At 35.9% G+C, this 108,459-nt stretch carries 104 protein-coding genes, 21 tRNA genes, 2 rRNA genes, 1 pseudogene, 1 riboswitch and 1 other annotated feature (2 of these 130 only partly in view); of the genes and pseudogenes, 89 read left to right on the top strand and 39 right to left on the bottom strand.

Going from position 1 to position 108,459, the window contains the following annotated elements:
- The 28 genes from D9842_RS14825 to D9842_RS14690 all read left to right on the top strand — a co-directional run.
- Positions 1–42 (top strand): 23S ribosomal RNA (locus D9842_RS14825); it begins 2,908 nt to the left of the window's first position.
- A 265-nt stretch (positions 43–307) separates the two neighbouring features.
- A 5S ribosomal RNA gene (rrf, locus tag D9842_RS14820) occupies positions 308–423 on the top strand.
- 5 nt (positions 424–428) lie between these two features.
- A tRNA-Val gene (locus D9842_RS14815) sits at positions 429–504 on the top strand.
- A gap of 197 nt (positions 505–701) precedes the next feature.
- A tRNA-Thr gene (locus tag D9842_RS14810) sits at positions 702–777 on the top strand.
- Between the two features lie 182 nt (positions 778–959).
- A tRNA-Lys gene (locus D9842_RS14805) sits at positions 960–1,035 on the top strand.
- Positions 1,036–1,047: 12 nt separating this feature from the next.
- Positions 1,048–1,133: transfer RNA gene (locus D9842_RS14800), tRNA-Leu, on the top strand.
- Between the two features lie 15 nt (positions 1,134–1,148).
- A tRNA-Gly gene (locus D9842_RS14795) sits at positions 1,149–1,223 on the top strand.
- Positions 1,224–1,231: 8 nt separating this feature from the next.
- Positions 1,232–1,320: transfer RNA gene (locus tag D9842_RS14790), tRNA-Leu, on the top strand.
- A gap of 64 nt (positions 1,321–1,384) precedes the next feature.
- Positions 1,385–1,461: transfer RNA gene (locus tag D9842_RS14785), tRNA-Arg, on the top strand.
- Between the two features lie 104 nt (positions 1,462–1,565).
- A tRNA-Pro gene (locus tag D9842_RS14780) sits at positions 1,566–1,642 on the top strand.
- A 22-nt stretch (positions 1,643–1,664) separates the two neighbouring features.
- A tRNA-Ala gene (locus D9842_RS14775) sits at positions 1,665–1,740 on the top strand.
- A 22-nt stretch (positions 1,741–1,762) separates the two neighbouring features.
- Positions 1,763–1,839 (top strand) — tRNA-Met (locus D9842_RS14770).
- 30 nt (positions 1,840–1,869) lie between these two features.
- A tRNA-Ile gene (locus D9842_RS14765) sits at positions 1,870–1,946 on the top strand.
- 10 nt (positions 1,947–1,956) lie between these two features.
- A tRNA-Ser gene (locus D9842_RS14760) sits at positions 1,957–2,049 on the top strand.
- A 23-nt stretch (positions 2,050–2,072) separates the two neighbouring features.
- Positions 2,073–2,149 (top strand) — tRNA-Met (locus D9842_RS14755).
- 55 nt (positions 2,150–2,204) lie between these two features.
- Positions 2,205–2,281: transfer RNA gene (locus tag D9842_RS14750), tRNA-Asp, on the top strand.
- A 180-nt stretch (positions 2,282–2,461) separates the two neighbouring features.
- Positions 2,462–2,537: transfer RNA gene (locus D9842_RS14745), tRNA-Phe, on the top strand.
- Between the two features lie 18 nt (positions 2,538–2,555).
- Positions 2,556–2,631: transfer RNA gene (locus D9842_RS14740), tRNA-His, on the top strand.
- A gap of 5 nt (positions 2,632–2,636) precedes the next feature.
- Positions 2,637–2,710 (top strand) — tRNA-Gly (locus D9842_RS14735).
- A 6-nt stretch (positions 2,711–2,716) separates the two neighbouring features.
- A tRNA-Ile gene (locus tag D9842_RS14730) sits at positions 2,717–2,793 on the top strand.
- Between the two features lie 14 nt (positions 2,794–2,807).
- Positions 2,808–2,882: transfer RNA gene (locus tag D9842_RS14725), tRNA-Asn, on the top strand.
- A gap of 4 nt (positions 2,883–2,886) precedes the next feature.
- Positions 2,887–2,977: transfer RNA gene (locus tag D9842_RS14720), tRNA-Ser, on the top strand.
- A 17-nt stretch (positions 2,978–2,994) separates the two neighbouring features.
- A tRNA-Glu gene (locus D9842_RS14715) sits at positions 2,995–3,066 on the top strand.
- 643 nt (positions 3,067–3,709) lie between these two features.
- On the top strand, positions 3,710–5,632 hold the full coding sequence (gene glgB, locus D9842_RS14710) for a 1,4-alpha-glucan branching enzyme (RefSeq protein WP_121665076.1): 1,923 nt from the start codon (positions 3,710–3,712) through the stop codon (positions 5,630–5,632).
- Positions 5,589–6,755, top strand: a complete 1,167-nt coding sequence (locus tag D9842_RS14705) for a glucose-1-phosphate adenylyltransferase (RefSeq protein ID WP_121663167.1) — start codon at positions 5,589–5,591, stop codon at positions 6,753–6,755. Before glgB ends, D9842_RS14705 begins: the two co-directional genes overlap by 44 nt.
- Before the next feature lie 152 nt (positions 6,756–6,907).
- Positions 6,908–7,936 carry a GlgC family sugar phosphate nucleotidyltransferase gene (locus D9842_RS14700; RefSeq protein ID WP_121663166.1) on the top strand — a complete coding sequence of 343 codons (1,029 nt, stop codon included), beginning with the start codon at positions 6,908–6,910 and terminating at the stop codon, positions 7,934–7,936.
- The gene (gene glgA / locus D9842_RS14695; RefSeq protein WP_121663165.1) at positions 7,933–9,378 is read left to right on the top strand and encodes a glycogen synthase GlgA; all 1,446 of its coding nucleotides are present in this window, start codon (positions 7,933–7,935) and stop codon (positions 9,376–9,378) included. Before D9842_RS14700 ends, glgA begins: the two co-directional genes overlap by 4 nt.
- The gene (locus D9842_RS14690) at positions 9,368–11,773 is read left to right on the top strand and encodes a glycogen/starch/alpha-glucan phosphorylase (RefSeq protein ID WP_121663164.1); all 2,406 of its coding nucleotides are present in this window, start codon (positions 9,368–9,370) and stop codon (positions 11,771–11,773) included. The genes glgA and D9842_RS14690 overlap by 11 nt, the downstream gene beginning before the upstream one ends.
- A 517-nt stretch (positions 11,774–12,290) precedes the next feature.
- On the opposite strand, the gene D9842_RS14685 is transcribed toward D9842_RS14690, so the two are convergent.
- The 5 genes from D9842_RS14685 to D9842_RS14665 all read right to left on the bottom strand — a co-directional run bounded on the left by D9842_RS14685 (position 12,291) and on the right by D9842_RS14665 (position 16,419).
- Entirely contained in the window at positions 12,291–12,566 is a 276-nt protein-coding gene (locus tag D9842_RS14685; RefSeq protein WP_121663163.1) for a hypothetical protein, read from the bottom strand.
- Positions 12,553–13,347 (bottom strand): TIGR00266 family protein, encoded by a 795-nt coding sequence (locus D9842_RS14680; protein WP_121665075.1) that lies wholly within the window; start codon positions 13,345–13,347, stop codon positions 12,553–12,555. Before D9842_RS14680 ends, D9842_RS14685 begins: the two co-directional genes overlap by 14 nt.
- A 144-nt stretch (positions 13,348–13,491) precedes the next feature.
- The gene (locus tag D9842_RS14675) at positions 13,492–14,463 is read right to left on the bottom strand and encodes a bile acid:sodium symporter family protein (RefSeq protein ID WP_121663162.1); all 972 of its coding nucleotides are present in this window, start codon (positions 14,461–14,463) and stop codon (positions 13,492–13,494) included.
- 144 nt (positions 14,464–14,607) lie between these two features.
- Positions 14,608–15,363 (bottom strand): TraR/DksA C4-type zinc finger protein, encoded by a 756-nt coding sequence (locus D9842_RS14670; protein WP_121663161.1) that lies wholly within the window; start codon positions 15,361–15,363, stop codon positions 14,608–14,610.
- 123 nt (positions 15,364–15,486) lie between these two features.
- On the bottom strand, positions 15,487–16,419 hold the full coding sequence (locus tag D9842_RS14665) for a 1,4-dihydroxy-2-naphthoate polyprenyltransferase (protein ID WP_121663160.1): 933 nt from the start codon (positions 16,417–16,419) through the stop codon (positions 15,487–15,489).
- Positions 16,420–16,801: 382 nt separating this feature from the next.
- Between D9842_RS14665 and D9842_RS14660 the strand changes: the two genes are divergently transcribed.
- From D9842_RS14660 to D9842_RS14615, 10 genes are all read left to right on the top strand, one after another.
- Positions 16,802–18,217, top strand: a complete 1,416-nt coding sequence (locus D9842_RS14660) for an isochorismate synthase (RefSeq protein ID WP_121663159.1) — start codon at positions 16,802–16,804, stop codon at positions 18,215–18,217.
- Positions 18,204–19,955: a 2-succinyl-5-enolpyruvyl-6-hydroxy-3-cyclohexene-1-carboxylic-acid synthase gene (gene menD, locus D9842_RS14655; protein ID WP_121663158.1), complete on the top strand. Its 1,752-nt coding sequence runs from the start codon at positions 18,204–18,206 to the stop codon at positions 19,953–19,955. Before D9842_RS14660 ends, menD begins: the two co-directional genes overlap by 14 nt.
- On the top strand, positions 19,952–20,755 hold the full coding sequence (gene menH / locus D9842_RS14650; protein WP_121663157.1) for a 2-succinyl-6-hydroxy-2,4-cyclohexadiene-1-carboxylate synthase: 804 nt from the start codon (positions 19,952–19,954) through the stop codon (positions 20,753–20,755). The genes menD and menH overlap by 4 nt, the downstream gene beginning before the upstream one ends.
- An 11-nt stretch (positions 20,756–20,766) precedes the next feature.
- Positions 20,767–21,585, top strand: coding sequence for a 1,4-dihydroxy-2-naphthoyl-CoA synthase (gene menB, locus D9842_RS14645; protein ID WP_121663156.1), 819 nt, complete (start codon positions 20,767–20,769; stop codon positions 21,583–21,585).
- Between the two features lie 89 nt (positions 21,586–21,674).
- Positions 21,675–23,144: an o-succinylbenzoate--CoA ligase gene (locus tag D9842_RS14640; protein ID WP_121663155.1), complete on the top strand. Its 1,470-nt coding sequence runs from the start codon at positions 21,675–21,677 to the stop codon at positions 23,142–23,144.
- The gene (gene menC, locus D9842_RS14635; RefSeq protein WP_121663154.1) at positions 23,141–24,247 is read left to right on the top strand and encodes an o-succinylbenzoate synthase; all 1,107 of its coding nucleotides are present in this window, start codon (positions 23,141–23,143) and stop codon (positions 24,245–24,247) included. The genes D9842_RS14640 and menC overlap by 4 nt, the downstream gene beginning before the upstream one ends.
- Positions 24,248–24,827: 580 nt before the next feature.
- Positions 24,828–25,775, top strand: coding sequence for a metal ABC transporter solute-binding protein, Zn/Mn family (locus D9842_RS14630; RefSeq protein WP_162987442.1), 948 nt, complete (start codon positions 24,828–24,830; stop codon positions 25,773–25,775).
- Positions 25,776–25,880: 105 nt separating this feature from the next.
- Positions 25,881–26,630 carry a metal ABC transporter ATP-binding protein gene (locus D9842_RS14625; protein WP_121663153.1) on the top strand — a complete coding sequence of 250 codons (750 nt, stop codon included), beginning with the start codon at positions 25,881–25,883 and terminating at the stop codon, positions 26,628–26,630.
- A gap of 81 nt (positions 26,631–26,711) precedes the next feature.
- Positions 26,712–28,028 (top strand): metal ABC transporter permease, encoded by a 1,317-nt coding sequence (locus tag D9842_RS14620; RefSeq protein ID WP_121663152.1) that lies wholly within the window; start codon positions 26,712–26,714, stop codon positions 28,026–28,028.
- Entirely contained in the window at positions 28,018–28,929 is a 912-nt protein-coding gene (locus tag D9842_RS14615) for a metal ABC transporter permease (RefSeq protein WP_121663151.1), read from the top strand. The genes D9842_RS14620 and D9842_RS14615 overlap by 11 nt, the downstream gene beginning before the upstream one ends.
- A gap of 46 nt (positions 28,930–28,975) precedes the next feature.
- Here the strand turns inward: D9842_RS14615 and D9842_RS14610 are convergent, their stop codons facing one another.
- The 5 genes from D9842_RS14610 to D9842_RS14590 form a co-directional block, all read right to left on the bottom strand.
- Positions 28,976–29,161, bottom strand: coding sequence for a hypothetical protein (locus D9842_RS14610; protein WP_121663150.1), 186 nt, complete (start codon positions 29,159–29,161; stop codon positions 28,976–28,978).
- A gap of 71 nt (positions 29,162–29,232) precedes the next feature.
- Entirely contained in the window at positions 29,233–30,279 is a 1,047-nt protein-coding gene (locus D9842_RS14605) for a cytochrome d ubiquinol oxidase subunit II (RefSeq protein ID WP_121663149.1), read from the bottom strand.
- Between the two features lie 24 nt (positions 30,280–30,303).
- Positions 30,304–31,656, bottom strand: coding sequence for a cytochrome ubiquinol oxidase subunit I (locus D9842_RS14600; RefSeq protein ID WP_121665074.1), 1,353 nt, complete (start codon positions 31,654–31,656; stop codon positions 30,304–30,306).
- Between the two features lie 1,126 nt (positions 31,657–32,782).
- Positions 32,783–33,691, bottom strand: a complete 909-nt coding sequence (locus tag D9842_RS14595) for a nuclease-related domain-containing protein (protein WP_121663148.1) — start codon at positions 33,689–33,691, stop codon at positions 32,783–32,785.
- A 92-nt stretch (positions 33,692–33,783) separates the two neighbouring features.
- On the bottom strand, positions 33,784–34,965 hold the full coding sequence (locus D9842_RS14590; RefSeq protein ID WP_121663147.1) for a metal ABC transporter solute-binding protein, Zn/Mn family: 1,182 nt from the start codon (positions 34,963–34,965) through the stop codon (positions 33,784–33,786).
- A gap of 214 nt (positions 34,966–35,179) precedes the next feature.
- Between D9842_RS14590 and D9842_RS14585 the strand changes: the two genes are divergently transcribed.
- On the top strand, positions 35,180–35,743 hold the full coding sequence (locus D9842_RS14585) for a beta-class carbonic anhydrase (RefSeq protein WP_121663146.1): 564 nt from the start codon (positions 35,180–35,182) through the stop codon (positions 35,741–35,743).
- A gap of 22 nt (positions 35,744–35,765) precedes the next feature.
- On the opposite strand, the gene yidD is transcribed toward D9842_RS14585, so the two are convergent.
- Positions 35,766–36,005, bottom strand: a complete 240-nt coding sequence (gene yidD, locus D9842_RS14580; RefSeq protein WP_121663145.1) for a membrane protein insertion efficiency factor YidD — start codon at positions 36,003–36,005, stop codon at positions 35,766–35,768.
- Positions 36,006–36,141: 136 nt separating this feature from the next.
- On the opposite strand from yidD, the gene D9842_RS14575 reads away from it, so the two are divergent.
- Positions 36,142–36,615: an S-ribosylhomocysteine lyase gene (locus D9842_RS14575; RefSeq protein WP_121663144.1), complete on the top strand. Its 474-nt coding sequence runs from the start codon at positions 36,142–36,144 to the stop codon at positions 36,613–36,615.
- A gap of 37 nt (positions 36,616–36,652) precedes the next feature.
- Here the strand turns inward: D9842_RS14575 and folE2 are convergent, their stop codons facing one another.
- Complete coding sequence (gene folE2, locus D9842_RS14570) at positions 36,653–37,561, bottom strand: GTP cyclohydrolase FolE2 (RefSeq protein WP_121663143.1); 909 nt, start codon at positions 37,559–37,561, stop codon at positions 36,653–36,655.
- Positions 37,562–37,779: 218 nt separating this feature from the next.
- Between folE2 and D9842_RS14565 the strand changes: the two genes are divergently transcribed.
- Both D9842_RS14565 and D9842_RS14560 read left to right on the top strand, forming a co-directional pair.
- Positions 37,780–38,784, top strand: a complete 1,005-nt coding sequence (locus D9842_RS14565; protein WP_121663142.1) for a permease — start codon at positions 37,780–37,782, stop codon at positions 38,782–38,784.
- Between the two features lie 22 nt (positions 38,785–38,806).
- A complete protein-coding gene (locus D9842_RS14560; RefSeq protein ID WP_121663141.1) occupies positions 38,807–39,748 on the top strand; it encodes a TIGR03943 family putative permease subunit in 942 nt (313 codons plus the stop codon).
- Positions 39,749–39,768: 20 nt separating this feature from the next.
- Here the strand turns inward: D9842_RS14560 and ytzI are convergent, their stop codons facing one another.
- A complete protein-coding gene (gene ytzI, locus D9842_RS14555; RefSeq protein ID WP_121663140.1) occupies positions 39,769–39,942 on the bottom strand; it encodes a YtzI protein in 174 nt (57 codons plus the stop codon).
- Positions 39,943–40,099: 157 nt separating this feature from the next.
- Here ytzI and D9842_RS14550 point away from each other — a divergent pair, with 157 nt between their 5' ends.
- Positions 40,100–40,540, top strand: coding sequence for a Dps family protein (locus D9842_RS14550; RefSeq protein WP_121663139.1), 441 nt, complete (start codon positions 40,100–40,102; stop codon positions 40,538–40,540).
- Between the two features lie 38 nt (positions 40,541–40,578).
- On the opposite strand, the gene D9842_RS14545 is transcribed toward D9842_RS14550, so the two are convergent.
- Positions 40,579–40,794 carry a DUF6154 family protein gene (locus tag D9842_RS14545; RefSeq protein ID WP_121663138.1) on the bottom strand — a complete coding sequence of 72 codons (216 nt, stop codon included), beginning with the start codon at positions 40,792–40,794 and terminating at the stop codon, positions 40,579–40,581.
- A gap of 141 nt (positions 40,795–40,935) precedes the next feature.
- Here D9842_RS14545 and D9842_RS14540 point away from each other — a divergent pair, with 141 nt between their 5' ends.
- Positions 40,936–41,268 (top strand): hydrolase, encoded by a 333-nt coding sequence (locus D9842_RS14540; RefSeq protein WP_121663137.1) that lies wholly within the window; start codon positions 40,936–40,938, stop codon positions 41,266–41,268.
- 66 nt (positions 41,269–41,334) lie between these two features.
- Positions 41,335–41,805: an RNA deprotection pyrophosphohydrolase gene (gene ytkD, locus D9842_RS14535; protein WP_121663136.1), complete on the top strand. Its 471-nt coding sequence runs from the start codon at positions 41,335–41,337 to the stop codon at positions 41,803–41,805.
- A gap of 47 nt (positions 41,806–41,852) precedes the next feature.
- On the opposite strand, the gene D9842_RS14530 is transcribed toward ytkD, so the two are convergent.
- From D9842_RS14530 to D9842_RS14520, 3 genes are read right to left on the bottom strand one after another with little or no spacing between them, the layout of a single operon-like run.
- Positions 41,853–42,668 carry an ABC transporter permease gene (locus D9842_RS14530; protein ID WP_121663135.1) on the bottom strand — a complete coding sequence of 272 codons (816 nt, stop codon included), beginning with the start codon at positions 42,666–42,668 and terminating at the stop codon, positions 41,853–41,855.
- Entirely contained in the window at positions 42,655–43,425 is a 771-nt protein-coding gene (locus D9842_RS14525; RefSeq protein ID WP_121663134.1) for an ABC transporter ATP-binding protein, read from the bottom strand. Before D9842_RS14525 ends, D9842_RS14530 begins: the two co-directional genes overlap by 14 nt.
- Positions 43,426–43,437: 12 nt before the next feature.
- Entirely contained in the window at positions 43,438–44,427 is a 990-nt protein-coding gene (locus D9842_RS14520; RefSeq protein ID WP_121663133.1) for an ABC transporter substrate-binding protein, read from the bottom strand.
- A gap of 282 nt (positions 44,428–44,709) precedes the next feature.
- Between D9842_RS14520 and D9842_RS14515 the strand changes: the two genes are divergently transcribed.
- On the top strand, positions 44,710–45,489 hold the full coding sequence (locus tag D9842_RS14515) for an alpha/beta hydrolase family protein (RefSeq protein ID WP_121663132.1): 780 nt from the start codon (positions 44,710–44,712) through the stop codon (positions 45,487–45,489).
- Positions 45,490–45,575: 86 nt separating this feature from the next.
- Positions 45,576–45,818, top strand: coding sequence for a DUF2584 domain-containing protein (locus D9842_RS14510; protein WP_098794920.1), 243 nt, complete (start codon positions 45,576–45,578; stop codon positions 45,816–45,818).
- 42 nt (positions 45,819–45,860) lie between these two features.
- Here D9842_RS14510 and D9842_RS14505 read toward each other — a convergent pair whose 3' ends face one another.
- A complete protein-coding gene (locus D9842_RS14505; RefSeq protein WP_121663131.1) occupies positions 45,861–46,355 on the bottom strand; it encodes a CBO0543 family protein in 495 nt (164 codons plus the stop codon).
- 117 nt (positions 46,356–46,472) lie between these two features.
- A complete protein-coding gene (gene pckA, locus D9842_RS14500) occupies positions 46,473–48,065 on the bottom strand; it encodes a phosphoenolpyruvate carboxykinase (ATP) (protein ID WP_121665073.1) in 1,593 nt (530 codons plus the stop codon).
- A 329-nt stretch (positions 48,066–48,394) separates the two neighbouring features.
- A riboswitch (SAM riboswitch) is annotated at positions 48,395–48,666 on the top strand.
- Between the two features lie 224 nt (positions 48,667–48,890).
- On the opposite strand from pckA, the gene metK reads away from it, so the two are divergent.
- Positions 48,891–50,087 carry a methionine adenosyltransferase gene (metK, locus tag D9842_RS14495; RefSeq protein WP_098794921.1) on the top strand — a complete coding sequence of 399 codons (1,197 nt, stop codon included), beginning with the start codon at positions 48,891–48,893 and terminating at the stop codon, positions 50,085–50,087.
- A 25-nt stretch (positions 50,088–50,112) separates the two neighbouring features.
- Here metK and D9842_RS14490 read toward each other — a convergent pair whose 3' ends face one another.
- From D9842_RS14490 to D9842_RS14480, 3 genes are read right to left on the bottom strand one after another with little or no spacing between them, the layout of a single operon-like run.
- Complete coding sequence (locus tag D9842_RS14490; protein WP_257535878.1) at positions 50,113–51,549, bottom strand: sensor histidine kinase; 1,437 nt, start codon at positions 51,547–51,549, stop codon at positions 50,113–50,115.
- Positions 51,533–52,219: a response regulator transcription factor gene (locus D9842_RS14485; protein WP_121663129.1), complete on the bottom strand. Its 687-nt coding sequence runs from the start codon at positions 52,217–52,219 to the stop codon at positions 51,533–51,535. The genes D9842_RS14490 and D9842_RS14485 overlap by 17 nt, the downstream gene beginning before the upstream one ends.
- Entirely contained in the window at positions 52,209–53,174 is a 966-nt protein-coding gene (locus tag D9842_RS14480; protein ID WP_121663128.1) for a beta-propeller fold lactonase family protein, read from the bottom strand. Before D9842_RS14480 ends, D9842_RS14485 begins: the two co-directional genes overlap by 11 nt.
- 180 nt (positions 53,175–53,354) lie before the next feature.
- Here D9842_RS14480 and D9842_RS14475 point away from each other — a divergent pair, with 180 nt between their 5' ends.
- Positions 53,355–53,762 (top strand): FixH family protein, encoded by a 408-nt coding sequence (locus D9842_RS14475; protein ID WP_121663127.1) that lies wholly within the window; start codon positions 53,355–53,357, stop codon positions 53,760–53,762.
- Positions 53,763–53,874: 112 nt separating this feature from the next.
- Here D9842_RS14475 and D9842_RS14470 read toward each other — a convergent pair whose 3' ends face one another.
- From D9842_RS14470 to D9842_RS14460, 3 genes are all read right to left on the bottom strand, one after another.
- Positions 53,875–55,017 (bottom strand): glycosyltransferase family 4 protein, encoded by a 1,143-nt coding sequence (locus D9842_RS14470; protein WP_121663126.1) that lies wholly within the window; start codon positions 55,015–55,017, stop codon positions 53,875–53,877.
- Between the two features lie 71 nt (positions 55,018–55,088).
- Complete coding sequence (locus D9842_RS14465; RefSeq protein WP_121663125.1) at positions 55,089–55,643, bottom strand: phosphatase PAP2 family protein; 555 nt, start codon at positions 55,641–55,643, stop codon at positions 55,089–55,091.
- A gap of 365 nt (positions 55,644–56,008) precedes the next feature.
- The gene (locus tag D9842_RS14460) at positions 56,009–56,536 is read right to left on the bottom strand and encodes a gamma carbonic anhydrase (protein ID WP_121663124.1); all 528 of its coding nucleotides are present in this window, start codon (positions 56,534–56,536) and stop codon (positions 56,009–56,011) included.
- Positions 56,537–56,663: 127 nt separating this feature from the next.
- On the opposite strand from D9842_RS14460, the gene D9842_RS14455 reads away from it, so the two are divergent.
- Together D9842_RS14455 and D9842_RS14450 are read left to right on the top strand one after the other, a co-directional pair.
- The gene (locus D9842_RS14455) at positions 56,664–57,458 is read left to right on the top strand and encodes an alpha/beta hydrolase (RefSeq protein ID WP_121663123.1); all 795 of its coding nucleotides are present in this window, start codon (positions 56,664–56,666) and stop codon (positions 57,456–57,458) included.
- Between the two features lie 52 nt (positions 57,459–57,510).
- Complete coding sequence (locus D9842_RS14450; protein WP_121663122.1) at positions 57,511–58,590, top strand: tetraprenyl-beta-curcumene synthase family protein; 1,080 nt, start codon at positions 57,511–57,513, stop codon at positions 58,588–58,590.
- 32 nt (positions 58,591–58,622) lie between these two features.
- Here the strand turns inward: D9842_RS14450 and D9842_RS14445 are convergent, their stop codons facing one another.
- Positions 58,623–59,195 carry a tRNA 5-(aminomethyl)-2-thiouridylate-methyltransferase MnmM gene (locus D9842_RS14445; protein ID WP_121663121.1) on the bottom strand — a complete coding sequence of 191 codons (573 nt, stop codon included), beginning with the start codon at positions 59,193–59,195 and terminating at the stop codon, positions 58,623–58,625.
- Positions 59,195–60,157 carry a tRNA modification radical SAM protein MnmL/YtqA gene (locus D9842_RS14440; RefSeq protein WP_121663120.1) on the bottom strand — a complete coding sequence of 321 codons (963 nt, stop codon included), beginning with the start codon at positions 60,155–60,157 and terminating at the stop codon, positions 59,195–59,197. The genes D9842_RS14445 and D9842_RS14440 overlap by 1 nt, the downstream gene beginning before the upstream one ends.
- Before the next feature lie 180 nt (positions 60,158–60,337).
- Between D9842_RS14440 and D9842_RS14435 the strand changes: the two genes are divergently transcribed.
- Positions 60,338–60,610, top strand: coding sequence for a YtzC family protein (locus D9842_RS14435; RefSeq protein ID WP_121663119.1), 273 nt, complete (start codon positions 60,338–60,340; stop codon positions 60,608–60,610).
- A complete protein-coding gene (locus D9842_RS14430; RefSeq protein ID WP_121663118.1) occupies positions 60,607–60,777 on the top strand; it encodes a glycogen biosynthesis protein GlgD in 171 nt (56 codons plus the stop codon). Before D9842_RS14435 ends, D9842_RS14430 begins: the two co-directional genes overlap by 4 nt.
- 79 nt (positions 60,778–60,856) lie before the next feature.
- On the opposite strand, the pseudogene D9842_RS14425 reads toward D9842_RS14430, so the two are convergent.
- Positions 60,857–61,132: pseudogene (locus D9842_RS14425) on the bottom strand (transposase); the annotation flags it as partial.
- Positions 61,133–61,532: 400 nt separating this feature from the next.
- Here D9842_RS14425 and D9842_RS14420 point away from each other — a divergent pair.
- The 9 genes from D9842_RS14420 (at position 61,533) to D9842_RS14380 (ending at position 71,378) form a co-directional block, all read left to right on the top strand.
- Positions 61,533–61,949, top strand: a complete 417-nt coding sequence (locus D9842_RS14420; protein WP_121663117.1) for a GntR family transcriptional regulator — start codon at positions 61,533–61,535, stop codon at positions 61,947–61,949.
- The gene (locus tag D9842_RS14415; protein WP_121663116.1) at positions 61,915–62,793 is read left to right on the top strand and encodes an ABC transporter ATP-binding protein; all 879 of its coding nucleotides are present in this window, start codon (positions 61,915–61,917) and stop codon (positions 62,791–62,793) included. The genes D9842_RS14420 and D9842_RS14415 overlap by 35 nt, the downstream gene beginning before the upstream one ends.
- Positions 62,787–63,743 carry an ABC transporter permease subunit gene (locus D9842_RS14410; RefSeq protein WP_121663115.1) on the top strand — a complete coding sequence of 319 codons (957 nt, stop codon included), beginning with the start codon at positions 62,787–62,789 and terminating at the stop codon, positions 63,741–63,743. The genes D9842_RS14415 and D9842_RS14410 overlap by 7 nt, the downstream gene beginning before the upstream one ends.
- Positions 63,744–63,765: 22 nt before the next feature.
- Positions 63,766–64,464, top strand: coding sequence for an ABC transporter ATP-binding protein (locus D9842_RS14405; protein WP_121665072.1), 699 nt, complete (start codon positions 63,766–63,768; stop codon positions 64,462–64,464).
- Positions 64,454–65,788: an ABC transporter permease gene (locus D9842_RS14400; protein WP_121663114.1), complete on the top strand. Its 1,335-nt coding sequence runs from the start codon at positions 64,454–64,456 to the stop codon at positions 65,786–65,788. The genes D9842_RS14405 and D9842_RS14400 overlap by 11 nt, the downstream gene beginning before the upstream one ends.
- Positions 65,789–65,936: 148 nt before the next feature.
- Positions 65,937–66,419, top strand: coding sequence for a GNAT family N-acetyltransferase (locus D9842_RS14395; protein WP_121663113.1), 483 nt, complete (start codon positions 65,937–65,939; stop codon positions 66,417–66,419).
- A 152-nt stretch (positions 66,420–66,571) separates the two neighbouring features.
- Positions 66,572–67,777 carry an MDR family MFS transporter gene (locus tag D9842_RS14390; protein WP_121663112.1) on the top strand — a complete coding sequence of 402 codons (1,206 nt, stop codon included), beginning with the start codon at positions 66,572–66,574 and terminating at the stop codon, positions 67,775–67,777.
- Positions 67,778–68,037: 260 nt separating this feature from the next.
- Positions 68,038–68,267 (top strand) — a binding site (T-box leader).
- A 100-nt stretch (positions 68,268–68,367) separates the two neighbouring features.
- Positions 68,368–70,782 (top strand): leucine--tRNA ligase, encoded by a 2,415-nt coding sequence (leuS, locus tag D9842_RS14385; RefSeq protein WP_121663111.1) that lies wholly within the window; start codon positions 68,368–68,370, stop codon positions 70,780–70,782.
- 272 nt (positions 70,783–71,054) lie between these two features.
- Positions 71,055–71,378, top strand: a complete 324-nt coding sequence (locus tag D9842_RS14380) for a rhodanese-like domain-containing protein (RefSeq protein ID WP_121663110.1) — start codon at positions 71,055–71,057, stop codon at positions 71,376–71,378.
- A gap of 300 nt (positions 71,379–71,678) precedes the next feature.
- On the opposite strand, the gene D9842_RS14375 is transcribed toward D9842_RS14380, so the two are convergent.
- Entirely contained in the window at positions 71,679–71,864 is a 186-nt protein-coding gene (locus D9842_RS14375; RefSeq protein WP_121663109.1) for a sporulation protein Cse60, read from the bottom strand.
- Between the two features lie 79 nt (positions 71,865–71,943).
- The gene (locus D9842_RS14370) at positions 71,944–73,209 is read right to left on the bottom strand and encodes a BaiN/RdsA family NAD(P)/FAD-dependent oxidoreductase (RefSeq protein WP_121663108.1); all 1,266 of its coding nucleotides are present in this window, start codon (positions 73,207–73,209) and stop codon (positions 71,944–71,946) included.
- A 170-nt stretch (positions 73,210–73,379) separates the two neighbouring features.
- Between D9842_RS14370 and D9842_RS14365 the strand changes: the two genes are divergently transcribed.
- Both D9842_RS14365 and D9842_RS14360 read left to right on the top strand, forming a co-directional pair.
- The gene (locus tag D9842_RS14365; protein WP_121663107.1) at positions 73,380–75,014 is read left to right on the top strand and encodes a putative polysaccharide biosynthesis protein; all 1,635 of its coding nucleotides are present in this window, start codon (positions 73,380–73,382) and stop codon (positions 75,012–75,014) included.
- A gap of 330 nt (positions 75,015–75,344) precedes the next feature.
- Positions 75,345–76,073: a pseudouridine synthase gene (locus D9842_RS14360; RefSeq protein WP_121663106.1), complete on the top strand. Its 729-nt coding sequence runs from the start codon at positions 75,345–75,347 to the stop codon at positions 76,071–76,073.
- Positions 76,074–76,150: 77 nt separating this feature from the next.
- Here D9842_RS14360 and D9842_RS14355 read toward each other — a convergent pair whose 3' ends face one another.
- Complete coding sequence (locus tag D9842_RS14355; protein ID WP_121663105.1) at positions 76,151–76,372, bottom strand: DeoR family transcriptional regulator; 222 nt, start codon at positions 76,370–76,372, stop codon at positions 76,151–76,153.
- Positions 76,373–76,707: 335 nt separating this feature from the next.
- Here D9842_RS14355 and D9842_RS14350 point away from each other — a divergent pair, with 335 nt between their 5' ends.
- The 3 genes from D9842_RS14350 to map all read left to right on the top strand — a co-directional run bounded on the left by D9842_RS14350 (position 76,708) and on the right by map (position 79,465).
- On the top strand, positions 76,708–77,412 hold the full coding sequence (locus tag D9842_RS14350) for an ABC transporter ATP-binding protein (RefSeq protein ID WP_121663104.1): 705 nt from the start codon (positions 76,708–76,710) through the stop codon (positions 77,410–77,412).
- Positions 77,413–77,418: 6 nt separating this feature from the next.
- The gene (locus tag D9842_RS14345; protein WP_121663103.1) at positions 77,419–78,576 is read left to right on the top strand and encodes an ABC transporter permease; all 1,158 of its coding nucleotides are present in this window, start codon (positions 77,419–77,421) and stop codon (positions 78,574–78,576) included.
- A 142-nt stretch (positions 78,577–78,718) separates the two neighbouring features.
- Positions 78,719–79,465, top strand: coding sequence for a type I methionyl aminopeptidase (gene map, locus D9842_RS14340; RefSeq protein WP_121663102.1), 747 nt, complete (start codon positions 78,719–78,721; stop codon positions 79,463–79,465).
- 54 nt (positions 79,466–79,519) lie between these two features.
- Here the strand turns inward: map and D9842_RS14335 are convergent, their stop codons facing one another.
- Positions 79,520–80,824 carry an NCS2 family permease gene (locus D9842_RS14335; RefSeq protein ID WP_121663101.1) on the bottom strand — a complete coding sequence of 435 codons (1,305 nt, stop codon included), beginning with the start codon at positions 80,822–80,824 and terminating at the stop codon, positions 79,520–79,522.
- Positions 80,825–81,057: 233 nt separating this feature from the next.
- Here D9842_RS14335 and pepV point away from each other — a divergent pair, with 233 nt between their 5' ends.
- Entirely contained in the window at positions 81,058–82,452 is a 1,395-nt protein-coding gene (gene pepV / locus D9842_RS14330; RefSeq protein ID WP_121663100.1) for a dipeptidase PepV, read from the top strand.
- 79 nt (positions 82,453–82,531) lie between these two features.
- On the opposite strand, the gene cysK is transcribed toward pepV, so the two are convergent.
- Complete coding sequence (gene cysK, locus D9842_RS14325; RefSeq protein ID WP_121663099.1) at positions 82,532–83,461, bottom strand: cysteine synthase A; 930 nt, start codon at positions 83,459–83,461, stop codon at positions 82,532–82,534.
- A gap of 288 nt (positions 83,462–83,749) precedes the next feature.
- On the opposite strand from cysK, the gene thpR reads away from it, so the two are divergent.
- From thpR to D9842_RS14290, 7 genes are all read left to right on the top strand, one after another.
- Positions 83,750–84,331, top strand: a complete 582-nt coding sequence (gene thpR / locus D9842_RS14320) for an RNA 2',3'-cyclic phosphodiesterase (RefSeq protein WP_121663098.1) — start codon at positions 83,750–83,752, stop codon at positions 84,329–84,331.
- Positions 84,328–84,714 carry a CidA/LrgA family protein gene (locus D9842_RS14315; protein WP_121663097.1) on the top strand — a complete coding sequence of 129 codons (387 nt, stop codon included), beginning with the start codon at positions 84,328–84,330 and terminating at the stop codon, positions 84,712–84,714. The genes thpR and D9842_RS14315 overlap by 4 nt, the downstream gene beginning before the upstream one ends.
- The gene (locus D9842_RS14310) at positions 84,711–85,397 is read left to right on the top strand and encodes an LrgB family protein (protein ID WP_121663096.1); all 687 of its coding nucleotides are present in this window, start codon (positions 84,711–84,713) and stop codon (positions 85,395–85,397) included. The genes D9842_RS14315 and D9842_RS14310 overlap by 4 nt, the downstream gene beginning before the upstream one ends.
- Before the next feature lie 114 nt (positions 85,398–85,511).
- On the top strand, positions 85,512–86,471 hold the full coding sequence (locus D9842_RS14305) for a nuclease-related domain-containing protein (protein WP_121663095.1): 960 nt from the start codon (positions 85,512–85,514) through the stop codon (positions 86,469–86,471).
- A 246-nt stretch (positions 86,472–86,717) separates the two neighbouring features.
- A complete protein-coding gene (locus tag D9842_RS14300; protein WP_121663094.1) occupies positions 86,718–87,611 on the top strand; it encodes a diacylglycerol/lipid kinase family protein in 894 nt (297 codons plus the stop codon).
- An 87-nt stretch (positions 87,612–87,698) separates the two neighbouring features.
- Positions 87,699–89,825 carry a type I pullulanase gene (pulA, locus tag D9842_RS14295; protein ID WP_162987439.1) on the top strand — a complete coding sequence of 709 codons (2,127 nt, stop codon included), beginning with the start codon at positions 87,699–87,701 and terminating at the stop codon, positions 89,823–89,825.
- Positions 89,826–90,016: 191 nt separating this feature from the next.
- A complete protein-coding gene (locus tag D9842_RS14290; RefSeq protein ID WP_121663092.1) occupies positions 90,017–90,817 on the top strand; it encodes a phosphotransferase family protein in 801 nt (266 codons plus the stop codon).
- On the opposite strand, the gene D9842_RS14285 is transcribed toward D9842_RS14290, so the two are convergent.
- Positions 90,814–91,101, bottom strand: coding sequence for a YtzH-like family protein (locus D9842_RS14285; protein WP_373995127.1), 288 nt, complete (start codon positions 91,099–91,101; stop codon positions 90,814–90,816). The two genes, D9842_RS14290 and D9842_RS14285, sit on opposite strands and share 4 nt — an antisense overlap.
- A gap of 243 nt (positions 91,102–91,344) precedes the next feature.
- Between D9842_RS14285 and trmB the strand changes: the two genes are divergently transcribed.
- Positions 91,345–91,989 (top strand): tRNA (guanosine(46)-N7)-methyltransferase TrmB, encoded by a 645-nt coding sequence (gene trmB / locus D9842_RS14280; protein ID WP_098794965.1) that lies wholly within the window; start codon positions 91,345–91,347, stop codon positions 91,987–91,989.
- Between the two features lie 130 nt (positions 91,990–92,119).
- Positions 92,120–92,965 carry a YtnP family quorum-quenching lactonase gene (locus tag D9842_RS14275; protein WP_121665071.1) on the top strand — a complete coding sequence of 282 codons (846 nt, stop codon included), beginning with the start codon at positions 92,120–92,122 and terminating at the stop codon, positions 92,963–92,965.
- 52 nt (positions 92,966–93,017) lie between these two features.
- On the opposite strand, the gene D9842_RS14270 is transcribed toward D9842_RS14275, so the two are convergent.
- Positions 93,018–93,329 carry a PepSY domain-containing protein gene (locus D9842_RS14270; protein ID WP_098794967.1) on the bottom strand — a complete coding sequence of 104 codons (312 nt, stop codon included), beginning with the start codon at positions 93,327–93,329 and terminating at the stop codon, positions 93,018–93,020.
- Positions 93,330–93,583: 254 nt separating this feature from the next.
- On the opposite strand from D9842_RS14270, the gene D9842_RS14265 reads away from it, so the two are divergent.
- Both D9842_RS14265 and D9842_RS14260 read left to right on the top strand, forming a co-directional pair.
- Positions 93,584–94,657 carry a M42 family metallopeptidase gene (locus D9842_RS14265; RefSeq protein WP_121663090.1) on the top strand — a complete coding sequence of 358 codons (1,074 nt, stop codon included), beginning with the start codon at positions 93,584–93,586 and terminating at the stop codon, positions 94,655–94,657.
- A 22-nt stretch (positions 94,658–94,679) separates the two neighbouring features.
- A complete protein-coding gene (locus D9842_RS14260) occupies positions 94,680–95,204 on the top strand; it encodes a DUF84 family protein (RefSeq protein ID WP_121663089.1) in 525 nt (174 codons plus the stop codon).
- 47 nt (positions 95,205–95,251) lie between these two features.
- Here the strand turns inward: D9842_RS14260 and D9842_RS14255 are convergent, their stop codons facing one another.
- Both D9842_RS14255 and D9842_RS14250 read right to left on the bottom strand, forming a co-directional pair.
- Positions 95,252–96,310, bottom strand: a complete 1,059-nt coding sequence (locus D9842_RS14255; RefSeq protein ID WP_121663088.1) for an alpha/beta fold hydrolase — start codon at positions 96,308–96,310, stop codon at positions 95,252–95,254.
- Positions 96,303–96,962, bottom strand: a complete 660-nt coding sequence (locus D9842_RS14250) for a hypothetical protein (RefSeq protein ID WP_121663087.1) — start codon at positions 96,960–96,962, stop codon at positions 96,303–96,305. The genes D9842_RS14255 and D9842_RS14250 overlap by 8 nt, the downstream gene beginning before the upstream one ends.
- A gap of 222 nt (positions 96,963–97,184) precedes the next feature.
- Here D9842_RS14250 and D9842_RS14245 point away from each other — a divergent pair, with 222 nt between their 5' ends.
- Both D9842_RS14245 and D9842_RS14240 read left to right on the top strand, forming a co-directional pair.
- Entirely contained in the window at positions 97,185–97,421 is a 237-nt protein-coding gene (locus D9842_RS14245; protein WP_121663086.1) for a hypothetical protein, read from the top strand.
- A gap of 36 nt (positions 97,422–97,457) precedes the next feature.
- Positions 97,458–98,321, top strand: coding sequence for a R2-like ligand-binding oxidase (locus D9842_RS14240; protein WP_121663085.1), 864 nt, complete (start codon positions 97,458–97,460; stop codon positions 98,319–98,321).
- A gap of 38 nt (positions 98,322–98,359) precedes the next feature.
- On the opposite strand, the gene D9842_RS14235 is transcribed toward D9842_RS14240, so the two are convergent.
- Complete coding sequence (locus tag D9842_RS14235; RefSeq protein ID WP_121663084.1) at positions 98,360–98,803, bottom strand: YtoQ family protein; 444 nt, start codon at positions 98,801–98,803, stop codon at positions 98,360–98,362.
- Positions 98,804–98,998: 195 nt separating this feature from the next.
- On the opposite strand from D9842_RS14235, the gene D9842_RS14230 reads away from it, so the two are divergent.
- The 6 genes from D9842_RS14230 (at position 98,999) to murC (ending at position 106,231) form a co-directional block, all read left to right on the top strand.
- Positions 98,999–99,496, top strand: coding sequence for a hypothetical protein (locus D9842_RS14230; protein ID WP_121663083.1), 498 nt, complete (start codon positions 98,999–99,001; stop codon positions 99,494–99,496).
- 189 nt (positions 99,497–99,685) lie between these two features.
- The gene (locus D9842_RS14225) at positions 99,686–100,003 is read left to right on the top strand and encodes a thioredoxin family protein (RefSeq protein WP_121663082.1); all 318 of its coding nucleotides are present in this window, start codon (positions 99,686–99,688) and stop codon (positions 100,001–100,003) included.
- Positions 100,004–100,055: 52 nt separating this feature from the next.
- Entirely contained in the window at positions 100,056–100,859 is an 804-nt protein-coding gene (locus tag D9842_RS14220; RefSeq protein WP_257535877.1) for a DUF1444 domain-containing protein, read from the top strand.
- Between the two features lie 426 nt (positions 100,860–101,285).
- Positions 101,286–103,940 (top strand): DNA translocase FtsK, encoded by a 2,655-nt coding sequence (locus D9842_RS14215; protein WP_121663081.1) that lies wholly within the window; start codon positions 101,286–101,288, stop codon positions 103,938–103,940.
- Positions 103,941–104,088: 148 nt separating this feature from the next.
- Positions 104,089–104,730 carry a hypothetical protein gene (locus tag D9842_RS14210; RefSeq protein ID WP_121663080.1) on the top strand — a complete coding sequence of 214 codons (642 nt, stop codon included), beginning with the start codon at positions 104,089–104,091 and terminating at the stop codon, positions 104,728–104,730.
- A 202-nt stretch (positions 104,731–104,932) separates the two neighbouring features.
- The gene (gene murC / locus D9842_RS14205; RefSeq protein WP_121663079.1) at positions 104,933–106,231 is read left to right on the top strand and encodes a UDP-N-acetylmuramate--L-alanine ligase; all 1,299 of its coding nucleotides are present in this window, start codon (positions 104,933–104,935) and stop codon (positions 106,229–106,231) included.
- Positions 106,232–106,292: 61 nt separating this feature from the next.
- On the opposite strand, the gene D9842_RS14200 is transcribed toward murC, so the two are convergent.
- Positions 106,293–107,408 carry an aminopeptidase gene (locus D9842_RS14200; protein ID WP_121663078.1) on the bottom strand — a complete coding sequence of 372 codons (1,116 nt, stop codon included), beginning with the start codon at positions 107,406–107,408 and terminating at the stop codon, positions 106,293–106,295.
- A 195-nt stretch (positions 107,409–107,603) separates the two neighbouring features.
- Between D9842_RS14200 and D9842_RS14195 the strand changes: the two genes are divergently transcribed.
- Positions 107,604–108,038, top strand: coding sequence for a DUF948 domain-containing protein (locus D9842_RS14195; protein WP_121663077.1), 435 nt, complete (start codon positions 107,604–107,606; stop codon positions 108,036–108,038).
- A 34-nt stretch (positions 108,039–108,072) separates the two neighbouring features.
- Positions 108,073–108,459: the 5' portion of a YtxH domain-containing protein gene (locus tag D9842_RS14190; RefSeq protein WP_121663076.1), read on the top strand. Its footprint extends 96 nt past the window's final position; the window shows 387 of its 483 coding nt (coding positions 1–387); its start codon is at positions 108,073–108,075; the stop codon falls past the right edge of the window.

Below are 108,459 nucleotides of genomic sequence, written 5' to 3'. Positions count from 1 at the left end.
ACGTGGAGCTGACTGATACTAATCGATCGAGGACTTAACCTAAATAGAATAGCGGAAGAAGCCCGCTCAAATCCATAGGGAATTGGAGCGATCGAGATGAAGTCGTTCTTTGACTTCTTCGAGAGAGTGAAATTACCGTAGGATTTGGCTTCTGGAGCTGGACAAAGTAAGAGCGTAAACTCAGTAGAGTGAATTGAATTGTGAATCGTTATCTAGTTTTGAAGGAATATAATTTCTTTTTAAAAAAATATTGATTTTTCGATGAAATATTATATAATAGATTTTGTCGCTAAAAGTCATATAGATATCTGGTAATGATGGCGAAGAGGTCACACCCGTTCCCATGCCGAACACGGAAGTTAAGCTCTTCAGCGCCGATGGTAGTTGGGGGTTTCCCCCTGTGAGAGTAGGACGTTGCCAGGTATAATGGAGGATTAGCTCAGCTGGGAGAGCACCTGCCTTACAAGCAGGGGGTCGGCGGTTCGATCCCGTCATCCTCCACCATAGTTTTTTCGCTAGCAAGAAAAAAACTCACCATTTATACATTCAATAATGCCGGTGTAGCTCAACTGGTAGAGCACGATCGAATATGCTTCGAAGCTCCTGCTTCAGCACACAAATCGAGCTGCTACTTGAATAATCTTTCTGAGATTTGGGTGACTGGTAAGTAAGATGAAACTTAATTATACATCTATAATAATGCCGGTGTAGCTCAACTGGTAGAGCAACTGACTTGTAATCAGTAGGTTGGGGGTTCAAGTCCTCTCGCCGGCACCATTCATATTATCAATAATACAACTCATTATAAAATGAGCCATTAGCTCAGTTGGTAGAGCACGAACGAATATGCGTCGAAGCTTTACATCAGCACACAAATTGAGCTGCAGCTTGAATAAGCTTACTGAAATTTGGGTGTCTATAACAAGAGATAAATTTAATATTATTACTCATTATGAAATGAGCCATTAGCTCAGTTGGTAGAGCATCTGACTTTTAATCAGAGGGTCGAAGGTTCGAGTCCTTCATGGCTCACCATTTACACACCTTGCGGGTGTGGCGGAATTGGCAGACGCGCTAGACTTAGGATCTAGTGTCCTTGTGACGTGGGGGTTCAAGTCCCTTCACCCGCACCAATTTAATATGACGTTGCGGAAGTAGTTCAGTGGTAGAACACCACCTTGCCAAGGTGGGGGTCGCGGGTTCGAATCCCGTCTTCCGCTCCAATAATAGTGCCGGGGTGGCGGAACTGGCAGACGCACAGGACTTAAAATCCTGCGGTAGGTGACTACCGTACCGGTTCGATTCCGGTCCTCGGCACCATAGTTTTTTCGCGCGCTAGCGAAAAAAACTTACCTTAATTTTTATAGATTAATTTAGATTATTAGCGCCCGTAGCTCAATTGGATAGAGCGTTTGACTACGGATCAAAAGGTTAGGGGTTCGACTCCTCTCGGGCGCGCCAAGTATAGAAGTGAGAAATCAGAAGTCAGAAGCGAGAATTACGTTTTCGCTTTAAAGCAACGCTAAAGTCTCTGACCTCCCAAATCCCACCTCTGAATTCTAGAACGGGAAGTAGCTCAGCTTGGTAGAGCACTTGGTTTGGGACCAAGGGGTCGCAGGTTCGAATCCTGTCTTCCCGACCATTAATTGATCTAAATTTAAAATGGGGCCTTAGCTCAGCTGGGAGAGCGCCTGCTTTGCACGCAGGAGGTCAGCGGTTCGATCCCGCTAGGCTCCACCAATAATAAATTTTTTAAAAACATGGCGGTGTAGCTCAGCTGGCTAGAGCGTACGGTTCATACCCGTGAGGTCGTGGGTTCGATTCCCTCCGCCGCTACCATATTATGTTTAAGTTGCAAAGCATTTGATTGGACCTTTAGCTCAGCTGGTTAGAGCAGACGGCTCATAACCGTCCGGTCGTAGGTTCGAGTCCTACAAGGTCCACCATTTGAATTGAGGAGGAATACCCAAGTCCGGCTGAAGGGATCGGTCTTGAAAACCGACAGGGGTGTCAAAGCCCGCAGGGGTTCGAATCCCCTTTCCTCCTCCATATTTATTTTTATATTTTATTGTCGCGGGGTGGAGCAGTCTGGTAGCTCGTCGGGCTCATAACCCGAAGGTCGCAGGTTCAAATCCTGTCCCCGCAACCAAACATATTAGAAATATATGTTAAGGTTAGTTATTTTCACTACGTGAAAAAACTTTGGTCCGGTAGTTCAGTTGGTTAGAATGCCTGCCTGTCACGCAGGAGGTCGCGGGTTCGAGTCCCGTCCGGACCGCCATTATTTTAAAATTTATACTAATGTTAACTCAGACTCTAAGTATAGAGTAAAAGGGTTTCAATAAGCGAGAAGGTCGAGGAAGCGAGTGAACGAACACCGGAGCGTATGACTATACGTGAGGATGTGAGTGAGGGAGCTGACGAAGAGATTCGAAGCTTAGTGGAGGCCGTAAATTATGTTGGCTCGGTAGCTCAGTTGGTAGAGCAATGGACTGAAAATCCATGTGTCGGCGGTTCGATTCCGTCCCGAGCCACCACTTATAAAATGAAATATGGCGATTGTGGCGAAGTGGTTAACGCATCGGATTGTGGTTCCGACATTCGTGGGTTCGATTCCCATCAGTCGCCCCATTATTGCGGGTGTAGTTTAGTGGTAAAACCTCAGCCTTCCAAGCTGATGATGAGGGTTCGATTCCCTTCACCCGCTCCAAAAAATGGGCCTATAGCTCAGCTGGTTAGAGCGCACGCCTGATAAGCGTGAGGTCGATGGTTCGAGTCCATTTAGGCCCACCATAAAATGTTATTGATCCGCAGTAGCTCAGTGGTAGAGCTATCGGCTGTTAACCGATCGGTCGTAGGTTCGAGTCCTACCTGCGGAGCCAAATTGGGGAAGTACTCAAGTGGCTGAAGAGGCGCCCCTGCTAAGGGTGTAGGTCGCGTAAGCGGCGCGAGGGTTCAAATCCCTCCTTCTCCGCCAGTAAATTATATTGTTAAGGCCCATTGGTCAAGCGGTTAAGACACCGCCCTTTCACGGCGGTAACACGGGTTCGAATCCCGTATGGGTCATTAAAAGCACTGCAATTTTGCAGTGCTTTTTTATTTTTTAGAAATATAGAAGTCAAATATAAAGCAGCATTTCTTTTAAGTAAATCCTTATAATTATAAAGATTTGCTATTTCCCTATTATTGAATATGCTTATATTTACAAAACATGCTTAGTTGAAAAACAATTATTCTCCTAATAAATATTATATAAAATATAATGTTTATTCCTTTCATCTCTACTAACATTTCCTATAAAAAACATACACATGATTCTTTTGTTTAGCCTTTTGCTTTTTAAAATACCTTCAAACTCTGCGAAAATTTCTTTCAACAAAATTCTACAAAAAGTCGAAAAAATTATTTTGTTTATATAACATCCTCTATGAGTAATTAGTCTCCCATTAAGTAGGTAAAACGGTTTCCTTCATTAAAAATATATTATTTTCAACTCATAAATTTTTTCCTAAATCACTAGTGTTTTCTTATATTATTGTCAGTTATGATAACAAACTGCTTTATTTGTCTACATTTTAAAAGAATAATAATACAAAAGCATTGTTATCCTCTTGTTGGTTTATGTCGGAAAAAAGAACGTTTTCATTAAAGGGAATTATTTGTAAGTCTTGAATGTTTAGCATAGATAATAAGAGGAAGGGTGAATTCTGTGATGCTCATGTGTCCATCAGACTTTGATATTCATTTATTTCATGAAGGACAGTCTTTTGAAAGCTACCGGTTCTTAGGAGCTCATGTACAGGAACAAAATGGTGTCCTGGGTACAAACTTTTGTGTTTGGGCACCACATGCGAGACAGGTAAATGTAGTAGGGAATTTTAACAAATGGAACGGTCAGGAACATCAAATGAAGAAATTAAATGAGGAGGGGATATGGAGCTTATTTATTCCTACAGTTACTGAGGGTGAGATCTATAAATATGAAATACACACTTCAACTGGTCAAAAGCTTCTTAAGTCAGACCCATATGCTTTTCATTCTGAAGTAAGGCCTCATACTGCATCGATTGTTTATGATCTATCCGGGTTTGAATGGTCAGATCAAAAGTGGCAAAGAAGGAGAAAGCTAAGAGAAGTGTATGATCGTCCATTAGCTATTTATGAAGTTCACTTAGGTTCTTGGAAAATAAAAGAGGACGGTGAGCTATATAGCTACATTGAACTGGCGGAGATGCTTATTCCTTACGTAATAGAACACGGATTCACTCATATTGAGCTTTTACCTATAATTGAACATCCATATGATCGCTCTTGGGGATATCAAGGAACAGGGTATTATTCTGCTACAAGTCGTTTTGGATCGCCAAAGGATTTTATGGCATTTATCAATGCTTGTCATGAAGAAAATATTGGTGTCATCATTGATTGGGTTCCAGGTCATTTTTGTAAAGATGCTCATGGATTATATATGTTTGACGGGCTTCCAACGTATGAGTACACAAATGAAAAAGACCGTGAAAATTATATCTGGGGTACTGCAAATTTTGATTTAGGCAAAACAGAAGTACAAAGTTTCTTAGTGTCCAACGCGTTGTTTTGGATGGATTATTTTCATATTGATGGGTTTAGAGTTGATGCAGTCGCCAATATGCTCTATTGGCCAAATTCAAATGAACTTGTTGAAAACCCTTATGCTGTTTCCTTTATTAAAAAACTTAATGAAGCAGTATTTGCAAATGATCCGAATATACTTATGATTGCTGAGGATTCAACTGATTGGCCGATGGTTACCTCTCCAACCTCGTCAGGTGGTCTTGGCTTCAACTACAAATGGAATATGGGTTGGATGAACGATATTCTTTCTTATATGGAGGCCTCTCCAGAGAATAGAAATGAACTCCACCATAAAGTTACATTCTCCTTTTTATATGCTTTTTCAGAAAACTTCATTTTACCTTTTTCTCATGACGAAGTTGTTCATGGAAAAAAATCATTATTAAATAAGATGCCGGGTGATTATTGGCAAAAATTTGCCCAATTAAGGCTTCTTTATGCATATATGTTTACACATCCTGGAAAGAAACTCCTTTTTATGGGAGGTGAATTTGGTCAGTATGATGAATGGAAGGATTTAGCGCAACTTGATTGGATATTGGAAGACTATGAGATGCATAACAAAATGCGGAGCTATTTTAAGCATTTGCTCTCAAATTATAATAAGCAAAAGTCATTGTTTGAAGTAGACCATTCATTTGAAGGTTTTGAGTGGATAGATGCAGATAACCGCGATCAAAGTATTTTTTCTTTTATTCGAAAAGGACAAAAAGAAAATGAAATGCTTGTTGTTGTTTGTAACTTTAAACCAATTGTTTATTATGATTACAAAATTGGGGTTCCTATTGACACAGAATATGTAGAGATTGTAAATAGTGATGCAGAAGAGTTTGGTGGTTCAAATCAATTGAACAAAAAGAATCTTAAGGCAATAGAAGGCGAGTTTCATGGGAGGCCATATCATCTATCTATGACAATTCCACCGTATGGAGCAGTTATTCTACGTGCAGTTAAAAAAAGAGGGGAGAATAAGAATGGGAAAAAAACAATGCGTAGCAATGTTACTAGCAGGGGGTAAAGGTAGCAGGTTAAGCTCTCTTACTAAAAATTTGGCAAAGCCGGCAGTTCCGTTTGGTGGAAAATATAGGATCATAGATTTTACTTTAAGTAATTGTACCAACTCAAGCATTGATACTGTAGGGGTATTAACACAATATCAACCACTAGTTCTAAATTCATATATAGGAATTGGAAGTGTTTGGGATTTAGATCGTAAAAATGGTGGGGTAACCGTTCTTCCTCCTTACTCTGAATCCTCTGAAATGAAGTGGTATAAAGGGACAGCAAGCGCAATCTATCAAAACATAAATTATATTAAACAATATGATCCTGAATATGTACTAATTTTGTCGGGAGATCATATCTACAAAATGGATTATTCTAAAATGCTTGACTATCATATTGATAAAAATGCTGATGCCTCAATTTCTGTTATAGAAGTGCCGTGGGATGAGGCTAGTCGATTTGGAATTATGAATACCAATGACAAAATGCAGGTAGTTGAATTCGATGAAAAACCTGCTAATCCTAAAAATAATTTAGCCTCAATGGGAATTTATATTTTTAAATGGTCACTTTTAAAAGAATACTTGGAGATGGATGAACGTAATCAATATTCAAGTCATGATTTTGGTAAAGATATTATTCCTTTATTACTAGAAGAGAAACGCAATGTTGTTGCTTATCCTTTTAAAGGATATTGGAAGGATGTAGGAACGGTTAAGAGTCTTTGGGAAGCGAATATGGATTTATTAAATGATGAGTCGGAGCTAAATTTATTTGATCGAGACTGGAAGATCTACACGGTTAATTCTAATCATCCACCTCAATTTATTGCTGAAAATGCGGTAGTAACTGATTCTCTTGTTAACGACGGTTGTGTCATTATGGGAAATGTTCATCATTCTGTTTTATTCCAAGGAGTTACGGTTGGTAAAAATACAAAAATAAAAAATACGGTCTTAATGCCTGACACTATAATCGGGGAAAATGTCTACATTGAAAATGCAATCGTTCCATGTGGATTAGAAATTCCAGATGGTACTGTGATATGTCCTGATACGAATTCAGATGAAATTTTACTTGTTACAGAGGAAATCATAGATGAAATCATATCCTTGACAGAGAACAAAGTTAACTAATTTAAAAAGATCAACTGACTACAATACATTGGAAGTAGGAAGGTTAAGATGTTAGCATGTTTTTTCTTTATCATTGCATTTATTCTTTTTTAATTATTTCCAGCATGTGAAACATAAGACCTTACCTTTTCCAAAAAGGGGAGAAGGAAGAAATGAGTAATAAAATGTTAGGTGTTATTGATGCTACAGCATATAAACCGGAAATTGAAGATTTAACGATCCATCGTTCATTAGCAGCAGTTCCTTTTGGTAGTCGATATCGTTTAATAGATTTTGTTCTATCTAGTATGACAAATTCTGAGATTGAAAGTGTTGCTATTTTTCCTAAGTATTCTTATCGCTCCCTAATGGATCACATTGGATCTGGAAAACAATGGGATCTAAATCGTAAAAAAGATGGGTTATTTTTCTTCCCATCTCCTCATTTACACAATGAATATGATGAATTTGGATCTTTCCGACAATTTTCTGATCACATTGATTTCTTTTTAAGAAGTAAACAGGAGTATGCTGTTATTACCAATAGTCATACAGTTTGTAATATTGATTTTCAGAAGGTATTAAGTCGTCATATTGAAAATGGCTGTGATATAACAGAGGTTCGAAAAGATGGTCAGTCTTTACAAATGTATGTTATGGCAACAAAGCTTCTTCTTGATCTTATTCAGGATAAAGAAAAAACCGGCTGCAAAACACTTGCTGACGTTATTATAGAAAATCAACATAATTTCACTATTTGTGATTATGAATTTAGTGGCTATGCCGCAGTCATAGATTCATTAGCCAACTATTATAAACATAGTATGGAAATGCTTAACCCAGCTATATGGAAAGAAATTTTCATGAAAAACCGACCGATTTTAACCAAAGCCAAAGATGAGCCACCAACCAAATATGGAAAAAATGCAGTTGTGAAGAATTCCTTAATTGCTAATGGATGTAAAATAGAAGGTTATGTGGAAAATAGTATTATTTTTAGAGGCGTTCATATCGGAAAAGATACAGTCATTAAAAATAGTGTCGTTATGCAAAAGACAAATATTGGAGAGAACTGTGTACTAGAGAATATGATTACAGATAAAGATGTAAAAGTATTGGACTATTCTAAATTAAGTGGATCACATTTAGAGCCAACGATACTAAGAAAAAGAACCATTCAAGGAGCGATGATGAACTCGTGAAAGTATTATTTGCTGTTTCAGAATGTGTACCTTTTGTAAAATCAGGAGGATTAGCTGATGTTGCAGGTGCATTACCAAAGGAATTAAAAAAACTAGGAGCTGACATTAGAGTCATTCTTCCCAAATATTCTTTAATATCAGAGTCTTATCGTGAAAAGATGACGAAAATACATGAAATCATTGTTCCGGTTGGATGGAGACAGCAGTATTGTGGAATTGAAAAATTAGAGGTTGATGGAATTACGTATTATTTCTTGGATCATGAATATTATTTTTATCGTGATTCTTTGTATGGACATTATGATGATGGTGAGCGCTTCTCATTCTTTTGTAGAGCAGTACTAGAAACATTAGAAGCTATTGATTTTCAGCCTGACATCATACATTCACATGATTGGCATACAGGAATGATTAGTTATTTATTACAAAAAGAATATAGAGAGAAACCTTTTTACGAGGAAATAAAAACGGTGTTTACGATCCATAATCTCCAATTTCAAGGTGTATTTCCATACAGTATTCTCCACGATCTTTTAAATCTAGGGGATGAAGACTTTAAAAACCTAGAATTTTATGGAGATATTAGCTTTATGAAGGCAGCAATTATCTCATCAGATTTTATAACAACTGTTAGTCCAACTTATAAAGAGGAAATCCAGACAGCCTACTATGGAGAAAGGCTGGATGGTCTATTAAGATCCCGAAATACTTCTCTTTTAGGAATTTTAAATGGCATTGATGATACAGTTTATAATCCTGAAACAGATGAAAATATTCATTCACAGTTTACACCGGAAACACTCATAAAAAAAGCGGAGAATAAAGCTGCCCTACAAGCTGCTTTTGGGTTAACTGAGAGTAAAGATACACCAATTATTTCAATGGTAACTAGGTTAACGAAGCAAAAAGGTTTAGATTTAGTTAAACGTGTTTTGGATGAGGTATTAGCTAAGGATGTTCAGGTGATCATTCTTGGTACAGGAGAAAAAGAATTTGAAGATTATTTTAAGCATATGGAATGGGTTTATCCGACAAAGTTTAAAGCATACATAGGATTTGATGAGAAACTTGCACATCAAATTTATGCCGGCTCCGATTTATTTTTAATGCCATCAAAATTTGAACCATGTGGTTTGGGGCAGTTAATTGCTCTAAGATATGGGACTATTCCAATTGTCCGGGAAACGGGCGGATTAAATGACACAGTGTTTCCTTTTCAGGAAGAGTTAAAAGAAGGTAATGGATTTACGTTTAGTCATTTTAATGCCCATGATATGTTGTATTCAATAAATCGCGCTATTGAGTATTATCACCAAGATGAGGTTTGGCAAAAGATCGTCAATACTGCCATGACACAAGATTATAGTTGGAGCCAATCAGCATTAAAATATAAGCAGCTTTACACTGAATTGATCACTGGGAGTGAAGAGCATGTTCTCTAATAAAGATTCATTTAAAAAAAGCTTTTTAAAAAGGCTTGAAAGTATGTGTGGCAAAGGCTTTGAGGAATCAACTAGACGTGATCAGTACTTTACATTAGGGAATATGGTAAGAGAATATATTAGCTCTAAATGGATTGATACGAACGAGCTTTACCGAGCTGAGAATAAAAAGCAAGTATATTATTTATCAATTGAATTCCTCTTAGGTCGCTTACTTTGTCAAAACTTATTAAACCTAGGAATTAAAGAGGTTGTTGAGGAGGGTCTGGCAGAGCTTAATATTCACTTAAATGAAATAGAAGAGTGTGAGTCAGACCCAGCTCTAGGAAACGGTGGATTAGGAAGATTAGCAGCATGCTTTTTAGATTCATTGGCTACATTAAATCTTCCTGGTCATGGATATGGACTTAGGTATAAACACGGACTATTCGACCAAAAAATAGTGGATGGATATCAAGTTGAGCTCCCGGAGCAATGGTTACGACATGGAAATGTGTGGGAAGTACGGAAGCCTGATCAAGCTGTTGAGGTCTCATTCTGGGGCAGAATAGAATCAAGTTATGAAGGAAATTCTCTCATTTTTAAGCATGTAGGAGAACAAAAGGTGTTAGCCGTTCCTTATGATATGCCTGTTGTTGGCTACCAGGTCGATACCGTTAATACGTTGAGGCTTTGGAATGCAGAGCCTGCCTCATTTGGTCCAAATCAAGATGTTTTATCTTATAAGAGAGATACTGAGGCAATTACAGATTTCCTTTATCCTGATGATACACATGATGAGGGCAAAATTTTGAGGTTAAAACAGCAGTACTTCCTTGTGTCTTCAAGTTTACAAAGTATCATTCAGTCGTTTAAAAAAGAGAATTCTAACATTAGAGAACTCCATCATTACGTGGCAATTCATATAAATGATACACATCCTGCTTTGGCTATCCCTGAATTAATGAGAATATTAGTTGATATTGAAGGATTAACTTGGAATGAAGCATGGCATGTAACAACAAATACAGTGTCCTATACAAATCATACGATCTTAGCGGAAGCACTAGAGAAATGGCCAATTTATTTGTTTAAGCCATTACTTCCTAGAATTTATATGATCATAGAAGAAATTAATGAGAGATTTTGTGCAGAGCTCTGGGATCGATATCCGGGAGAATGGCAACGTATTGAGCATATGGCCATTATTGCTCACGGCCTTGTAAAAATGGCTCACCTCGCGATAGTTGGGAGTAATAGTATTAACGGGGTAGCCAAAATCCACTCCGATATTTTAAAAAATAGGGAAATGAAATCTTTCTATGAGGTTTATCCCGAAAAATTCAATAACAAAACAAACGGGATTACACATAGAAGATGGCTGCTTAAAGCAAATCCTGAATTAACAAACTTAATTAAAGAAACGATTGGTGAGGATTGGGTAAAACAGCCTGAAAAATTAATAGATTTAAAGAGACATGTTTATCATCCAACAGTAAAAGAACAGTTTGCACAGGTGAAAAGAAAACGTAAGGAAATACTAGCTAAGAAAATAGCAGAAAAAAATGGGATTCTTGTAGACATTGATTCTATTTTTGATGTTCAAGTTAAAAGATTACATGCATATAAAAGACAATTATTAAATGTTCTTCATATTATGTATTTATACAATCGAATAAAAGAAGATCCTAATTATGTTATACAGCCTCGTACATTTATTTTTGGAGCAAAAGCATCTCCAACGTATTATTATGCAAAGAAGGTTATAAAGCTTATTCATTCCTTAGCTGATAAAGTAAACAATGACCCAAGAGTTTCGCAGGTTATAAAGGTTGTATTTATGGAAAATTATCGTGTTTCACTGGCAGAGGATATCTTCCCAGCTGCAGATGTTAGTGAACAGATTTCGACTGCAAGCAAAGAGGCATCTGGTACAGGAAATATGAAATTTATGATGAATGGTGCTTTAACAGTCGGGACATTAGATGGTGCAAACATTGAGATAATGGAGGAGATTGGTAAAGATAATATTTTTACCTTTGGTCTAACTGCACAAGAGGTGCTCAAGTACGAAGAAAACGGCCGTTATCGATCAATGGAATATTATCATCATGATTTAAGAATTCGACAAGTTATCAATCAATTAACGAATGGGTTTTTCTCAGAGGATGAAGGAGAATTTGAGTCAATTGCTGATTCCTTACTCGTCCAAAATGACCAATATTTTGTTTTGCGTGATTTTGCCTCTTATATTGATATACAAGAAAAGGTCGGAATAGCTTATCAAAACCGAGAAAAATGGCTGGAGCAAGCATTAATAAACGTTTCACATTCAGGCTTCTTTTCAAGTGACAGAACCATTTCGCAGTATGCTGAAGGAATTTGGAATATTGAGCCGCTTGGAGTGAAAATGTAAAGAAAAGGGTTTGTTGAATCAAATCTTCTTTGCCCAAGAAAAAAGGTTATGACAATAGTAGTAACGGCATCTGTTTCCGAATGTAAATACTAACACCAATTAGCAGTCTTATTAGCAACTGAATAAGACTGCTTCTTTTTAGCCTAATAAAATGGAGTTTTATAAAGTGGATAGTGGCGGTAAATACGCCCGAAATTTTGCCCCCCTTTTAACATGGTGATATAAGTTTGGGCAGCATGAAAATGCGCGAGCTCAATTTTATTCATTTGTCTGTCTGCTAAAAATGATATTTAATTACCAGGGCGTGGGTGATGATGTCTCAGAGGCGGAAAATAAAGCAACTCTTCTTGCTTATCCTCAATTGAGTAACCGAAAGTTTAAATAGGCGGAGTTTTTCCGGTTAGACTAAAGAATGGGATTCGGTTTGGGGGATATAAGCGGAGTTACTCCGCTTAAGCAAAGTGAAATGATCCATTTTCAGGTTTTTTGATTAAATAGGCGTAATCTTTCCTTCTATTTAGTCAATTTTTCTTGGTATTTCCTCACTAAGAGGAATTTCTCCGCTTATTTCCTGGTGATTTTTAAAGATTGGAAATCGCTTAATTGAGTGCTTTTTTTGGTATAAAAAATGCTTGGAGCATATATGTCTCCAAGCATTTTTCTTGATTTGCTGAGTACGAATAAACATTGCTATACGAAAAGCAATGTTTATTCGTATTTTATCTTTCAAAACTGAACCCGTTACTATAAATAACAGCATATTTAATTTATAGGTTTTATCATCGATCACCATCTAAAAATCGACCTAAACCGCCAAGTATACTGCCTTCACCACGAGCTTCTCCACCAGCAGATGGTGCACTTGCAATCACTCGATCTGCTAAGCGGCTGAATGGTAAAGTTTGAACCCAAACTGTTCCTGGTCCTTGTACAGTAGCAAAGAATAAACCTTCTCCACCGAAGAACGCAGTTTTTACTTTTCCAACATATTCAATATTATAATCAACTTCTTTTGATAAAGCGACTAGGCAACCTGTGTCAATTCTTAATTTCTCTCCAGGTTGAAGATCACGGCGGATAATGGTTCCTCCTGCATGTAAAAAGCTAAGACCATCTCCTTCAAGCTTCTGCATAATAAAACCTTCTCCACCAAAAAAACCAGTCCCAAGCTTCTTCTGAAAATCAATCCCAATTGATACACCTTTTGCTGCACAAAGGAAGGAATCTTTTTGACAAATAATTTTTCCACCAAGCTCACTTAAATCAATAGGTATGATTTTACCAGGATAAGGCGCCGCAAACGAGACACGCTTTTTACCAACACCTTTGTTTGTAAATACCGTCATAAATAAACTCTCGCCTGTGAGTACACGTTTACCAGCTCCAACAAGCTTACCCAAAAAGCCTTTTTGGTTGTTGTCCCCATCACCAAAAATGGTTTCCATATCGATGCCATCTTCCATCATCATCATGCCACCAGCTTCAGCTACAACACTTTCATTTGGATCTAACTCAATTTCAACACATTGCATGTCATCGCCATGTAAAACATAATCAATTTCATGAGCGTTCATCAGGATCCCTCCATATGTAAGTAGCAGGTTATTTGCGGTAAATTCCTGCTTATCTTTTATTTTACTAGTTAAAGTAATTTTTGGAAGAAAAATTAAAAGCAAATTTTGGCATAATGAAAGGGAGCACGAATGCCCCCCTCATCTTTATGCCTTTTTTGAATTGTCAGTAGTCATTTCTAAATGAGATTCTTGCTCCATTTTTTTCCCCCACCATGTAGCGAGTAAAGGACCTGATATATTATGCCAAACACTGAAAATCGCACTTGGAACGGCAGATAATGGGGAAAAATGTGCAACAGCTAAAGCTGCACCAAGCCCGGAATTTTGCATACCGACTTCAATAGAGATAGCTTTTTGATCTGCAAAGTTTAATTTTAATGCTTTTGCTAATACAAATCCTAATAAAAGGCCTAGTAAATTGTGTAGAACAACAATGGTGAAGATTAAAAGACCTGTTTCTGCAATTTTCTCTGCATTCACAGCAACTACAGCTGAAGCAACCGCAACAATTCCTATTACAGATATTAGAGGTAAAACAGTTACACTTTTTTCAACTTGCTTTTTAAATAATAGCTTCACAACAATCCCTAAAATAATTGGAATGAGTACGATTTGAACAATTGATAAAAATAAGGAACCAGCAGAAACCGGCAGCCATTTACTAGCAAACAAAAGTGTAAGAGCTGGTGTTAAAATTGGTGCAAGTAATGTTGAAATTGACGTTACAGCAACAGATAATGCTGTATTTCCTTTCGCTAAAAATGTAATAACATTAGATGCTGTCCCACCAGGACAACAGCCTACCAAGATTACTCCAACAGCAACTTCAGGTTGTAACTGAAAAACTGTAGCAAGTAAAAAAGCCAGTAAAGGCATAATCGTAAACTGTGCAACAACACCTAATAGAACACTTTTTGGTGCTTGAAACACTGCTTTAAAATCTTGCAGAGATAAAGTTAGCCCCATTCCAAACATGATAATACCTAATAATAGTGCAATATGAGGGGCAATCCAAGTAAAGCCACCAGGAATAAAAAACGCTAACACAGCAAAAATAATGACCCAAATTGCAAAAGTGTTTCCAGCAGCCTTACTAATTTTTTCTAAAATTTGCATATTCATACAACCTCCTTTTTGAAATTATATAACTATATATTCAAAAAATTCAATAATTTAGGATCGGTTATTATAAAAATTTCAAGTAAAAGGGAAGATAACCTTACACAAAAAAACTCCCCTATGTATGGGGAGTTTTTAATATTATACCTCATCCTCTGTATAAGGATCTTTCTCGTAAGGAGGTAAATCACCAAAGATCGTCATTGTACCTTCTTCATCTAGCATGTCTTCATATTGCTGATGTTGATTTGATGGGTATATGGTAATTTCTTTTCCTTCTATATCAGTGCCGACAAAGTTTTCATAAGCCTCAACATATCCATCAGGGTCATTTGATTCCATATATACATCATTGTAGTGATCCTGTGGATCATAAAAATCAGATGGAGTTTCAGATGATCCGTAACTATTTACAATTTGATAAGCATCTTCTGCATCAAATGCTACGTTCTCATCTTGATCATCATAATCAAATTTTCCGAAAGGAGGCATTAAAACTCCTTCTTCTATTGGGCGATTATGTGAAACAACCTGTTCAGGTGCATGTTCTTTACAGGTAGTAGCTGTTGGAATTGCATCAAGTCTTTCAACAGGTATATCAATTCCACAAACTTCACATTTACCATAAGAACCATTGTCGATCGCTTGAAGAGCTCTTTCAATATCTAATAATTGTTCTTCTGTATGTTCATTTAAGGCAATATCTTTCTCTCTTTCATATAATTCTGTTGCATCATCTGCTGGATGATTGTCATAACTTGAGAGTTCCCCCATTGATTCATGCCAATGACCTTCTTCAAGACCAAAGTGACCATTCATCTCGAAGCGATCTTTTATCTCTTTTTTCATTTCGTTTAGCTGTGAACGGAAGGTCTCTACTTGTTGTGAACTTAGCATGCCATCCACGCTCCTTCCTTAAATAAATGTTTCTATACCTATTATGAGCAGTCAGGAGGAAAACATGATTGTTAAAATTGCACAAAAAAACACGGTATTTGAACATACCGTGTTAAGAAATAATTATAAGTAAAGACTGACAAATAAACCTAATGCTAATAAGAAGCCAAATTGTACATTTGTTTGAGCAGTTGCTTTCATTGCGGGCATCATTTCAATTGGAGCTGATTTCCCAATAAATTGTTTTACTGCAGAATATGCTTTAGGAACACTAATTAATACGAGCAATGCCCAAGCCGGTGCTAAACCTACAATAAGTAGTACAAATACAATGAAATATGCTGTAATAAACATACCAGCTAAAAAACGAATGGAGTTCTTTCTTCCTAGTAAAATGGCAAGTGTTTTTCTGCCATTTTCTTTATCACCATCTAAATCTCGAATATTGTTCGCAGTTAAAATAGCTGCAATTAAGATCGCAATAGGAATGGATAAAAGTATGCTGCCTAATGAAAGTGTCTCAGTTTGAATAAAATAGGCAATTAATACAATAACATTTCCCATAAAAAAGCCGGCAACAATTTCACCAAATGGCGTATAGGCAATTGGAACAGGGCCTCCTGTATAAAAATACCCAGCTAGCATACATACTATTCCTATAACAGCAATCCACCAAGTGGACATCATACAAATGTAAACACCTAATAATGTGGCAATACCAAAAAATGAAAAACCTAATGTTAAAACAGTGTTTGCCTTTATTCCATTTCTAACGATGGCACCACCTATACCAACAGATGATTCATTGTCTAAACCACGTTTATAATCAAAATACTCATTAAACATATTTGTTGCTGCTTGAATTAAAATAGAAGCTACAAGCATGGCTATGAATAATGAGAGCTTTATTGATCCTTCATGCAAAGCTAACACAGTCCCAATTGTAACAGGAATAAATGCTGCAGATAGTGTATGCGGTCTTAATAGCATCCACCAAACTCTCCAGCCTTTGTCCTTTTTAATCATAGGAGCATGTGGCGTTGTCTGAGGTTGCATAATATCTCTCCTTTTTTTAGCAAAAAACAAATAGAACATGTAAAACGACTCCATAACATAGTTTAGAAAAATAACCAAGGGGTGTCAATGCTTTTCAAATCAAAGATCCTAGCTTATTATTACCATTTGTACCTATAAAATGACTTTGTCATCAAGACGTTTTCATTTTAATCCTGAACAACAAGATATATAATAAGGTTATAACAATTTGGTTCTAAAAACAGAATTGATAAAATATGAACTTAGTTTGGTGTATAGTTTTAAAAAGCCTAATCAAGGCACAGGACGGGCAAGTTAAGGTGCCGCGCGCTTTTCTATATTGACACACAACCTAGCTAGGTGTATCTTAATATAAGCAATTTTTGGTGTCGGGGGGATAAGCTTGATAACTACTTTGGATCATACAATAAAAGAATTTATACAGCAGGCATTGGAAGAGGCAAAGCAGACGAATCAATCTGTGATCGTTAGCAGCGTAAAAGAAGTGGATGCAATGGACCCCCTTCATTTCTTTGCTTCCGGTGAAGAACTTTCCTTAGGAGAACGATTTGTTTGGTCAACACCTGAACGGGATTTTACGATGGTTGGTCTAGGAAATGAATTAGTTATCGAAAATAATAAAGAGTCTAATCAAAGATTTCAGGAAATTGAAAAAGAATGGAAGCGCTCCCCTAAAAAGGTTATTTCTGATCGGAAGAATGAAATAGGGACAGGCCCACTGTTATTCGGAGGTTTTTCATTTGATCCTATAAAAGAGAAAAGTCCTCTTTGGGATTCATTTGCAGAAGCAAAATTTGTACTTCCAACTACAATGCTTTCAATTGTTCAGAATAAAACATATCTTACTATTAACAAAATCATTTCACCTTACGATGAACTTGATGTTTGTATTAAGCACTTTGAAAATAGTATTGAACTTAGTCATTCGTTTCCTTATTCATTAGATTGTGAAAAGGTTAACGAATTTTCAACTATTGAGTATAAAACGTCTGAATGGTTAAAGGCAGTCCAACAGGCAACTAAGGATATTCAATCAAAAGAAATGGATAAGGTAGTTTTAGCTCGTGAAGTACATCTAAAGTTCACAGAGAAAATAAATTCTTATCAAGTCATAAATAATCTTCTAAAGGAACAGCCAACAAGCTATGTTTTTGATTTTGAAATTGGAAATCAGCACTTTGTTGGGGCTACTCCTGAAAGATTAATTAAAAAGAAAAACACTCAGGTATTATCAACCTGTCTGGCTGGGTCGATTAAAAGAGGGAAAACAGAAGAACAAGATCAAGGATTAGGTCATCAACTATTAAATGATGACAAAAACTTAATTGAACACAGTATTGTTGTTAAAATGATCAAGGCTGCTATTGATACTTGCTGTGATGAAGTAAGTGTACCGAAATATCCAATCTTATATAAAACGAAAAATATCCAACATCTCTACACTCCTGTGAAGGGGATTGCCAAAGAAGGACTTTCCTTTCTTTCAATGGTAGAAAGATTACACCCCACACCTGCTTTGGGTGGGTATCCTAAAGATAAAGCGATTGAAAAAATTAGAGAGCTTGAACCAATGCATCGCGGATGGTATGCAGGTCCAATTGGTTGGCTTGATCATGATAATAACGGTGAATTTGTTGTAGCAATTCGCTCCGGGTTATTGGAAGGTCAGAATGCTGCATTATTTGCAGGATGTGGAATTGTGGAAGAATCAGATCCGAAATCGGAATATCTAGAAACTAAAATAAAACTTAAGCCAATGCTGTCTGCTTTGGGAGGAATCGTAAATGAAGACTGGTGATACACTAACCAGATACGTCGCCAACTTTGTTGATGAACTGGCTCGTTTAGGAGTTGCAGAGGTTGTTATTAGTCCAGGTTCTCGCTCAACTCCTTTGGCCATTTTAATGGCGGAGCATCCAGATCTTACTTGTTACATTAATATTGATGAACGATCAGCAGGCTTTTTTGCACTTGGTATAGCTAAGTGTAATAAAAGACCTGTTGTATTAGTTTGTACATCTGGTACTGCAGCAGCTAATTATTATCCAGCAATTGTTGAAGCGCGTTACTCAAGAGTTCCATTAATAGTCATAACTTCTGATAGACCTCATGAGTTAAGAGATGTTGGAGCACCACAGGCAATTGATCAAATTCAAATGTATGGCCATTACCCAAAATGGTTTGTCGACGTAGCCTTACCTGAAGAACAAGTAGGAATGTTTCGATATGTTAGGACAATTGCAGGTAGAGCAGTGTCAATTGCTTCTGCACATCCTGAGGGAGTGGTTCATTTGAATTTTCCATTTAGAGAGCCTTTACTGCCCAATTTAACTCTTAATGACTTATGGAGTACAACAGAAGATCGAACAACTTATTTACATACTACACTAGGTGAAGTACTTTTAACGAAAGAACAAATGGAGATGTCGGTTCAACTTGTGAACAGCTTTTCTAAAGGAATTATTGTGTGTGGAGAACAAAACGATCCAGATTTTATTACAGAAGTGAATAAGCTTTCTGAAAAACTAAAATTCCCGATCCTTGCCGACCCTCTTTCTCAACTAAGAGCAGGTAAGCATAAAAAGCAAGGTATCATTGATGGATATGACTCGATATTAAAAGATCCTGAATTAGTTAATGAGCTTAAACCAGAAGTGATTATTCGGTTTGGCCCTATGCCTGTTTCCAAGCCTCTTATGCTTTTATTGAAAAATAATCCGGATATTGTACAGGTTATTGTCGATTCAAGTGAAGAATATCGGGACCCAACTTTAAATGCTTCACATCTCATTACTTGTATGCCGCATTATTTTTGTAAGGAGCTTGGGAACATAATACCAGCTAAGGAATTCTCGGATTATTATAATAAATGGTTGTTATGTAATCAGGTCTTTTCAGAAAGAATTAATCATGAGCTGGTTAAAATCGATGAGTTATTTGAAGGAAAGGTAGTAAGTGAACTTCAACAACTCTTACCTGATGGTAGCCGATTATTCGTCGGAAACAGCATGCCGATACGGGATGTTGATACGTTTTTTAGAAATCATGATAAAGAAATAGAGATCATTGCTAATAGAGGAGCCAACGGTATTGATGGAATTGTATCTACGGCATTAGGTGTTAGCGTAGATCAGAAAAAGCCTACGTTTTTATTAATAGGTGATTTATCGTTCTTTCATGATTTAAATGGTCTTTTAGTAGCAAAAATGAACCAGCTTAATCTAACGGTCATTTTAGTTAATAATGATGGTGGCGGGATCTTTTCTTTTCTTCCTCAGTCAAAAGAAGAAAAGCATTTTGAAACACTTTACGGAACTCCGACTGGATTAAATTTTTCGAAAGTGGTAGAAATGTATGAGGGGAAATATGTGAAGATTGAGAGCTGGAATGAACTCCAGAATTATCTTACAAATGAATGGAACAACAGCGGATTACAGGTTGTTGAACTTGAAACAGATCGACTGACACGTGTCAAGATTCATCGGGAATTGTTAGATCATGTTTCCCAGGAAATAAGAAAAGTGTTGAAACAATGAAAATAAGAGGTATCGATTATAACGTTGAAGTCATTTCAAACGGTGAACCACTTGTTTTACTACATGGTTTTACAGGATGTATTGCCAATTGGAACCATATATTAGCTGAATTTCCACAGCATCAACTTGTTTTAATTGACATTATTGGACATGGTAAAACAGAATCTCCTTCAGATCCTTCAAGATATGAAATGAATGAGGTTGTTAAAGATATTGTTGAAATATTAGATACTTTATCAATTAACCGTGCGAATATTTTAGGATATTCTATGGGAGGAAGATTAGCTTTATCTGTTGCTGCTTCATTCCCGGAACGAGTAAAAACACTGATTCTTGAGAGTAGTTCACCTGGTTTAAATAACCCGAAGGAACGACACAATCGAAAAGTATCGGATGAAAAGCTTGCTGAAGAAATTTTGAGTCATGGAGTAGAAAAATTTGTACAACGATGGGAGGAAATTCCCTTATTCTCCACGCAAGACCAATTATCACTGGAAACAAAACAAAAACTGAGATTACTTAGGCTACAAAATAATCCTGTAGGACTTGCTAACAGTTTAATTGGGATGGGGACAGGATCTCAACCATCCTGGTGGGAGCAGCTCCCAAGTATAGAGATCCCTGTGTTATTGTTGTGTGGTGAATGGGATATAAAGTTTTGTGATATAGCTAAAAATATGCACAAATACCTTCCTACTAGCTACTTAAAGGAAATAAATCATGCAGGACATACAATTCATGTAGAACAACCGCGAATTTTTGGTAAAATAGTAAGTGAGTTTTTATCTCAAAATAATTAGGAGGTACAAAAATGGCATTTGAATGGGTTACACAGCGTGAGTATGAAGAAATCATTTATCAAACATATAATGGAATAGCAAAGATTTCAATTAACCGTCCACATGTACATAATGCATTTACACCGAAAACGGTGACAGAGTTAATTGATGCATTTGCTCGAGCTCGAGATGATGAAAATGTAGGTGTCATTATTTTAACAGGTGAAGGTGGAAAAGCCTTCTGTTCAGGTGGAGACCAAAAAGTGCGTGGCCATGGTGGTTATGTAGGTGATGATCAAATTCCCCGCTTAAACGTACTTGATTTACAACGATTAATTCGTGTCATTCCAAAGCCTGTTATCGCGATGGTTGCAGGATATGCAATCGGTGGTGGACATGTATTACATATCGTTTGTGATTTAACAATTGCTGCGGATAACGCTGTATTTGGACAAACTGGTCCTAAAGTGGGAAGCTTTGATGCAGGGTATGGCTCAGGTTACCTAGCTCGCATAGTAGGACACAAAAAAGCACGTGAAATCTGGTATCTATGCAGACAATATGGTGCACAAGAAGCTTTAGATATGGGCTTAGTCAATACAGTTGTTCCATTAGAACAATTAGAAGAAGAAACGGTAAAATGGTGTGAGGAAATATTAGAAAAAAGTCCAACAGCTATTCGTTTCTTAAAAGCAGCATTTAATGCGGATACAGATGGACTTGCAGGAATTCAGCAATTTGCTGGGGATGCAACATTGCTTTATTATACAACGGATGAAGCAAAAGAAGGCCGCGATGCGTTTAAAGAAAAACGTACTCCGGACTTCAAACAATTCCCTCGTTTCCCTTAAGCCTTATACGATTTCAAAAGCTTGGTGATCCTTTTCTCATCAAGCTTTTTTTATTAAAAATATATATTAAAGGAGGTAAGGTATTTTTTATGAATGAGACATTCCCTAACTGGTTAAAGCAACGAGCAAATCTTACACCAAATCGTTTGGCTGTTAAAGTAGAAAATGAAGAATTGACGTTTGACGAGCTTTATAAACGTGTTCAAAAGAGAGTAAAACAATTAATCTCTCTTGGGGTAAAAAAGGATGAGCATATAGGGGTGCTCATGAAAAACAGCATAGATATGATTGAAGTGATTCATGCGCTCTTCTCTGTCGGGGCTATAGCTGTATTATTAAATCATCGCTTAACAAATCAAGAGCTAGCTTTTCAACTATCAGATGCTGAAGCTGTTTCTGTTATTTGTCATGAAGAATTAGCGGAAAAACTAGATGATCATGCAAATTTAATTGTTGTAGACCACCTCAAAGATATAGAAAGTCCTGTTTACATACAAGAAATTGAGGAGTACAAGGCAGATCAAGTGGCAACCATCATGTATACATCTGGAACAACAGGATATCCAAAAGGTGTACTACAAACGTTCGGAAACCATTGGTCAAGTGCAATTGGTTCTGCATTAAATCTGGGACTAGTACAAGAAGATCGTTGGTTGTTAGCTGTTCCGTTATTTCATATTAGCGGATTATCGATTTTGTTTCGAAGTGTTATTTATGGAATCGGCATCATCTTATTTGAGAGATTTGATGCTAAAAAAATGAATCGAGCTATCTTTGAAGATGGGGGAACCATTGTGTCAGTTGTCACAACAATGCTAAATCAAATGGTAGATGACCTTGGCCATAACAAATACCCGGAGAGCTTTCGATGTATGCTTGCAGGAGGAGGACCAGTTCCAAAAGACTTGCTTGAAAAAAGCCTCACAAAACAAATCCCCGTTTTTCAAACGTATGGAATGACCGAAACCTCTTCACAAATTGTTACCTTATCTCCTGAATATAGCATGAAAAAGATAGGATCAGCAGGTAAACCATTATTTTTATGTCAAATGAAAATCATGCAAAATGGAAGAGAATGCTCACCGTTCGAAGAGGGCGAGATTTTCGTTAAAGGACCAACTATTACAAAGGGTTACTGGAAGCGGGAGGAAGCGACAAAAAGCGGATTTACAAATGGTTGGTTTCACACAGGTGATCAAGGTTATATCGATAATGATGGTTTTTTATATGTATTAGATAGAAGATCAGATTTAATTATTTCTGGTGGAGAAAATGTATATCCTGCAGAAATCGAAAATGTCTTACTCTCATACCCAGCTGTCCAGGATGCGGGTGTTGTTGGTATAGAAGATAAGAAATGGGGACAGGTCCCTTATGCTTTTCTTGTTACAACTGAAAAAATGGATCGTGAAGATCTTCTTGCATACTGTCAAGAGCGATTGGCAAAATACAAAGTTCCTCATCATATAACATTTTTAGAAGAGCTTCCAAGAAATGCATCTAATAAGCTTTTGAGAAAAGAACTTAGAAAATATCTAGAAAAAGGAATGTCTAAATGATTAAAGTTGAAAAAGTCACATTGTATCATATAACTCAGAAGTTGAAAGTCCCGTTTACATCAAGCATAGGATATGTTTCGGATCGAGATAGTATTATAGTTGAGGTGATTGATTGTGATGGAGTAAGTGGATGGGGAGAGGTAGTGGCTTTTTCAACGCCTTGGTATACAGAAGAAACGATTTCAACCTGCTTTCATCTTCTTAAAGACATTCTTATCCCATTAGTCATTTCTGAGCCTTTTGAACACCCAGATGAACTGCAGGAGATTTTTAAAAGAATAAAACGAAATCAAATGGCAAAAGCCTCTCTAGAGGGGGCAATATGGGATCTTTATGCTAAGAAGAAAAATATATCCTTATCAACAGCATTAGGAGGCGTAAGAAATGAAATTGAGTGTGGTGTTGTCGTCGGGATATCTTCCCTTTCAAATATGATCGAGCAAATTACTCGATACAATGAGGAAGGATATAAACGATTTAAAATAAAGATTTCACCAGACCAAGATATGAAAATAGTAGAGGAAATACGCAAAAGGTTTCCTGATTTACCTTTAATGGCAGATGCCAATTCTTCCTATACACTGAAAGATGTTGAAAGATTAAAAGAACTAGATCAATTTGGATTAATGATGATTGAACAACCACTCGCAGCAGATGACATTATTGATCATGCCAAGCTTCAAGAGAAACTATCAACTCCTATATGCTTAGATGAAAGTATTACAACTAGTGAAGATGCCAGAAAAGCAATTGAATTGGGAAGTTGCCAAGTTATTAATATTAAACCGGGGCGCGTAGGTGGGTTAACTGAATCAAAGAAAATACATGATCTATGTCTTAAAAATGATATACCCGTCTGGTGTGGTGGAATGCTTGAAACAAGTATTTCAAGGGCACATAATCTTGCATTAGCATCACTAGCAAACTTTACAATTCCGGGAGATATCTCATCATCCTCAAGATATTGGGAGCAGGATATCGTTGATCCGGAAATAAAAAGTGTTGCAGGGAAAATTAGTTTACAAAATGGACTAGGGATAGGGTTTGATGTGAAAAAAGATATGATAAAGGAACTCGCAACATCAATTACAACTGTAAAATAGGTAATGTTGTAAAATATCTATAAAAACATATTTTTGATGGGAATAACAGGTTAAAATTAAATTTTCAACTTAACAAAATTAAATTTTAGAGTCATTTTTTGAGGCAAAATAAAATGATCAAGATTTTTATGAGAGCAAGCAACTGAGTATAATCATGGTGAAAGATTAACAAATTTACTGAAAGTTAGTTTCTCTTTCTGCTCTTTTAAGGATAACTCAAGATTATGAATTCAGTATAACCACTGAGTGCATAGTTAGAGTTATCCTTTTTTTTACGATCAGAAAGTATATAAATTTTATGGGCGATCGTATAAGAAAAACGAAGGCTTTCGCCATTAGGACTGGTGGTAAGCAAGTTTTTCTAATACTGCAAATTGTCGAGAAAAGATGATTGACATAAAAGTCCAGATGTTTTATTGTTGCCTTAAGGAAACTTTTTTAGATCGACTAACAAAAAATGATACGAGTAAAAAAAGTAGCACACATACTAAAATACTACATAAACTACTTTTGACCCAGCAAAAATAGGAAAGTTTCAACCATGAATATAAAAATGAAACGCGAAATGGAGGAGTAAAAGGTGAAAAAATGGTTGGCGAGTGTAGGAACAGCAATTCTAGCAGTATTTTTATTATCGGCATGTGGTAGTGAACAGACAAATGGTGATGTAGCTGAAGGAAACGGAACTTCTAGTGAAACAATTAATGTTACAACAACTACAGGTCAAGTAGCAGATATCGTAAAACATGTGGGTGGAGATAAAGTGGAAGTTACTTCATTAATGGGACCAGGAGTCGACCCTCATCTTTATCAAGCTTCTCAAGGAGATATCCAGAAATTAAATGAAGCAAATATGATTTTTTACAATGGTCTTCATTTAGAGGGTAAAATGGGTGAAATTTTTGAAAAAATGTCAGAGGATAAAGCGACAGTTGCTGTTGGTGATTCAATTCCAGAAGATCTGTTATTGGCAGCAGATGATTCAACTGCACACGATCCTCACGTATGGTTTGATATCAAAGCATGGATTCATGCTGTTGATGCAGTTGAAGAGGAATTAACAAAGCAATCTCCTGATAATGAAGAATTATTTAAGGAAAATGCGGCCAACTATAAAAAAGAATTAGAGGATTTGGATGCTTATGCAAAAGAGCAAATTAAAACCATTCCAGAAGAAAGTCGTGTTCTAGTAACAGCTCATGATGCCTTTGCTTATTTTGGGCATGCATATGGATTAGAAGTAATGGGATTACAAGGATTGAGTACTGATTCTGAATATGGACTAAAAGATGTTCAAGCGTTGGTAGATACATTAGTAGAGAGAAACATTAAAGCTGTGTTTATTGAAAGTAGTATTTCAGAGAAGTCAATTAGTGCAGTAGTAGAAGGTGCAAAAAAACAAGGTCATGAAGTAGTAATCGGTGGTGAGCTTTTTTCTGACGCTATGGGTGAAGAAGGAACAGAAGAAGGCACATACGTTGGTATGTTCAAACACAATGTAGACACAATTGTATCTTCTTTAAAATAGAGTCACGATAGTTATAAGGGTTGATAGCTAAGAATGAAAAAAACAATTTGTTCTTAGCTATTGGTATATATATAAGTGAAACCGCAAAAAGGTTGGTGTTAATGAATGAATCCTGTTACAGTTGAAAATTTAACAATTGCGTATCATCAGAAGCCTGTTTTACAGGAAGTAAGTTTTGAGGTACCTGAAGGAAAATTAATTGGCATTATTGGCCCAAACGGTGCTGGAAAGTCAACCTTAATTAAAGGGATTTTAGGGTTAATTCCAGCAGCTTCTGGTGAAGTAAATATATTTGGTGAACAATACAAGAAGCAAAGAAAGCGTGTGGGCTATGTTCCACAACGTGGATCTGTGGATTGGGATTTCCCAACAAATGCTTTAGATGTTGTTTTAATGGGAAGATATGGTCATGTTGGCTGGTTTAAACGACCAGGTAAGAAAGATAGTGAGTTTGCTAGAGAGTGTCTTAAAAAAGTAGGAATGCTTGAATTTGAAAATCGTCAAATCAGTCAGCTTTCTGGTGGGCAGCAGCAAAGGGTTTTTTTAGCAAGAGCACTTGCTCAAGATGCAGATGTTTACTTTATGGATGAACCATTTGTTGGAGTGGATGCAGCAACTGAAAAAGCCATTATCGCTCTACTAAATGAATTAAAGGCAAAAGGGAAAACGGTTCTAGTTGTTCATCATGATTTACAAACAGTAGAAGAGTATTTTGATTGGGTTCTTCTATTAAATATGAGAAAAGTTGCGTTTGGTCCAACTAAGGATACTTTCTCAATCGATAATCTTCAAAAAACGTATGGTGGAAAACTAACATTTCTACAAGACCAATCGGTTGTTGTTGAAGGGAAATAAAATGAAAGATAGTAGATCATGGCTTTCTTAAAGAAGGATACGGAACGGTTAGTTCCTTTAGAATAAATAGGAGTGAAGCAAATGTTTGAAGAACTATTGTTACAACTTCAAAATCCAAATACCCAATGGGTACTAATTGGCACAATGCTCCTGGGGATTGCTAGTGGAGTTGTCGGGAGCTTTACGTTATTAAGAAAGCAAAGCTTAATAGGTGATGCGATGGCTCATTCGGCTTTACCTGGAGTGTGCATTGCCTATTTACTATATGGTTCAAAATCGCTTCTTTGGTTTTTAATTGGAGCTATAATAGCAGGCTTAATTTCTTCGTTTTTCATTCAAGTGATTATTAATCATTCCAGAATAAAAGAGGATTCGGCACTTGGTATTATCATTTCTGTGTTTTTTGGATTCGGGATTGTTCTATTAACCTATATCCAACATAATGGTGCTGGAAATCAAAGTGGTTTAGATGACTTTATTTTCGGGCAGGCAGCTTCAATGATTGCAGCAGATGTACAATTAATTACAATAATAGCGATCATCTTATTGGCGATTACGGCAGTCTTTTACAAAGAATTCAAATTGCTTACATTTGATCCTCAGTTTGCAAAAGGAATTGGGATACCGGCAAAATTCTTTAATGGGCTCTTACTCTTACTCATTGTTTGTTCAGTTGTCATTGGCTTACAAACAGTTGGTGTTGTGTTGATGGCAGCTATGCTCATTACTCCTGCGATTAGTGCAAGATATTGGACTGAGAAATTAAGCTCAATGATTATTATTTCAGGCTTTATCGGCGGCATTTCTGGAGTATTTGGAACACTATTAAGTACAATTATGGAAGGGATGGCAACAGGTCCACTTATCATTATTGCTGCAACAATCTTATTTATCATTTCGCTCATTTTTGCTCCAAAAAGAGGCTTGCTTGCAAAGGCAATAAAACAGCTACATTTAAGAAAACGAACAGCAGTAGAGCAAATTTTCTTAAGCTTTTATGATGTAGCAGAAGGCGGAAATCTGCGTGAAATTACTGAAGAAGAGGTTTTATTAAAAAGAAAGGTTACACCAAGCCTTTACCAACATGCTAAAAATGTACTGGAAAAGAAGGAGTATATTAAACCATCAAGTAATGGTAAATGGATGTTAACCGAAAAAGGTATTGAGTCAGGATACGAACTAGTTTTACAACAGCGACTATATGAAATGTATTTAATGCATGAGATGGAATTTGCCCATTTAGAGTTGAAAACAAGAGACGATCTTAATTTAAATGCTATTTCAAAAGAAACGAAAGATCAGCTGCTTAAATTGTTGCGTATCCATGATCGTGCACCATTACTGATACCGAAGTCAACGAGTCTGGGAGATAGGAGAGTGATGGTAAATGACTTATGATGCTTGGATTATCATCACAGGGTCATTAGTAGGCATTACATGTGCAATGATTGGGTGTTTTCTCGTTTTAAGAAAAATGGCGATGCTAGCGGATGCGATCTCACATACTGTTTTATTAGGAATAGTCGGTGGATATTTAGTTAGCCGTAGTCTAGATGGTCCATCCCTTTTAATTGGTGCAGTTGTTGTAGGCTTATTAACAGCCTTACTTGTTCAGGTATTGAGTGGTAAGGGTGTCCAAGGGGATGCTGCGATTGGGATTGTGTTTACATCTCTTTTTGCCGTCGGAGTTATTCTTCTTTCTGTTTTTGCAGGAAATATCCATTTAGATGTGGATCACGCCTTAATGGGGGAAATCACATTTATCCCGTGGGATATAGTCGAGTGGAATGGGATGGAATTGGGTCCAAAAGCAGTTTGGCTTCTAGGTTTTGTGTTTATTGTCAATTTATTAATCATTATCTTCTTTTATAAAGAATTTAAGATTAGCTCATTCGATCCTGAAATGGCTGTAGCCATTGGAATTCCCGTCTTATTTATTCATTACTTACAGATGGGTATGCTCTCAATTACTACAGTTGCCTCATTCGATAGTGTTGGTGCCATTTTAGTTGTGGCAATGCTCATTGTCCCTGCCTCTACAGCATATTTACTAACAGATAAATTACTAAATATGCTGTTTATTAGCGCGGGAATCGGTGTTTTCTCTGCGATAAGTGGTTATTACATGGCAACCTTATTAAATGTGTCGATTGCAGGTGCGATGGCAACGTCAACTGGTGTTCTTTTCGCCCTTGCATTTTTATTTTCACCAAAGCATGGGTTACTTGCAAAAAAACGAGCACAAAAAAAGCTATCAAAAGCTACTGCTAAAACTGCAACAACAAATCCCGGCATCTAACAGCCGGGATTCTTTAAGTATTAAGGGTATCATTAGTATGTTATTGTTATTCCATTAATCCATATTCAATTGCACGATCAGCAACTAAGTCATCAACATCTTGTGGAAGGTCATCCAGTGAACCGAACTCATAGTCCCATAAATTTGTAAAAGAATCTACAAACATCGGAAACGAGTCAGCATTTGAATTTTTCACATCTTGACGGAATGACTCAATCAGGCTTTCTTTCATGTTACATCCCCCTTGCTCGTTTTATCACCACTTTATTTTTTCTAAAAGAAGAAAAAATATGTAAGACTTATTTAAGATTCATTTTGTTTTAAATAGCGCTTATCTTTCATAAAGAGTTTCCAAAAGTAAACGAATCCAGGAAAAAGAATGAGAAATCCGACAATATAAGTGATGAATAATGCTCGAAACGTATTTGGATGTGTAAAACCAGATTCAATTGTGACGTCAGGATAAATCATGTATGGAAGATGAGCCCGTCCATATGCATAACTTGCTAATAAATATTGAATGGTTACAGCAACTACTGCTAATCTAGGTCTTCCAATTCGTTGCTTATGCTTTGCTGATGGAAGAAATAAAGCAGCACCAGCAACAACAAACAAAAGAACTGACCCAATTAAAAAGGGGAGGTACTCAAGCATATTCGTATAAAGCCAATTTGCCTCGACTCTTAAGGTTAGCATAATTAAAAACGCTGTAAATAAAGAAATGGGACCAAGAATTAATGCATCACGACGATAAACACGATAAGCTTCGAGTTCATCCGCCACATTTGAATAGTCTGCAAGCAGCAGCGATGATAAAAACAGTGTACTGCTAACAGCAAATCCAATGAAGGCGTAGATGTTTGGACTTGTAAATAAAGCACCGAAGTTAAGCTGATGTACACCATTTACAACATCAACATCAATATAGCCACCATGTGTAATCGGCAACACAAGCATAAGTAACGCTGGAATAATAAATCCTGAAATTCCGGAAACATAGGTTAAACCTTTTTCATAGTCCTTTGCAACATGTGAAAACACTAAAAAACCACTTCGTAAAGCTAATAGTATTAAGATGAAACTCCCAGGAAGGAGTAGGACTGTCCCCAAGATAAATGTTGCTCCTGGGAAGAAGCTAACTAGCGCGATAACAATGGCCACAATGAATACATTTGTTACTTCCCATGTGGGAGAGAGATAACGGTTCGCGATGTTTGTTGCATTTGTTTTTTCTTTATTAAAATAAACCATGGACCAGAAGCCTGCTCCAAAATCCATTGTAGCCATAACAGCATAAATAAACACGAACCCCCATAATACTGTGATTGCGAGTAATGAATCTGCAGTCATTTTGATTCACACCTTTTCTAAGGATTAATAACTAAGATTATTTTGGTTAGGTACTCCTCCATCAAGCTCATCCTCAACAGGGTGGCGCTTGAAGTAATATCTTAATACAGCTAAAACCGCAATACCTAAGACAACATAAATTAGAGAGAAAAGAACAAACAACATCCCAATTTGGGTTGACTTTGTTACGACATCTTCGGTAGCTAAAATACGATAAATCACCCATGGTTGTCTCCCAGTACAGGCAAAAATCCATCCAAATTCAATGGAAAGAAGGGACAGTGGTCCTGCTAAAACGAAGGCATACATAAATAGCTTAGGAAAATGTGGTTTTTTCAAAAATTTGTTCCAAACAAACCCAGCAAGGGATAAAAAGATTAAAAAGCTCCCAATAAGAACCATGCCGTTAAAAAGTGTGTGCACAAATAACGGTGGCCAGTATTCTTCAGGAAAGTCATTTAAACCAACAACCACAGTTTCAAAGCTATTTCCTGCTAAAAAACTTAATGCCCACGGTATTTCAATCCCATACTTTATTTCTTTTGTTTCTCGATCTGTAAATCCTCCAATAGCTAGGGGAGCGTAGTCCTGTGTTTCAAAAAGGCCTTCTGCTGCAGCAAGCTTTTCAGGCTGGTATTCATGTAACATTTGAGCCGACTCATGGCCGTTGATTGCCGTTAGAAAAGAGAAGATTCCACCAATAACCAAACTTAACATAAGTGCTTTTCGATGAAATTTGTATACACGTTCATTTTTCCTGCTTTTTAACATTTTGAACGCTGCTATTGTACTAATCATAAAAGCACCGGTCATATAAGCTGAAACAGCTACATGTGCAGCTGAAATGAAGAAGCTAGGGTTAAAAAACGCAGCCCATGGATCCACATCAACAATTTCCCCATTCTCAATCCTGAAACCAGCGGGAGTTCCTTCAAATGCATGAACATTCGTAATGAGAACGGCAGAAGCACTTGCCCCTATGAGAACGAGGGTAACACTGATGATCCTCATTCTAGGAGAAATTCGATCAGCCGCATAAACATAAATGCTCATAAACAAGGCTTCAATAAAGAAAGCATAAATTTCAATTTGGAAAGGTAATGACATTACTCTCCCTATTACCTCCATAAATCCCGGCCATAATAATGCGAGCTGAACCCCGGCAATTGTTCCTGTTGGAATGGCAACCCCAAGCAAAACAGCCTGTCCTTTTGTCCATCGCTTTGCCATGATGGCATAATCCTGATCCTTTGTTTTTTGAAAAAGAAGTTCCGCACATAATATCATTAAAGGCAACCCAACACCCAAAGTGGCAAAAATGATGTGAAAGCCCATTGTGGTTCCGAACAGTGAACGCGCTAATACTAAATCATCCATTGCGATCCGCCTTTCTTTTCCTACCTTGTCGTAATCACCCATAGTGTCCACTATTTTCTAGAGAATATTCTAGTGGGTTTTTCAATGTTTTGGAGTGAGTGTAAAGTTTCGTTCCGTTCATAAGAGGGTGAACGACAAAAGTGAATGAGATAGAGCGGATGGTGTCGTTCATAAGGGGTATGAACGACAAAAGTGATTGAGATAGAGCTGGTGGTGTCGTTCATAAGGGGTATGAACGACAAAAGTGATTGAGATAGAGGGGGTGGTGTCGTTCATAAGGGGTATGAACGACAAAAGTGAATGAGATAGAGGGGGTGGTGTCGTTCATAAGGGGTATGAACGACAAAAGTGAATGAGATAGAGGGGGTGGTGTCGTTCATAAGGGGTATGAACGACAAAAGTGCTTGAGAAAGAGTGTGTAGTGTCGTTCATAGGTGGTATGAACGACAAAAGTGATTGAGATAGAGCAGGTGGTGTCGTTCATAAGGGGTATGAACGACAAAAGTGATTGAGATAGAGCTGGTGGTGTCGTTCATAAGGGGTATGAACGACAAAAGTGCTTGAGAAAGAGTGTGTAATGTCGTTCATAGGTGGTATGAACGACAAAAGTGCTTGAGATAGAGCAGGTGGTGTCGTTCATAAGGGGTATGAACGACAAAAGTGCTTGAGAAAGAGTGTGTAATGTCGTTCATAGGTGGTATGAACGACAAAAGTGCTTGAGAAAGAGTTGGTGGTGTCATTCATAGGTGGTATGAACGACAAAAGTGCTTGAGATAGAGGGGGTGGTGTCGTTCATAAGGGGTATGAACGACAAAGTGACTTGAGAAGGAGTGTGTAGTGTCGTTCATAGGTGGTATGAACGACAAAAGTGCTTGAGAAAGAGTGTGTAGTGTCGTTCATAGGTGGTATGAACGACAAAAGTGCTTGAGAAAAAGTTTCCAGTGTCGTTCAAAGTTCCGCTCATTAAATCAAGTAGGGGGTATTAAAGAAAAAGAAATATCGTTCTTTAAGGCAATGAAGGACAAACACTTAGCAAAGCAAAAAACACTAAGTGTTGTCCTTCATATAGATAATTACAAATTTTAAACAAAAGAATTAAGAGAATTTCAAGGCACCTAATTGCATTTTATTCAACATAATATGCCCATTGATGAGCTCCTTTAATTTTAAAGTTTTTCTCTAGAATTCTTTGTATTCTCCTTTTGCATGTTACAATTTCACACCAATCGTGAATGGCATTTGTTGTTATTTTTTGTTCTGGAAAAAGAAGTTGAAACTCCTTCACATTACGTATTACTGCAGTTTCGACTATTTCTTTTTGTCCACATTTTTTACATATACAATGTTTACCCAAAACAGACATTGATAAAGAAAAACACTCCCCACAAATAACCCCTTTACGAAGCTCATTATATTCAAAGCTAGGTAATTCTCTATAAGGAGAGTCCATGACATGTAATGAAAGTAACTTGTCAGCAAGCCTCTTATGATCATCAGTTAACTTCGACGATACAGTATTTAGTTCTTTCAAGTGCCTATAAATTTGAGTGGGAAAAATAAATGGTTTGTTCAGGGGTGATTGATATAGAGTGAATTCTGGGTTGATGAAAACGACTGAAGCAAAAATCGAAGTAGGGTATCCAAGATGTTTGAGTAATTGTCTAAATAATGATTCGGCTCTATTTAATTGAATGAGAGGATTGATTATTTCTTTTTGGTTTTTCTTATATAGTCGATCAGAGTCGTAATAATAGTCTCCTTCATAATTTTTCACCTCATAAAGGTAAAGAGAGTCTTGTGTGATCAGTAAAGTGTCAATTTGGAACAACGTGTTATTTTGTTTTAAGAGCAAATCATTTAGGATAAGGCATTCACAGGTAAGCTTTTCTATTAATCTATCGAATTTTACCTCGCCCTCATACCCTTTCTTAAGGTTAGCATAATACTGCTTGTCCTTTTCATCCAATCTCATTCGGGTATCTAGGTTTTTCAGAATAAGTAATTCACTAGGTATTGCACGCTGCTTGTAAATCATATTTCACATCCTTTTTATTTTTTGAAGATCAAGTTGATTATATGATAGATGCATCTTTCTGTCTAAATAAAAAAAGTGAGCGAAATATTCGCTCACTTACTAGATAGTGCTGTTTTTAATGTTTCTAAATTTCTTTCCATAATACTAAAATAATCCTCATTATTTTTTACATCTTCTTCTGTAATAGACTCTAGGTTGCTAAGGGTTAATGCTTCTGCTCCAATTTCAGCTTGAACGATATCTGTTACATTGTTTGTAACATTTGTTTCAAAAATGATGTAGTTGATCTCATGTTCCTTAGCTGTTTCAATAATTGTTTGTAATTCTTTTTGTGAAGGTTCCTCGGTTGGAGAAAGCCCTAGTACACTGATTTGTTCAATTCCATAACGGTTTTCCCAATAACCGTAAGCAGCATGAGATACTAGGATCTCTTTCTTTTCTGCATTACTTATAACTTCTTTAAAAGATTGATCAAGGTCTTCAAGCTGCGTTTTTAAAGCTTGAAAGTTATCCTCAAATGTTTGCTTTCCTTCTGGATTAAGTTCTATTAATGCATCTTTGATGTTTTCTGCTAGAGTAATAGAATGAATAGGGTCAATCCAAACGTGAGGGTCCTGATCACCGTGATCGTGTGCGTGTTCAGTTTCATCATGAGCGGCTTCGTCCTCAGCATGTTCAGTTTCATCATGAGCGGCTTCGTCCTCAGCATGTTCAGTTTCATCATGAGCGGCTTCGTCCTCGGCATGTGCACTTTCATCATGAGCAGCTTCGTCCTCAGCATGTGCACTTTCATCATGAGCGGCTTCGTCCTCAGCGTTTTCAGTTTCATCATGAGCGGCTTCGTCCTCAGCATGTGCACTATCATCATGGGTGGCTTCTTCTTCGTGTCCTTCGATATATTCGATTCCTTCACCAGCATTGATAAAGGCAACATCTTCAGATTTTAATGATTTTTGAACTTTTTCTGTAAAACTTTCAAATCCTACACCTGTATAAATGAATCCGTCTGCTTCAGCGATTTCAACCATCGCCTTAGTAGTAGGCTCGTATGTGTGGGCGTCAACCCCAGGAGGAAGAATGTTTTCAACTTCAACTAGGTCTCCACCTATCTTTTTTGCGAAATCTTCTAGTGGATAAATAGTAGTATAGATTTTTAATGTATCTTCAGTATTTGTTTCATTCGCCGATTGTCCTTCTTCGTTACTTGCATTACAGCCGATTAATAAGCTTGATAGTAACAGGAATGAGCTCATGAGTAATGTGTGCTTTTTCATGTATATCCTCTCCTTTCAATAAATCAGTATGATTACGATTAAGACTTCATTATTATATCTTAATGATTACGGTTTGAGAACTAATTTTTAGTAAAAAACAAATAGTAACTGTTACGATTTAATGTCCTTAACCATATTAACTCATCGTTAGAGAAAATTCAAGAGTTATGATATGATAAAAAAACAGAAAACTAGAATAGTGGAGGAATAAAATATGGGATTAGTAGATGAGATTTTAGCACATAATGAAAAATTTGTAGCAGATAAAGAATTTGAAAAATTTGAAACAACAAAGTTTCCTGAGAAAAAGCTTGTCATCTTATCTTGTATGGACACTAGACTAGTTGAGCTTTTGCCACAAGCGATGAACATTCGAAATGGTGACGTAAAGATTGTGAAAAGTGCTGGTGCTATTGTTGCTCATCCTTTTGGAAGTATCATGAGAAGTATTTTAGTCGCTGTTTATGAATTAAAAGCAGATGAAATCTGTGTAGTAGGTCACCATGATTGTGGAATGAGTAAATTAAATTCAGAATCCTTCTTATCAAAAGCAATGGAACGCGGAGTTTCCTCTGAAAAAATTGAAACGGTTAAATATTCTGGAATAGATTTAGATCAATGGTTAAAAGGCTTTGAGAAAGTTGAAGATAGTGTTCGTGATAGTGTAGAAACAATTAAAAATCACCCATTATTAGTTGAGAATATTCCAGTGCATGGTCTTGTTATAGATCCTGCAACAGGTAAGCTTGATGTTATTGTAAATGGATACGAAAATTAAAACAAAAAAAGCTATGAAAATTTTATAGCTTTTTTTCATTTTTACCCTGTTTTTCTGGTACAAGATCAATACCACCGGGATGAAACGGATGACATTTTACAATACGCTTTAACGTTAAATAACTTCCTTTTAGTACACCAAACCTTTGAAACGCTTCGAGTCCATAATGTGAACATGTTGGATAAAAGCGACAGGTAGGTGGTGTAAGGGGCGAAATAAACTTTTGATAAAAACGGATAGCCGAAATGAAAATTTGTATCATAACTTGTTGACCTCACTTTTAAGAATGAAGTTTTCCTCCACTAGAATAGTTGATCATTCGCCATTTTTCATTCATGTGTTACAATATAAACGAGCATAGTATGCTAGTCCATTTTAACATTATAGGAGTGAAAAAGATGCCTTCAGTAGAAAGCTTTGAATTAGATCATAATGCAGTAAGGGCACCATATGTTCGTCATTGTGGCGTTCATAAAGTTGGTAGTGACGGTGAAGTGAATAAATTTGATATTCGCTTTTGTCAGCCAAATAAACAGGCGATGAAGCCTGATACCATTCACACGTTAGAGCATTTATTGGCTTTTAATATTCGTGAGCATTCAGAAAAATATGATCACTTTGATATTATTGATGTTTCACCAATGGGATGTCAAACAGGCTATTATTTAGTTGTAAGTGGAAAGCCAGAAGTAAGTGAAATTATTGATCTTTTAGAAGATACTATGAAAACTGCTGTTGAGATTACGGAAATTCCAGCAGCTAATGAAAAACAATGTGGCCAAGCAAAGCTTCATGACTTAGAAGGAGCGAAGCGTTTAATGCGTTTTTGGCTTGATCAAGATAAAGAAGAATTAGCCAAAGTATTTGGTTAAGAAGAAAACGGTGTTCCGATTGGGACACCGTTTTACATTAGTCTTCTTTTCTATAACTTAAACTAGCAATCGCATCATGTAAATGAATAGATTCTTCGTTACGACATTCTACTGTAAATGCCTGTACATAATCTAATTCATATAAGTCAGCAGCAACAAGCCGAACCATATCTTCAACAAAACGAGGGTTTTCATAGGCAGTTTCTGTTACAACCTTTTCATCTGTACGTTTAAGAACAGGGTGTATCATTGCACTTGCGTTTGATTCAGCTGCTTCTAAAAGTGCTGCTTTCCAATCAGTTTTTTCATCATATCCCTCAGTAAATTCTACATTCATCGTCACGAATCCACGTTGGTTGTGTGCACTATATTCACTAATTTCCTTAGAGCACGGACAAAGTGTTGTGATTGCACTAGTTAAAGAAGCTGAGCTTGTAAACCCAACACCATCTTCGTACGTAACGGAAATTGAGGCTTCAGCATGATTTAATCCGACTAATTCTGAGCTTGGTCCTTTGCGTTCATAGAACCAAGGGAATGTTACCTCTATACTAGCATCTTTTTGCTTTAGACGTTCTGCTAATTCTTTCGTAAAATCATAGAGATTTGAAAGAGTAAGAACAAACCCTCCATTTTGACGGTATTGCTCCAGTTGTTCAGTAAAACGGCTCATGTTTGTTCCTTTTGAATCATATGAAATTTTACTTGTCATTTTAAAAGTGGCAATTGTCGTTTGTTCCTTTGGCAGTAAGTCAGAATGAATAATGATAGGATGCTTAACATTACTAATTCCTACAGCGTCTATAGTAAAAAGAAAATCTTTTTTTGTATTTTGTAAATCAGGCATTTGCTCTTTTTCTGTGGGTTTTAGCTTCACTCCTGGTTCAACAGAGCCGAATAAACGGTGTCGTTCCTTTTTTGGTGGTAAATTTATCTTTCTTGTCATTTTAATCCCCTCTCACTTACTCGATATTGAGAGTATACTGTAAGTCAACAGCAAACTTCAACGAATAAATCTCTGGAATGTGTTGGGATGTGTCGAATTTCAGGAAAAAAACTAGAATGAAAAAAGAATGTAAAGAAAAGTTCATAATTAAAAAGACATAATCTCGCAAGAAAACTAGTATGATATAGAACAAAGATTAATAGGATAGGAGTTCAAAAATGAATAAAATCGTCATACCACTATTCCGTGAATTTATTGCTCTTGGGTTAATAGGTTTGTTTTTTTACTTATTCCTATTTGTTGATTTTCAGGATCTATCATTTAACATTCCTTCAGAATTATTAACAGTCAACACGATGTTTTTAAGTATTCTATTAGAAGCGATACCTTTTATTTTGTTAGGAGTTTTTGTTTCAGCGCTTATTCAAACATATGTATCAGAAGATTTAATTAAAAGAGCATTGCCTAGAAATGCGATTCTTGCTCTTTTTCCAGCTGCATTGCTAGGAGCCATTTTCCCTATTTGCGAATGTGCAATTGTTCCGATTGTAAGAAGGTTGATGAAAAAGGGAATGCCATTACATATTGGGGTAGTCTTTCTGGTTGGGGCACCAATCTTAAATCCAGTCGTATTTGCTTCAACCTATTATGCCTTTTCTTCAGAGCTTCATATTGCTTATGCAAGAATGGGATTAGCGTTTGTTTTGTCAATTGTCATCGGGTTTATCATTTATCTTTTGTTTAAGAATAGCAATCAATTAAAGTGGACGAAAGAGGATGTAGTAGTTGAAGGGAATACTAATCAAGAAGAAAAAGTAGGAAAGTTAAAATCTACGTTATTTCATGCAAGTGATGAATTTTTTGAAATGGGTAAATTCTTAATAATGGGGGCGTTAATCGCCAGTCTTTTTCAAACATTTCTTGATCGTACTCTGTTGACTGAGCTCGGAACGAACGAGTTCCTCTCTCCTGCATTAATGATGGGGTTTGGTTATATTCTTTCACTATGCTCTGAAGCAGATGCCTTTGTTGCGGCTTCTTTTGGTGGTACATTTACTGCTGGCTCATTGCTTGCTTTTTTAGTATATGGTCCAATGCTTGATTTAAAAAATACAATTATGCTTTTTGCTTTCTTTAAAGCAAGATTTGTTGCAGCGTTTATTCTAGTCGTTACTATTGTTGTTTATATCGCTATTATTTTCTATCAGTTTCTATTTTTATAAGTAAAGGAGGTTTAGAGATTATATGGAAAAACAAAATGCGCAGTATCGTTTTCAAATATATATCCGAGGAATTATTTTAATTGGCTTTACATTATTAATGCTTAAGTTAGTGATAACAGGAAATATGGTTCATTTTATTGCGCCAAAAATGATGCCTTTTATGTATTTTGCGATTATTGTTTTTGCTCTGTTAGGTGCGATCCAAATCTGGAGAAGTGGTTCTAAAAAGCAAGCTGAGCTTTATTGTGATTGTGGGACAGACCATGCTGTTTCATCATCCCCAATAAAAACACTACTTGTTTATTCTTTATTTGTTTTTCCTATTATAACTGGATTTTTATTTCCGGATGTTGTATTGGATAGCTCTGTTGCTGCCAAGAGAGGATTTAAGACAAATTTGGGAGAACAAGATACCTCAAAGGCTGAGGCTTACTTAAGTGATCCTGAAGCTTATCTGAATGAATTAGATGAGAGTGTAGGAAATAAAGTTGCGCAGTCTTCCAACATTCCGGATGTACCACTTGAACACCCTGAAGGATTTGAGGTTCAGGAAAAACCAGTGGACTTTTATGCACAACTTGAGCAGAAAATGCTTGAAATGGAAACCATTCAATTTACTGAAGAAAATTTTATAGCAATGACCTCGATACTTGACGAAAACCCTGAAAAGTTCGTTGGAAAAAAGGTAGAGATGCTAGGGTTTGTTTTTAGAGAACATGATTTTGAAGAGAATCAATTTGTCATTGCAAGGTTTGGTTTATCATGTTGTGTGGCAGATGCATCAGTGTTCGGCACATTAGCAACATATCCAGAAGCAGAGCAATTTGGTGATGATCAGTGGGTGAAACTAACTGGTACAATCACAACAGTAAAATATCAAGATTGGACATTACCTTCAATTGAGGTTTCCGAAATTGAGCGTGTTGAACAACCGGAATCACCTTATGTTTATGAAAGTTACTAAAAAGCTAAGCCCCACGCAATTTATTGATTTTGCGTGGGTTTTTCTTGTTCTTTCTCTTGTGTTTCTTGGTTGTGAACTGGCTTTTTAATTGGATCAACAGTATGTTTATATTGGTAGGCCTTTCTTGTCGTTAAGAGGCTAAGCAAAAGTACAATAATGACAATGATGATGCAGATAATAAAAACAGTTTTCAATACATTTTCCTCCCAAAAATCTTCCTCTACTTGTTCTATTACTAGTTATCATATCATGAAAGATCCAACATGTTTATACCATGTTTTTAGTATTTTCAAGCGTTTAAAGTAGAAAAACTGGGGTAAAGTACTAGTAGATAATAAAGGAGGAATTAAGATGTCAGAGAAACTAGTAACTACAGTAAATAAACAAATTGCCAACTGGACGGTGCTTTATGTAAAACTACATAATTATCATTGGTTTGTTAAAGGGAAAAACTTCTTCACACTACATGAAAAATTTGAAGAGTTCTATACCGAAGCAGCTGTCCATATTGATGAACTAGCTGAACGCTTATTAGCTCTTGAAGGAGCACCAGTTGCTACGATGAGAGAATGCTTAGAGCTTGCTTCAATTAAGGAAGCTGATGGAAGTGAAACAGCAGAACAAATGGTTCAAAATATTTATGAGGATTTTAGTGTATTAGTAGATGAGCTAAAAGAAGGAATGGATTTAGCTGGTGAAGTAGGAGATGAAACAACTGGTGATATGCTATTGGCTATTCATCAAAGCTTAGAAAAGCATAATTGGATGTTAAAGTCTTTCTTAGGGAAATAAGCGGAAAGCAGGCGATCTGATCATCGCCTGCTTTTTTTCTATTCAAGCTCTCTGTCAGCAAGCTCTTTAGAAAGCTTCTCTGAAAAATATGGAATCATAAGAGAGTGCAGATCTTCCTCTGATAGAGTGTTGACCCAAGAAAGCATGTCCTGCTTACTTGTTTTTTCTAGAATTGATTTAACATAGGCATAAACATCCTCTTCATCTGCGCGGAATTTACTAAGCTCCGGGTTTGTAAAAAGTTCAAGGTTCACGATATTTTCCTCCAGTTTATAATTGTAGCTTCCCCGTATTTTTTGTTATGAAGAGGAGAACTATTCTAATTAATATCTCGCTGAATATTACAAAGAATATGAACAAAACATAACATAAGGATAGTTGAAGGAGTTGTCGAGATGGAGAACAATAAGAAAACGTATTATATTACGGTGGGAAGTGGGCAAATTTCACAGCTAAGTACAGCTTCTGCATGGGATTTTAAAATTGAGGCAACCGATGAAGAAATCGTTCAGCTTAGAGAGTATTTTGATCAGGTATACTCAGCTGATTTTCAAGGTTTCCTTCGCTCACATACACCATATGTTCAATACCATTATGATCGTGAAAATGATGCAATTGATGATACGAATATGAAAATATATCGTATGATTTATGAGCTAGGTGATGAAGAGGCAAAAGAGCATATTCGGACAAATCAGCTCATGTCAAAAATTAATGAACAAGAATAAACCCTTATACAGAGTTTTGACATTGTGATAAGATTTGTTTATTAGGAAAAAAATAGAGGGATTAAAATGTACCGATTTATAGATTATTATCACAATGAAGTTGTTTTATCTTTTGAAGATCATCCTTTTTCAAAAGATCCCAAGCATGTTTGGGTTGTTTGTCGTCATCAAGACCAATGGTTGCTAACAAAGCATTCTGACCGTGGATTTGAATTTCCAGGAGGAAAGGTTGAGGACAATGAAACGGCCCTTGAAGCAGCTATTAGGGAAGTGAAAGAGGAGACAGGTGGAATTGTTAAAGAAATAGAATATATTGGTCAGTATAAAGTTAAAGGAAAAGAAAAGATTATCGTAAAAAATATCTATTTTGCAATGGTTAATCAATTAGTTAAGCAAGATGGCTATTTTGAAACATATGGACCTGTTCTACTAAAGGAGCTTCCTGAGGGGATTCAAAAGGATAAAAAGTTTAGTTTTATTATGAAAGATGATGTATTACAAAGAAGTATTGAGGAAATATCAAAAAGATTAAAATAGAGGCGGCAAACGATGAACCCTCAAGGAGCAATGAGGGAACATCGTAGTCAGCCTCTTTTGTCGTTTTTAATCAATCGTTTCTCCAGCAACTCAACGCCCTGGTACATAATAGTAGCAAAAAAGGCAATAATGATTAGGCTCAATAAGACAAGAGTGAAATTAAATACTTGGAATCCATAAATGATCATATACCCCAGCCCTTTTGCTGAAACAAGAAACTCCCCTACAATAACACCTACCCATGATAACCCTACATTTACTTTTAAAGTAGAAACAATTGTAGGAAATGAAGCTGGTAAAACAGCTTCTTTAAAAGTTTGGAATTTGCTCGCCTTAAACGTTTGTAGCACCTTTATATAATTTGTATCTACTTCTTTAAAAGACGTGTACACAACGATTGTTGTAATGATAACCGAAATAATTGTCCCCATTGCAATGATGGAGAAAAACCCTGGACCTAGACCAACAATTAAAATTGGACCAAGAGCAACTTTAGGCATAGCATTCATTATGACAAGGTAAGGATCGAGTATTTTTGATAATCTGGGTGACCACCATAAAATAGCTGCAAGTAGGGCACCTAGAGCTGTCCCTAATATAAAGCCAAGGACTGTTTCAAAAAGAGTTACACCAAGGTGAGAAAGTAGGGTTCCGTCATTTATTTTCGTAAGGAATAGCTTCCATATCTTTGAAGGTGAGCTGAAAAGTAGTGGATCAATCCATTCTCTTTTGCCCGCTATTTCCCAAAGACCAAAAAAACAAACGAAAATTAATAGTTGATAAAATCTGATCCACTTTTTTTCTCGTTCAAGACCTCGTTTATAATTTCTATGAAGGAGTTCAATGCTTTCATTCTGTTTCATGCTGATCCAGCTCCTTCCATATTTGCTGAAATAATTCTGAGAACTTTGGATGCTGTCTTGCATAAAATGGAGGAAGCTCGCGAATTTCTTTAGGTATTAAATAGGTTCTATTTATTCTCCCTGGTTTAGCTGAGAAAACAAATATTCTGTCACTCATTGCAATAGCCTCACCTATATCATGTGTGACAAGGATTGCTGTTTTATTAAAATCCTTTAACGTTTGAACAACAAGGTCTTCAAGTTTCAATTTTGTTTGGTAATCAAGAGCAGAAAATGGCTCATCAAGCAATAAAATCTGGGGGTTTGTCGCTAATGTACGCACAAGAGCCGCCCGTTGTCTCATTCCACCTGAAAGTTGGCTGGGAAACTGTTTTTCTACTGAATCAAGTCCCATTTTCCTTAATAAATCTAATGTTTTTTCAGTTGTTTCAGGTGTTTTTTGATTGGTTATTTTCAATCCTAATGTGACATTTTCTTCTATGGTTTTCCAAGGAAATAAATAATCCTGTTGAAGCATATAGCCAATTAATTCATCAGGTTTTGTAATAGGTTTATTTGCAATACTTACTGTACCTTCAATTGGTTTAATAAGGCCGGCAATAATCGATAACAATGTTGTTTTGCCACAGCCGCTAGGACCAAGGAAGGAGACAAACTCCCCTTCCTCTATTGAAAGCTGAATATCTTCTAGAGCAACTGTTGCTGAGTCTTTTGTTAAATAAATGTGGTGAACATGATCGACGAGTAAAAATGACATAATAGCTCCTCCTTACTTGCTTGACACTTCTTCTGCAAAAGAGGTATTAACAAGTGTTTCGTGATCGACTCGCATTGGCAGTTCCCCGGCTTCATCCATAATGTTTTGGAGATTTTCCCACTCTTCAACATCCAAGATTGGGTCGGTTGCAAATGAGCCTTGTTCTTTGTATCGTTCTACAACTGTTTCAATCAACTCAAGTTCTGTATCTTCGAACTGAGGAGCGATGGATTCTGCAATTTCTTTTACGCTTTTTTCTTGAACCCATTGCTGTGCTTTATAAATAGCGGTAGTAAATTTCTTAGCAGCTTCCGCGTTTTCATCTAAAAAGCTTTGCTTGCTCATAAAAGTTGTATAAGGAACCTTGCCGGATTCCGTACCAAATGAAGCGACGATATGGCCTGTGCCTTCTTTTTCAAAAATACTGGCTGTTGGTTCGAAAAGCTGAACAAAATCTCCAGTACCAGAAGCAAAAGCACTTGGAATATTTGCAAAATCAACATTCTGAATGAGTTCAAGATCTGTTTGGGGATCGATTCCATGCTGCTTTAACACGAATTCCCCGACCATTTGTGGCATTCCGCCTTTCCTTTGCCCTAGGAAGGTACTGTCTTTTAGCTGTTCCCATTCAAAATCATCAATTTTTTCTCTACTAACAAGGAAGGTTCCATCTGTTTGAGTAAGTTGAGCAAAATTAATGATCGGATCATTTGAGCCTTGCGCATGCACATAGATAGATGTTTCTGAGCCAACTAAGGCAATATCTGCGCCATCTGAGAGGAGAGTGGTCATTGTCTTATCTCCACCCCATGTTGTTGTTAACTTCACGTTAAGTCCTTCTTCCTCAAAGAAACCTTCCGCCATTGCAACATATAAAGGAGCGTAGAAAATTGAGTGTGTTACTTCGGCAAGATTAATCGTTTCAACCTTTTCCTGACTGCATGCTGAAAGGGGTAAAACAATTAATAACGCAACACATAAATACAACAGCCATTTTTTCATGTCATTAACCTCCTTGATGCATAGCACCGTTTTTTAAACAAGCAAGTAGAATAAGGTTTGGATGGATAGTAGAAATAACTAAGGTTTCGCCTTAAGAATTGGCGATAAACTGAGTTTTCTAATAAGATGATGTAGAAACTTGTATTCTCTTGTAATGTATGAAATGTGATTTCTAAAGAATATAGGATAATTTATGATCTTTTTAAAAATGTGTGAATGCCTAGATATGTAATTTGGGGAAAGGTAAAGGAATAGAACAAAAGAAGAAAGAGTGATTGTTAGATGAATGGAGAAATCATTAGCAAAATAAAGTACCCCTCACCAAATCCAAACATTCATTTATGGATTGTGACATATCGTTCCGAACAGTTAAAAATAAAGGGCTTACTAGCTGAGCCCGTACGTGAAGGAAAATACGAGGGATTATTGTATTTACGTGGCGGGATTAAAAGTGTGGGAATGGTGAGGATCGGTAGGGTGATTCAATTTGCCTCTGAAGGATTTGTTGTTATGGCTCCTTTTTATCGTGGAAATCAGGGGGGAGAAGGAAATGAGGATTTTGCTGGAGAAGATCGCTATGATGCTATTTCTGCAATGGAAATTCTAAAACATCATCCAAAAGTCCAGCCTGATAGGGTGCATGTGTTCGGATTTTCAAGAGGAGGGGTCATGGCCTTATTAGCAGGCATTATCGCTGAAGATATCCGCTCTGTTGTAACGTGGGGTGGTGTAACGGATATGGTCTTAACATATGTTGAGCGAGAAGATTTACGTAGGATGATGAAAAGAGTGATTGGAGGTACACCAACTAAATTTCCAAAAAGATATGCCTGGAGAACACCATTATATGAATTGGACAGGCTTCACGCACCAATTTTAATTATACATGGTGTAAAAGACAAGAATGTATCAGTTGAACATTCATACAGGCTAGAAAAACGGTTAAAGGAGCTAAATAAACCAGTCGAAAGTTGGTACTTTGATCAATTTACACACTATTTTCCTCCGAAAATAAATCGTGATACATTACAAAGACTTTGTTTATGGATGAAAAAACAATAAGAGGTTAACTAAGTTTTATAGGTGTTATAAAAAAGCTCTGGTGGTATGATGAGTATAAGTCCAAGTAGAAAGAGGAGGGGTTCTATATGGGAATGCCAATGGAATTTAACACAATGATTGTGACAAAGGGAAAAGAAGTCCGTATTGATGAAAATACATTTGAGTTATCAAAGGATGGATATCGAGTTTATCCGATAGATATACCGATTGAGGTAAGAAAAACAATGAGTGGTGAAGTAACTGGACAAGCTGTTGTTCAGAAATTAGAATTAACGAACATTAAAACAATTGTCACGTATCAACTTATCAACTTAAATTCAACCAACTAATACATAAAGCCAGGTAATTGAGGTTATCTCATTACCTGGCTTTTATTCGACTTTAGGAACATGTGTATCATCAGCTTTTCTTACAAAAGCAATGAAAGTTCTTACGATAAGAAAGGTTATTGTTATTGATGCAAAGCTTGATAAACTGTTCCAGCCTCTTTTGAATTTGACCAATTTTGTATTAGCTTCAAGCCAATGTTCGGCTAATGCCATTGGAATGCTGAAATAAAACACTTTTAAAAGAATCTTAGGAATGCTAGAGGTTTTCGTTAATTGATTGTAATACACACAAGATAGAGGAAACAGTAAATAATCATAGATAAAGCTTATATCAAAAGATTTAAATAGTTTTACTGGGTATTTTATATATCCACGATGAATTAGAAGATTGTCCATTATGGAAGAAATATACCCTTTAAAAAGGAAGATAATTAACCAATCCTTCATAGGTGGCTTTTTAATAATTTTAAAAACTGAAATAAGCCCAAATAATAATAGAAATTTGAGTGTGTTTTTTTCAAACTGGTGTTTTCTCAACTATCATCCCTCCTAATAAAGAAAGTTTGTCCTAACTTTCGTTAAAATATTGAAACAATATGGAGAAGAGGTATAAAAACTAAAGAAAGCCCATCATATGATGAGCTTTAAAACATACTAGTTATAACGAATTGGACCGCCCAATTTCTCGATATCGTTAGATAAACTATTGAATTTCTTGAAGTTATCTTTAAATTCTGTAGCTAATTCGATTGCTTTGACAAGGTATTCATCTTGAGAGCTCCATGTTTTGTGTGGCTGCAATACATCGTCAGGAACCCCTGGTACATGAATTGGAATATTTAAACCAAATACTTCATCCTTTACGGTTTCAATGTGATCAAGGTCACCTTCAACTGCAGCCTGAACCATAGCTCTTGTATACTTGAGATTCATCCGTTTACCAACACCGTATGCTCCTCCGGTCCAACCAGTGTTTACTAAGAATACTTGAACTTCATGTTCATCAATTTTTTGACCAAGCATATTAGCGTAACGTGTTGCTTTCAGTGGTAGGAATGGAGAGCCAAAGCAAGTAGAGAACGTAGTTTCAGGAGCTGTTACGCCACGCTCTGTTCCTGCTAATTTGCTTGTGTATCCACTCAGGAAGTGATACATTGCTTGTTCTTTTGTTAACTTACTAATTGGCGGTAATACTCCAAAAGCATCTGCAGTTAAAAAGACAATCGTTTGTGGATGACCAGCAATACTTGGGATAATTGCTTTGTCAATAGCAGTTAGTGAGTAGGCAGCTCGAGTATTTTCTGTGAAAAAGGAACTGCTGTAATCAGCTTCTCTTGTGTCATCATCAACAACGACATTTTCAAGAACTGATCCATAACGGATAGCATTAAAAATTTGTGGTTCTTTTTCTTTCGTTAAGTTGATACACTTTGCATAGCAACCACCTTCAATATTAAAAATGCCAGAAGTAGACCATCCATGTTCATCATCACCAATTAAACGACGGTTAGGGTCAGCAGATAACGTTGTTTTCCCTGTGCCAGAAAGTCCAAAAAACAGAGCAACATCACCTTCAAAGCCAACATTTGCTGAGCAATGCATAGGGAGGATGTTATTTTCAGGTAATAATAAATTCATAACTGAGAATACAGATTTCTTCATTTCGCCAGCATATTCAGTGCCACCGATTAAAATCGTTCTTTTCTCAAAGGAAATGATAATGAATGTTTCTGATTTTGTACCATCAACTTCTGGATCAGCTTTAAAATGAGGAGCTGATAAAATAGTAAAAGGTAGTTCCTTTGACTCGTTTTCTTGTTCTTGGTCTTTAATAAACAGTTGACTTGCAAAAAGATTATGCCAGGCAAACTCATTTATAATTTTTAGTGGTAACTGAAAGCGAGGGTCAGCACCTGCAAATCCATCAAATATAAAGATTTCATCTCGTTTCTTAAGGTGTGAAATCATTTTACTGTATAAGCGATCAAATGCCTCTTCTGAAATAGGCTGATTCACTGGACCCCAATTTATTTTACTTTTTACTGAACTTTCGTCTACAATAAACTTATCCTCTGGTGATCTCCCGGTATAAGCTCCGGTTGTTGCTCGAATTGCACCTGTTGATGTTAATAATCCTTCTTTACGTTCAAGTACTTTCTCAACAAGCTGTGCAACTGATAAATTATGTTTTGCATTCTCCCCATTAACAAGCTGATTAAGCTCATTTGTTATATCTGTAATATTCATCCCCATTACCTTCCTTCTAGAAAAGAATAATTTCCCTTATGTTGATAATTAGTATAACACATTAATTTTAATAAAACATACTATTTAGTGATTTGCTATCATTAAATTTTTGAATTGAAAAAATATTTTGCTATTAGAAAAACTTAAGCTTTGTACAACACATCACACTAGCACAATGTAGAAAAACAATTGATATTTATATTTCTATAGGATATGGGACACAATAGTGATAGACATCTATCAAATATTTTAATAAATCAATGGTAATAGTTGTCGATTTTTGTTGACACCAATAGGTTAGTGCGCTATGATATGTCCTTGAACGGATTCTCTTATCCCGAGCTGGTGGAGGGACAGGCCCTATGAAACCCAGCAACCTGCTATCAAAGGAAAGCGGCGACTGCGCACTAATTATATAGTTTTATTGAACAGTTTTCTTAGGTCTAGAATGATGCGAGAGCATCATTCAAGCAAGCGACAGCTTGCTTAGGCAACAAAGACCAATCTGTGGAACTATGTTAAACCGACGCAATCTAGAACGACATTTTCCGACGCAAAGGTGCTAACCTGAAGCAAGGCGAAAGCCCTTGATCGATAAGAGCGAAAGGCGATGAACGATGATAAACCTTTCCTCACATGGGAAAGGTTTTTTTTGATAACAGAAAAAAGTATTCTTCATTAGAGTTTTACCAGGACAAGCATGTGGTAAAGGTACATAATACTTCTGTTCACAAAATATGCCAACGTGATTTTCTAAAGGTCATACTTTGGGAAGAGTTCCGGATCAAATGAATGAACATGAATATGAGGAGGAAGCTTTTAATTATGTCTAAAAAACGTCTTTTTACTTCAGAATCTGTAACAGAAGGCCATCCAGATAAGATCTGTGACCAAATTTCAGATTCAATTCTTGATGCAATTATTGCAAAAGATCCAAATGCACGTGTAGCGTGTGAAACTTCTGTTACTACTGGTTTAGTGTTAGTTGCAGGAGAAATTACAACTAGTACGTATGTAGATATCCCAAAAATTGTCCGTGAAACAATCAAAGACATTGGTTACACTCGTGCTAAGTATGGTTTTGATGCGGAAACTTGTGCTGTATTAACATCAATCGATGAGCAATCAGCAGATATCGCTATGGGTGTAGACCAAGCTCTAGAAGCTCGTGAAGGTCAAATGTCAGATGAGGAAATTGAAGCAATTGGTGCAGGGGACCAAGGTTTAATGTTCGGGTTTGCATGTAATGAAACAAAAGAATTAATGCCACTTCCAATTTCGTTAGCACATAAATTATCACGTCGCTTAACAGAGGTTCGTAAAGATGAAATTCTTCCATACTTACGTCCTGATGGAAAAACACAGGTAACTGTTGAATATGATGAAAATAATAAACCAGTTCGTATTGATACAATTGTTATTTCAACTCAACATCATCCTGAAGTTACACTTGAGCAAATCCAGCGTAACCTAAAAGAGTATGTTATTAATCCTGTTGTTCCTGCAGAATTAATTGATGAAGAAACAAAATACTTTATTAATCCAACAGGTCGCTTCGTTATTGGTGGACCACAAGGAGATGCTGGATTAACTGGACGTAAAATCATTGTTGATACTTACGGTGGATATGCACGTCATGGCGGTGGAGCATTCTCTGGTAAAGATGCAACAAAGGTTGACCGTTCTGCAGCATATGCAGCTCGCTATGTAGCGAAAAACATCGTTGCAGCTGGTTTAGCTGATAAATGTGAAGTTCAATTAGCATATGCAATTGGCGTAGCACAGCCAGTATCTATTTCAATTGATACGTTCGGAACAGGAAAAGTTTCTGAAGAAGTATTAGTAGAAGTTGTTCGCAGTAATTTCGATTTACGTCCTGCTGGAATTATTAAAATGCTTGACTTAAGACGTCCTATTTACAAACAAACTGCAGCTTACGGACATTTTGGCCGTAATGATCTTGATCTTCCTTGGGAAAGAACAGATAAAGCAGATGCTTTAAATAAAGCTGCATTACAATAAGGTATAAAAGGTCTGATGTGAATGTTCACATCAGACCTTTTTTGTTGGAGCCAAGTTCGTTTGGGAATACAAGCGTAAACGTAGTACCTTTGCCGAGCTTACTATTGAATTCCATTCTACCCCCGTGCAAAAGAACTAATTGTTTTACAATAGCTAGTCCTAACCCAGTACCGCCTTCTTTACGGTTCCTTGCTTTATCTGCACGATAAAAACGTTCACCAATATGCATAATATCTTCTTCTGACATCCCGATTCCATTATCAGCAATAGAAAAGAAGATGCTTTCTTGATTTTGTGAGAGAGAGATCGAGATCGTTCCAGGTTTATCTGAGTATCTTATTGCGTTTTCAAGAAGGTTATATATAATTTGTTGTAGGCGGTCATGACTACCTATAATAATGATTTCATCGTCTAAGTGTTGCTGAAGGATTAATTGTTTTTCTTGGAGACGATGATAAAATCGATCCACAGTGTCATTTACTAATTGAGAGAAGGCAATAGGCTCTTTTATTAAAGGGTAATTTTCTCCTTCAAGCTGAGCTAAATCTAATAAATCATTAACAAGTCTTTGCATTCTCTCAGATTCTCGCTGAATAAGGGAAAGGTATTTTTCAGCTTCATCCTCAGTTTCATATAGTTTTTCTTGAAGCACCTCACTATATCCCTTTACATAACTTAATGGAGTTCTTAGTTCATGGGCGACGTTGGCTAAGAAGTCTTTTTTCTTTTGATCTGACTCATCCAATGCCTCTGACATCTGATTAAAGGTTTTGGATAATCCACCAATTTCATCAGACGTTCTTACGGGAATTCGATTTTTGAAGTTTCCTTTAGCAAGTTCTTTAGCATATTTTCTCATCTCATGGATAGGTTGCAAAATCGTATTGCTCATTGAATTCACGATTTTAAAGATAACTAAAAAGAAAATAATGCCAACAGCAATTAACAAAGGTGTTGTTCTATTAAAAACCTCTTCAATAGGGGCAAGCGGTAAATAAAGATAAATAATACCGACTAACTTATTATCATCAAGTAAGGGCACGACAACACCCATGATTTGTCGGTCAAATCTTTCTTCATAGCCTATCTTGATTAAATGCTCTCCACGTAATAAGTTTCTTCGCTCTTCTTCGCTAATTAAACCCTCATGATTAATTTCAAATGGTAAACATGCACTCAATTCTCTCGGGTTATTAACCAATAAAATCTCTGATTCACTAATTGTGTTATACCAACTAAGATGGGTCTTAAACTCATCTGAAATTTCGCCTGATGTATAACTACTTGCTAGCTTTAATCCTTCATTTAAAAGAGACTGCTCCACTTCATTTACATAAAGATTTCGATATAAATAATGAATAAATAAAAATGAAAACAAGATTGAAACACAGAGGATAACAGCAAATAATAGGCGGATTTTTGTTTTTAACGAACTAGATGACCAATTACATTTCAGCTTCAAATTTATAGCCAACCCCCCAAACTGTTTGAATACTGTTTGCTGCAGCATCTAACTTTAGTCTCAATGTTTTGATATGGGTGTCAACCGTTCTTTCACTTCCTGTATAATCAATCCCCCAAATCTTCTCAAGTAAATGCTCTCTAGAGAATACTTGAGATTTATGGGTTGCAAGAAATAAAAGTAATTCGTACTCTTTGAGTGTTAAGGATAAGGGTTTTTCATGACAAAATGCTCTTCTGGATTTTAATTCAAAGGAGATTGAACCAAAGTTTTGTCGATTATCCTGGAGTTGGTTTGTATTATAGCTTGTTCTCCTTAGTACGGCTTCGACCCTTGCTAGCAGTTCACCTGTACTGAAAGGCTTAACAATATAATCATCTGCACCTAACTTAAGACCATGTATACGGTCCCATTCGTCACCACGTGCTGTTAAGAATATAATCGGAATGCTATATTCTTCTTGAATTTGCTTTCCAAGTGTAAATCCATCTATTTTTGGCATCATCACATCTAACAGAATCAAATGTGGTGAAAATTGAGGAAGGAACGTTAATGCTTCATCACCATCCTCAGCTTGTAAAACCTCATATCCTTCTTTTCGTAAATAAAGATTGACTAATTCTCTCATTTCAGGTTCATCATCAACGACTAAAATTTTTTTATTTAGCATTAGCTGTTCCCTCTCTTGCAATTAACTGTAAAGGACCATCACCAACCGGTATGGTTTCTATTTGCTTGAAACGATGAAGATCAATAATTTCCACTTCATTTGCGTCATAGTTGCTAATATATAAATAATTATTATATAACGTCATTGAAAAGGGGTTTGCACCGACCTCAACAGAACGGAGAATTTGATGGGAGGTACTATCAATTTCTCTTAATATATTAGAGCCATGACTTAAAACATAAACCTTGCCATCTTTTGTTATAAAATCAATTGGCATCAATGGTGCATGAACCGTTGCTGTTAATTGTTTGTTTTTAAGATCATAAATATAAATATTTTCTTGGATATGAACTCCTGAGCCATGGCCACCGAGCCAAAGTTCTTGATTCTCCGTTATAAATCCACCAGCTGCTCCATCATGAGAAGGAATGGTGCCTTCCATTTCTAACTGATCTATAGAAAGGATCGCAATACCAGGATGATCGAGATAACTAACATACAAATGATGTTGATCTTCAAAAATTGCAAATGGTGTGTGCTCCACCGTTGTTTCTTTCAAAAGATTACCATCTAAGTTAAACATTTTTATTTTATTGGTTTGTTGGTCAGCAAGATATAAGATTTTTTCAGAAGAAAGAAGACCGGTTTCTATTCCTTCACCAATCTCCCACTCTTTGCTCTTACCTGTTGAAAGTTGGTATACATAGCCTTTTGCTGATTCTTTATTTAATAATAGTAGTTTGTCATTCGATAACAGGATTCCATTTTTAAATGGGTGCGGTACTTCCCAGATCATTTTTTCTTTTGTATCACCATCTATAAAAGTAATAGACTGGTCGTATATATTCAAACTTGCAATAACAGATTTCGATAATGGGATTTTTGGTAATGAAGGTTCTGTAGAACAGGAGACCATTAAGAGTAGAAGAATGGTTCCAAAGACTAAACGTTTCATTGATTTTCCTCTCAAATTCTTATTTTTATTTTAGTGTAGGTAAGGTATTCATTTGGATGGTATAGTGATTATTATAACTTTAAAATGTGAATAATGAATGAAGTCATAAATTCATATTGTTTTTCTTCATAAAAATATCACATTTGTTCGCTATCTTTAAAGAGTAGGAGGGAAATAAGAATGAAGCTTAAGATCGTGATAAGTAGCCTAGTGATAAGTATACTTCTTGCAGCAGGCTGCCAGCAATCTGCTGAACCTCAGCATACTAATCATTCAGAAGAAGTTGAAGTGAAGGCACCAAAAGTTGAAATACTAGCGAATGTACATACAAATCCAAATCAACAAGAAACAATTAGTGCGAATGTATATTACGGCGAAGAACTTGTTGATGATGCCGAAGTAACATTTGAAATAAAAAAAGGTGAAGAAGAATCCGAGAAAATTTTGGCGGAACTAACAGATACCGGTACTTATTCAATTGATTATATTTTCGATGACCCTGGAGTTTATCAAGTAATAGCACATACTAATGTAAAAGGATACCATACAATGCCAACGGTTGATATTCAAGTTGGTGAAGGTACCTGATCATTCAAAGAAACTAGAAACTGATTTGTCAGAGGGACATTAAAAAGCAAAGGAGACGTTTGAGAAGACTCCTTTGCTTTATGTTTTTGTTTCATAAATTAATCAGCAAACCTTATGCATAGCGAATAATCTTCTTTTCAATTAATGCATCTTCATATTCTGTTAATAGTCCTTCAAAGATTTGATCCCATGTTTGAGAAAGAGCATATTGACGTGCCTCTTTTCCCATTTGTGTTTTTAAAGAATGATTAGTTAATAAATGAATAATAGCATTTGTAAATTGTTCCACGTTCCTTGGTTCACATAAATGTCCGGTTTGATTTTCTTTGATAATATTTTTAACTCCACCAGAATTAGCTCCTATGACTGGTGTACCTGAAGCAAGGGCTTCTAAAACGACATTTCCGAATGTTTCCGTTGGAGATGGAAAGACAAATAAATCTGATGCAGCATATACTTTTGCGAGATCCACACCATTTAAGTAGCCAGCAAATGTCATGTTTTCAGGAGCTTTCTTTTGCATATCTTCTTTAGATGGTCCATCTCCTACAATTAACCAATGAATATGATTCTTCATATTCTGAGGAAGGCTTTGTGTGATATTCATAAGAGTTTCAATATCCTTTTCAGGAGCTAAACGGCCAACGTAGGATAAAATATATTTTTCTTTAATACGATATTTATAACGAATTTCTTCACTAGGGTAATTAGGATGAAATAATTGACACTCAACTCCTCTTCCCCAAATATGAAGGTTGGAAAACCCTTTTCTCTTTAATTGTTCCAGGGTCTCTTTAGATGGAACAAAGATTTTGCGTAGAGGTTTGTGAAACCAATGCATATACTTCCAAAGAAACTTAGATAGAAATTGAAAATCATAGTACTCCAAATATTGATCAAAATCAGTGTGGTAGGATCCAACAAGCGGGATGTTTAGCTTTTTAGCATAATGCAGTCCGCAAAGACCTATATTAAAAGGTGTGGCAACATGGATTAAATCTGGCTTAAATTTTTGGAGCTCTGACTTTACATGTAGCATATTGGGAAGAGCTAATCTACATTCTGGATACAAAAAAAATGGTAAGCTTGTGAAACGGTGGATATGACTTGAAAACAAGCTTTCATTTGTACTTTCTGGTGCAAAAACTCTAAATTCATAGCCATTGTGTTCTAGATAGTCTGTAAATCTCTTTAATGTTCTTGCAACCCCATTTACATCTGGTGCAAAAGTATCTGTGAAAATAGCTATTCTCATCGAAATCCCCCCAGTTACTAAAAAGTGAAAGGTACCATTAATGAGTTTCTATTTTTATGTTCATACTTTGGTTAAAGAAGGCCCTTATACAATATTTCATGGCAAATTGTGTAGCTAACAAATCCAGCAGAGCTCCCGAGTAAACATCCAGCCAGAACATCTGAAGGGTAATGTAACCCAAGATACATTCTTGATAAACCTACACTTATAGCAACTGGTAAAAGAATGAGTGCAAATTGTGGCATAAATAAAATAAATGGAATGATGACAGAAAAAATAGCTGTTGTATGTCCTGATGGAAAGGAATGATCTTCCAATGGATTTGCAGGCACTTTTGTTTCTACAAGTGCAATGTAAGGTCTTTTACGTGGATACAGTTTTTTAACCATTGCCACGGGAAGATGACTTAAAAGAAGTGATAACCCACTAGCAATGCTTGTAGTTTGTACGTTACCTTTTGTGAAAAACATAAGACAAAGACAAACCGTGATTGTGATAATAGCTCCACCAAGATGTGTAATATTGCGAAAATAGAAATTTAGAATCTTTTGGTCAAAATGACGGTTCACACTTCGAAACAGCCTGCATTCAAAATCATACATGTTCGATAAAAGCCTTGTTTTCATCTTAGGAACGCTCCTTTTTATTTACCCCTTTACTATTATTTTAGTTGACGAATATTTAGTTAATAATAAGATAATGTAAAAATTCCTTCACATCATTTTCAAAAAATTAATGATAGCTAAATAAATAAACATAACGAAATGAAATGATTTTCTTAAGATAGGTATAATATGTAAGATGTAGAGGTATTTGTGTCTGTCCAGATTACATTTTAAACAATTTATGAAAGAAGTTATTGAAAGTGGTATGGAAAGGTAGAGGGTGGTAACATAATAATAAAGATTAGAAAAACTTGGCTTATCGCCAAGTTTCCATTGGTAAATTTATTCCTTAAAAAGACTTTATAGAATGTATGATCCCATAATAATTATTCACGGTGCTTATCTTTTTTTATGGATTTATAATATTGTCCTTTTTCAACATATTCGCGACGGATTCGTTCCATATCTTTTATATCTTCTTGAGTTAGTGATCTTACAACCTTTGCTGGTCGACCAAGAGCAAGCGTGTTAGGGGGTATTTTTTTTCCGGGAGGAACAAGACTACCTGCTCCAATAAAGGCTCCTTCACCAATTTCTGCACCATCTAAAATGATGGAACCCATACCAATTAAAGCTTTCTTGCGAATAATGCTACTATGTAGAATGACACTATGGCCAACAGTCACGTCATCTTCAAGGATTAGTGGTTTGTTAGGACTTTGATGAAGACAACATAAATCCTGAATATTCACACGCTTTCCTATAATTGTTGGTGAAACATCTCCGCGAATGACTGTTTGAAACCATATGCTTGATTCGTCTCCGACAATTACATCACCAGTAATTGTTACATAATCTGCAATGAAAGCTGATTCAGAGATTTGGGGCTCTTTGTCTTTAAATGGATAAATCATGTTTGTCATTCCTTTCTAATGGAAAGAATATACTTTTATTCGTTTATTATACCACTGGTTTATAATACTGAAATGTTGATTTCCATAGATAGTTAAAAGAGATGATAGTGAAAGGAGAGGCAGCATTATGTGGAAATGGGAAGCTGAAACTGATGATGTAAAGGGATGTATTGTTATTGTCCATGGAGCTGCTGAACATCATGGTCGCTATAAAATGCTTGTAGAAATGTGGAGATTAGCTGGATATCATGTTGTAATCGGTGATTTACCAGGTCAGGGAACTACAACTAGAAGAAGAGGACATATAGAATCTTTTGATGAATATATAAAAGAAGTGAATGAGTGGATTACGGAAGCAAAGAAATTTGGTGTTCCGCTATTTTTATTAGGTCATAGCATGGGAGGGCTTATTGTTATTCGTGCCTTGCAGGAAAAGCATCATGATGTGAAGGCGGTTATTTTGTCTTCTCCTTGCCTAGGAATATTATTTAAGCCTAATAAGGCGCTTGAGCTCGCTTCAAAAGGCTTGAATTTAATTATGCCATCTTTTAAAGTACAGTCACAATTGAATGTTGCTCTTGCTACTCGAAGTAAAGCTGTACAGGAGCTTGATGAAAATGATTCTTTATATGTGACAAAGGTCTCCGTAAGATGGTACCGTGAGTTAAAAAAGGCTATGGAAGAAGCACAAAATCAGGTTGGGAAATTTCAAGATGTACCGTTACTTCTTATGCAAGGCGGAGCAGACAAGATTGTTGATAAGTCACTTGTGAAAGCATGGTTTAACAAAGTAGATCTTCATGAGAAAAGTTACAAAGAGTGGAAAGGGCTTTATCATGAAATTTTTAATGAGCCAGAGCAAGAAATTGTTTTCGAAACGGCAAAGAGGTTTTTTGACTCCCATTCACATGATCAAAAGTAAAACTAGTTAATATTCTTTTATTTTACTATATATACAAGAGGTGACAACCCCTTTGACAGTACCCCAGCATCCGATTAGGTTAATGACTAAGGTTTATAAAGAAATATTTCCCATCACCCATTTTTATATCAAACATTGGAAAGAGAAGGCAGAGAGCATACCGAATAGGGAATTAAGATTACAAGCATTAAATAGTATTCAGGAAAAAGAGTTTCACTGTGAAGGTGGAGCCATTTTATCAATGATTTCAGGTCAGCATAAACAACAATGCATCGAATTTATTGTTGCTTATCAAACAATAAGTGATTATCTAGATAATCTTTGTGATCGTAGTACTTCTCTAGATCCTGTTGATTTTCGCATGCTTCATCAGTCTATGTTAGATGCTTTATCATGTGGTGCTCCATGTAAAAATTATTACCAATTCAGGGAAGATCAGAATGATGGTGGCTATCTACATGATTTAGTTCAAACATGTCAAAATGTTTTATCGGACCTACAACACTATCCTTTGATATCAAAGTATTTACTAGAATTATCAAATTATTATTGCGATCTTCAGGTACATAAGCATGTTAAAAAGGATGAACGAGTGTCACGCCTTGAGGACTGGTTTGAACGGCATAGAGGAAATGTACCCCAAATGGAATGGTATGAGTTTTCAGCTTGTACAGGGTCAACTCTTGGCATTTTTTGTTTAGTAGCATATGCTTTTCAAGAGGGGTTTGAAGAGAATCAAGCTAAACAAATTATGGAAAGCTATTTTCCTTATATCCAGGGTCTTCACATCCTGCTTGATTATTTAATTGACCAAGAAGAGGATAAACAGGGTGGAGACTTGAATTTTTGTAGCTATTATTCGTCAGAAGAAGTCATGATCAAAAGATTGGAGTACTTCGTTGAGAAGGCAGATACTCATTTAAAAGGGATTCCACATGAGAATTTTCATCGCTTGATTAATCGGGGATTACTTGGAGTTTATTTATCAGATGATAAGGTTGCATCAAGGAAAGAGCTAAATAAATTAGCAAAGAGATTAATAAAGTTAGGTGGATTAACCTCCTTTTTCTTTTATTTTAATGGAAGAGCATATCGTACAATTCAAAAATTCCCTTGGAAAAAAAGTTCATAATGAAACTAAGAGGCGCCTTTATGTGGGCGCCTCTAGCATTTTTCAATTGCAACAATATATGGTGGGTTATTTTGTTTGTTTATAAATTGATATTTTAGAACATGAGCTACACTTGAATCGATTCTTTCTACAAAGCTCATAAGCTCATCTCGTTCTATCTTTCCTTCAGGATGACCGTGATAAATAACAATGACAATCATCCCTTCAGGTTTCATCACATGTAAAAGCTGTTTAATAGCTGATATTGTTGTTTCATAATTCGTAACAATAGAAGGATCTCCACCTGGTAAATAACCTAGATTGAACATAGCCCCGCTTATAAGCCCGTGCTTTTCTTCAGGTATAACTGATTGAATAAAGTGGTGTCCTTGTTGAGAAAGTGTGACTCTTTCTTGAAGGTCATTTGTTTTGAGTCGTTCCACTGTATTGAGAAGAGCCTGTTCTTGAATATCAAAGCCGAAAACATGTCCTTGTTCTCCGACGAGTTGTGCTAGAAAGACAGTATCGTGACCATTTCCAATTGTAGCATCAACAACAATATCTCCCTCATTTATTGCTTCTTCTAATAATTGTTTGGCAAAAGGCAATATACGTTTTAACTTCATTAAGAAAGTACCTCTGTTTTACGATAATATTTCCCTTGAAAGCTATTTCTTCGCTTTAATTCAGCATCAATCGAATTTAAAACATTCCATTTGTTTATGCTCCACATAGGCCCAATCATAAGATCAATCGGCCCATCTCCTGTAATACGGTGGACAATCATCTCGGGTGGAAGAATTTCCAATTGATCACAAACAAGATTTACATATTCTTCTAAACCTAAAAACTCAAGCTTTCCTTTTTCGTATTGCTTAACCATTGGTGTTCCTTTTAATAAATGTAAAAGGTGGATTTTAATTCCTTGAACATCAAGGTTTGCAACTGCTTTTGCAGTTTCCATCATCATTTCATTATTTTCTAGTGGTAATCCGTTAATAATATGAGAACACACTCTAATTCCATGTTTACGTAATTTTTTTACCCCATCAACATAGCATTGAAAATCATGAGCCCGGTTAATGAGAAGTGCTGTTCGTTCGTGAACAGTTTGCAAACCAAGCTCAACCCAAAGGTACGTACGTTGGTTTAATTCTGCCAAGTATTCGACCACATCATCAGGTAAACAATCTGGTCGTGTTGCAATAGAAAGACCTACAACATCTTCTTGAGCGAGAACAGATTCAAACTTTTCTCTTAACACTTCTACAGGAGCGTGTGTATTTGTATAGGCTTGAAAATAAGCCATATACTTTCCGTTCTTCCATTTTGTATGCATTTTATCTTTAATGTCATGAAATTGCGTAATAAGATTATCTGCACGATTCCCTGCAAAATCACCAGAACCTGCAGCACTACAAAAAGTACATCCTCCATGTGCAACAGTACCATCTCGATTAGGGCAATCAAAGCCACCATCTAATGCTACTTTAAACACTTTATGTCCAAAGTGATGTCGTAAATGATAATTCCATGTATGATAACGTTTATTATCCGTAGAATAAGCAAATGAAGAGGATTGCTTCAAAATAGAAACCTCCTTTAATAGTATGTCAAATTTCCATCTAATCATTTTACCATTTTAGCTTCAGGAAAGACAGATTACCTGATGGCTTTCCAGATATTTGCACACAAGTTTTTTCATCCGTTGTAAACAATATAACTGATGAAGCTTCAATTGACTTCATATCGTTTGGAGGAGATGGACATGGCAACAAGACAATCAGTTAATGAATATTTACAACGCTGTACGGACGCAATTGAATATGCTCGTGAACAATATAAAGGTGGAGCGCAACAAGAGCATTACAATGAGACAGAATATACAAAAGCACTTCAAGGGTTAGAAGATTCTGTTAACGAAATTAATCATCTTTCATTAAGTGCAAATGATCAGCAGCAAGATCAGCTTTATCGTATGAGATTGCAACTTCAAGAACTCCAAAATAAGATGATTCTTAAAGGAGATGCTGAGCGATGAAAAAACGATCAAAGCAAAATAACCCTGAGCAAAAAACAAAGAACGGTGTTAACAGCAATGATCTAGAGCTTGGTCAAGATTATGATCCAATAAAAGAAACAAAAGCTAAAAATGCAAAAAAGGGTCAACCAATTAAATCTAAGCAAAGAGTAGAAGATGAGTTATAAAAGGACCAGATTGGTCGGTTGTAGACAAAAAGGGTTTGGAATGGTCGCATTCCAAACCCTTTTTGTCGATAAACTGTTTTTATGCTTTATCATGTCCAGTTTGCATCTTTTTAAGACTCAAGGCAGCGAAAGTAAGCATCGCCTGCATGGACAATTTTTTAAGCCCTCGAAGGGTGTCCAGCGCATGTCATGCTTTTCTAATACTCGCTCGATGTTTCCTTTCGCTTTGAATAAATCTCTTTGACCTCTGGTGAAGCCGGAGGTGGTCTGCTTCTTCGAGGTACTCTTACCAGATATGACGAGTGACCACCTTTTGATGATCCTTGCTTTCCGTACATTGAGATAAAAACGGGCAGTTTCTGAAACCTGTTTCCCATGATACTCCCGACCCTTGTTGATTTCTTACTGAATTTGATTCTGGTAAGCGCAAGTCCATTTTATATTATGTTTTATTACTGCTGAACATAAAGTTTAAAGTTTCTGTGTTGATTGTAGTGGAAGGCGCGCAGACTCCTGCGGGAGCAGCTGGACAGTTGAGACCCCGCAGAAAGCGAAGCGCCTGGAACGGAAATCAACAGCCTCCTTTCACCTCAAGTCAAAATAAAAAAAGGATCAAATTGGTCCTTTTTTTATTTTGGAAATAATTAACTAATATTTTATTGACAATTTTCAAGAGTTGACGTAATGTACTATGTGTACTACATGATGTAATACACATAGATCAATATAAATTAATAAGAAAGTAGGGAGAAACGATGATCCAAATAGATCCGAGAAGTTCAACTCCCATTTATGAGCAAATTATTCAGCAGATGAAGGAGCTATGTTTTAAAGGGGTATTAAAGTCTGGTGACAAGCTTCCATCTGTTCGAGAATTATCCACCATGATTGTTGCAAACCCAAACACTGTTAGTAAGGCTTATAAGGAGCTTGAAAGACAAGGGATAATTGAGACATTACGTGGGCGTGGAACCTTTGTGTCAGAAAATACGGGAGAATCTCTAGATGAAAGGAAGATGGAAATGATTAAGGACCAATTAAAGCCGCTAATTATTGATGCGTTTTATGCTGGTATTGACTTTAACCATATTCATGAGTGGATTGATGAAATCAGGAAGGAAGTAGGGGGTGATTCCCATGCTACAAATAAAAAAACTGACAAAAACACTTGATGGAGTTGAGGTTCTTAAGGAGATCGACCTTACTCTTGAATCAGGTGAAATATTTGGCTTATTAGGAAGAAATGGTTCTGGAAAAACAACCTTATTACGGTGCATACAACAAATTATTCAACCAGACAAAGGTGAAGTGCTGTTTGAAAATGTGGCAATTTTTGATCATCCGCTTGTAAAAAGAAAAGTGATATATATGCCAGTTCAAAATCCTGCCTATGATCGGTATAACTATAAACAGCTTGTTAGAACACTCCGTACACTCTACCCGGACTTTGACGTAACTTATGCAAATGAACTAATGAATCGCTACGGAGTCCCGGAAACAAAAAAATATCGTGAACTTTCAACAGGGTTAAAAAAACAATTGGGGCTTATTCTTGCATTTGCGATCCGTCCTGCTGTTATTTTACTTGACGAGCCAACAGATGGAATTGATGCAGTAACAAGACATGATCTTTTGCAATTAATGATTGATGAAGTTGCTCATAGAGATACGACGATTTTACTAACTTCACACAGACTAGAAGACATCGAACGAATTTGTAATCGCATTGCTTTTTTAGAAGATAATCAGCTCGCAGATGTGTTGAATGTAGATGATTTAAAGGAGAATTATGTGAAATTACAACTGGCTTTCGATCAAGATTTATTGTTAGAGATGAGAAAGAAGGGCATTCCAGTCTTAGAGTCCACCGGTGTTTTTTATACAGTTGTCCTCAAGCAGGAGGATCAAGAAAATCATGAATGGTTACGCTCACTTGAACCTAGAATTTGGAATGAACTTCCGGTAAGTCTTGAAGAAATCTTTATTGCAAAGTTTGGAGGGAAGCGAAGATGGTAGCTCCTGATTTATTAAAACATGAAATAAAAAAACATTGGGTTCAGTTATTCATCATGGTTCTCTTTATTTCGTTTCTTCTACCAGCACAAATTTGGCTGGAGTATTTAAATGTAATAAATATAAATGATCTTCCTGAAGATTTAAAAGAGATTGATCTTCAACATTTTGGTTCAGCATTTTTATTGTGTGTTTTTGTTATAACATTAGCCATTGTGCAAATTGGTGTGGAGAGAAGTAATGGAAATATGGAATTTAATCTATCGCTACCTTTTTCAAGGGGAAGTATTTACCTAACGAAATGGAGTGTAGGTGCCGTAAGTATTGTTTTAAGTTGGGTCATTGCATTTACAATAACGGCTATATTAATCCTATTTATAGACATTCCCGTTCTTTATTTTACAGAGTTTTATTTGTATTTATTGGGTGCATTGTTGCTACTGTATAGTGTTACATTTGCTGCGGGAGCGTTTACTGGTAACCCATTGGCTCAAGGATTAGTTGCATTAACAGTGAGTGTATTTCCGATTCTTGTATTTGGATTAACGCTAATTCAAATTGGAATACTATTTTACCCTGAAATTAACATTGATCACTCATTTGAATCTGCTGTTTACAATCTATCACCTATTTCTTATTTGTTTTTTACGTATGGTCATTACCCTGTTAAGAGTCTATTTTTACCTTTTATTATTAGTTTACTATTTTTTAGCATTGGTTATTATGCTTTTCAAAAGCATCCTTTTGAACGAAACGGCTCATTCTTTGTGTGGAGATGGATGGAAAGACCTGCCCAAGTCATCGTTATTATTCTAGGAATCTTAGGATTCAGTACATTGGGGTATATTTCTTCATCCCAAGAGGATATGGTCGGTTACATCATTGGAGCTGCAATCGGTGCAGGTATTGGATTTATCATTAGTTATTTTGCCATCTATAAAAAACAAAAATAAACGTAATGGAGGAGAAGGTACCATGATTGAGGTTCGGAACTTGAGTCATTCCTTTAAAGTAGGGAAAAAAGGAGCGGAAAAAGAAATTCCGGTTTTGAAAAATGTAACATTTAACATAAAGCAAGGTGAGATCGCGACAATTGTTGGTCGAAGTGGTTCTGGAAAATCCACTTTGCTGAATTTAATCTCAGGTTATATATCGCCAACTGAGGGCGAATTGATCATTCATGAAAAGAATGTAACAAACTTTAATGAAAAAGAATGGGCAAAGTTTCGATTGAATCACTTCGGTTTTATTTTTCAAAGCTTTCAGCTCATTCCAAGTTTAACGACATTTGAGAATGTTGAGCTTCCTCTTACCTTAAAAGGGGTACCTTCCCCTGAGCGAAAAAAACAAGTCATGGATTTATTACAAAATGTAGGGTTACATGAACACGCGAGTCACTATCCAAATGAATTATCAGGGGGGCAACAACAACGCGTAAGTATTGCACGAGCTTTAATTACAAAGCCAAGTATTATTCTAGCTGATGAACCAACTGGAAGTCTTGATACAGAAACTGAATTAGAAATATTAGAGTTAATAAGACACTTAAACACAGAAAAAGGAATTACATTTTGTATTATTACACACGATGATGAAGTAGCGAAAATAAGCAATCATCAATTCCATTTACAAGATGGAGTGCTGTCAAAAGGTGGTGCCTTCGTTGAAGTTTAATGATCAATTAAAATTAATGTTGAAAAATATGAAGAAAAACCGTCTTAGGGTGTTTATGACCATTTTAGCAACCACAATGGCATGTGCCTTTTTGATTGTTCTGGCTTCAATTGGATTCGGTGTTCAAAAGAGCATGACGGAAGAAATACAATCGCAGCAGATTATTACAGAAGTTTCTGTTTCAGGAAAACAAACGGAGAAGGAAGGATATCAACAAATTAATAAGGGGCATCTAGAAGATCTAAGTAAAACCGAAAATGTAACAGCGGTTGTCCGCCGTAACTCGATTGACCTTCCGGTGGAGGTTTCACTCGAGGACAGAAAAGGAGAAGTTTGGCCTACAATAACAAATATGCAAGAAGAGTTAAAGGCTAATCTGTCATTGGAAAAAGGAAAAGTACCACAAGCGGACAACGAAATCATTGTTGGATATCATTTTGCCAAAGCTCTTTTAACAGAAAATGAAAAGAATGAATATCAGAAGAAGATGGAATCTTCACCAAATGAGCCTGCTAAAGAGCCAACAGGATACCAAGGAGATCTTGTAGGTAAAGAGATTACAATGACTATTACGAAGGAAACAGAAGAAGGAAAAGAAGAGAAAAAGTCATTTACTTTTAAAATTGCAGGAGTGGGAGAAGCACCTGCACGGGACTGGATGCAGGATCAAAGCATTTATATAAATGATGTGCTTCGAGAGGAAATCCTTTCCTTTGCAATGCCTGTAGAAGAAGGAAGTCAGGTGAGTGAAATTCCCTATAGCGAAGTTTATGTCTATGCATCTAACTTGGAGGCAGTAGAACAGGTGACAACTGACCTTAAAGACAAGGATTATATGGTTTATTCAATAACGGAAGAATTGGATAGTATAAACTTATTTTTTACCTTTTTTAAGGCTGGATTAATATTTGTTGGAACAATCGCAGTTATTATAGCATCAATTGGGATCTTTAATACGATGACAATGGCTGTAACAGAAAGAACTCAGGAAATAGGAATTATGAAGGCATTAGGTGCACAACCAGGAATTATTAGAAGGTTGTTTTTAATGGAAAGTGCGTATATAGGAATCATTGGGGCAACCATTGGTGTACTCATTTCCTATGCGATTAGCTTTGCCGCTAACAAGCTTTTACCAATCATTTTACAATCTGCTACAGGTGGTGGAACTAGTGAAATAGACTTTACGTTTTCATATATTCCGATAAGTCTTGTTGTGATATCAGTAGCCATTAGTATCGGAGTAGCTATGATTTCCGGGCTGCGTCCAGCTGTTAAAGCAACAAACATCAATGTGCTAGCGGCTTTAAGAAGGGAACTATAAGCTCGTTGGAACTGCTAGTTTTATGCTGGCAGTTTTTCGTATGCTCTGTACAGTGAGTCAGAATTTAAATGGATAATTTTTCAAAAACTATTTTTCTTCCCTTAAATAGTTGATATTCTAAGGTAAACAACAACTATGGGGGAAAAGTATGGAGATCACCATTCGTTTTTCAGAAGAAAAGGATTTTGAAAAGTTAATAGAGTTAGATCATCGTGTATGGGATGCTGCAACAACACCTGCTGATATTGTATGGAGCTCTATTGACGAATTTAGAGAAAGAAATCCTGAAGGCAGTCAAATTGTTGCAATTGTAAATGGAGACGTTGCCGGGTATTTAGGGTATCACGCTCCTACTCCTTTAAAAACCAATCAACATGTGATGGAAATTGATATAGCTGTAGACAAAATGTACCAAGGAATGGGAATTGGCAAAAAGCTGTTGGACAAAGCAATAGAGCTTGGAAAGGAAAGAGGAAACACGAAGGTGTCACTACGTGTTTTGTCTACCAATAAAGGGGCGTTAGTCTTTTATAAAAAATGCGGCTTTATTGAGCAAGGTAGATTAATAAAAGAGTTTTACATAGACGGGAATTATGTGGACGATGTTTTAATGTATAGGCTAATAGAGTAAGAGTAAAAGTCTATATTTTCTCATTATTACAACATTATAAGATAGACGATTTCTTCATTGCAAATCATAAGAAAAGGGGCTAAAATTCTCTGAGGAACGTTACATAGTTGAGGAAAATTCACTATGATCATGCACGTGAAGGAGGTTGAGGTATGCCACGCTCTTTATGGTTACTTGTAATTGGTATGATGATTAATGTTACCGGAGCTTCATTCTTATGGCCGTTAAACACGATCTATATCCATGAACATCTAGGTAAGTCTTTAACTTTAGCTGGGATTGTTCTCATGCTTAATGCTGCTGCAGGTGTAATAGGAAATCTTGTTGGTGGAGTTTTGTTTGACAAAATTGGTGGCTATAAATCCATCTTAATAGGTATCATCATTACTTTAGTTTCAATTGTCATTTTGATGTTTAATCATAGCTGGCCAGTTTATATGTACTTGCTAATCTTTATTGGATTCGGTTCAGGTATTGTTTTTCCTGCTACATATGCTCTAGCCGGAACTGTTTGGCCAGAAGGTGGTAGGAAAGCCTTTAACTCTATATATGTAGCACAAAATGTTGGTGTTGCAGCAGGAGCTTCGTTAGGAGGAATTGTTGCTTCCATCTCATTTAATTATATATTTGTAGCAAATGCAGCTTTGTATGCTGTTTTTTTCTTTGTAGCATTCTTCGGGTATCGAAATATTGATGGAGCAAGTGCAAAGCAAACCTCGATTTTAAATGAAAAAACAGCTATAAAAAGTCGTCATAAGTTTACGGCTTTAATTATTTTGTGTACGGGTTATTTACTATGCTGGGTTGGTTATGTTCAATGGCCTTCAACAATCTCTTCTTACACTCAAACCCTAAATATTCCTATAAGTCAATACAGTCTTTTATGGACAATTAACGGTGCGATGATTGTGTTAGGTCAGCCACTTATTTCCATGTTTGTGAAACGTTTTGCTAAAACATTAAAAAGACAAATGGTCATTGGATTTGTTGTGTTTATGTTTTCTTTTGTGATTGCTTTGTTTGCAGAGCAATTTACTGGATTTCTTGTTGCTATGGTTATTTTAACAATAGGAGAAATGCTTGTTTGGCCAGCGGTTCCTACAATTGCAAATGATTTAGCTCCTGAAGGAAGACAAGGCTTTTATCAAGGATTTGTTAATAGTACAGCAACAGGTGGTAGAATGATTGGCCCTATACTTGGGGGTGTAATCGCAGACTACTACAATATGAACCTCTTATTTATGATTATTATTACTTTATTAGCAGTTGGTATCTTTACTACTTTCATTTATGATAAAAAGCTTAATGCTGTTATTGAAAAGAAAAGGTCTCAGGCACCCGATGTTTACGGGGTCTAAGACCTTTTCTTTTTTTCTGAAACTTACACTGCTACCTACACTGCTACCTTGTGATACGATAGGGGAAAAAATGATTAACAGGGGAAGGTAAATGTCATGATCAATCAATGTTTTCCTTACGCAAAGGAAATAATTGAAACGCTTACGTTTGGATTGTTATAGTCGATGCTGATGATAATTATTGAAAGAAAAATCATAAATGATGCCTATACTTGCATATCACGACAAATTTATATAAAATAATCTTAAATCTATATACGAAATGAACGGAGAAAAGGAATAGTAATTAGTGAAAATGTGCTCAGAGAGTTGACGGATGGTGAGAGTCAACCAGTTTTTGCTAATGAACTCGCCTTTGAGTTACAAATGTGAAAGAGAAATAGATCAAGTAATATTTGTCGTCTATCCACGTTACGGATGTCAAAGTGGGCATAATTATACTATGCCAAAGTTGGGTGGTACCACGGGAATTAAGCCTCTCGTCCCTGTTTGGGATGTGGGCTTTTTTCGTTTTTATAGACTTTTGAAAGCTTTGACCCGTTCAACAGGTTATAAAATAAAATAAGAGCAAGCTTTAAGGAGGAAAACAGATGAGCTTCAATCATCAAGAGATTGAAAAGAAATGGCAAGATTATTGGTTACATAATAAAACATTTAAAACAACAGAAGATACAGAAAAACCGAAGTTCTATGCATTGGACATGTTCCCATATCCATCAGGAGCGGGTCTCCATGTAGGACATCCTGAAGGATATACAGCAACAGACATTTTATCTCGTATGAAACGTATGCAAGGGTATAATGTTCTTCATCCGATGGGATGGGATGCATTTGGTTTACCTGCTGAACAGTATGCGCTTGATACAGGGAATGACCCAGCTGAATTTACAAAGCAAAACATTGATAACTTCAGAAGACAAATCCAAGCACTAGGGTTTTCATATGATTGGGATCGTGAAGTTAACACAACAGACCCTGAATACTACAAATGGACTCAATGGATCTTTTTGCAGCTTTATAAAAAAGGTTTGGCATATGTAGATGAAGTACCTGTAAACTGGTGCCCTGCGTTAGGTACCGTTTTAGCAAATGAGGAAGTTATTGATGGGAAAAGTGAGCGTGGAGGTCATCCAGTTGAGCGACGCCCAATGAAGCAGTGGATGCTGAAAATTACAGCATATGCTGATCGTCTTCTTGAAGACTTAGAGGACGTTGACTGGCCAGAAAGCATCAAAGATATGCAACGTAACTGGATCGGTCGTTCTGAAGGTGCTCATGTAACATTTGATATTGAAGGACATAATGAAACATTTACTGTTTTCACAACACGTCCTGATACATTATTTGGTGCAACATACGCTGTTTTAGCTCCAGAGCATTCTTTTATTGAAAAAATTACGACTGAGGATCAAAAACAAGCAGTTGAGGCTTATATTAACGAAGTAAAACATAAAAGTGATTTAGAGCGTACAGAGCTTTCAAAAGATAAAACAGGCGTATTTACAGGTGCTTATGCTATTAACCCTGTAAACGGTGAAAAAATGCCAATTTGGATTGCAGATTATGTACTTGTAACTTACGGTACTGGTGCGATTATGGCAGTTCCTGCACATGATGAGCGCGACTATGAATTTGCTGTAAAGTTTGATCTTCCGATTAAAGAAGTTGTAAGCGGTGGAGACGTGACGAAGGAAGCGTACACTGGTGAAGGTGAACACGTTAACTCCGATTTCTTAAATGGACTTGGTAAACAAGAAGCAATTGAAAAAGCGATCGCATGGCTTGAAGAAAACAAAAAAGGCGAAAAGAAAGTAACCTACCGTCTTCGTGACTGGTTATTCAGCCGTCAACGTTATTGGGGTGAGCCAATTCCAATTATTCATTGGGAAGATGGTACAATGTCAGCCGTTCCGGAAGAAGAACTTCCACTTGTATTACCAAAAACAACAGAAATTAGACCATCTGGAACAGGGGAATCTCCACTTGCAATTATTGATGAATTTGTAAATGTTGTTGATCCTGTAACAGGTAAAAAAGGTCGTCGTGAAACAAATACAATGCCGCAATGGGCTGGAAGCTGCTGGTATTATTTACGTTATATTGACCCGAAAAATAGCGAGGCTCTTGCAGATGATGCAAAATTAAAGCAATGGCTGCCTGTTGATATTTACATCGGAGGAGCTGAGCACGCTGTACTTCATTTACTGTACGCTCGCTTCTGGCATAAATTTTTATATGATATTGGTGTTGTGCCAACAAAAGAGCCATTCCAGAAGCTCTTTAACCAAGGGATGATTCTTGGTGAAAACAATGAGAAAATGAGTAAATCAAAAGGAAATGTTGTGAATCCTGATGAGATTGTTTCATCACATGGTGCAGACACGCTTCGTCTTTATGAAATGTTTATGGGACCATTAGAAGCATCAATCGCTTGGTCAACAACAGGTCTTGACGGAGCAAGACGTTTCTTAGATCGCGTATGGCGTCTGTTCATTGAAGAGAATGGTGAATTAAGTCCGAAGGTTGTTGATGAAGCAAGCGATGCGCTTGAACGCGTTTATCATCAAACGGTCAAAAAAGTATCAGAAGATTTGGAAGGACTGCGCTTCAACACAGCTATTTCACAGCTGATGGTCTTCATTAATGAAGCATACAAACAAACAGTGCTTCCGAAAGAGTATGTAGAGGGTGTTGTGAAGCTTCTATCACCAATCGCCCCTCATTTAGCTGAAGAGCTATGGAGCAAATTAGGTCACAGTAGCACAATTTCTTATGAAGCTTGGCCGACATTTGACGAAGCGAAACTTGTTGAAAATGAAGTAGAGATCGTTGTTCAGGTAAACGGAAAAGTCCGTGCAAAGCTTTTAGTAGCAAAAGATGTTACAAAAGAACAGTTAGAACAAATTGCATTAGAAGACGATCGTGTGAAAGAACATGTAGAAGGAAAAACAATACGAAAAGTAATTGCCGTACCTGGTAAGCTTGTGAATATTGTGGCGAACTAGTACGTGTTTTGGAATTGGCAAGCCCGGCTCAGTGAGAGTCGGGCTTGCTGTTTTTTTGCTTGTGTATGTCGTAGATTGTCGAAGAACTAATATCTGGTCAAAATCAGCAAATAAACTGTGAAAATTAGCAAATAAATCATAGAAATTGACTAATATATTGGACAAAATATCAAATATATCTCAAAAAGCATCAAATAAAGAAATTCTGCAAACTAGCACCTCACAAACTACTTTGATATAATGCAACTATTAAAACTGAAAGGGTGTACATAATGTCAGAATTTAAAGAAATTTCTCCTGAAGAGGTACAAAAAAGATTAGAAAATGGGGAAAAACTTGAGCTAATAGATGTTCGTGAAGACGAAGAAGTAGAAGCAGGCATGATTCCGCAAGCGAAGCATATTCGTATGAATGATATTCCGGAGCATTTAGATGCACTTGATAAAGATAAAGAAACGATTTACATTTGTCGCTCAGGTGGAAGAAGCGGAAATGTTTGTGCTTATTTACAAGACAAAGGATACGATGTTGTTAACATGACTGGTGGCATGCTTGATTATAAAGGTGAAACAAAGCCAAAGAGTCAGCTAGCGTAAATTAAATAAATAAACGGAATTTTTCCAGTTAGAATGAAGAATGGAACTTGTTTGGGGGGGTATAAACGGATTTTTTCCGGTTATGCAAAGTAAAATGGTCCATTTTCATCATTTTTGATGAAATAGGCGGAATTTTTCCGTCTATTTAATCTATTTTTCGTACTATTTCCTCATTAAGAGGAACTTTTCCGCTTATTTTAGTAGCTTATTTTCTGGCGATTCTTGATGAATTGGAAATCGCTTAACCAGGTGCTTATCTTGGTATAAAAAATGCTTGGAGCATATATGTCTCCAAGCATTTTACTTTTCCCGGTAAATAACAAGTGCTGAGTAACAATAGATTTGTTCTCCATCCTCGTCTATGGATACTGATACGCTGAATTTTATATCTCTAACCTGATTTTCTCCGAGGTCTGCTAGAAACCCATTGATTTCTTCTTCTAAATCTTTTTCGTGTTCTTCATCAAAAAGCGCCACTTTTAACATCATGATCACTTCCTAATTTCCATTTTAATAATCTGTATGATAGCTTGTCTAAATTTATTACTAGAATGGAGAAGTGATTTTATTCTTTAGAGTAAAGAGCAGCATTTGTTCCAGCAAGACGCCCGGTTACTAAAGCTGACGTAATATTATAGCCACCTGTGTAACCGTGTATATCTAGTATCTCACCACAGAAATATAATCCCGCTTTTAGTCTTGATGACATTTCCTTCGGGTGAATTTCTTTTACTGATACACCACCTCCAGTTACAAAGGCTTTCTCAATTGATAGTGTACCATGGACCTGAAATTGAAATTGCTTGCAATCTTTTACGAAAGAGCGCAATTTTTCATTTGATAGATTATCATACGTAACTAACGTATCAATTTGATTTTTTTCTAACAAAAAGAGTAAGTAACGTTCAGGTAGCAATCCTTTTAACACGTTTTTTATCGCTTTTTTTGAATCCTGTTTTAAATCTTTAACAATTGATTGAAAAAGCTGTTCCTCATTTTGATCAGGCAGGGCATCAATACTGACAGTAACGGCATTTGTTTTGAACTTTTTCATAGCCTTGACCACATATTGACTACATCTTAATACAGCTGGACCGGATATTCCGAAGTGAGTGAAAATCATATCCATTTTATGGGTAATAATTGTTTTTCCTTTTGGATTAAGGACACTGAGTGCCACATCACGTAAAGAAAGTCCTTGTAGAGCTTTCTCCTGGATAAATGGTTCATTCGAGGTAATAGGCACTTCAGTCGGAAACAATTCGGTAATCGTATGTCCGGCATTTTCAGCCCAGGCATATCCATCACCTGTACTCCCAGTATGTGGTACGCTTTTTCCACCAACAGCTAGTACAACTGCTTTTGTTATAATTGTTTCACCGTTAACTAGTACAATGCTTGTTACCTTTTCCTCATCGTATATCACATCTTTTACAGGTTCATTTGTACGTATTTCCACGTTTAATCGCTTTAATTCACTTATTAGTGCATCAACGACTGATTGCGCTTTGTCCGTGACGGGAAACATTCGACCATGATCTTCTTCTTTTAATTGAATACCTAGATTTTCAAAAAAACGGATAATATCTTCATTGCTGAATTCAGAGAAAGCACTATATAAAAAACGGCCATTTCCGGGTATATGTTTAATAATCTCATCTATTGGCAATCGATTTGTTACATTACAGCGACCACCACCTGATATGGCAAGCTTTCTTCCTAGTTTATTTCCTTTATCTAAAAGAAGTACACGAGCTCCTTTTTCTCCTGCAGCAATGGAAGCCATTAATCCTGAAGGACCGCCACCAATTACAACTACATCATATTTCATTTAATCCACACCTTTTTCACTTGTCTGCTACAATATTATATCTGAAGAACGTAAAAAGTAAAAAATTTGATGAAAAATAATGATGAATCACAATGCTTATGGTATATATATGGGTTTATGGTAAAATAGAAAAGTTGAATCTTCATAGAGAAGAATGGTGAGTAAGAAAAATGTCTAATAATTTGTTACGAGGAACGTTCGTATTAACATTAGGTACATACATATCAAGAATTTTAGGAATGATTTATTTAATTCCTTTTGCAGCGATGGTGGGAACAACTGGTGGAGGATTGTTTCATGCAGGATATGCACAATATACAATTTTCTTAAGCGTTGCAACAGCAGGGTTTCCAGCAGCTGTATCTAAATTTGTTTCAAAATATAATGCTTTAGGAGATTACCAAACGAGCCGAAGGATGTTTAAGGCAGGCATACTTGTTATGCTCATAACTGGCTTACTTGCTTTTGCTATCTTATATATGCTGGCACCATGGTTTGCAATTGCAGCACTTGCTGAAAGAGAGCTTAATGGAGTAACAGTTGAAGATGCAACTCTCGTCATCAGAATGGTGAGCATTGCGCTTATTGTTGTTCCGCTAATGAGCTTAATAAGGGGCTTCTTTCAGGGGCATCAATCTATGGGACCTACAGCAGTTTCACAGGTTGTTGAACAGCTTGTCAGAATTGTCTTTTTGTTAGTTTCAACTTACATCGTGATGAATGTATTAAATGGTGGACTTGTTTTGGCAGTTGGCTATGCTACATTTGCTGCGTTTGTTGGAGCAGTAGGCGGGTTAGTTGTTTTGTTTATCTATTGGGTGAAACGAAAGGGTACACTCTTAGCTATGCAGGACAATCCAATTCAAGCTGAACCAATGCCACTCGGCAGAATGTTTAAGGAAGTATTTCGTTATGCAGGACCATTTGTTTTTGTTGGATTGGCAATCCCCATTTACAATTACATCGACACGTTGACTTTTAACCGTGCAATGTTAAGTACTGGAAATGAACAGTCATATACAATGGATATGTTTTCTGTGTTACTTCTTTATGTGCCAAAATTAGTGATGATTCCAGTATCATTAGCTACAGCCTTTGGATTAACACTGATTCCAACTATTACAGAGTCTTTCTCAAATAATAATCGGGGCTTACTACATAAACAGATTGATCAAACTTTACAGGTGATTATGTTACTTGTTTTACCTGCTGTGATTGGTCTTTCTGTTTTAGCCGGACCAGCCTATAATGTGTTCTACGCGGGAACATCAGAAGAAATTGGGAAGCATATTCTAATGTGGTATGCCCCTGTAGCTTTACTTTTCTCTCTTTTTACAGTGAATGCAGCGATCTTACAAGGTATTAATAAACAAAAGCTTGCGGTGATTAGCTTAGTCATAGGCTTAATTGTGAAGCTTTCCTTAAATGTTACGTTAATTGAGCTTTATGAAGGAGTAGGCTCAATTATCGCAACTGCAGCAGGCTACATTGTATCGTTAATCTATGGGTTTGCGATGATTAAACGCCATGCAGGTTATTCCTTTAGACTCCTAATTAAGAGGTCGTTATTAATTACAATACTGTGTATCTTTATGGGGCTTGTTGTTTCCGTGGTATTTTCTATACTAAGTATTTTTATTAATTACTCAGATAGTCGTATGAATGCTGTTATTGTTGTTGGAATTGCCGTCGCAATTGGTGGAGCAACATATGCCTACTTAACATATCGATCTCATTTGTTAGAAAAATTATTAGGAAACCGTTTAAACCGTTTTTTACCAAGAAAAAAACGATCAGTTGAATAGGTTGAATTAATGAAATAAGTTAAAGATAACAAAGAACTCGGATTCTCCGAGTTTTTTTACTAAAGGTTGTTTTTGTTAAATTCTTTGATTTAAAATATCAAAATGATAGTGGAATGAAGTGGAAGACAATTGACTCCTGCGGGAGCTAGAGGAAAGGATGAGACCCCGCAGGCAAAGCAGAGGAGGCTCAAGCTTCCTCCCCGCGGAAAGCAATTGTCTGGAGCGCAATGGAACGGACCTGTTCTTAGGTTAAATGAAAAAATACGACAAGATATCAACAAATAGACTTAAATTAAAATATCTAGTTCCGTTAGGGGGGTCTTACATAATATGAGAATTGATAAACTATTAGCAAATATCGGCTTTGGAAGCCGAAAAGAAGTAAAACAATTACTTAAGACAGGAGCTGTAAAAGTTGAAGGAGAACCAATAAAGGATCCAAAAACACATGTGGATCCTGATCATCAACACATTACAGTAAATGAAGAAAAAGTTGAATACAAAGAATTCGTTTACTTACTAATGAATAAGCCGGCAGGATATTTATCCGCAACAGAAGATGAGTATCAAGAAACAGTCATTGATTTACTGGAAATGGAAGACGCTGTTTATCAACCGTTTCCAGTTGGTCGTCTTGATAAAGATACGGAAGGGCTATTGCTTTTGACGAACGATGGACAGCTTTCACATCAACTGCTGTCTCCTAAAAAACATGTTCCAAAAACTTATTATGCAGACATATTAGGTGAAGTAACTGAAGAGGACATCGAGTCCTTTAAGAATGGTGTGACATTGGATGATGGTTATGTAACAAAGCCTGCTAAACTTGAAATTCTAACAGCGGGGAATCAATCGACCATTCATATTACCATAACAGAAGGTAAATTCCATCAAGTAAAACGTATGTTTGAATCTGTTGGAAAAAAAGTAACATATTTAAAAAGAATATCGATGGGACCAATTGTTTTAGATGAGGATGAACTTAAAATAGGAGAATATCGCGATCTAACAGAGGAAGAAATAGAGGCATTAAGAAATGCTAAACCGATAGAATTATAAAAACATTTAGGCAAAAAGGAGGAACCTTGATCATAAGGTTCCTTATTTTATGTATATAGGAATGTTTATTTTTGATCTTACGAAGACATCTTAACTTTCTTCTTTGTAGTGGCCCATTTACCTCTTGTAGGGCTGTGAACCAAATCGTTATATGCTAACACATTTAAATCACGTTGTATGGTTCTTGATGTTATACCAAATTCGTCAACGAGTTGCTGTGTCGTCACAGTTCCCCGCTCATTAATAAACATGTAGACTGATTTGATTCTGGTTAGCATACGGTTTGTTGAAGGTTTCAAAAAACCACTCCTTATCGTTTGATCGCACTGGCAATGCCTACTACAACCTTTCGATGACTGCTCTTTCAGATGTCACTTCATACATATTTAGTTTTATGCGGTAAAACGTTACAACAATATTTTACACGATTTCGACAGTAATAATCCATAGAAAAGTTTCAATTTACACAATATTAACATTTTTATTCCAAGATAAACAAGCACGCGCGTACTTAACACAATAAATCTATATGCCTATTGTTCTGAATAGTATGACATTAAAATGAATTTTTTTTATGGTTTTTGAATCTTTTTCCATCTTCCGAGCGTATTAAATTAAACAAGGAGGATCAAAGATGAGTATTTTAGCAGTGAAAATTGAAGAAGCAGGGTATGAAGAAAAAGCTCCTGTTATTCAGGGAATTGATTTTCATTTACATAAAGGAGAATGGATTGGTTTAATCGGTCCGAATGGTGCAGGTAAAAGTACAACAATCAAGACTCTCTTAGGTGTAATGGAATATGTGAAAGGAGAGATATACAAGCAACCATGTAGTAGGTATGCATATATACCTGAAAAACCTATCTTCTATGATTATTTAACCTTGTGGGAGCATTTGGACCTCCTAGCTGCAGTTAATGGAATCAATGATAGGATTTTAGTTGAAAGAGCTAATCTCTACTTACATGCTTTTAAAATGGAAAAAGTAAAACATGAGATGCCATCCACCTTTTCCAAAGGAATGCAGCAAAAAGTAATGATTATACAAGCTCTTGTATTACAACCTGATTATTATATTGTTGATGAGCCTTTTATAGGTCTTGATCCGAGTGCTACTAAAATGTTTTTAACTGTTATGGAAGAAGAACAAAATCGCGGTGCCGCTATCTTAATGTCAACTCACGTGTTGGACACGGCTGAAAAAATATGTGATCGGTTTTTACTCGTATCAGGGGGAACAATGGTTGCTCAAGGAACAATTGAGGAAATTCAGGCAAGTACAGGCCTTCCAGGTGCTTCTTTACTTGATTGCTTCAATAAAGTTGAGGAAGGCAGGTAAAGAAAAATGAGAGGAAGAAAAATTTGGTGGAGACGCTTGAAACAAGATTGGCTTTATCAATTTAACATTATTCGTACGGTTTTTGATTGGACGATCATTGTTTATCTTCTTATCCCATTCTTGGCTTTTTTAGGCATAACCTATTACTCCTGGTGGAACTCGTTGCCTGATTGGCTTGAGGGAGTGCCGTATGAAGCTCTTTTTCTTAGTTGTTTTTTGTTGTGTTGGCAAGGTACCATTCGAACGTTTATGGAAGAAGCTGATCAACTTACACTATTACAATTTTCAAAGATTATGACGGAAATAAGGTATATCGGGGTCATTTACTCTTGGATCCTACTACTTCTTAAGTGGTTACTACTTTTTGTTTGGTTATATCCGTTATTAAACCATTACGATGATCTAACTTTTTATCAGTTACTTGTTACTTCTCTATTCTTTTTTAGTTTAAATTTATTACTTACAACTTACAAACAAGTTGTTTACAAGTTTGAATTTTGGAAGAAGCTGATCATTGAATTAGTTGTTACTTGTTTCATTTTGATTTTGTGTTTTGCTATTATCTTTAAGCCTATTCATCCGTTAATTATAGGGATTGCTCTCATTTTTTTCTGCTTATCATTATGGCAAGTGAAGGGATATCAATCTCAAATAAAAACATTCTATGATGATGTTGAAAAAGAACAAAGAAATAAAGTGAAATATATAAAGTTTATGTTTACTGTGAATCCAGAAGTCACAATGCCACAGGTAAAAAAGCAAAAGAAAAGGTCTCGGATATTATGGAGGAATTCCGCAAGAATTTTTCAGAAAAGATCACCTGAAAATGGGGTAACAGAACTGTTTATGAAATCATTTCTTCGTGATAAAGGGAATCTACTACAATATTTTCAGGTTATATCTATTACATCAGCTATCATATTCACTACACCTATATGGATAAAATGGTTAGTAACAATCGTCTTTTACTTTTTCTTTAGAGAATGGATTGTACTGATGTTTAAAGAAATAGTAAAACAGAACCCATATCTGTCAGCTGACTATGGAGAAAAGGAGTATATGTTTATTGCCCAGAAAAAATGTGAAAACCGATTTGTTTACCCAGGTGTTTGCCTCGTAATCTTAATAGCTAGCTTATCAACAGTGATTGCTATTTTATTATAGTAGAGCTCAATTATTTAGAACTTTGCTTTAAATTATGCTAGGCTATATATAGAAAAGCTTACATTTTTTGAAAGCAAGCAGCATACCAATAGCTATTACATATTGTACATACGTAGGCAACGGACTAATCGGAGGTATTAAGGTGATTATTTTAAAAAGTAAACGAGAAATTGAACTCATGCATAAAGCAGGTCAACTGCTGGCAAATTGTCATAAAGAAATTGCTAAAAGAATCAAGCCTGGTGTTACAACACTTGAAATTGATGCATTTGTAGAACAGTATCTAAAAAAGCATGGTGCAACACCAGAACAAAAAGGGTATAAAGGCTATGAATTTGCAACATGTGCATCAATAAATGATGAAATCTGCCATGGTTTCCCGAGAAACACCCCATTACAAAATGGTGATATCGTCACAATTGATATGGTTGTAAATTTAAATGGTGCACTTGCTGACTCAGCCTGGTCGTATGCTGTAGGAGATGTATCACCTCAAGCGGCTAAGCTATTACAGGTTACGGAGGAAGCTTTAAATAAGGCAATTGAACAATCTGTTGTTGGAAACAGACTAGGAGATATTGGTCACGCTATTCAATCATATGTTGAGGACGAAGGGTATTCAGTTGTTAGAGATTTTACAGGTCATGGAATTGGAAGAACCATTCATGAACCACCAACAGTTCTTCATTATGGTGAGCCCAATAAGGGTCAGCGCTTAAAGGAAGGCATGGTTATCACAATTGAACCGATGGTGAATATTGGAGCGTGGGAGTCGAAAATGGACGATAACCATTGGACAGCAAGAACAGTAGACGGAAGTTTATCAGCACAATATGAACACACAATTGCAATAACAAAAGATGGTCCACTTATTTTAACGAAACAATAAGACATGTTTCTTAATAAAAAAGCGAAATGAATCTAATGATTCATTTCGCTTTTTTTAGTGTCCTCCAATAAAGGCTAGTTGAATGAAAAAGAGAACGGCAAAAATATAAACAAAGATGTGAACTTCTTTCCACTTTCCTTTTGCAATTTTCATTAAAGGATATGAAATGAAGCCAAGTGCAATTCCAGTAGCAATGCTTGATGTTAGGGGCATGCTTAAAACAACTAAAAAGGCAGGGAACGCTTCGTCAAGCTCTTTCCAATTGATTTCTGCAATAGCCCCCATCATTAAGCTTCCGACAATAATTAATGCTGGTGCAGTAATTGCGGAGATACCAGAAACTGCTCCAATTAAAGGACTGAAAAATAATGTTAGACCGAATAGGGCTGAAACGGTTAACGTTGTTAAGCCTGTTCTTCCACCTGCTGCAACACCGGCAGAAGATTCAATGTATGCACTAGTTGGACTTGTTCCAAACATTGCACCAATTGTTGTGGCAGCTGAATCTGCTAGCAACGCTGTACGAGCTCTTGGTAATTCATTGCCCTTCATAAGCCCTGCCTGTTGAGCCACTCCAATCATTGTTCCTGTTGTATCGAAGATGGTTACAAGCAAGAAAGAAAACACAACGGCATATAAGCCATGTGATATTACATCAGTTAAAGCTGAAAATGGATTTGTAATAATCAATCCTTCAGGCAAGCTTGGGAATGACATAACTCCTTGATCAAATGATAATTGCCCTGTGAAAAAGGCGATAATCCCGGTTATAACCATACCAACGAATAACGCGCCATGCACATTTAGGCTCATTAATATTAATGTTATAGCTAAACCAATTAATGCTAACACAACAGATGGAGAATGAAGATCACCTAATGCCACTAGATTGTTTGGATCTGCTGTGACAATTCCTGTTAAACGAAGACCAATAAAAGCAATGAAAAGGCCAATACCAGCTGTGATTCCATGCTTTAAATTGCTCGGTATTGCTTCAATTAATTTCTTTCGAAACGGAGTTAGCGAAAGGATGACAAATAGTATTCCGGCAATAAAAACAGCAGAGAAGGCTGTTGTATATGAAATATTTTCATTTGCTCCAACAACGGAATAGGCAAAGTATGCATTTAATCCCATCCCCGGTGCAATCGCAATTGGATAGTTTGCTGATAGGGCCATCCAAAGTGTCCCTATTATTGTCGCAATGATTGTTGCTGTAAAGACTTGGTCGAATGGAACTCCTGCATCTGCCAAAATAATTGGATTCACGACAACGATATATACCATAGTTAAAAACGTTGTGATTCCAGCTAAAATTTCGGTTCGGGCATTTGTTCTGTTTTCTGTTAGCTTAAACATATGTACCTCCGATTTTTTACGAACGTTTTTTCAAAACATTTATAATAATATTCGTTTTTAATCTTTATTGCAATAGTTTTGTTCACATTGTCCCTAACAATCCATTTATATTTTGTGACAAAAAGATAAAAACTAACAAATAGATTTGCTTTTTAACACCCAACATACTTTTTCATGAAGGCACGTGTTAGTATGATAATAGAATAATGAATAAAATGGCAGGAGGATCATACATGAATTGGAACGAAGAAGTTGAGAAAAGAAGAGAGAGTCTAATAAAAGATACACAGGAATTTCTACAAATTAAAAGTGTATTGAATGAGGACTCAAAAACAAGTGATGCTCCGTTTGGAGAAGGAATCCATAAGGCATTTTCTCATCTCTTACATTTAGGTGAAGAAGCTGGCTTTACTACTAAAAATGTAGATGGCTATGCAGGTCATATTGAATTAAAAGGAAATGGTGAAGAGGTTGTAGGAATATTATGTCATGTTGATGTTGTTCCAGAAGGTGATGGCTGGACAAGTGATCCTTATGGTGCAGAGATTCGTGACGGGAAAATTTTTGCAAGAGGTGCGATGGATGATAAGGGGCCAACAATTGCAGCATTTTATGCAATGAAAATTGTGAAAGATTTGCAATTACCGTTAAGTAAAAATGTTCGCATGATTATCGGTACAGATGAGGAGAGTGAATGGCGCTGTGTTGATCATTACTTTAAGCATGAGAAGATGCCAGAGTTAGGTTTTGCCCCTGATGCGGATTTTCCGATCATTTTTGCTGAAAAAGGAATTATTGATTTAACGATCGAGCAAAATGGATCTTTCACTGATTTAACATCAGATATTGTTCTCCATTCCTTTGAGTCTGGAAGAAGATATAATATGGTTCCAGACTTTGCTAAAGCTGTGTTATCATCTCAAAATAACAATGAAATGATACAACAATTTAAATCATTTATTAGCGACAAAAATATAAGCGGACAGGCTATGATTGAAGAGCAAATGATAAGTTTAACTGTTGAAGGTGTCTCAGCACATGCAATGGAGCCTAACAACGGTACGAATGCGGGCATTTTGTTAGCTGAATATTTACATAATCTGAATCTTGATCAAAAAGGCGAAAATTATATACAAGCCATTGTTCATTATTTCTTAGATGACACGCGCGGTCGTAAGCTCAACATAGCGTTTTCTGATGAAGTTAGCGGGGAACTAACAGTTAATCTAGGTGTGATGAAATACACTAAGGACCAGCTTGGCAAAATTGGAGTAAATATACGTTATCCTGTTTCAGGAAATGCTGAAACAATAAAAAAAGAAATAAACAATGTAGAAGGCTTTTCATTAGTATCATTTGATGATTCGAAACCACACTATGTGGAGGAAAATCATCCCCTTATTCAAACTTTGAAAAAAGTGTATGAAGAACAAACCGGAGAAAATGCTGAGCTTATAGCGATTGGTGGAGGAACATATGCAAGATCATTAGAAGCTGGTGTTGCTTTTGGACCTTTATTTCCAGGTAGACCAGATGTTGCTCACCAAAAGGATGAATATATTGACATTGAGGATTTATTGAAAGCAACAGCCATTTATGCACAAGCAATATATGAATTAGCAAAATAAGGTTTGCCCTGTGAGGAAAAATAAAAAAAGCTGTCGAGGCTTCTCGACAGCAGCACGGGAGGGGAAGTATCTTCTCCCTTTAAAATGAGAAAACATCACTTGATAAGTATCTTTCCCCTGTATCACAAGTGATACACACCACAACATCATCAGGTGTTAGTCGTTTTGCAACTTCAATTGCGGCATAGCATGCAGCTCCGGAAGAAGGCCCAACTAACAGTCCTTCCTCACGTGCTAATCTTCTTGTAATGTCATATGCTTGTTCATCTTCAATTTTAAAAATTTCATCATATACATCTTGATTTAAAATCGGTGGAATAAATCCGGGGCTTGTCCCAACTAGCTTATGGTTTCCAGGTTTACCACCTGAAAGGACAGGAGAACCGGCAGGCTCAACAACATGGACTGTTACATTTTTATAATGTTCTTTCAAGGCTTCACCTGTACCTGTAATGGTACCGCCAGTTCCAGCTGTCGCAACAAATGCTGAGAGTGGTTTGCCGATTTCATCAAGGGCCTCTATAATCTCCCTTGCAGTTGTATGTCTATGAGCATCAGGGTTTGCATGATTATCGAATTGCATTGGAATAAATGAATCAGGAATTTGTTTAGCTAGCTCCTCAGCTTTTTTTATTGATCCTGGCATTCTTTCATGTCCTGGAGTTAGAACCACTTCTGCTCCGTAAGCTTTAAGCAAGTTAATTCGTTCTTTTGTCATAGTATCAGGCATAACGAGGATTGCTTTATAGCCTCTTGCTGCCGCGTTCATTGCAATTCCAATCCCGGTATTCCCACTAGTTGGCTCAATAATAGTTGAATTTGGCTTTAATAAGCCTTGTTTTTCTGCCTCAACGATCATGTTGAAAGCTGCTCGGTCTTTCACGCTTCCACTCGGGTTAAAGAATTCAAGCTTTAAATATATTGATGCACCATTTTCTGGGTTTAAACGATTTAACCTAACTAGAGGTGTATCTCCGATAAGCTCTGATACGTTATTTGCAATTTTCATGTTGCCACTTCCTTTTTCATTTATATAAGGCTGTTAGAGAACCTTGAGCCGTAGTATTTTTTACACTATCAGAAAGGATATAAATTTTATGGAGGATAGTATAAGAAAAACTAGGGCTTTCGCCATTATGACTTGGCGATAAGCAAGTTTTTCTAATAAATCACTTATTTTATAATATAGACAGTTAACAGTATAGCAACTGCTGAACGCATTGTATATGAAACGACCTTTTAAAGCTTGGATATGTGGGATAAAATAAACTTATCTTAAATAACATTGGGGGCTGCTATGAAAAAACATTATTTTATTGCCGTACCTATTGAAGAACATCATCAACAGCTTATTCAAAATTGGATTACAACCTATAAAAATAAATTGCCCTTTCAATCATGGGTCCATCCAAATGATTATCATATTACATTAGCATTTTTAGGTGATGTAGGGGAAGTTGAGAAATTAGAGTTATTAGTCGAGAAAATTCAACAGGTTGTTCAGTTTGTTCCACATTTTGATTTGATGTTAAAAGGAATTGACGTTTTTGGTAAGCAGGATGCTCCAAGAATTTTTTGGGCTGGTGTAAAAGAATCAATGAATCTACAGCATTTACAAAAACAAGTGTTTGACAGATGTCAAGAAGTGGGGTTTCAGCTTGATAAAAAGCCTTTTCGTCCTCACATTACGTTAGCGAGAAATTGGAAGTCAGAGGAGCCTTTTAGAAAATGGCCACAACTAGATCATGCTTTTGAAGGAAGTTCATCTCATTTTCATGTAAAGAAGATTCATCTGTATCAAACAAATCTGAATAAAATTCCAAAGTATGAGGTGGTTGAAACATTTCCTTTGAAAACTTTGGAGAATGAAACAGAATGAAATATGTTAAGCTGATTCTACAAATTACTTGTTTATATGGAATTTATAGTATAGGTGAAGGAATTCGGGCACTTATTAAACTTCCCATTCCAGGAAGCTTGATTGGAATGGTTTTATTATTTGTCGCTCTTCATTTTAAATGGATTAAAAGAGATTGGTTTTCTTCTGGGGGATCGTTTCTTTTGAAAAATTTGCCGATATTATTTATTCCTGCAACTGTAGGGATTATTGATTATCTGAATTTATTTAAAGGATTTGGGATTATTACCTTATTCATTGCATTTTGTAGTACGATGATCGTTATGGTGGCTTCAGCTTATATAAGTGATGTTCTTTTGGCAAAAGGGAAGAAAGTTCATAAAGATAAGGGGCTATCTTTATGACAATTTTAATAGGGTTATTTTTTATTTTGATAACTTTACTTATTTTTAGTTTTATGAGGAAACTTTACACGAAATTTCCACATCCGATATTAGTTCCAATTTTTACGTCTAGCCTGTTCATTGTCATTATCCTTCTTTTAGCTAAAATATCTTATAGTTCATATATGATAGGTGGTCAATGGATTGAGCATCTTTTAGGTCCTGCAGTTGTTGCTTTTGCAATTCCACTTTTTGATCATCGGGAAACTTTAAAGCGTAACATAGTAAGTATTTTTACTAGTGTTTTCATTGGTTCGCTAATTGGCGTGTGTAGTGGGATTATCATGAGTCTATTAACTAATGTAGACGAAAAACTATTACGTTCGTTAGCACCTAAATCTGTCACGACTCCAATAGCTATGGACATAAGTGAAATGGTAGGAGGAACACCGACTCTTGCAGCTGTTTATGTCATGATTGCTGGAATTTCAGGAGCAATGTTTGGACCTTACTTGATGAATTTGTTTAAAATTAAACAACCAATTTCAAGGGGAATTGGCTTAGGGACTGCTTCACATGGGATTGGAACGGCAAGAGCATTAGAGATGGGAACGGTTGAAGGAGCCATAAGCTCAATTTCCATGACACTAGGTGCAATATTTACTAGCATTCTTTGTCCAATCCTTTTATCCTTATTTTTATAAGAGAATTTAATTAAAGAGGCTATAACACTAGGGCACCATTAGTTTCTAATTATTGGGACACTGCCTTTGAAGTAGCTAAGTTTTAAAAACAGCAAAATAGGAGTTGTTCAGCGTTTGGCGCAAATCATTAAGCTTTTTGATTATATATCCCGCTATGAATTAGATGCTTATCGTTACCCAAGTCAATTCATACGTTTAAAGAGACAGCAATGGGAAAAGGTATTTCAGGCCTGGGAGAATAACATGTTCCATACTGTTATGAAGGTAAGTGAAACGCCTGATAACCAAGATGAAGAGGAAGAAGAGAAATCTACTTTAATTAAGAAATTTAAAAAAAGATTTTCAAAGGTAGAACAAGAGCAACAAATGATTAAACCTCTAGTAAATGATTCGGCTTTAGATGATGATGAATTACAGTTTCAATTTACGACAATTCCAAAGACACTTGATGACTTAAAGCATTTATTTTTAGATTATATTTTTCGTTTTCAAATTCGATGGGCAAGTTCAACAATCCGTGAGAAATCCTCTGTTGATCATGCTATTTATCGAGATCAATTATTGCCTTATTTTGTGAAACGTCTTCCCGATCATTATTTATTACTTTATCGTCCTGTTTTCAAACTGAAAAATGCACCGGTAGAATTGGATATTATCTTAATTGGGACGACTGAAATTTATTGTTTAACAATTGTAGAACAATTACCTGAAACTGTTTTTATTGGTTCAAAGGAGAAATTTTGGACAGCCCGAAGAGGGGACGCAGAACGCAAATTATTAAATCCTGTACTTAGTTTAAATCGTACGGGTACGGTTGTACAAAAATTAATTCATTCACAAGATATTGATATTTCAGTAAAAAAATTAATTATAAGTCGAAACGGTTATGTTGACTATCCCTTTGCTCCACATGATATAACGATTTTAGATAAGAGAAATTATGAAGAATGGTTTCAAAGACTAAGAACCTCATCAGCGCCTTTGAAACACACCCAGTTAAAAGCTGCACAAGTTCTCTTATCGCACTGCTTAACAAACTCTTTTAATCGAAGTGAATGGAATGAAACGACATAAAAGTTTAAAGTTTTTTTGTTAAATTTGAGCTTTAGATAATTGATAATCTTAGTGGAGCGTAATGAAACGGTCTATGCATAAAAACTAAAACCTCAATTTTAAATGTTTATCAAATAAAGGACAAGATGTCATTTTGTCCTTTATTTTATTTCCAAAAAAGCAATGATTTAAAATGAAAAGCTAATAAATGGGACATGAACACAAATATTACAAATACATAAACTATGAACAAGATGGAGCTTCAATATGAGTGTATTATTTTTGATTATTCACCAGGAATCTGGTTATGGTAGAGGAAGTAAAATATGGAAAAAAGTTAAGAAAGAACTTGAAAAAAGAAAAGTGTCTTTTCGTTCTTTCTATACAGAATATCCTGGACATGCGGAGGCTCTTGCAAGACAAATCGCCACAATCCAAGATTACCGTCTAAAAACTGTTATTGGTATAGGTGGAGAAGGCACAATTAATGAAATTGTAAACGGTTTAAGTTCATTTGATAAAATACAGATGGGCTTTATTTATTCAGGAAGTAGAAATAAATCACTGACCAATTTCTCTTTATCTTCTGACCCAAAAAAAGCTATAAAACATTTATTTCAACGCTGGAATGCACCTTTAAATGGATATTATTTAGGGGAATATCGTGTTGAAGGGAAGAGTGGGAAGAATTATTTTTTCAATCGTGTGGGTATAGGGCTGGACGCCAGTATACTGAGTCAAGAAAAAAAGGAGGGAAAGGCAAAGTCAGGTTTGCCCATTTTAGGGCATGTCAGGTTTATTGTCGGGCTATTAAAGGTATTATGGAATTATGAATTCTTTTCAATATCTCTTGAGACAGATCAAGAGCAACCCTTAGCGTTTGATTCAGTATGGTTCATAATTGTTTCTAATCGTTCTAATAGAGATGGAAATTTACATGTTTTAATCATAAAAGAAGCTAAGCGGCTTAAATTACTACCTTTATTATTATTGACTAAGGAAAGAAACAAAACAAAAAATGAGTTTATTGAGGAAATATCCTGCAAAGAGATCACAGTGAAGACTGATTCCACTCGACTTGTTCATGCTGATGGAGATGTAATAGGAGAAAGCCCAGTGATTATCAAGATTAGTGAATCACATAAGGCATTTATCCTATAGATGTTATGGTGTTAACATCGGAAATTCTATCTTTGTTAGAAATTGGTCCAAATTCACAACAAAAACTCTCGTATGGGGGTGCTCATCATGCTGAGTATTAATAGGCAATTCCAAGCCTTTTTAGATAAAATGAATGAAATAGCAGTTATTATGCCTAAGGAATTTGATAGTGAAAATAAAGCTTTTTTTATAAAGAATGATCAAAATCAAGAGGCTCTATTAATAGTAGAAAAAATTGATATTGGAAAACAAATAAAATATGTCTGTAGTTTATCGAACCCACTATCATTTGGGAAAACCTACATCATTAATGATGAAGATGGTTTAGAAACAGATTTACAAATAGGAGCTGTCATTCGGTCGGATGAATTCGATAAGAAATTTTATTATGATGACAATGATTTAGGAGCAAATTATACTAAGGAAAAAACAGAGTGGAAAGTCTGGGCTCCTACAGCAACCATTGTAAAACTTCGAATTTATCGAAGCGATGGAACGCAAGTTGATACTTTCCATATGATCAGATGTGAAAAAGGTACATGGTCGATTACACTTGATGGTGATTATGAAGGATATTATTATACGTTTCTAGCTTGCATAAATCTTGTGTGGAATGAAGCTGTTGATCCATACGCAAGAGCGGTCTCAATTAATGGGGAATACGGTGTTATTATTGATCAAAGCTTAACAAATGTACCAATAATGATTCCATCTGCTCTTAAACAGAAAACGGATACCATCATCTATGAGGTTCATGTTCGAGATTTTTCTATTCATGAAAATAGCGGGATGAAAAATAAAGGGCGATATGAAGCGTGGACGGAGCTAAATACCAAAAATAGTTTAGGCGATTCTACAGGTATTTCCTATTTGAAAGAGTTAGGTGTCACACACATTGAATTGTTGCCTGTAAATGATTTTGAGGAAGTTGATGAACAAAAACCATTCGAAGCATATAACTGGGGCTATAACCCCCTGCATTACTTCGCACCAGAAGGGAGTTATTCTCTAGCGCCTGAAAACCCGTATAAGCGAATAATAGAACTCAAAACACTTATTCAATCTCTCCATAAACAGAATTTAAGAGTTATTGTTGATGTAGTTTTTAATCATGTTTATTCCAAAGAAAATTCTTCATTTGAAAAGTTATTACCAGGTTACTATTTCAGGCATGATGAAAATGGATTGCCTTCTAATGGAACAGGTGTAGGAAATGATCTTGCCTCGGAACGAATGATGGTCAAAAAGTTTATTGTAGATTGTGTAAAGTATTGGATGAATGAGTTTGATATAGATGGCTTTCGTTTTGATTTAATGGGCATTCTTGATATTAAGACTATGAATGAGGTTCAGAAAGAAGTTCTAGAGATAAAGGAAGATGCTATTTTATTAGGAGAAGGATGGGATTTACTTACTCCATTACCTTATGAAGAAAAAGCAATCATTCCGAATGCTCATAAGCTGCCAACGATTAGCTTTTTTAACGACCAGTTTAGGGATGTGATTAAAGGGAGTACATTCAGTGTTCAAGATCGCGGGTTTGTATATGAAAACCTCGATACTCTCGAGCAGATGAAAGCACTTATAACTGGATCACCTACTATGTTTCATGAACCTCACCAATCAATTAATTATGTTGAGTCACATGATAATCATACGATGTGGGATCGCTTTTTATCTTTTGCAGATTCTGAAAGCGAAGAATTAAGAAAGGCAAGACATCGGTTAGCAACAAGCATTGTTCTATTATCTCAAGGCATCCCCTTTCTGCATGGCGGCCAAGAATTTTTCCGAACAAAAAACGGTGTGGAAAATAGTTATAACTCCCCTGATGAAATCAACCATCTAAATTGGGATGAAAGATCACAACAAAAAGAAAATGTTGAGTATATGAAAGGGTTGATAAAGCTTAGAAAACTCCATGGGGGTTTTCGATTATCATCTCAAGAATTGATAAACAAACATGTGCATTTTAATAATTATCCTCATCTTCTTTCTTATGAAATGAAGAATGTAGGAGCCTATGGCCCATGGGAAAGACTAGTTGTCATTCATCATCCTCAATGTCAAACATCGTATCAATTTATTCTTCCTGGAAATAAGGGATGGAAACAGATTATTAGTCCTTCTACGATCCTACTCGATCGACCTATTGAGGTAGATCATAAAATAGAGATAAGAGAAATCGGAACGTATGTTTTTTGTAAAAACTAGGATTTTTAGTTTTGCTTGACTAGTCTTAGTCTAAGAGGCTAAAATTTAATAGGATGGCTATAGTGCAAAGAGTCTATAATCACTAATAGCTATCCTTTTTATATTAGCGATTATTTTATACTATTGTAAGAACCTAAAGAAAAATAACTTTTTCATAAATTTTTATACGAAATGTTGGGTTGAAATTGAAGGTGAACTGGTTGGAACAAGTATTAGGTAGCGAGTGGAAAATTACACCTGCTGGAGGAGCAACAGGAGATGCATATTTTGCAACAAAAGAAGGGCAGGAGCTTTTTTTAAAGCGAAACAGTTCTCCATTTTTAGCCGTACTCTCTGCAGAAGGCATCGTTCCAAAGTTAGTGTGGACAAAGCGGATGGAAAACGGTGATGTGATTACAGCACAACACCGCCTAATTGGCCGCGAGTTAAAGCCAAAGGACATGAATGGGCAAAATGTTGCTGAATTGCTGCATAAAATTCATCGTTCAAAAGAGCTTTTAGATATGCTGAGAAGATTAGGAAAGCAACCGCTCACTCCAAACTCCATAATTGAAGATATTTGGCAAGCAGTTGCTTTTGAAGGATTCGATATTCCTGAAATTACGGAAGCTATAGAGCTCTTAGTCAAACAATTGCCAAATGTTCAATGTAATGACCAAGTTGTCTGCCATTGTGATGTGAACCATAATAACTGGCTTCTATCTGAGGATAATCAATTATATTTAGTTGATTGGGATGGAGCTATGATTGCTGATCCTGCTATTGATATAGGCATTTTACTTTACTGGTATATCGATGAAGCTGATTGGACAGAATGGCTTTTATCATACGGTTTGGAGCTGGACGAGCATTTAACAACTAGAATTTATTGGTATGTGCTATTGCAAGCTTTAACCTCTTTTTTATGGTACCATGCAAAAGAAAACGAAAAAGAAAAGCAAAACTGGGTTGAGCATATCAGAATCATACTTGATAAAATAAAAAACCGTTAAGAATACGTATCAATATCATTAATCCATTGTGATAATTGATTTTGATGTGATTCTATATGTTGATCTAATGATGCTGAATATTTGCCCGTTTGGCTATAGTTATATATATCTTCAAGTAGTTCCTTTGATTGTTGATTCGTATTTGAATGAACCATAAGAGATTTTATGACTCTTTCCAGCTGTTCACACTCTGCTACAGTTCCACAGCATTCACTTTGATGATCTGATAGAATATCTTTTAATAAGTTTACCTGATCCTGGTATTGAATTGGCAAAATTAACACTCCTTTTAAATAAGCCATATACCTTAATTTGTGTTTATTAAGTAAAAATATACAAGTAAATCTTATTATTAGAAAATCAATTTTTACTTAGGTACTGACTGGATAAAGGTCAGTCTTTTTATTGTAATGAAAGAAGAAGTGTAAGTTACACAATTCCTAAATAGGTGTACTTAGATAAGCCTTGCGAACAAGCTTTTTTCATGTTATGTTTTAGAACGATATAATAACGATAGAGGTGTCTTCATGCGTTTACGTAATAAACCTTGGGCTGGTGAATTTATCGCTGAGCATTCTGACTATGCTATTTCAAACCCTGAAAATTATAAAGGGAAATGGCATGAAGTGTTCGGTAATCAAAACCCAATTCATATAGAAGTAGGAACAGGGAAAGGGCAATTTCTAGCAGGAATGTCTCAACAAAACCCTAACATTAATTATATTGGCATAGAGCTATTTGATAGTGTGATTGTGGCTGCAATTCAAAAAGCAGTTGATAAGCAACTTTCAAATTTTAAGTTGCTTAACGTGAATGCGAAAAATTTAACAGAGTATTTTGATCAAGGAGAAATAGATCGTGTCTACCTGAATTTTTCTGATCCATGGCCAAAAGTACGTCATGCAAAGCGACGTCTTACTTATAAGAGTTTTTTACAAATGTATGAGAGCGTGCTTGTAAAAGGTGGAGAAATCCATTTCAAAACAGACAACCAGGGATTATTTGAGTATTCTCTTATTAGTTTTTCAGAATATGGACTTCGCTTAAAATATATTAGTCTTGATCTTCATAAAAGTGATTTTGAAGGAAATGTTATGACCGAATATGAAGAGAAATTTTCTGAAAAAGGTCAACGTATTTATCGTGTAGAAGCTAAGTATATGAATGAATAAGTTGTGTTTTGAGGAAATGGTGATAATGGCCATTTCCTTTTTTGTGTTTTATGCTATTGATCAGAGGATCTCACATCTTTTTCCTAACGATTATCTCTATGGTAAAATAATAGATGGGGAGGGGATGTTAATGGAAACATTTCAAATTGGTCAAACGAAGATGACATGGTTAAAGGGTGGAGTAACTTTTCTTGATGGTGGGGCAATGTTTGGGGTAGTTCCAAAGCCGTTATGGTCTAAGAAATATCCTGTTAATGAAAAAAATCAAATCGAACTTCGAACAGATCCAATCTTGATTCAAAAAAATGGGTTACATATTTTAATTGAATCAGGAATAGGTGCAGGAAAGTTTAGTGAAAAGCAGCTTCGGAATTATGGAATTCAGGAGCAGTCTTCTGTTGAAGATAGCCTAGAACAATTGGGCCTAACAACAAATGATATAGACTATGTATTAATGACTCATATGCATTTTGATCATGCTTGCGGTCTCACGAAATGGGAGAATGGGCAATTAACATCCGTATTTCCTAAAGCGAAGATTATTACTTCCTCAACTGAGTGGGAAGAAATGAGAAATCCAAATATACGATCAAAAAATACTTATTGGCAAGAAAATTGGGAGCCCATTCAAGAGCAGGTTGAAACGTTTCAATCATTTTTATTAATTGAAGAAGGAATTACTATGTACCACACTGGTGGACATAGTGATGGTCATAGTATTATTGTCATTCAAGACGGTGGAGAAACAATCGTCCATATGGCTGACTTAATGCCAACACATGCTCATAAAAACCCTCTTTGGGTTCTTGCGTACGATGACTACCCAATGACTTCAATAGAAATGAAGCAAACATGGTTGAATTTTGCGGGAAACAACAATGCATGGTTTACCTTTTATCATGATGCATTCTACCGGAGCATAAAGTGGAATGAACAAGGTGAAATAATCGGCAAACTAGATCGAGTTAGAACATAGTTAAGAGGATAAGGGCATTTCAAATGAAATGCCCGACTTTAAGCGATACTGCTTAGTTAATTTTTTCAACATGAACAATTGTTCCGCTGTTTGTGTCAACAAAAGCCTCATACTGCTCTAATTGATCCTGTACAGTTCGAGACACACCTGCTTTATAAACTTCATAAGACAAATGGTCAGTTGAGAAGTTTTCTGGAACTGTATAAATCCAAGACCCATCAATGGATCCTTTTTCCTTAAAGGCTTTTTTCACGATTTCAAGTGCTTTTTCAGATGAAATTTTGCTTGATTTTAATTGGTCTTTTACTAAATATGTCCCGGCAATACCTAAGCCTAAGCCAAGTAAAAAATATTTACTTTTCACGTTTCATACACCCCTTTTTTATATGTCTTTAACACTGTGTTTGGGTATCTAAAGTTTCAACTCTATCATTAGTATACAGAAACCTTTAAGGCATGTTAAGAACGATTAGATGAGGTAATAGTATGTTTTAGGTAGACGGGCTATTGATCTTAGAAGTCATTACATAATAATCAAGGCTTATATAAGGAACTGTGTTATATAAAAAAGATCTAGAGTACATAAAAAAACTTGAAAAAGATGAAAAGAGGGAAAACATGAATCAAGAAACATTAGAGTTGTTTAAAACATTAACAGAGCTGCCGGGTGCACCAGGGAACGAGCATCAAGTACGTGCATTTATGAAAAATCAATTAGAGCCAATATCAGATGAAATTGTTCAGGATAAATTAGGTGGAATTTTTGGGGTCCGAAAAGGCGCGGAAAACGATCCAACGATTATGGTAGCTGGACACATGGATGAAGTAGGATTTATGGTTACTGCTATAACAGATAATGGAATGATACGTTTTCAGCCATTAGGTGGATGGTGGAGTCAGGTGCTTCTTGCGCAAAGAGTACAGATTATTACAGACAATGGACCTGTTATTGGCGTTATAGGCTCAATACCACCTCATTTGTTGAGTGAAAGTCAGCGCGCAAAACCAATGGACATGAAGAACATGCTTATTGACATTGGGGCAGATAATCGTGATGATGCAAAGGAAATTGGAATCAAACCTGGACAACAAATTGTCCCTATTTGTCCATTTACACCTATGGCAAACCCTAAGAAAATTTTAGCCAAAGCGTGGGATAATCGTTATGGATGTGGACTTGCAATTGAATTATTAAAAGAGTTAAAAGATGATAAGCTGCCAAATACATTATATTCAGGTGCCACAGTACAGGAAGAGGTTGGATTAAGAGGTGCTCAAACAGCCGCAAATATGATTAAACCAGATTTATTTTTCGCATTAGATGCTGGTCCGGCAAATGATATGAGTGGAGATAAAAAAGAGTTTGGTCATATTGGCAAGGGAGCAGTTTTGCGAATTTATGACAGGTCGATGGTTACACATCGTGGAATGAGGGAGTTTGTTCTCGATACAGCAGAAACAAATAAGATCCCTTATCAATATTTTGTTTCCCAGGGAGGAACAGATGCAGGTCGAGTACATGTGTCAAATCAAGGTGTTCCGTCAACCGTAATTGGAGTAAGCTCCCGCTATATCCATACTTCTGGATCTATTCTTCATGTTGATGATTATGCAGCAGCAAAAGAGCTTCTCACACGGTTAGTTAAACAATGTGATGCAACAACGGTTAAAACCATAAAAGAGAATTCCTAAAAGAATAAGGGAGAGGCATACCGTGAGAATAGCAATTGGAACAAAAAATCCTACAAAAGTAAATGCAGTAAAAGAAGCCTTTTCTAAACATGTAAATGCGGAATTTATAGCAATAAATGTTTCATCAAATGTTTCTGCACAGCCTATAACTGATCACGAAACGTTAACAGGTGCTATGAACCGAGCAAAAAATGCTCTCGAGGCTGAAGGTTCACATATAGATCTTGGGGTAGGTTTAGAAGGTGGCCTGGTAAAAACAGACTTTGGTTACTTTTTATGTAATTGGGGAGCACTTGTTGCACACCAGTCACAACCAATTATTGCAGGTGGGGCTAGAATTATGATTCCTGATGAAATAGGTGATCTTGTTTTTAGTGGACGTGAATTAGGTGATGTAATGGACGATTATGTAAAGAAAAACAACGTCCGCCAAAATGAAGGGGCAATTGGTATCTTTACAAATGGACTTGTAGATCGCACAAAAATGTTTCAAGAACTTTCAAGTCTTCTTATCGGTCAATATTTATATCAACAGAAACATAAATAAGAAATCAGAAAACCCTTCAGTTACCTATTTACTGAAGGGTTTCAAGTTTAAATAGGGTCAGAACGTTGAGGAAGCCAGTTGGCTAAGAAAGGGGGTAATTCTTTATCATTTGCCCGAGTTGTATGGCCTCCGTTTTCTAATTTAAAGGTTTTATCTTTACTTGAAACAAAGTCAATGACGCGAATATTTTGCTCCTTTAATACAAGTCTGTCAAAATCAGTTGAAATAACAAGAAGATTAGAAGTAATATTTGCTAAGTTTGCCTCTTTACCATGAATCATTAATCCGCCATTAATCAATTTGTTTTCTTTTCCTAATTCCTGCATTAACTCCCTCATAGCAGCACCTGTAAATGGGATATGTCCATCTGTCCATTTTTTTAGCCGCTTCCACTTTTTTACATATTCATCATCATATGCTTTATTCAGTAATGATAAGTAAGGACTAAAATAGATGGGGTTTGTCACCATCCTCATTGCTGCTTTCATTGAATTTCCGGAAATGAGACCGATTGTATCAAGCAGCTCACTCACATCAAGTTTACCTTCTTTACTTGCATTAGCTAGTTCCTCAAAAAAAGGGACTGTTTCAAAATCGATTGGCGATACATTTAAAATCAAGTTGCGAACTGGTTCTTCGGCAATCGTGGCATACATGGTTGCAAGAGTACCACCTAAGCAATAGCCAATGATTGTAACTTCTTCAGCACCTGAATGTCTTAATGCTCGTCGAACACCTTTTTGAATATAATCAACAACATAGTCACTTGCCGTAATGTCTTTGTCTTCATATCCTGGTATACCAAAATCTAATAAATACACTTCAAAGCCGTTTCGTGTGAAGTTTTCAATGGCACTGTTACCAGGTGCCATGTCTAAAATAAAGGGCTGATTAACTAAAGAATAAACTAGAAATAAAGGTACCTTATATTTTTTTTCAGCAGGCGCATAGTACCACAATGTTGCTTTATTCTTTTTCCAAACAGCTTTTCTAGGTGTAGCCCCAACTTTAGGCTCAGGACTACTCCATACCCCAAAGAAGTTTTTCCATCTTTTTATTTCCTGATCAAGATCATAAGTAGGAGTGGATGGTTGTTTTTTATCCATTTTTTCTCTTTCTCTTTCTTTTTTCTTTAAGAAGCTGTAATAATTTCGTATTTACTTCTTGAAAATCAACTTGACCAGGTGGTTTCATTAATTCTTTATGAAGTTCATCTTTCAGTGAATGGGAAGAGGATAAACACATTTTTTTCTTCTTTAATAGTTCTTTCCTGCATTTAATCACACGTTTCTTAAGTTTATCTTCTAGTTCCTCTAACGGTTTAACGATTTCTTCTTTAATATGGCTAGTAGGATTTTTTATTAAATCTGCTAGTTCATTTCTAAGCTTTTCATCTAATCCTTCAAAGCGATTTTCTGTTAGATTTTTCATAAGCATCTTTTTAATATCTTTTAACATATCTAACACCTCGTGTACTTCATCTTCCAAATCATCGAGTTTATCTTCTGACTGAACAATTAGCTTACCTAAACGACCTACATCTTTCTTAGTAGGAAAGTTTAATTGTGTGGATAATTGCTCTACATATTCATGAACAGCTTCCATTAAATGTGCTAAAACTTTACCGGCTGAATTGGCTGCAACTGCTACTTCTTCATGATCTAATTTATCTTGAATATATTTATTGAGTTTATTTTCCAGAGTAAAACCGAGTTGTTTTAGCAAAGGAAATAATTCAGGTGTTTCGTTCTTACTCATGTTATAGCTCCTCCTATCATGTGAAAATCAAAAAATTTATTACTATAGTATAGAAGCGCATTCTATTATTTGTGCAAAAATTAATGAACGAGCCTTTGCCTGTTTTTATAATAGATAATAATCTAGTCCAACTTTCTAGCAACTAGTGTAATAACCGTTACAACTCTGTGTTAGTGTGAATAAACTATGTTTGTTCATTCTAATTAGGGAGGGGATTTTAAGATGGAAGAAAACCAATTTAAGAGTTTATTGGACGAAAATAATCAATATAGTAAAGTTAGAAATATTTACGATCAATTAATCTTATCAAGCCAATTTTATGATATGGATGTTGAAACATTAGATGCTTTTTTAACACACTTTGAACTAAAAGATGGAATTACCTTTGAAGAATTTATGGGTTTATATAAAATATTTGATGCTATATATGAAAAAGATAAATTTCCTATTATTTTCTAGGATATTTCATGATGTTTTTAAAGGGGGGAGATCAAATTGAGAAAAAAGCTTATTACGACGAGCTCAAAGGGACTAATGACAGATTCCTTTCCCTACCAGCTGTATCAAAAGGCAAAAAAATATGGGACTTGGAATCCTAATGAAATTGACTTTTCACAGGATAAAGAAGATTGGAAGAATCTAGGTGAAAAGCATCGGGAATGGATTGTAAGACTTCTTGCACAGTTTCAAGGTGGAGAAGAAGCTGTTACACATGATTTATTACCACTTTTAAAGGTAGTTGCTGAGGAAGGTAGATTAGAGGAAGAAATGTTTTTAACAACATTCCTTTTTGATGAAGCGAAACATACAGAATTCTTCCGGAAGGTTTTGGATGAGCTTGGGGAAAATAGGGATTTAACACACTTACATTCAAAAACCTATCGTAAGTTTTTTTATGAAATACTTCCAGAAACTATGGAGAAGCTCTGGAAAGACAGGTCACCTGAGAGTTTAGCTGATGCAGCCACTGTGTATAATATGTTTTCTGAAGGAGTCCTAGCAGAAACGGGATATAAGGTGTTTGCAGATGGTCTGAATAAAATGCGGATAATGCCCGGATTATTAAAAGGAATTGAGCATTTAAAAATAGATGAATCAAGGCATATTGCGTATGGAACGTTTTTATTACAAAGGTTAATAAGCGAACATCCTCATTTACTAGACAGAGTATTAAAAAAGCTTGAACAATTAGCACCACTTTCTTTAGCTCTAAATGCTGAAGGAATGATATTAGGTGAAGGTGAACATTATGAAAAAAGTAACTCAGAGCTTATGGACTTTACCAAAAAACAACTTAAAGCTAGAGTGGAAATTCTTTCAAGAGCAAAAAATCAACAAATAGATACGGATGAAACCTAAATGAAAAGACTAGGGGTACCGTACCCTAGTCTTTTAACTCATGCTTCAACTACATATGATAGGACGTCAAGTGCTTGCTGAATGTTTTCAACAGTTACATTTGCTTTATTAGACAACTCTTTTAATGGATGATGAAGCTGTTCAGGTCTTATTAAAATAAGAGGTTTGTGTAGTGTAATAGCTGTACTTGCGTCCATAGCAGTATTCCACTGCTTGTATTTTTCTCCAAATAGTGCAATAACAAGGTCCGCTTTATTCATTAACAAAGATGTTCGCAAATTATTAATACTTGATGCAGCTTCATCTTTGTAAACAGGTCCAGGTTGTTCACCAATAATCTTTTCACCAATATCATCGGATAAATCATGTCGTTCCATTGGTCCTACAAATTTAAAAGGTAAATTACGTTTCGCTGTTTCCTTTTTTAATTGCTCGCGCCAATCTGTATGTATTTCTCCTGCCAAGTAAACAATAAATTCCATCATATCCCTCCAAATAGATTTTACATCCATTTTACCATATTTTATCCAAAACCAAAGATCTCAGCTTATCACTTTGTCTTGCTAATGTAAAAATGAAGAGGTTATGATGTAAGAGACTCTAAGTAAAAGTAATTATTTTATAGGTCTAAATAAATAGCTGCTAATTCTGTAGGATTCATAAAAAGGGGGATTTATATGAGAAAACATAGCTTTATCATGCTGGTCATAATTTTAGTCCTACTTTCTGGTTGTACCCAATCTGAAGAGAGTCTTAGGAATGAATCTATTGATCACACAAAACAGGCTTTTGATAATGAGGAGTTGGAAGTTAATGAAAAAGCAGATCAATTTTCATTTTACTTACCTAATGATTTTAAGATAAAAGAAAAAAATGATTATAATGTATTACTTGAAGACGGTAATAAAAGTTATATCCTTTTTGTTAATTTGAATGAGCCAAAAAATAGTAAAGTTTCCTATGAAACTCTAACTGAGCAGTATCAGGAGCCATTTCTATCAAAAACGTTTGAGCAAAATGATCGTTTTGGTTACTTATTTGTCGTTAAAATTGAAGAAAATAAATATGAAGTAACCGTTGGCGTAGGAGGTACAAAAGTAACAACTGAAGCGAAGGGGAATGATGTAGCAGAGGACGCTGAAGCTATGATGATGATTGCTAATTCTGTTCAATAAATAGGTTTTCAATTACATGCAAGATGGGAAAGTGGAAACATAAACAACAATCATATACACTAGAACTACGCATTTTTGTTTCAGATAACATGCTTTTTCTATTAAAGTTGTGAGGGAAAGTTCTAAAAACACCGACTAAGCTAAGATGAACAACTTGTGATAACAAACCATTATTAGGAGGATATTACGATGAAAAAATTAACATCAGTAGATGAATATAAACAAATTATAGAAAATGAAAAGGTCATTTTCATGTTCTCAGCAGACTGGTGTCCTGACTGCCGTGTGATTGAGCCAGTTCTTCCAGAGCTAGAAGAAGAAAACAGTACATTTACATTTTATTATGTAGACCGAGATCAATTTATTGACCTTTGTGGTGAACTGGATATATTTGGTATTCCGAGCTTTATTGCCTTTCATAAAGGAAAAGAAGTTGGCCGCTATGTAAATAAAGACAGAAAATCTAAAGAACAAATTCAGGAATTTATCAATACAATAACTGTTTAACATTTAACTGTTTTATATGGTGGAATTTCTTATAAGGGAAGGAGGAAATGAGATGAAAATGACATCAAGAAAATTAGTTGAAACCCTCAAGGAAAAACTTTCAAATCCACAATGGCAGTTTGATTTTGACCGTGAGAAAGATACGTTAAGAGTGGAGGATTCTCTTAGTAAAAAAGGTGTAACCTTATCTCTTCCAGGTATAATTGCAAAATATGAAACCTCAAAGCAGAAAGCGGTAGATGAGGTTGTTTATTATGTAAAGGAAGCATTAACAGTGATGAACGAACAGCAAGATTTATCTGGAAAGGAAAAGAATATATTTCCAGTCATTCGATCCACGTCTTTTCCAACAGAGAGCAATGAAGGTATTGCTTTATGTTATAGTGAACATACAGCTGAAACACGTATTTATTATGCGCTAGATCTTGGAAGTACATATCGCTTAATAGATGAAAAGATGATGAAACGAGAAAATTGGACGAAAGATCAGATTAAAGAAGTAGCTGCTTTTAACTTAAGGTCTTTAAAGACTAGTGTAAAAGAAGATTTAGTTGCTGGAAATGTTTTTTATTTTCTAAATGCAAATGATGGTTATGATGCAAGTAGAATACTGAATGAAAGTTTATTACAATCCTTTGCAGAGAAAATAGAAGGGAAAATGGCTGTAGCTGTTCCACATCAAGATGTGCTAATTATAGTAGATGTTCGTAACGATACCGGCTATGATATTTTAGCACAATTAACGATGAGCTTTTTTGCAAGTGGCACAGTTCCTATTACTGCCCTATCCTTTTTATATGAAAACAATGAGCTTGAACCTATTTTTATACTAGGTAAAAATAAACCTCATAAATAAGGGAGCATTCTTAAAGCAATCAGTAGTTTTACGGTTGCTTTAAGTTTTTAACCTCAAAAAATTATTTCCTTTTTTTACCCCTTTAAAGAAAAGATTTATTTCGAACATATTTATTAGCTATATAGTCAAAGAAAAGAGGCAGCCGTGATATAAGTTATTTATATTCGGTCTACCTCTTTTCTTTTGTGTTTGCATTGGAAGTAGATGCCTAATGAAAATCACCGTCCAATATAAACGAATAACTTTTCAAAAGAGACTACACTTTTATCTACAAAAAGAGACATTTATTGATACAATAGAATATATATTTTTACAAGCAAGCTTATTAGATTTGTAAATACAAATATTCATAGTCTCTCACCGTATTAGGGTGGAAGTAAATGTAAGTGATTATTTTTGCTGAATATATTGAAAGAGTGATTAAAAATGAGTTGGATGAAAAAACTATTTTCTTATTTTTTAGGAGATGACGAAAAAGTAAGTGAAAACAGTGAGACGAGAGAACATGAACAAGAAGCTCAAAGAAACATAGGGAGTGCTTCAAAGTTTGAAAATGAAACACAAAATCATCATAAGGCAGAAGCCAGAGTTTCTTATCAATATCCTAAAGGGAATTTCCGTTTTCCAATAATACCTGATGAAAAACAAACATCAAGAGACATGCGGCCAAGGCGTTCAAGTGAAAAATCTCAAACAATGAGCGAAGTAAGACCTGTCTTGCCGAATCGTAAATCTGTGAAGAAAAGATACACCGAAGAAAAAGTAGAAGAAAAACCAATAAAAAAGAAACAACCATTCCACCCTACTTCCATCCCATCTCCGATTTTTGGTTTTCAATCAAAAGAAGAGAGGATGCAAAGTAGAGAAACACAGCATTCGATACAGAAACAACCACAAAGTATAGCGGATAGCAGTTACATGGAGGAACCTGTTACTTACAAGATGGAAACTGAGGCTCCTTTACAGTCTAATCATAAAATGGGTGAAACTGCTGCTACTTTAGAAATATATGAAGAAAATGAGCAGCAAACAGCTATTGAACAATATGACCGCTCTGAATTTCAACAAGAAGAGGAGACTACAGTTACATATTCTCTTGATGATCATGAGATGGAAGAAATCGTATATGAAAGAAATGCTGATATGGTGACTCATGATGAGATAGACGATGATCTTGTAGATGAAGCTCTTTCTATTGTTAAAACTGAGTTTAATAAGAAACAACAACCTGTTGCATTAGATATAGCTGTAGAAAATGAACAAATTGAACAAGAAAGCATTGAAATGAAACCATCATACAATGATCAATATGAGGAAGAAGAACAAACTGAATTGTATCTAAATGAAGATCAAAGCGTGACATTATTTGAGGAAACAAAGGTTTCTGAATTTGAAAATGAGTCATTTCAAGAATCATTTGAAGAATCATTTGAAGAATCAATAAGAGAACAAGAAGAACCAATCTTACACGAACCAGAACCACCTAAACAAGAAAGCAATAAGCGAAAACCTTTACCATTTAATGTCATGATGCTAGGAAGAGATAAGCAAAAAATTCGTGAAAAAACAGAACAGCCACAAGAACAAGCGCAAACACAAGAACAAACACAAGAACAAACACAAGTACGAGTTCGGGCACAAACACAAACACATGTAGGGAGTTATCAATTTCCATCGCTTGGATTTTTAAATATACCAGAAAAAGAATTAACAGAGGACCATACATGGCTTGAGTCACAAAAAGACCTTCTAAATCTTACATTAAAGAATTTTAATGTAAGGGCAAGTGTAGTGAATGTGACCCAAGGGCCTTCTGTAACAAGATTTGAAGTTCATCCCGAACCGGGAGTGAAAGTTAACAAAATTACAAACTTAAGTGACGATATTAAATTGAGTTTGGCTGCTAAGGATATTAGGATTGAGGCTCCGATTCCAGGAAAGAATACGATTGGAATTGAGGTACCGAATAAGGTAGGTAAAATGGTTTATTTACGCGAGATTTTAAGAAGTTCAGAATTTCGTAATAATCCTTCCCCTATGACCGCAGTACTAGGTTTAGATATTGCCGGTCAACCAGCAGTTACTGATTTGAAGAAAATGCCTCATGGTCTTATAGCTGGAGCAACAGGATCAGGTAAAAGTGTTTGTATAAACACAATTTTGGTGAGTTTATTATATAAAGCCTCACCACATGAAGTGAAATTAATGTTAATTGATCCAAAAATGGTTGAATTGGCACCTTATAATGATATTCCACACCTTGTAAGTCCAGTTATAACGGATGTGAAGGCTGCAACAGCTGCATTGAAATGGGCTGTTGAGGAGATGGAAAGACGTTATGAATTATTTGCTCACTCCGGCACAAGAGAGATTACGAGATATAATCAGCTAGTTAAGGAACATAATCAAGGAGAACATCTCCCGTATCTTGTCATTGTTATTGATGAGCTTGCTGACTTAATGATGGTTGCTCCTAATGATGTAGAAGAAGCCATTTGTCGTATTGCACAAAAAGCTAGGGCATGTGGAATTCACTTAATCGTTGCGACCCAACGTCCCTCTGTTGATGTAATCACTGGGTTAATCAAAGCTAATATTCCAACTAGGATAGCCTTTTCTGTTTCATCTCAAGTTGATTCACGAACGATTATTGACGTGAGCGGTGCAGAAAAACTTCTTGGTAAGGGTGATATGCTCTTTTTGGAAAATGGGTCATCAAAAGCAGTTCGTCTTCAAGGTACTTTTGTATCAGATGAGGAAATTGAAAAAGTCGTAAAGCATGTGAAGCTTCAATCAAAACCGGAATATTTGTTTCATCAAGAGGAATTGGTGAAAAAAGCAACCATTCAATCTGAGGAAGATGAATTATTTGTAGAAGCATGTGAATTTGTCGTTAATCAAGGGGGAGCTTCAACATCAAGCTTACAAAGAAGATTTAGAATTGGATATAATCGAGCAGCACGCCTAATTGATATGATGGAAGACCAAGGAATTATTTCTGAAAATCGTGGCAGCAAACCTAGAGATGTCTTAATTTCGGAAGAAGAGCTTGATTCGATTCATGAAAGTAATGTGTTATAGGAAAAGTAAAGGTAACCAGTCTTAACTGGTTACCTTTAAAATATCATTCAAGATATGCTATTATACGTTTAAAAAGTAGGTTATGTTAAAGGTGTTTCAGTGAATAAGGAAAAAAGTAACTTTACATAACTTGAAGTAGGGTTGTAGTATGAATAATATTGTTTATCTTCATAATCTTCGTGAGGAAAAAGAAAACCAATTAGTTAGCTTTGTTTCTAAACATATATCTGCTACGCATATGTACGTAGAACGTCAAGTTAATATTAGAGAAAAAGTAAAAGCAAAGCATATCTTTTCTGAACAAATTTCTTTAGAAAAGGGTGTTGTTTTTTCTTCATTACAAGAAAAGCTTTTTAATGATTGGTTTACTTACGATTATGTAACAATTAGTGGCATGACTATTTATCAAAACTATATTAAAAATGCAAATGGACAAAAGCATCCACTAGATTCTGTTGTCCATGCCCTTTTTATGGCGAGTGTACTTGAACCGTTTAAAGTAATAAAAACTGTTGGAGAGAATATACATGCTAAGAAATTACTAACTGGTGAAGAGTGTGTGATTAAAACGGACAGAAAGGTTGAAGAGGTGGCGCCTTCAAGCATCTTGTTTCTTAGATCAATCCCTTTACTAGATGGACAATTATGTGTAAGCAATATTTTTATTCAACAGGATGATACCTTAATTGATGCGTTATTGACGGAATATAAAAAAAGTAGCGAAAGCTGGCGTACATTTTTAAAGAAATATTCCATAAAATATAGTTGGACTAGTCAATCAGTGAAATAAAAGGTGGATAAAGTTGTAAACTTTATTTTTCATGGTCATAATGAATGGCAAATGATATAATATATTTTCGTAAGCTGATTACATATTAAAAAAAACACAAGAAATTAGAAGCGATTCTTAATCGTTTTATATACATGGGTTGCAAATCAAGATAAGCGTCATATACTGTCAATCAGATAGACGTTTGTTGGAGGTTCTTATTATGACTGTTTATCATTTTGTTGGAATTAAAGGGACTGGAATGAGTGCCCTTGCACAGATTTTACATGATATGAATTACGAAGTTCAGGGCTCTGATATTGAGAAAAAAGTGTTTACAGAAAAGGCCTTAGAAGCACGTAATATTAAGATATTACCTTTTTCAAAAGATAATATTAAAGAAGGCTTAACAATCATTGCAGGAAATGCGTATCCCGATACGCATGAAGAAATTGTAGAAGCTAATTCTTTAGGTTTACCTGTTATTCGTTATCATCGCTTTTTAGGAGAATTTCTCCAAAAGTATATAAGTGTGGGGATAACTGGTGTACACGGAAAAACATCAACGACAGGATTACTTTCTCATGTGATTAAAGGCGCAGAACCAACGTCTTACTTAATCGGTGACGGTACTGGTAGTGGGGTACCGGATAGTAAATATTTTATTTTTGAAGCATGTGAATATCGTAGGCATTTCTTATCTTACGAACCTGATTATGCGATTATGACCAATATTGATTTTGATCATCCTGACTATTTTTCAAGTATTGAGGATGTTTTTAGCGCGTTTCAGGAAATGGCACTTCAAGTTAAGAAAGGGATCATCGCCTGTGGTGATGATGAACAGCTTCAACAAATTCAAGCAAAAGTACCTGTTGTTTATTACGGATTCGGTGAAGACAATGACTTTCAAGCAAGAAATGTTGTAAAGTCAACCGATGGGACTTCATTTGATGTATTTGTACGCAATACATTTTATGCTTCGTTCAAAATAACTTCATATGGAGACCATAGTGTACTAAATGCATTATCAGTTATTGCTCTTTGTCATTATGAAGGAATTGACGTAGAGATTATTCAAGAAAGATTGCAAACATTTCAAGGTGTTAAAAGACGTTTTAACGAGAAAAAAATTGGCAATCAAATATTAATTGATGACTATGCTCATCACCCAACAGAAATTAATGCAACAATTGATGCTGCTAGACAAAAATATCCTGACAGAGATGTTGTTGCTGTGTTTCAACCACATACATTTACAAGAACACAATCGTTTCTAGAAGAGTTTGCAGAAAGCTTACAAAGAGCTGATTATGTTTACCTGTGTGACATATTTGGATCTGCACGTGAAAATGTTGGAAAGCTTACTATAGACAACTTACTGGAGAAAATTGATAATTCTAATTTAATTAGAGAAGATGAAACATCTGTTCTTAAGGCTCATGATTCGGCTGTATTAGTATTTATGGGTGCTGGTGACATTCAGAAATACCAAGAAGCATATGAAAATGTTTTAGTTTAAAACGAATAAATGAAAAACAGCTGACTTTCTTATTGAAAGTCAGCTGTTTTCATATAAATAATTATTTTAGATTTTCAGGATTTAATGCATCTAATTCTGGGATCACAAACCGACCATCTTTACGAATTAATACATCATCAAAATAAATTTCGCCTCCCCCGTACTCAGGACGTTGAATCATCACCATATCCCAGTGGATGTTGGAGTTGTTTCCATTATAGGCATCTTCATATGCTTGTCCGGGTGTAAAGTGAAAGCTACCATCAATTTTCTCATCAAATAAAATATCCTGCATTGGATGTTGAATAAATGGATTTACACCAATCGCAAATTCACCAATAAAGCGAGCTCCTTCATCTGTATCAAAAATCTTATTAATTCTTTCTGGATCATTTGCAGTTGCTTCAATAATTTTTCCGTCTTTAAACGTTAATTGTACATTTTCATAGGTAAACCCATTATAAGGAGATGGCGTATTATATGTGATTTTTCCATTTACTGAATAACGTACGGGAGCAGTATATACCTCTCCGTCAGGAATGTTCATCTGACCAGAGCACTTAATAGAAGGAATATCACGAATTGAAAAGCTTAAGTCAGTATCAACACCTGTTAAGCGGACTTTATCTGTTTTGTTCATTAATTCTACTAATGCATCCATCGCTTTGTCCATCTTACTATAATCTAAATTACAAACATTAAAATAAAAATCTTCAAATTGTTCAGTACTCATCTTTGCTAATTGAGCCATGGATGATGTTGGATAGCGCAAAACAACCCATCTCGTTTTTGGTACTCTGATTTCTCTATGTACTTTTTGTCCAACTGTTTTTCCTTGTAATTTCATCTTATCATCAGGAACATCTGCAAACTCATTAATATTATCCCCGGAACGAAGGCCGATATAGGCGTCCATTTGACTCATAACCTGTGCTTCAAATTGAGCAATCATATTATACTGCTCCTCTTGACCACCTATCATTAGAGCACGATCTACTTGATGATCTTTAAGAGATACAAAAGGATAGCCACCTACAGCATAAGCTTCTTTTACAAGGGCAACAACGAGTTCGCGTTGTAGTCCGAAGTTTTCAATCAGTACTTTTTCACCCTTTTGTAATTTAATTGAATAATTTATTAGGTTTTTTGCTAATGTTTCAATACGTGGATCTTTCAAATGAAATCCTCCTTTTTATGAGATGCATCTCTATTTTACCCCATCTTAGTAAAACAATGGACATGAATGATAACAGTTGCAAAATTTTCACGAGAGATGTCTATTCATAAGGAGATTTTAGCTTTTATGTAAGATTTATGTTTATAATAGTAGTGGACGGGTAATGAAAAAGAAGAGGTTTAGGAGGTGTGACATATGATTCTTATTTTATATTTAAGTGTTGCTTTAATAGCCATTGCATTTACTATTTTAGTTATTTATGTGTCCAAAACATTAAGGGCACTACAATCAACTTTAACAAATGTTGCGGGAACTTTATCAGGTCTTGAAAAGCAAATGGAAGGAATAACAACTGAAACAACGCAATTATTACATAAAACAAATGCTCTTGCAGAAGATATTCAGCAAAAGTCAGATAGGCTGAACATAGTAGTTGAGTCGGTTAAAGATGTAGGAGACACCATTCAGCAGCTTAATACGACAGTGAAAAGAGTGACGACAACTGCCTCAACAAACCTTGAACAAAATCAGGATAAAATTAATCAAGTGGTGCAATGGAGTAATGCTGCAATGGAAATATGGGCAAAATGGAAACAGAAATCGGAAAACAAGCAACAAATTAATGGTTAATAAGTAATATATCCAATAGAGGAGGTTGAACGAAATGGCTAAAAAAAACAATGGTAAAGACTTTATTATCGGTTCACTTGTAGGAGGACTTGTAGGTGCAGCAACCGCGTTATTTTTAGCACCTAAGTCAGGGAAGGAAATTCGTGATAACTTAAGTGAGCAAGCTAGCGTGATGAAGGATCGAACTGGAAAATTGACAAATGATGCCCTAGAAAAGAGCTCAGGGTTAGCATCATTGGCAAAAGAGAAAACATCTTCATTATCACAGGCTGTAACAGAACAATCCTCACAAATAATGGATAAAGTTCGTTCCATTACAAAAACGGCTGAGTCAGAAGATCAGGCAGAATTTGTGGAAAAGGAAATAACAAATGCTTTAGAGGAACTTACGGAAGGATCAGATGGACAAAAGGAAGAAGCT

It is taken from the genome of Metabacillus litoralis (genome assembly GCF_003667825.1).
Lineage (GTDB): Bacteria > Bacillota > Bacilli > Bacillales > Bacillaceae > Metabacillus > Metabacillus litoralis_B.
The sequence above is the reverse complement of the archived record's forward strand: the minus strand, read 5'-3'. Positions and strand labels throughout refer to the sequence as shown.

Excerpts from the sequence above, each read along its gene's own strand:
- D9842_RS14525 (WP_121663134.1), bottom strand. The coding sequence starts at position 43,425 with ATGTCATTTTTACTCGTCGATCATGTTCACCACATTTATTTAACAAAA.
- yidD (WP_121663145.1), bottom strand. The coding sequence starts at position 36,005 with ATGATACAAATTTTCATTTCGGCTATCCGTTTTTATCAAAAGTTTATT.
- D9842_RS14605 (WP_121663149.1), bottom strand. The coding sequence starts at position 30,279 with ATGACTGCAGATTCATTACTCGCAATCACAGTATTATGGGGGTTCGTG.
- D9842_RS14375 (WP_121663109.1), bottom strand. The coding sequence starts at position 71,864 with ATGTTAAAAGTGGCGCTTTTTGATGAAGAACACGAAAAAGATTTAGAA.
- cysK (WP_121663099.1), bottom strand. The coding sequence starts at position 83,461 with ATGAAAATTGCAAATAACGTATCAGAGCTTATCGGAGATACACCTCTA.
- D9842_RS14510 (WP_098794920.1), top strand. The coding sequence starts at position 45,576 with ATGGGAATGCCAATGGAATTTAACACAATGATTGTGACAAAGGGAAAA.
- D9842_RS14670 (WP_121663161.1), bottom strand. The coding sequence starts at position 15,363 with ATGCTAAGTTCACAACAAGTAGAGACCTTCCGTTCACAGCTAAACGAA.
- pepV (WP_121663100.1), top strand. The coding sequence starts at position 81,058 with ATGAATTGGAACGAAGAAGTTGAGAAAAGAAGAGAGAGTCTAATAAAA.
- pulA (WP_162987439.1), top strand. The coding sequence starts at position 87,699 with ATGCTGAGTATTAATAGGCAATTCCAAGCCTTTTTAGATAAAATGAAT.
- D9842_RS14465 (WP_121663125.1), bottom strand. The coding sequence starts at position 55,643 with ATGAAAACAAGGCTTTTATCGAACATGTATGATTTTGAATGCAGGCTG.
- menC (WP_121663154.1), top strand. The coding sequence starts at position 23,141 with ATGATTAAAGTTGAAAAAGTCACATTGTATCATATAACTCAGAAGTTG.
- D9842_RS14225 (WP_121663082.1), top strand. The coding sequence starts at position 99,686 with ATGAAAAAATTAACATCAGTAGATGAATATAAACAAATTATAGAAAAT.
- D9842_RS14680 (WP_121665075.1), bottom strand. The coding sequence starts at position 13,347 with ATGAACGCTCATGAAATTGATTATGTTTTACATGGCGATGACATGCAA.
- D9842_RS14250 (WP_121663087.1), bottom strand. The coding sequence starts at position 96,962 with ATGAGTAAGAACGAAACACCTGAATTATTTCCTTTGCTAAAACAACTC.
- D9842_RS14430 (WP_121663118.1), top strand. The coding sequence starts at position 60,607 with ATGAAAAAACGATCAAAGCAAAATAACCCTGAGCAAAAAACAAAGAAC.
- D9842_RS14245 (WP_121663086.1), top strand. The coding sequence starts at position 97,185 with ATGGAAGAAAACCAATTTAAGAGTTTATTGGACGAAAATAATCAATAT.
- D9842_RS14565 (WP_121663142.1), top strand. The coding sequence starts at position 37,780 with ATGAATAAAATCGTCATACCACTATTCCGTGAATTTATTGCTCTTGGG.
- D9842_RS14335 (WP_121663101.1), bottom strand. The coding sequence starts at position 80,824 with ATGTTTAAGCTAACAGAAAACAGAACAAATGCCCGAACCGAAATTTTA.
- D9842_RS14350 (WP_121663104.1), top strand. The coding sequence starts at position 76,708 with ATGAGTATTTTAGCAGTGAAAATTGAAGAAGCAGGGTATGAAGAAAAA.
- D9842_RS14275 (WP_121665071.1), top strand. The coding sequence starts at position 92,120 with ATGGAAACATTTCAAATTGGTCAAACGAAGATGACATGGTTAAAGGGT.
- trmB (WP_098794965.1), top strand. The coding sequence starts at position 91,345 with ATGCGTTTACGTAATAAACCTTGGGCTGGTGAATTTATCGCTGAGCAT.
- D9842_RS14195 (WP_121663077.1), top strand. The coding sequence starts at position 107,604 with ATGATTCTTATTTTATATTTAAGTGTTGCTTTAATAGCCATTGCATTT.
- D9842_RS14415 (WP_121663116.1), top strand. The coding sequence starts at position 61,915 with ATGCTACAAATAAAAAAACTGACAAAAACACTTGATGGAGTTGAGGTT.
- D9842_RS14460 (WP_121663124.1), bottom strand. The coding sequence starts at position 56,536 with ATGATTTATCCATTTAAAGACAAAGAGCCCCAAATCTCTGAATCAGCT.
- D9842_RS14600 (WP_121665074.1), bottom strand. The coding sequence starts at position 31,656 with ATGGATGATTTAGTATTAGCGCGTTCACTGTTCGGAACCACAATGGGC.
- D9842_RS14300 (WP_121663094.1), top strand. The coding sequence starts at position 86,718 with ATGAGTGTATTATTTTTGATTATTCACCAGGAATCTGGTTATGGTAGA.
- D9842_RS14360 (WP_121663106.1), top strand. The coding sequence starts at position 75,345 with ATGAGAATTGATAAACTATTAGCAAATATCGGCTTTGGAAGCCGAAAA.
- D9842_RS14575 (WP_121663144.1), top strand. The coding sequence starts at position 36,142 with ATGCCTTCAGTAGAAAGCTTTGAATTAGATCATAATGCAGTAAGGGCA.
- thpR (WP_121663098.1), top strand. The coding sequence starts at position 83,750 with ATGAAAAAACATTATTTTATTGCCGTACCTATTGAAGAACATCATCAA.
- D9842_RS14610 (WP_121663150.1), bottom strand. The coding sequence starts at position 29,161 with ATGAAAGAAAGCCTGATTGAGTCATTCCGTCAAGATGTGAAAAATTCA.
- D9842_RS14310 (WP_121663096.1), top strand. The coding sequence starts at position 84,711 with ATGACAATTTTAATAGGGTTATTTTTTATTTTGATAACTTTACTTATT.
- menB (WP_121663156.1), top strand. The coding sequence starts at position 20,767 with ATGGCATTTGAATGGGTTACACAGCGTGAGTATGAAGAAATCATTTAT.
- D9842_RS14540 (WP_121663137.1), top strand. The coding sequence starts at position 40,936 with ATGGAGAACAATAAGAAAACGTATTATATTACGGTGGGAAGTGGGCAA.
- D9842_RS14445 (WP_121663121.1), bottom strand. The coding sequence starts at position 59,195 with ATGAAGTTAAAACGTATATTGCCTTTTGCCAAACAATTATTAGAAGAA.
- folE2 (WP_121663143.1), bottom strand. The coding sequence starts at position 37,561 with ATGACAAGAAAGATAAATTTACCACCAAAAAAGGAACGACACCGTTTA.
- D9842_RS14615 (WP_121663151.1), top strand. The coding sequence starts at position 28,018 with ATGACTTATGATGCTTGGATTATCATCACAGGGTCATTAGTAGGCATT.
- metK (WP_098794921.1), top strand. The coding sequence starts at position 48,891 with ATGTCTAAAAAACGTCTTTTTACTTCAGAATCTGTAACAGAAGGCCAT.
- D9842_RS14685 (WP_121663163.1), bottom strand. The coding sequence starts at position 12,566 with ATGGTGATCGATGATAAAACCTATAAATTAAATATGCTGTTATTTATA.
- D9842_RS14705 (WP_121663167.1), top strand. The coding sequence starts at position 5,589 with ATGGGAAAAAAACAATGCGTAGCAATGTTACTAGCAGGGGGTAAAGGT.
- D9842_RS14485 (WP_121663129.1), bottom strand. The coding sequence starts at position 52,219 with ATGCTAAATAAAAAAATTTTAGTCGTTGATGATGAACCTGAAATGAGA.
- D9842_RS14475 (WP_121663127.1), top strand. The coding sequence starts at position 53,355 with ATGAAGCTTAAGATCGTGATAAGTAGCCTAGTGATAAGTATACTTCTT.
- murC (WP_121663079.1), top strand. The coding sequence starts at position 104,933 with ATGACTGTTTATCATTTTGTTGGAATTAAAGGGACTGGAATGAGTGCC.
- D9842_RS14675 (WP_121663162.1), bottom strand. The coding sequence starts at position 14,463 with ATGCAAATTTTAGAAAAAATTAGTAAGGCTGCTGGAAACACTTTTGCA.
- D9842_RS14595 (WP_121663148.1), bottom strand. The coding sequence starts at position 33,691 with ATGATTTACAAGCAGCGTGCAATACCTAGTGAATTACTTATTCTGAAA.
- D9842_RS14220 (WP_257535877.1), top strand. The coding sequence starts at position 100,056 with ATGAAAATGACATCAAGAAAATTAGTTGAAACCCTCAAGGAAAAACTT.
- D9842_RS14395 (WP_121663113.1), top strand. The coding sequence starts at position 65,937 with ATGGAGATCACCATTCGTTTTTCAGAAGAAAAGGATTTTGAAAAGTTA.
- D9842_RS14620 (WP_121663152.1), top strand. The coding sequence starts at position 26,712 with ATGTTTGAAGAACTATTGTTACAACTTCAAAATCCAAATACCCAATGG.
- D9842_RS14625 (WP_121663153.1), top strand. The coding sequence starts at position 25,881 with ATGAATCCTGTTACAGTTGAAAATTTAACAATTGCGTATCATCAGAAG.
- D9842_RS14470 (WP_121663126.1), bottom strand. The coding sequence starts at position 55,017 with ATGAGAATAGCTATTTTCACAGATACTTTTGCACCAGATGTAAATGGG.
- D9842_RS14230 (WP_121663083.1), top strand. The coding sequence starts at position 98,999 with ATGAGAAAACATAGCTTTATCATGCTGGTCATAATTTTAGTCCTACTT.
- D9842_RS14480 (WP_121663128.1), bottom strand. The coding sequence starts at position 53,174 with ATGAAACGTTTAGTCTTTGGAACCATTCTTCTACTCTTAATGGTCTCC.
- D9842_RS14435 (WP_121663119.1), top strand. The coding sequence starts at position 60,338 with ATGGCAACAAGACAATCAGTTAATGAATATTTACAACGCTGTACGGAC.
- D9842_RS14590 (WP_121663147.1), bottom strand. The coding sequence starts at position 34,965 with ATGAAAAAGCACACATTACTCATGAGCTCATTCCTGTTACTATCAAGC.
- D9842_RS14345 (WP_121663103.1), top strand. The coding sequence starts at position 77,419 with ATGAGAGGAAGAAAAATTTGGTGGAGACGCTTGAAACAAGATTGGCTT.
- D9842_RS14550 (WP_121663139.1), top strand. The coding sequence starts at position 40,100 with ATGTCAGAGAAACTAGTAACTACAGTAAATAAACAAATTGCCAACTGG.
- D9842_RS14515 (WP_121663132.1), top strand. The coding sequence starts at position 44,710 with ATGAATGGAGAAATCATTAGCAAAATAAAGTACCCCTCACCAAATCCA.
- pckA (WP_121665073.1), bottom strand. The coding sequence starts at position 48,065 with ATGAATATTACAGATATAACAAATGAGCTTAATCAGCTTGTTAATGGG.
- D9842_RS14690 (WP_121663164.1), top strand. The coding sequence starts at position 9,368 with ATGTTCTCTAATAAAGATTCATTTAAAAAAAGCTTTTTAAAAAGGCTT.
- D9842_RS14365 (WP_121663107.1), top strand. The coding sequence starts at position 73,380 with ATGTCTAATAATTTGTTACGAGGAACGTTCGTATTAACATTAGGTACA.
- leuS (WP_121663111.1), top strand. The coding sequence starts at position 68,368 with ATGAGCTTCAATCATCAAGAGATTGAAAAGAAATGGCAAGATTATTGG.
- D9842_RS14640 (WP_121663155.1), top strand. The coding sequence starts at position 21,675 with ATGAATGAGACATTCCCTAACTGGTTAAAGCAACGAGCAAATCTTACA.
- D9842_RS14665 (WP_121663160.1), bottom strand. The coding sequence starts at position 16,419 with ATGCAACCTCAGACAACGCCACATGCTCCTATGATTAAAAAGGACAAA.
- D9842_RS14210 (WP_121663080.1), top strand. The coding sequence starts at position 104,089 with ATGAATAATATTGTTTATCTTCATAATCTTCGTGAGGAAAAAGAAAAC.
- D9842_RS14215 (WP_121663081.1), top strand. The coding sequence starts at position 101,286 with ATGAGTTGGATGAAAAAACTATTTTCTTATTTTTTAGGAGATGACGAA.
- D9842_RS14380 (WP_121663110.1), top strand. The coding sequence starts at position 71,055 with ATGTCAGAATTTAAAGAAATTTCTCCTGAAGAGGTACAAAAAAGATTA.
- menD (WP_121663158.1), top strand. The coding sequence starts at position 18,204 with ATGAAGACTGGTGATACACTAACCAGATACGTCGCCAACTTTGTTGAT.
- D9842_RS14370 (WP_121663108.1), bottom strand. The coding sequence starts at position 73,209 with ATGAAATATGATGTAGTTGTAATTGGTGGCGGTCCTTCAGGATTAATG.
- D9842_RS14520 (WP_121663133.1), bottom strand. The coding sequence starts at position 44,427 with ATGAAAAAATGGCTGTTGTATTTATGTGTTGCGTTATTAATTGTTTTA.
- D9842_RS14315 (WP_121663097.1), top strand. The coding sequence starts at position 84,328 with ATGAAATATGTTAAGCTGATTCTACAAATTACTTGTTTATATGGAATT.
- D9842_RS14585 (WP_121663146.1), top strand. The coding sequence starts at position 35,180 with ATGGGATTAGTAGATGAGATTTTAGCACATAATGAAAAATTTGTAGCA.
- D9842_RS14265 (WP_121663090.1), top strand. The coding sequence starts at position 93,584 with ATGAATCAAGAAACATTAGAGTTGTTTAAAACATTAACAGAGCTGCCG.
- D9842_RS14530 (WP_121663135.1), bottom strand. The coding sequence starts at position 42,668 with ATGAAACAGAATGAAAGCATTGAACTCCTTCATAGAAATTATAAACGA.
- D9842_RS14560 (WP_121663141.1), top strand. The coding sequence starts at position 38,807 with ATGGAAAAACAAAATGCGCAGTATCGTTTTCAAATATATATCCGAGGA.
- menH (WP_121663157.1), top strand. The coding sequence starts at position 19,952 with ATGAAAATAAGAGGTATCGATTATAACGTTGAAGTCATTTCAAACGGT.
- D9842_RS14420 (WP_121663117.1), top strand. The coding sequence starts at position 61,533 with ATGATCCAAATAGATCCGAGAAGTTCAACTCCCATTTATGAGCAAATT.
- D9842_RS14455 (WP_121663123.1), top strand. The coding sequence starts at position 56,664 with ATGTGGAAATGGGAAGCTGAAACTGATGATGTAAAGGGATGTATTGTT.
- D9842_RS14255 (WP_121663088.1), bottom strand. The coding sequence starts at position 96,310 with ATGGATAAAAAACAACCATCCACTCCTACTTATGATCTTGATCAGGAA.
- D9842_RS14390 (WP_121663112.1), top strand. The coding sequence starts at position 66,572 with ATGCCACGCTCTTTATGGTTACTTGTAATTGGTATGATGATTAATGTT.
- D9842_RS14410 (WP_121663115.1), top strand. The coding sequence starts at position 62,787 with ATGGTAGCTCCTGATTTATTAAAACATGAAATAAAAAAACATTGGGTT.
- D9842_RS14405 (WP_121665072.1), top strand. The coding sequence starts at position 63,766 with ATGATTGAGGTTCGGAACTTGAGTCATTCCTTTAAAGTAGGGAAAAAA.
- D9842_RS14700 (WP_121663166.1), top strand. The coding sequence starts at position 6,908 with ATGAGTAATAAAATGTTAGGTGTTATTGATGCTACAGCATATAAACCG.
- ytkD (WP_121663136.1), top strand. The coding sequence starts at position 41,335 with ATGTACCGATTTATAGATTATTATCACAATGAAGTTGTTTTATCTTTT.
- D9842_RS14235 (WP_121663084.1), bottom strand. The coding sequence starts at position 98,803 with ATGGAATTTATTGTTTACTTGGCAGGAGAAATACATACAGATTGGCGC.